Here is a 110,555-nt window from a genome sequence, read left to right as displayed (position 1 = left end):
GCTCTTCGCGGCCCGGGCGGTGGCGGTGGAGCCCGAGTTCGTGCTCGACGAGGACAACATCAACGCGGTGGCCGAGCTGTGCCGCCGGCTCGACGGCATCCCGCTGGCGATCGAGCTGGCCGCGGTGCGGCTGCGGGCGCTGTCGGTGGAGCAGATCCTGGGCCTGCTGGCCGACCGGTTCAGCCTGCTGGCCGGGGCCAGCCGCACGGCCCTGCCCCGCCACCAGACGCTGCGGGCCGCCATCGGGTGGAGCCACGAGCTGTGCGAGCCGGCCGAGCGGCTGCTGTGGGCGCGGCTGTCGGTGTTCGCGGGCGACTTCGAGCTCGACGCGGCCCGTTACGTGTGCGCCGACGACCGGCTGCCGTCGGAGGACATCACCGATCTGGTGACCGGGCTGGTGGAGAAGTCGATCCTGCTCATCCAGAGCAACCACGCGGGCGTCCGCTACAAGCTGATCGACACGCTGGCGGAGTACGGCGAGGAGTGGCTGGAGAAGCTCGGCCAGGCCCAGGTCATGCGCCACAAGCATCTGCAGTACTACCTGGCCCTGGCCGCGCGGAGTGAGGACGCGTGGTCCGGGCCGCGCCAGATCTACTGGTTCATCCGGATGCGCCAGGAGCACGACAACGTACGGCTCGCGCTGGAGCACGCGCTGCGCACGCAGGGCGAGACGCTCATGGCGCTGACGCTGCTGTCGTCGCTCTGGTTCATGTGGGTGTGCTGCGGTTTCGTCCGCGAGGGCCGGCTCTATCTGGAGCGGGCGCTGGAGGCCAACCCGGGCGTGAGCAAGGAGCGCTGCAAGGCGCTGTGGGTGCTGTCCTACGTACGCAGCGCGCAGGGCGACAGCGTGGGCGCGCTGAACGCGGCCGAGTTGTGCAGCACCGAGGCGGTCCGGGTGGGCGACTCGCGCGCGGTGATCCTGGCCTCCAAGATGCAGGGCACGGCCGCGCTGCTCCAGGGCGACCTGCAGAAGGCCAGCGCCCTGCTGGGCGTGGCGATCGAGTTCAACACCGACAACAAGGAGCTCAACCCGGGCCTGCTGCCCGCGATCGTCGAGCTGTCGCTGGTGCTGTCGGCGCAGGGTGAGGCCTACGAGGCCGAGTCGCTGCTGCAGGACTGCCTCCAGGTGTGCCGCGAGCGCGGCGAGTTGTGGGTCGGCTCGTACGCGCAGTGGGCGATGTCGCTGACCAAGCTGGCCACCGGCCGGCCCGACGAGGCGCTGCACAGCGCCCGCGAGGGGCTGCGGGTCAAGCGCCACTTCCACGACACGCTCGGCACGTTGCTGTCGCTGGAGACCACGGCGCGGATCTTCGTCGCGCGCGGCCAGGAGCGGATGGCCGCGTTGCTGCTCGGCGCGCTGCAGCAGAACTGGAAGACGGCCGGGCTGCCCATGCTGGGCGCCCCGTTCCTCACCGGTGACCACGACCAGTGCGTCAAGGAGTGCCAGAAGTCGCTGGGCGAGAAGGCCTACTGGGCGGCGTTCGAGGAGGGCGGCCGGCTGGACCTCGACGAGGCGTCCGCGCTCGCGCTCGGCGATCTGGACGCCCCCGAGGACTCCTCTGTCTGAGACGTTCTGCGGCGCGCCGTGCCCGGGACCCGGCACGGCGCGTGGGACCGGGGTCAGACGGCCTGCGGCCAGCGGGTCCCGGTCGGCCAGGCGTGCACGTACCGCGCGCTGCCCAGCGAGAACTCGATGTGGCCGCGTACCCAGTGTTCGAGGCCGCGTACGTACTTGCGGACGGGGAGCGACGCCCAGGTGTCGAGGCGGGCGCGCCGCTCGACGAAGGCGGCGATGGCGTCGTTGTGCATCCGGGAGACCTCGTGCAGCGCCTCCTGGAGGGTCAGCGCCCGATGCGTGGCCAGCACGGTGACCAGGTTGTGCCGGGCCTTGTCGTTGCCGCGTTCCTTGGCGTACGAGAGCAGGTCGTTGTCCCAGCCGATGAGGTCGCAGGCCAGGTCCGACAGGGTGCGCACGTCGGGGTGGTGCCATTCCTCGGCTTCGAGGCGATAGCCGCCGCCCACGTCGATGAGCGCGAAGCAGGTGAACGTGGCGCCGGTGATGCGCCGCATGAGGACGTAGTCCTCGGGGACGGGGATGAGGTCGACCTCGCGGTTGGCCGCCTCCCAGATCTGGGCGAACAGGTATTCCTTCACCGTGGTCCGCCATCGGTCGACCTGGGCGGGGCTGCCCGGTTCCGCGATGCGGTCGAGGAGTTCGCGCAGGGTGACGCCGAACGGGTCGCGCGGGTCGGGTTCCCTGCGCCTGTCGAGGACTTCCAGCAGGGGCGGCAGGGCTCGGGCCAGTGCGGAGGCCCGGTGTCCCATCAACTCCCCTTCACAGAACGCGTCGTCGAAGGCGAACAGCCAGTTGTACCAGTCGTTGATCAGCCTGAGACTCTCGCGGGACACGGTCGGGTTCGTCCGTGCGGCGAGCATGCCGATCTTTGAGCGCCGGAAGTGCTCGATCGTGTCGGCTCCGGCGAGCATGGTGGAGGCGGCCAGCCACGTGTGGCTCTCGGCGTCGACCTCGGCCGCGTGCTCGTTGATCTCGTTGGGGAAGGGGCACGGGAGCGGAGGGATGCGGAGTGGTCGCCTACCAAAGGAATGCGCAGAAGTAGCCACTCACCCAGCATGACTAGACAGTGTCCGAAAGGCCACACTCGGCTACTTTCATGCAAATGCTTGAAATTTCATACTATGACTATTTCGCCCCGAACGTTGAAGAAACTGATCGATCGCGAATATCCACGGTCCCGCGACCACGGACGACGGCCCAGGCGCGAGGCCGGACGGCGTCCTGACCACGGCGGACGCCTCCCCCGGACGCGGCGCCGACCGGCGCGATCGGCCCTCCGGACGCCCCCTGTCGGCATGACCGTGTACCCGGAGTGACCGTGACGAGCCACGAAAATCAGCAAAGTGTCACCTTGGCCGCCGCCGCGACCGGCCGGGACACCCGCCTCCGGCCAGGTCGGGCGGGTCCAGGGGCCTCCGGGGCCCGGTCATCGACCCTCTTGTGCCTCGATAGGGTGCCCTGCACGGAATCGTTCCGGCTCACCGTGGGTTCTGGATGTGAGTACCTAGGGAAAGGCTGTCCAACGTGTTCGACCCGACGGATCTTTACAGGCTCGCCGAGGATCTGCCCGAGCTGACCGATCCGGTGTTGCTGTATCACTTCGACGGTTTCGTCGACGCCGGGGCGGCCGGGCGGCTCGCCCTGCGTCACGTGCTGGACGAACTGGAGCACCGGGTCGTCGCCACGTTCGACGTGGACCGGCTGCTCGACTACCGGTCCCGGCGGCCGGTGATGGTGTTCGACACCGACCGGTGGGTGGAGGTCGAGACCCCGGAGCTGGTGGTCCACAGCGTCAAGGACGCGACGGGCACCCCCTTCCTGCTGATGACCGGCCCCGAGCCGGACCGCGCTTGGGAGCTGTTCATCCAGGCCGTCGGCACGCTCGCCGACCGGTTCGGGGTGAGCAGGCTGGTGACCGCGCACGGCATCCCGATGGCGGTGCCGCACACCCGCCCGCTGGGCGTCACCATGCACGCCAGCCGGCCCGAGCTGATGAACGCCCAGGCGAGCACGTTCGGCAGGGTGCAGGTGCCGGGCAGCGTGGCCGCCCTGATGGAGTTCCGGCTGGGGGCGCGGGGGCGCGACGCGATCGGCTTCGCCGTGCACGTGCCCCACTACCTGTCGCAGGCCGAGTACCCGACGGCCGCGGTCACCGTGCTGGAGGCGGTCACCAGGAACACCGGGCTGGTGTTCCCGCTCGACAGCCTGCGCGAGGCCGCGCAGCGCACCACCGTGGAGATCGAGGAGCAGATCAACTCCTCGGCTGAGCTGTCCAGCGCGATCAGCGGGCTGGAGCAGCAGTACGACGCGTTCGCGGGCGGCGCCGAGCGGGAGAACCTCATCGCCGAGTCCACCCCGATGCCGACCGGCGACGAGCTGGCGGCGCAGTTCGAGCGGTTCCTGGCGGAGCGCGACGACGAGTGATCAGCTGGGTAACCTGGGACGATGGATGAGATCCGGGTCGGGCTGATCGGTTACGGCACGGCGGGGGCGGTCTTCCACGCGCCGCTGATCGAGGCCACGCCGGGGCTGCGGCTGGCGGCGGTGGTGACGCGCGACCCCGGCAGGCAGACCCAGGTGTCCACCCGCTACGGCGCCACGCCCGTCCCCGACGCCGCCGCGCTGTGGGAGTTGTGCGACCTGGTCGTGGTGGCCTCACCCAACCGGACGCACGCGAGCCTGGCGGCCGAGGCCCTGGAGCGGGGCCGGGCCGTGGTGGTCGACAAGCCGTTCGCCCGGACGGCCGAGGAGGCGCGCGCCGTCACCCGGCTGGCCCGCGAGCGCGGCCTGATGCTCACCGTCTTCCAGAACCGGCGCTGGGACGGCGACTTCCGCACCGTGCGGGCGCTGGTCGAGCGCGACGCGCTGGGCGAGGTGCGCCGGCTGGAGTCGCGCTTCGAGCGCTGGCGGCCGGCGCCCAAGGGCGGCTGGCGTGAGACCGGCGGCCCCGGCGACGCCGCTGGTCTCCTCTACGACCTGGGCAGCCACCTCGTCGACCAGGCGCTCCAGCTGCTCGGTCCGGTCACGCACGTCTACTGCGAGAGCGACGTGCGGCGCGCGGGGGTGGCGGCCGACGACGACACGTTCCTCGCGCTGACGCACGCGGGCGGGGCCCGGTCGCACCTGTGGGTCAGCGCGGTGACCCCGAGCCTCGGGCCGCGTTTCCGCGTGCTCGGTTCGACGGCCGCGTATCTCAAGTACGGGCTGGACGTGCAGGAGGAGCGGCTGCGCGCCGGACTCTCGCCCGCCGCGGCGGGGTTCGGCGACGAGGACGAGGACCGGTGGGGGACGCTCGGGGCCGGCGACGACCTGCGGGCCGTGCCGACCGAGGCGGGCGCGTACCTCGACTTCTACCGCGGCGTGGAGTCGGCGCTGCGCGCCGGCGGGCCGCCTCCCGTGACGCCCGAGAGCGCCGTGGCGGCGCTGGAGGTGATCGAGGCGGCCCGGCGGTCGGCGGACGAGCGTCGGGTGGTCGCGGTCGGCTAGTCGCGCAGCCGGGCGCGCAGCGCCTTGCTGTCGTCGTCGGTCCAGCCGTTCCTGGCCAGCCAGCCGAGCGGGCCGTCGAAGCGCTCGTCGAGCACGCCGAGAAACTGCTCGAGGTAACGGGGGCGGGGCATGTGGTCGTCGGCCGGACGCGAGTCGAGGTCGTCGCGGTAGGTGGAGCTGGCCCGCAGGCGGCGCAGGATGAGCTCCAGCCGTTCGCCGGTGGCGGCGTAGTCGGCCACGATGGCCTCGCGGGTCGCCCCGGCCACCTCCAGCGCGAGCGCGCACAGCACGCCGGTGCGGTCCTTGCCCGCGGCGCAGTGGACGACCGCCGCACCCTCGTCGCGCGCCATCGTGCGCAGCGCCCGCACCACCGCGTCGGGCCGGTCGCGCAGGTAGCCGTAGTAGAAGCCGGTGACGCGCAGCTCGGCGTCTGTCTGGCGCTCGTGCCAGGGCAGCACGCGGTCGCCCTCGATGGTGTCGGCCTCGACGTCGGTGCGCCGCCCGCCCTCGGGGAAGAGCGTCAGGTGGTGGTGGGTCACCTCGGGCACGGTGGCCAGCGGCCCCGGGCCTTCGAGCGTCACCTCGGCGGTCGAGCGCAGGTCGACCACATGCCGCAGCTTGAGGTCCCGGACCAGCCGGGTGATGTCGCCCGGGGTCAGACCCTGCAGGTTGTCGGACCGCAGGATCCGGCCGTATCGCGTGACGTCGCCGTCACGCGTCGGAATCCCGCCCAGGTCACGGACGTTGACGGCGCCTTCGAGATCGATCCATCTGCTCATCAGGTTCACCCCGTCGACCCTATATGTCCGGCAAAGATGAGCGGATTCGCGGTTCATAACGCAGCATGAACGTATGGATCCGCGCGCTCTGCCCCCTCGGCTGGTGATCGATCCATCGCTGCCCCCGGACATCTCGGCCGAGCTCCGGTCGAACCTGCACGTGCTCCGGCTGGCCAGGTCCGGGTGGCGGATGGAAAGCTCCCGCAACTTCACCTGGTTGTTCGTCGTCCCCGGCCTTCTGTTGTTGCTGTGGATGCTGACGGGCACCGGGCTGGCCGTCACGGCCGCCGTCGGCGTCGCCGCCTTCGGCCTGATCCGCTGGCTGTCCGTCGGCGCGTACAACAGAGACACCCGGCGCAAGCTCCGGCTGGCGTACGAGTACGCCAACTACTACATCCTCCCGGAGGATCTCGACTATCCCTGCCAGGTGCTGCTGCGCCGCGCCCAGCGGGCGGCCGAGGCGATCCTCGGCTCACGGGTGCACCGGGCCGGCCTGATCGACACCATCGACAACCGGGTGACGCTGCCCGAGGAGGTCTGGCAGATCGCGCAGCGGCTGCGCAAGCTGTCGGCCATGCACGCCGAGCACGGCAAGATCGTCCCCCGTGATCTGCCCACCGGGCTGCAGGACGCGTTCAAGCCGTACAGCACGGCGCTGGACGCGGCCTGGACGTCGCTGTCGAAGCGGGTGCGCAACCTGGAGCAGTACGCCAAGCAGGTGCTGAAGGCCGACAAGGTGTTCCACGCGCACCAGCGGCTGGAGGCGCTGGCCGCGCGCGCCCCCGACTACCAGGAGCTGATCGCCGACACGGTGCGCGACGACATGGCGCGGGCGCATCTGAAGGAGCTGACCGACCAGGCCAAGCAGGCGCGCAAGCTGTTCGAGGAGAGCATCCTGGAGGCCAGGCAGGCGGCGGGCGAGCTGCTCAGGCCTCCACACGCTTGAGCAGCTCCAGCGTGCGGCGCATGCCGGCCTCGTTGCCCAGGCTGCGGTAGATCCCCCTGGCCTGGCGCAGCGGCGCCACGGCGGCGTCCCTGGCCCCGGCCTCCAGGTGCGCCTCGCCGAGATACTGCAGCCCGAGCGCCATCCACCAGCGGTCGCCCAGCTGCTCGAAGGCGCCGACGGCGCGGCGCAGCTCCCGTTCGGCCTCCTCCATCCGGCGCAGCCTGCCGAGCACCCGGCCGACCGACACGGTCGAGCGGGCCACCCCCCAGGAGTCGCCGAGCGCCTCCAGGAGCTCCCCCGCCCGCCGGGCCACCTCCAGCTCGCGCTGGCCGCCTGCGGGGTCGCCGACCTCGCCTGCGGCCCGCAGGCAGCGGGCCTCCTCCCACAGCTCGCCGCGCTGCCGGAACATCTCGGCCGCCCGGTCCAGGCTGTGGCCGGCCCTGGCGAAGGTCTCGGCGGCAGCCCGGTGCTCGCCGGCCCGGTGGCGGCCACGGGCCTGGGCCGCGAGCACCTCGCCGTACACGCGCAGCGTCTGCGCCTCGGAATAGCGGTTGCCGTCCCGCTCGAACACCTCCAGCGCGTCCTCCAGCAGCTGCCTGGCCTCCTCGGGGCGGCGCTCGGCCAGCCGCATCTCGGCGAGGTTGCGTTGCGTACGTGCCATCCACCAGAAGTCCTCGGCCCCCTTGAACGCGGTGATGGCCGCGACCAGGAACTCCTGGGCCCGGTCGAGGTGACCGTCGCTGAACAGCGTCATGCCGATGGTGCGCAGTGCCCTGGCGGCCCACCACGTCTCCCCCAGCTCCTGGAACACCTCCAGCGCCCGTTCGGCGTCGGCGCGGCCGCGTTCCTGGCCGCCCTGCAGCCCCTGGACGGCGGCGCGGTCCAGGGCGGCGATGGCCTGCGCGCGCCGGTCGCCGGCCCGTTCTGCGGCCTCGCAGCCGAGGTCGGCGACCTCCGCCCAGTCGGCCCAGTAGGCGCGCAGCGAGTGGCAGAGCGAGCAGAACGCCCGGGACAGCCCCCAGGTCAGCTCCCACAGCTCCAGCCGCCGGGCGATGCCGATCATCGCCAGGAACGTGAGCCGCTCGGCGTACAGCCAGTCGCCCGCGTGGATCTGGCCCTCCGGGGAGGAGCGGCGGCCGCCCTTGCTCCAGTCCTGCGGCCAGCGGTCCTGCGCGGCCTCCTCGGCCCGCCGCCGGTAGCCGTACAGGACCCGTTCGATGGCGTCCCCGCGCCGGACCGGGTCGTCGGCCTCGGCCTGTTCGGCGGCGAACAGCGCGACGAGGTCGTGCAGCCGGTACCGCATCGTCCCGGTCAGGTCGGTGCCCGAGCACTCCGCGAGCTGGGCGTCGATCAGCGCCTCCAGCTGGTCGGCGCCGTCCAGGGTGGAGATGTCGAGCAGCTCGCCCGCCACCCAGCCGGGCACGTCGGGGGCCGAGCTGAGCGCGCTGAGCAGGCGTAGGAGCCTGCGCTGCATGCCGGTGCAGTCGTCGTAACTGAGCTGCACCGAGGCGCGCACGCTCTTGTCCACGGTGGGCGCCAGCTCCAGCTGGTCGAGGCGGCGGCGCTCGTCGGCCAGCCGGTCGGCCATCTGCCGCAGCGTCCACTGCTCCCGGGTGGCCAGGCGGCCGCCGCAGATGCCGATGGCCAGCGGCAGATAGTCGCAGAGCCGGACGATCTCCTTGGCGGACTCCAGGTCGTCCGCCACCCGCCGGCCGCCGGCCAGCCGGGCCAGCAGCTCCACGCCGTGCGCCTGGCTGAACGGGCCGAGCCGGGTGTCGTGGGTGCCGCCGAGGAACAGCGGCTGGCGGGAGGTGACCAGCACGGCGCAGCCGCGTTCGGCCGGGATCAGCGCCTTGACCTGGTCGGCGCTGTGGGCGTTGTCCAGGCCGATGAGGATGCTGCGGCCCTTGGTCCAGGTCAGCCAGAGCTTGCGCAGGTCCTCCAGGCCGCCGGGGTCGGTGGTCAGCCGGACGCCGAGCGCGCGCAGGAACCCGATCAGCACCTCCTCGGGCCGTACCGGGGCGTCGACGCCGCCGCGCAGGTCGGCGTAGAGCCGGCCGTCGGGGAACCGGCCGGCGACCTCCTGGCCGAACCGGGTGATGAGGGCCGACTTGCCGACGCCGCCCCGCCCGTACACGGAGACCACCAGCGCGGGCGAGCCGGCCGGGGCGTGCTTGCGTGCGGCGAACACCTCGCGCAGCTCGGCCAGCGCGTCGGCGCGGCCGGTGAAGTGCTCGGGCACGGGCGGCCACTGCTCGGGCGCCCGGGAGGCCGGCTCGACCGCTCTGACGCGGCGGGGCCTGGACTCGGTGGTGGCCCAGGTGGCCACGCCGACGAGGAGGGCCGCCGCCGCCGTGACGCCCACCTTGGCGGCGGGCGGGATCTCCCATTCCAGGGCCGCCGCGAGGATGCTGGCCGCGGCGGCGGCGAGGCCGGCGGCGACCGGCGCGGCCAGCCCGATCCTCTTCGCGCCCCGGGGCCGGGGGTGGTCGGGCAGATCACCTGTCATGATCGGATTGAATCCGATGGGGCACGGCTCGCGCCAGCCGTGCCCCGTCGTTCCTCTAGAGACCCGCCACGAGACAGGTGGCGGTGGCCGACTTGGCCGGGTCGCTCTCCGAGGTGGCGGTGAGCTTGACCTTGGCCAGCCTGGCGCCGCCGGTGTCCCGGAGGGCGTTGACGGTCACGGTCGCGTGCTTGCCGGACTCGACGGCCGCGAGCGCGTTGGGCACCTGCGCGGTCCAGCCCCGGCCGGACACCTCCGCGGTGAGGCGGTAGACGTCGGACTTCAGGTAGCCGCTGACGTCCTCGGGGTGCTGCCCCTGGGCCGGCGCGGACTTCCCGGTGTTGAACAGCGGGAACGTGCAGGTGGAGCGGTTCTTGCCGGACGGGATGCCGGCGGCGGGGAGCAGCCGCACGCCGCGCCGCTGCGGGCCCGCGCCGTCGAGGGAGCGGATCGCCACGGTGTAGGACAGGATGCCCTTGCGGTCGCGGTGCACGTCGGTGACGTAGAAGTGCAGCCGGTTGGCCTCGTCGACGTACTCGTACTCACTGCCGGAGTCGGTGCCGGCGTGGAAGAGCGCGTCCGAGAGCTGGCGGTAGTCGCCGATCGTGATCGGCACCTGGGTGCCGTCGGGCAGCACGTAGTCGGTCATGCCGATGTCCTGCGGGTTGGCGTCGACGACCCACTCGAACGGGGCCCGGTCGGCGTTCTTGGTCTTGGCCAGGAGCACGCCGGAGTCCGGGGTGAACGAGTCGGTGCCCATCCGGTCGACGACCTCGACGGTGTAGTTGTCGTAGCCGCCGCCGTCGCACATGGGATCGGTGTTCGGGTCGCAGGCGGGGCTCTTGTCACCGGTGTCGAAGGAGATGTTGACGCCGGACAGCCCCTTGTCGCCGGGCTGCACGGCGCGGGCCGTCACCCTGGCGGTGACCAGGCCGGACTCGTCCAGCGCCTCGCGCGACAGGCGCAGCACGTTCCGCTCGTCCACCATCTCCAGCTTGATCTTGTTGCGGAGCATGTGCTGGGCGCCCATGGACGCACCCGAGGTGGGCGGGATCAGCCAGCGGGAGTGCGGGCCGCCGGGCCCGTTGAAGCTGCCGCGGCTGAGCATCTCCCAGATGCCGGTGTAGGCGCGGCGCGGCGGCACCCCGTACGGGTTGTTGTAGTTGTCGGCGATGCCCATGATGTGGCTCAGCTCGTGGGCGTAGACCGCCATGCCGGAGCTCTCGGCCTGCACCGAGTCGATGCCGAACCGGGCGTTGGGCCAGAACGTGGAGCCGGCCTGCCAGGATGTCCACTCGACGTAGCGGGTCCTGGACCAGTTGGGCAGGCTCGGGTCGTTCTCCGGGCCCCACTCGTCCGGCACGTCCTCCTTGGCGGGGAACTTCATCATGCCGAACTCCTGCCAGGTGGACGACTCGTCCTGGCCGGCGCTGAGGTAGAAGACGAAGTCGAACTGGTCGGCGACCTCCTGGCCGACGTCGGCCAGCCAGGCGGCGTTGCCGTCGGCGCGCAGGTTGCGGTTGCAGGTGTCGCCCGCCGGGCAGGCGGTGCCGCCCTGGAACTCCATCGCGTACTCGTGGTCCTTGCCGGGCATCGTGTACGGGCCGAACCCGGTCAGCTCGACCCCGTAGCGCCCGCCGGAGTCCTCCATCCAGTACTCGTGGATGGTGTGGCCCCGGTTGAGTGCGTTCGGGGTGTTGAGGAAGTCCTGGTAGAACCGGGCGACCTGGTCGCGCGGCACGTCGTGGGCCTCGGCGCTGGGGTTGCCGAAGATCGTCGAGCCCTTCGGCCGGGTGACCACGAACTCCTGGTTCGGGTAGTCCAGCAGCACCAGCGCGCCCTTGAAGGTGCGCACCGAGCCCTTGGCGGCCGGGTCGCTCCAGTTGGTGCCGGGCACCTTCTTGTAGTCGGCCCACGTCATGTGGTCCGGGTTCTCCCAGTTCTGCGGGTCGATCGGGGTGATGCCGGTCGACGGGCGGCCACGCTGGGCGCTCGGGTTCTCCGCGGGCTCGTCACGCTGCCAGGGCTGGGTCTGCGGCCAGTGGTCGAGCCGCCAGGGGTGCTCGGGGTCTTCTGCGGGGGGTGCTGCGGAAGCGGGAGTCGCCATCAGGCTCACCGGGATCAGCACGATGGCCGACAGCAAACCTCCCAGCAGCTTCTTCGGGGCTATCACGGCTCGACGGTATAGAGCATATTGACCGAGATCACCGTTCAGTTGTAGGGAAGACCTGTAGGAGCGCTTCCAACAAGTGATGAAAAGTCCTGATCAAGGGGCGCCGGTGGCGGATCTTCAGCGGATCGTCGACGAACTCGCGGCGCGGCTCGGCCGCCCGCTGCTGCTGGAGGACCGCCTCCAGCGGGTGGTCGCCTACAGCGAGCAGAACGGCCCCATGGACGACATCCGCCGCGACTCCATCCTGCGCCGTCACACCACCGCAGGGGTGCGGCAGTGGCTGCGCGCCGCCGGGGTGCACGACGCGCAGGGCCCGTTGCGCACGCCGGGCGCGCCGCACCTCGGGCTGCTGCCCCGGGTGTGCGTGCCGGTCCGGCACGAGGCGGCGCTGCTGGGGTTCCTGTGGTTCATCGACGCGGCGCCGGCCATGTCCGGGGCCCAGATCGCCGAGGCGGCGGCCGCCGTCCCCGGGGTGGCCCTGGCGCTGTTCCACGAGAGCCTGGCCACCGGGCTGGCCTCGCACCGGGAGCTGGAGGCGGTCACCGGGCTGCTCATGGGCGAGCGGGAGGCGGCGCTCCAGCTCATCGAGGCGGGCGCGTTCCCGCAGGCGCAGCCGGTGACGGTGCTGGTGGCCAGACCGCCCGCGGGCGAGCCGGACGACGCGCTGCGGCTGGCGCTGGAGCAGGGGCTGCTGGCGCTGCGGCGACGGCTGAGCGGGCACCATCCGCTCCACCTGGTCCGCTACGACCACGCGGCGCTGCTGGTGGCCGGCCCGCCGATCGCCGCCGACGAGGTGCACGCGGCCATGTCGGTGCCGATCGTGGTCGGCATCGGCCGCCCGCGGCCCGTGCTGGCCGAGGCGGCCGGGTCCTACGCCGAGGCGCGGCACGCCGCGGACGTGGCCGCGCGGGTGCCGGGGCTGGGCCGCTCGGCGCTGTGGGAGCGGCTGGGCGTCTACCGGATGCTCACCCGGCTGCCCGACTCCGAGCTGCATCCCGGGCTGGAGCCGCTGCTGGGCGACGCGCAGCACCAGACGCTGCTGGAGACGCTGGAGACCTATCTGGACCTGGCGGGCAGCGCCGTCGCCACCTCACGGGCGCTGCGGCTGCACCGGACCTCGCTGTACTACCGGCTGCAGCGGGTGGAGGAGCTGGCCCGTACCGATCTGAAGGACGGCGGCGAGCGGCTGGCCCTCCATCTGAGCCTCAAGCTGGCCAGACTGTCGGGCCGCTACCGGCCACGCGACCCGATCGGATGATTGCGGCGTATCCCCATACTCACGTTTAATGTCATAAAGGGGATATTTGTCACGGGAGTCTCCATGGGTGTCGCGAAGCGCGCCGGACCGGTTCTGAGCGCCCGCGCGCCCGCGCCCGTCATCCTCCACTCCGCGCCGCTGGTGCTGCCCATCGTCACCGAGCCGATCCGCGACGGCGCCGTCGCGATCCGCGGCGGCCGGGTGCTGCGCGCCGGGCCGCGGAACGAACTGCTGAGCCGCTACCGCGTCACCGAGGAGCACCGCTGGCGCGGGACGATCGTCGCCGGCCTGGTGGACGCCTACGCCGCGGGCGGCGCGCCGGGTCCTGGCGTGGTGGCCAGGGCGGTCGAGCTCGGCGACCCCGCCACGCCGGGGACGACGGCACACGGGCCCGCGACCGAGGTCTCGTACGTGCGCGTGACGTGCGAGTCGGAGCCCGACTGGGAGGAGTCCCTGCGCGACGCGCTGATCACGGCCCTGCACGAGGCGGACCGGCCGGTCGGCGTCGCCGCCCACACCCGCGACCCGCACGTGCTGGAGGACGTGGCACTGCTGGCCAGGACGTTCGCGCTGCGGCTGCTGGTCGACCTGGACCGCTACTCCCCCGCCGAGCTGGACGAGTCGGGCGTGCTCGGGCGGCACTGCCACGCGGTGTGCGCCCGGCCGCTGGACCCGGGCGAGCGCAAGCTGCTCAGGCTGCGCGGCACGACGGTCGCGCTCCGCCCGGGGCCGGGCGCCGGCGAGTGGCCGGTGCTGGTGGAGGAGGGCAACCAGCTCGCCCTCGGCACGGCATCGATCACGGACTCCCCGCAGGCGCCCGGTGACGTGCTGGCGTTCGCGGCGGCCGTCCGGGCGCGGGTGCGGGAGCTGGGGGCGCGCCCGCGCGGGCTGGACCGCACCCTGGTGGAGGCCGCCACGCTCGGCGGCGCCAGGGCCCTCGGCATGGCGGACGGTCCTGGCGGCCTCGGCGCCCTGCGCCCCGGCGGCCGGGCGTGCTTCGCGGTGTTCGACTCCCGGGGGCGCTACCCGTACTCCGCCCTGCTGCGCGGGCCCGCCTGCCTGGCCACGGTCGTCGACGGGCGCGTGCACCTCACCTGACACGCCCCGGTCAGTCGTCGAACTGGCTGGCCACCGTGCGCAGCAGGCCCTCCAGCCGGTCGCGCTGTCCGGGTGAGAGCACCGCGAACAGCTCCTGCGCCGCCTGGCGCCGCGCCTCGCGCGCCCGTTCCAGGGTCTCGCCGCCTGCGTCCGTCAGCCGTACCAGGGTCGAGCGGCGGTTGGCCGGATCGACCTCACGGCGCACCAGCCCGGCCGCCTCCAGCGCGTCGACCACCGGCGTGACCGAGCGGGGCACGATGCGCAGCCGCTCGGCCAGCCGCACCATGCGCAGCGGCTCCCCCTCGACGGCCAGCGCGCGCAGCGCCCGCGCCTGCCCGGGGTTGAGCCCGAGCGGCTCCAGCCGGCGCGCGTAGCCGTGGCGCAGCCGGCGGGTGACGAGGTGGAGCAGCTCGGCCAGCTCCGCGTCATCCATTCCTGTCTCCGATGTGAGGTAACCTCTGTTTGAGGTTATATCAGAAAGAGGTGTTGATTTGCCCGATGAACCACGCGCGCCGATGCGGCGCATCCTCGCTCTCTTCCGCCCCTACCGCGGCCGCCTGGCCGGGGTGGGCGCGCTCATCCTGCTGTCGTCGCTGGTCTCGCTCGCCTCGCCGTTCCTCCTGCGCGAGGTGCTGGACGTGGCCATCCCCGCCCGGGACTCCGGGCTGCTGGCGCTGCTCGCGCTGGGCATGATCGCCGTCGCCGTCACCACCAGCGTCTTCGACGTGCTGCAGACCCTGGTGTCCACCACCGTCGGCCAGCGGGTCATGCACGACCTGCGCACCGCCGTCTACGCCCACCTGCAGCGCATGTCGCTGGCGTTCTTCACGCGGACCAGGACCGGCGAGATCCAGTCGCGCATCGCCAACGACATCGGCGGCATGCAGGCGGTGGTCACCTCGACCGCCGCGTCCCTCGTCTCGAACCTGACCACGGTCCTGGCCACGGTGGTGGCCATGCTGGTGCTCGACTGGCGGCTCACCGTGCTGTCGCTGCTGCTGCTCCCGGTGTTCGTGTGGATCAGCCGCAAGGTCGGCAAGGAGCGCAGGCGCATCACCAACGAGCGTCAGCGCAAGCTGGCCGCCGTCTCGGCCATGGTGCAGGAGTCGCTGTCGATCAGCGGCATCCTGCTCGGCCGCACCATGGGCCGCTCGGCCGAGCTGACGCGCCGGTTCGCCGGCGACTCGGACGAGCTCGCCGAGCTGGAGGTACGGGCGAGCATGGCGGGCCGCTGGCGGCAGTCGTCCATCCAGATCATCATGGCGGCCATGCCCGCGCTGGTCTACTGGGCCGTCGGCCACACCGGCGCGATCTCGGTGGGCACGCTGGTGGCCTTTACCACGCTGCAGACCACCCTGTTCAGGCCCTCGGTCGCGCTGCTGCGGCTGGGCGTGGAGGTGCAGAGCTCGCTCGCGCTGTTCGGGCGCATCTTCGAGTATCTGGACCTGCCGGTCGACCTCCGCCCCGGCAGCCGCGTCCTGGAGGACGCGCGCGGCGAGGTCCGCTTCGAGAACGTCGGCTTCTCGTACGGCGAGACGCCGACGCTGTCGGGCGTGGACATCACGATCCCGGCGGGCGGCCACCTGGCCGTGGTCGGCGAGACCGGCTCGGGAAAGACCACGCTCAGCTACCTCCCGCCGCGGCTCTACGACGTCACCGGCGGCCGGGTCACGATCGACGGGGTCGACGTGCGCGAGCTGACCTTCGAGTCGCTGGCCGAGACGGTCGGCGTGGTCTCGCAGGAGACCTACCTGTTCCACGCCTCCATCGCCGACAACCTGCGCTTCGCCAAGCCGGACGCCACCGACGAGGAGCTGGAGGCGGCGGCACGGGCGGCCCGCATCCACGACCACATCGCCGGCCTGCCCGACGGTTACGACACGCTGGTCGGCGAGCGCGGCTACCGGTTCTCCGGCGGCGAGAAGCAGCGCCTGGCCATCGCCCGCACGCTGCTGCGCGACCCGCCGGTGCTCATCCTGGACGAGGCCACCAGCGCCCTCGACACCCAGACGGAGAGGGCCGTCCAGGAGGCCCTGGACTCGCTCGTCCGGGGCCGCACCACGATCACCATCGCGCACCGCCTGTCCACGGTCCGCGACGCGGACGAGATCGTCGTCCTGGACCACGGCCGCGTCGTCGAACGCGGCACCCACGCGTCCCTCCTGGCGGCGGAGGGCCACTATGCCGCTCTGGTAAGCCGGGATCAGCCGCACGAGCTGGTCTGATCTTGGTTGCGATGCCATGCTCGCTGGTAGGCGAGGGAGCCCGGAGGCGGACATGGCTGGTCTGCACATCTTTCCCGCTGGCACTTTTCTCCACTACCTGCCCTATCCGGAACGCAGGCGGTTGCTCCGGCTCGGCGCCGAGGAACGGTTCCCGGCCCAGCGGGTGCTGATGCGGCAGGGCGACGCACGAAAGCCGATTTTCGTGCTGCTCGACGGGATCGTGAAGGTCACCGCTCCGGGCGAGGGCCACGATGCCCTGCTGGCGGTACGGGTCGCGGGCGACGTGATCGGCGACATGGTGCCGCTGTCCCACAGCCTGCACACCGCCACGGTGACCGCCTGCGGGGAGTGCCGGGCCTCGGTGATCGGCGGGCCGGAGTTCCTGGACTTCGTCCGGGGGTGCCCTCCGGCGGGCCTGGCCATGACCCGGTTCGTGGTGGACCGGCTGCGCTGGGCGGAGGCGGCGAGGCTGGACCTGGCGGGCTACGACCCCGGGGCGAGCGTGGCGCGGCTGCTGCTGACGCTGGCCGGGCGGCACGGCTGGACCGCGCCCGGCGGGCTGGACGTCGGCATCCCGCTCAGCCCTGACGAACTGGCCGTCCTCGTCGGGGACGATCCGGACACGGTGCTGAAGGCGCTCGACGGGCTGCGGCGGCGCGGGCTGGTGCGGCCGGACGCGCCGCGGCTGCTGATCACCGATGCGGACGGGCTCACCGCCATGGCGGACGCTCCTAAACCTCCTCGCCTGGTGATATGACCCACATTTAGGGTGGTCCGGAAATCCGGTTCCGGTCCAGGTGTGTTCTCTTCTCGGCCGCACCTTCAAGTCCGGGAAAAGTCTTGTTCATCAGCTCGTCCACGTTCCGCGCCCTGCGTCACCACAACTACCGGCTCTGGGCAGCGGCGGACCTCGTCTCCGTCACCGGCACCTGGATGCAGGTCCTCGGCGTCAACTGGCTCATCCTCACCCTCACCGGCTCGGCCACCAGCGTCGGCCTCAGCCTGGTCATGCAGGCGCTGCCCACGCTCCTGCTCGGGATGTGGGGCGGCGCGCTGGCGGACCGGCTGCCGACCCGCCCGGTCGTCGTCGCCGCCCAGATCGCGCAGGCCGCGCTGGCGCTCGTGCTGGCCGCGATCGCCCTCAGCGGCACGCAGCCGCCGCTGCCGATCTACGCGGTTGCCCTGGCCGGCGGCGTCGTCTCGGCCCTGGGCGGACCGGCGCTCGGGCGGTTCGGCGCGGAGGTGGTCCCCCCTGCCGACCTGCCGAACGCGATGGCGCTCGGCTCGATCGTGAACTCGGCGGGGCGCATCCTGGGCATGTCGCTGGCCGGGATGATGTTGCCCCTCACCGGCAACACCGGGCTGTTCCTGGCCAACGCGCTCACGTTCGCCGCGGTGATCGCCGCCGTGGCGTGCATGCGGTCGTCGGAGTTCCACGAGCTCGCAGGCGAGGAGCGCCGGCCGGGCGCCGTGCTCGCGGGGCTGCGGTACGTGGCGCGTACCCCGTGGTTGCTCATCCTGCTCGCGCTGTCGGTCGTGCTGGGCAGCCTGGGGCGCAACTACCAGGTGACCATGGCCGCGATGAGCGCGGGCCCGCTGGCGGCGGGGGCGGGCGGGTACGCGCTGCTGTCCACGGTGTTCGCCGTCGGGACCGTCGTGGGCGGGTTCGTCACCGCCTCGCGGCCGCAGCTGACGATCCGGCTGCTGCTGATCTCGGCCTTCCTCATCAGCGTGCTCCAGGCGCTCAGCGGGCTGATGCCGTCGCTGGCCGCCTTCGCCGCCGCGATGCTGCCGATCGCGGCCGGGGCCATCCTGGTGGACACCACGGTCTCGGCGCGGGCGCAGCTCGACAGCCCGGACGCCATGCGCGGGCGGGTGCTGGCCGCCGTGGGCATGGCCGGCGCCGCCTCGGGGGCGCTGGGCGGACCTGCGCTGGGATGGCTGAGCGACGCCTTCGGCCCCGGGGTGGCGCTGCAGGTGGGCGGCGTCTCCTGCGTCGCGGCGACGCTGCTGGCGGCGGCCGCGCTGGCGAAGCTCAGGAAGACCGCCCCGCGCCCGGCGCCCGCGCGCGTGGCCCTGGAGAACGCCTAGTCTCGGACGGTGCGAAACACCCGATACGCCCCTTCCGGGATGGTGTGCACCATCGACCATCTCGCGTCCGCCGCCGGAGTGTCGGCCCTCGACCGCGGCGGGTCCGCGGCCGACGCCGCCATCGCCGCCAACGCCGTGCTCGCCGTCACCTCCCCGCACATGTGCGGCCTCGGCGGCGACCTCTTCGCCCTCGTCCACGACGGCTCCCCCCGGACAGACCACCCGCCCGCGGCCCGCGCCACCCAGGGAGACGCGGGGGCGGGAGACGGGAGACCGATGGGGACTGGACCGGCGGGCGGGCGGCCCCCAGGCGACGGGCCGAGAGGCGTTGGATCCGCGGCCGGGGGGTCGGGAGGCGTTGGATCCGCGGGCGAGGGGCCGGTTCATGCGCTCAACGCTTCCGGGCGGGCGGGGTCGGGGGCGGATGCCGGGCGGTTGCGCGGTGAGGGGCATCGGGGGATGCCGCACCGGCTGGACGTCAGGTCCGTGCCGGTGCCGGGGTGCGTGGACGGCTGGCTCGCGCTGCACGCCCGGTACGGCAGGCTCCCGCTGGCCGAGCTGTTCGCCCCAGCCGTCCGGCTGGCCCGCGACGGGTTCCCGGCCTCGCCGCTGCTGGCGCCGATGTCCCGCGAGATCGCCGGCCGCCCCGGCGCCGCCGACTTCGCCGGGATCCGGGCCGCCGGTGACCGGGTCCGCAGGCCCGGCGTGGCCCGCGCGCTGGAGGCCGTGGCCGACGGCGGACGCGCCGGGTTCTACCTGGGGGAGTTCGGCGAGGGCCTGCTGGAGCTGGGGGCCGGCGAGTACACGCGGGCCGATCTGGAACGGGTGAACGCCGACTGGGCGGAGCCGCCGCGGGTGCGGGCGTTCGGCCACGACGTGTGGTCGGCCCCGCCCAACTCCCAGGGCTACCTGCTGCTGCTCTCGCTGGGCATCCTGGACGGGCTGGACCTGCCGCCCGCCACCACCCACGCCGCCTGGGCGCACGCGCTGGCCGAGTCCGCCCGCGCCGCCGCCCACGACCGGGTCGCCCTGCTGCACGAGCACGCCACCGGCCTGCTGTCCCCCGCCGAGATCGAGCGCCGCCGGGCGCTGGTCGGACGAGGGGATCTCCCGGTGCCCGCCGCGGAGGGCGACACCACGTATCTCTGCGCGGTGGACGGCGACGGGCTCGGCGTCTCCCTCATCCAGTCGAACGCCTCCGGTTTCGGAAGCTTCCTGTTCGAGCCTCGTACCGGCATCAACCTGCACAACCGCGGCATCGGCTTCTCGCTGGAACCGGGTCACCCCGCCGAGTACGGCCCCGGCAGGCGGCCTCCGCACACGCTCACGCCCGCGCTCGTCACCCGTCCCGACGGCTCGCTCCGCGCGGTGGCCGGCACGATGGGCGGTGACGCGCAGCCGCAGATCCTGCTCCAGGTGATCACCAGGCTGCTGCGGTACGGGCAGACCCCGGGAGAGGCGATCGCGGCGCCGCGCTGGCGGTTCGGCAGCGGCTCCGGCTTCGACACCTGGCACGGCGCCGGAGCGCCGGTGGTCGAGCTGGAGGACGGCACCGGCTGGCAGGACGGGCTGGCCGCGCTCGGCCATCGCGTGTCGCCGGTGCCCGGTGGCGCGTTCGGGCACGCCCACCTCATCGAGGTGCTGGCGGACGGGATGCTGGCCGGGGCCGCGGACCCGCGCGCGCTCACCGGCGCCGCGATTGGGCGGTGACGAGCGGGGTAGCCACGGTGGCCATGGCAACCGACGTCATCACTCTGATCACGAATGACCACCGCAAGGTCGAGGCGCTCTTCGAGCGGCTCAAGAAGGAGGAGGGCGACGCGAAGGCCACCGTGGCCGAGCTGCACGCCCTGCTCACCGCGCACGCCCGCGCCGAGGAGGACCGGGTCTACCCGGACCTCGACGCGCACCACGGCCTGGAGGAGCACAAGGAGGCCGAGGTCCTCCTCGACGAGCTGGTCCGGGCGACGCCCGGCACCCTGGAGTTCCGGCAGACGCTGGAGAAGCTCGTCGAGTCGGTCAACCACCACGTCGAGGAGGAAGAGAGCGACCTGCTGCCGCAGCTGGCGCAGCAGGCCGGCGACAAGCGGCTCCAGGAGCTGGGCAAGGCGTTCCAGCAGCGCCGCGACGAGGAGCTCCAGGCGCTGATGTCCGTCCAGGACGGCGGCGATGTCACCAAGGCGGAACTGTACGAGCAGGCCCAGGAGGCGGACATCCCCGGCCGTTCCCAGATGGACAAGGAAGAACTCAAGGAAGCCGTACGCAAGAACGCGTGAACCCCGCCACCGCGGCCCGCGCCCCACGGCCCCCCAGCCGGCGGGACCGGGCCGCACGGGCGTGCGGCCCGCGCGGCCCGGCCGCGCCGTCGCCGGGCGGGGGCGTCAGCTCAGGCGGCGCAGGGCCGGGAGCAGCGCGTGCAGGTCGTCGGCGATCACGTCGGCGACCTCGCGCGCTTCCGGCCGGGCCGCGTGCAGGTAGCCCCACGGGCCGCGGCGCAGCAGCGCGGTCCGCATCCCGGCCGCGGCGGCCGGGATCACGTCGTTGTCGAACCGGTCCCCCACGTACAGGATCTCGCCCGGCTCGCGGCCCGCCACCGCCGCCACCTTGGCGAAGAACGCGGGATCCGGCTTGGCCACCCCCCACCCGTCGGACGTGTACACGGAGTCGACCGGCAGGTCCATCGCCAGCAGCGCGTCGCGGGCCCGCTCCGGCTGGTTGCCCGCCAGGATCACCGCGTAGCCCGCCTCCCGCAGCCCGCCGAGCGCCTCCCGCACGTCGGGGTAGAGGTCGTCGGCGTCGAAGTGGTTGCGCAGGCTGTCAGGCTCGTCCCGCTCCCAGGCCGCCATCTCCGCCTCGACGTCGAACCCGGGCCGCACCAGCTCGAACCCCTCGCTGTAGGACCGGTCCAGCGCCGCCATCCCGCCGAGCACGCCCATCAGCACGAACCTCGGCACCCCGAGCCGATCGGCCCACCGCGACCAGATCCGCGTCTCGTCGATCACGGTCTCGCCGACGTCCAGCACCACAGCCTTGATCATCAAACCCATCCGTCCACCTGAAGATTTCCTCCACTGTACGAGTTCCGGCACATGCCTCGAATCCGTGGAATACTGAGCGTGGCGAATCGAGCACGAAGGGACATGTTCATGGCGACCATGACCATCCGCGAGCGGGAGCCTGTCGCCGGCCACGACGCGCCCCAGACCGCCAGGGAGCTCTTCGATGCCCTACCCCCCCTCCCCGGTCTACGGGCAGAGGTAGTCGAAGGGAAAATGATCGTGAGTCCCATGGGCAGCCCCGAACACGGTTGGATCGCGGCCGACCTGCACGACGCCCTCCTCCCCCTCCGGAGAGAGCACGGGTGGCGGGGATCCGTCGGCAGCGTGAACGTCTGCATCGAAGGCCCACGAGACTCCTGCGCTCCTGACTACACGCTCGCGGCCCCCGACTGTCCCCGTTGGGGCCAGTCGGAGCTGCTCTCCTCCGGAGTCCTCATGGTGGTCGAGGTGGTCTCGCCGGGCAGCGCCCACCTCGACCGTCACGAGAAGCCCCGGGTCTACGCCACCGGCCGCGTCCCGGTCTACCTGCTCATCGACCCCATCGGCGACGAGCCGGGCGTGACCGTGTTCAGCAGGCCCGCCGACGGCGCCTACGCCACGACCACCAGGGTGACCATGGGCTCCCCGATCACACTGCCCGCGCCGGTCGCGTTCGAGCTGGACACGTCCATCTTCAAGGCCTGAGTTTGTCCATCGCCTTGGCGATGCGCTTCTCCGAGACCGGGGTCGGCGTGCCGAGGGTCTGGGCGAAGAAGCTGACCCGGAGTTCCTCGATCATCCAGCGGATCTCCGTCACGTCCGGGTCGGTGCGCCGGGCCGGGGGGAGGCGGTCGAGGAGGTCGTGGTAGTCGTCCTCGACCTTGTGGACGCGGTCCATCCACTCCTCGTCGCGCCACGGGTCCTCAGGCAGTTTGGTGAGCCTGCGGTCGACGGCACGGAGGTAGCGCAGCAGGTCGGGCAGGCGGGCGTGGCCCGTCGCGGTGACGAAGCCGGGGTAGACCAGCCGGCCGAGCTGCTCGCGGACGTCGTCGGTGGCGGCGCTCGGCCGCAGCGCGTCGAGCTGCACACCGGCGGCGTGCCAGACGGTCAGGATCTGCTCCACCCGGCCCAGGATGCCGGCCGCCGTGTCGTACAGCTCGGCGCGGACGTGCTGGTGGAGGCGGTCGAAGCCGGCCGGGTCCCAGGCGGGGCCGCCGAGGTCGCGCATGAGCTGGTCGGCCGCGGCGTCGACCACGTCGTCGAAGAGGGCGACGGCGCCGCCGTGCGGGCTGCGTGACAGGGCCAGCTTGGCCTGGTTGGACAGGGTCGACAGCAGCGGCTTGGCGGGGTTGGCGACGTTCAGCAGGAGCAGGCGGCGGGTGCCGGCCCAGTGGGAGCGGCGCTGCTCCGCCTCCGTCTCGAAGATCTTGACGGACACCGAGTCGCCGGCGTCGACCAGCGCCGGGTAGCCCTTCATCCGGCCCTGCTCGAACACCTTGGGCAGCGGGCCGAAGCTCCAGGTGCGCAACCCGGTGCGCTCCAGGTCGTCGCCCGCCTCGGAGAGGGTCTTGCGCAGGCGCGGGGCGAGGCGGCGCTTGAGCGCGGCGAGGTCCTTGTCCTCGGCGAGGGTGCGCTTGCGCTCGTCGATCACCCGGTACGTGATGCGCAGGTGGTCGGGGACCTGGTCGAGCTGCCAGGCGTCGCGCGGCACGCGCACCCCGGTGAGCCGCAGCAGCTCCCGTTCGACGGCCTCCAGCAGCGGCTCGGCCCCGGGCCGGGCGTTGGCCAGCACCTGCTTGGCGAAGTTGGGGGCGGGCACGAAGTTGCGGCGCAGCTGTTTGGGCAGCGACCTGATCAGCGCGGTGACGAGGTCCTCGCGCAGGCCGGGGATCTGCCAGTCGAAGCCGTCGGAGGTGACCTGGTTGAGCAGGTGGAGGGGCACGTGCACGGTGACGCCGTCGGCGTCGGCGCCGGGCTCGAACTGGTAGGTCAGCTTCATCCGCTGACCGATCTGCCGCCAGGTGTCGGGGTAGTCGCGGGCGCTGACGTCGGCGCCCTCGTTGACCAGCATGTCGGGCGAGTACGTGAGCAGGTCGGGCTGCTCGGCCCTGGCTTTCTTCCACCAGGAGTCGAAGTGGCGGGCGGACACCACGTCGGCGGGCAGCCGCTGGTCGTAGAAGTCGAACAGGGCCTCGTCGTCGACGAGGATGTCGCGGCGGCGGGCGCGGTTCTCCAGCTCCTCGACCTCGTCGAGCAGCCGCCGGTTGTCCTTGAGGAACTTGTGATGGCTGTCCCAGTCGCCCTCGACGAGGGCGTGGCGGATGAACAGCTCGCGGGACAGCTCGGGATCGATCCGGCCGTAGTTGACCTTGCGCCCGACGACCAGCGGCACCCCGTACAGCGTGACCTTCTCGTACGCGATCACCGCGCCCTGGTTCTTCTCCCAGTGGGGCTCGGAGTAGCTCCGTTTGACGAGGTGCTGCGCGAGCGGCTCCACCCAGTCGGGCTCGATCTTGGCGTTGACCCGCGCCCACAGCCGGGAGGTCTCGACGAGCTCGGCGGACATCAGCCACTGCGGCTGCTTCTTGGCCAGCGCGGAGCCGGGGAAGACGGCGAAGCGGGCGTTGCGCGCGCCGAGGTACTCCTGGATGGGCCGGCGGCCGTCGGAGGCGCGCTGGCGGTCCATCACCTCCTTGACGCCGACGTGCGACAGGAGGCCGACCAGCAGCGACTTGTGGACCAGCTCCGGATCAGCCGGGTGGCTGTTGGGGTGCACGCCGAGCGACTGGCGGATCTGGCTGTAGATGTCCTGCCACTCGCGTACCCGCAGGTAGTTGAGGAACTCGGCCTTGCACAGGCGGCGGAAGGCGCTGGAGGAGAGCTCCTGCTGGTTGTCGCGCAGGTAGTTCCACAGGTTGAGGTAGGTGAGGAAGTCGGACTCGGGGTCGGCGAAGCGGCGGTGCTTCTCGTCGGCCTGCTGCTGCTTGTCGGCGGGGCGCTCGCGCGGGTCCTGGATGGACAGCGCGGCGGCGATCACCATGACCTCGCGCACGCAGCCGTTCTTCTCCGCCTCCAGCACCATGCGGCCCAGCCGGGGGTCGACGGGCAGGGTGGCGAGCTTGCGGCCGATCGGGGTGAGCTTGCCGTGCGCGTCGAACGCGCCCAGCTCGTGCAGCAGGCTGACGCCGTCCTTGACCTGGCGGCGGTCGGGCGGCTCGACGAACGGGAACGCCTCGATGTCGCCCAGCCCGATCGAGGTCATCTGGAGGATGACGGACGCGAGGTTGGTGCGCAGGATCTCCGGGTCGGTGAACTCCGGCCTGGCCTCGAAGTCCTCCTCCTCGTACAGGCGGATGCAGACGCCGTCGGAGGTGCGCCCGCAGCGGCCCTTGCGCTGGTCGGCGCTGGCCCGGGAGATCGCCTCGATGGGCAGGCGCTGCACCTTGGTGCGGTGGCTGTAGCGGGAGACGCGGGCGTAGCCGGGGTCGACGACGTACTTGATGCCGGGCACGGTCAGGGACGTCTCGGCCACGTTGGTGGCCAGCACGACGCGGCGGCCGGTGTGGCGCTGGAAGACGCGGTGCTGCTCGGCGGCGCTCAGCCGGGCGTAGAGCGGCAGGATCTCGGTGTTGCGGAAGTCGGCCTTGGCCAGCGCGTCGGCGGCGTCGCGGATCTCTCTCTCGCCGCTGAGGAAGACGAGGATGTCGCCGGGCCCCTCGCCGGTCAGCTCACGGCAGGCCTCGACGATGCCCTGCGTCTGGTCGTCGTCCTCGCCGAGGGGGCGGTAGCGGACCTCGACGGGGTAGGTGCGGCCGGACACCTCGACGATCGGCGCGTCGCCGAAGTGGCGGGAGAACCGCTCGGGGTCGATGGTGGCGCTGGTGATGATGACCTTGAGGTCGGGGCGCTGGGGCAGCAGCTGCTTGAGGTAGCCCAGGATGAAGTCGATGTTGAGGCTGCGCTCGTGGGCCTCGTCGATGATGAGCGTGTCGTACTGCTCCAGCATGCGGTCGTGCTGCAGCTCGGCGAGGAGGATGCCGTCGGTCATCAGCTTGACGAGGGTGCGGTCGCTCGCCTGGTCGGTGAACCGGACCTTGTAGCCGACGACCTCGCCCAGCTCGGTGTGGAGCTCCTCGGCGACGCGCTCGGCGACGGTGCGGGCGGCGATGCGGCGCGGCTGGGTGTGGCCGATCAGCCCGCGTACGCCCCGGCCCAGTTCAAGGCAGATCTTGGGGATCTGGGTCGTCTTGCCGGACCCGGTCTCACCGGCGATGATGACGACCTGGTGGTCGCGGATGGCCTCGAGGATGTCGTCCTTGCGCTGGGAGACCGGCAGCGCCTCCGGATAGCTGACCTCCGGGACGGCCTCGCGGCGGCGCAGCAGGCGGCGTTCGGCGCGTTCGACGTCGGCGAGGATCTCCGCGGCGATCTTCTCTCGCGCTTCCCGGGACCGCACCCGGCGCACGCCGTCGAGCCTGCGCCGCAACCGCCGCTGGTCGCGCGGCATCAGGTCGGGCAGGCGGGAGTGGAGCTCGGTGAGTGGAGAGGACAACGCAGGAGTTCCCATACTGCTTTCAGGATATTCGGGCTCCGCGTGCCGGGAGCCAACGGCCCATCGTGCCCGACGGGCGCGTCGCGCGCATCTCAAAATCGGCGACCGTGATCGCCCGCGACCGGCCCACTCTCCCCAGAGTTGCATCGTGGGCGACCACGGTCATTCAATGAGACTCCGCGGAACGCCGAACGGTTGCCATGAGGAAGGGTCACGTTTTGGCGATCCAGGTGGTCCGGCCGTCACTCCCCGTGCACGGCGGACCGTGCGGCGCCGATGATGCCCGCCTGATTGCGCAGGGCCGCCGGGATCACGGGCGTGTCGAGGTGGATGTGCGGCAGGAACTTGTCGGCCTTCTTGCTCACGCCGCCGCCGATGACGATCAGCGACGGGGTGAACAGCATCTCGACGTGCCTGAGATACTCCTCGACCCGCGCCGCCCAGTCGGGCCAGCTCAGGTCGTGCTCCTCGCGGGCCCGGTCGGAGGCGCGGTGCTCGGCGTCGGCCCCGTGCAGCTTCAGGTGGCCCAGCTCGGTGTTGGGCACGAGCACGCCGTCGACGAACAGCGCGCTGCCGATCCCGGTGCCGAACGTCAGCATGAGCACCACGCCGCGCTGCCCCCGCCCCTTGCCGTACGTCATCTCGGCCGTGCCCGCCGCGTCGGCGTCGTTGAGCACGGTCGCGCCGCCGAACAGCGCGCCCGCGTCCACCCCCACCCACGCCTCGTGCATGTTGGCCGCGGTCCTCACCACGCCGTCCACGACCACCCCGGGGAACGTCACGCCGACCGGGCCCGTCCAGCCGAAATGCCGCACGATCCCCGCCACCGCGTCGGCGACCGGGCCAGGCTCGGCCGGGCGCGGCGTGACGACCCGCAGCCGCTCCGCGCTCAGCTCCCCGGCGCGCACGTCCACGGGTGCGCCCTTGATGCCGGAACCGCCGATGTCGATGCCCAACGCGTCCATCTCTCTCCACTCCCCTTCAGACAGCGCGGAAACACGGTAATGAACCCGGGTCCCGGCTCTCGCGTATCTCGCGTCACAAGCGCTAACAAGGAGGCACGGATGCGGTTACGCATCATCACGGCCTGCGCTGTCGCGGTCTCGACGGCAGCCACTCTCACCGTCCCCGCTCAGGCCACCCCGAAGAGGAACCGGTTCGACGTCGTCAACCTGGTGTCCGATGTCCGCGGGAAGGCGGCCGTCACCGACCCCAAGCTGGTCAACCCGTGGGGGCTGGCCATGGGCAAGACCTTGTGGGTCTCCAACGCCGGCACCGGCTCCGCCACCGTCTACTCCGGCCAGGGCAAGAAGGAGCAGACCGAGGTCGTCATCCCCGGCGGCGCCCCGACGGGCCAGGTGTTCAACGCCGGTGACGGCTTCACCGTCAAGGGCAAGCCCGCCACCTTCATCTTCTCCAGCCCGAGCGGCGCGATCACCGGCTGGAACGCCGAGGTCGACCCGAAGAACGCGATCATCGGCGCGTTCACCCGCGGCGCCGACTACAAGGGCCTGGCCCTGGCCCAGACGGACGACGGCGACTTCCTGCTGGCCGCCGACTTCGCGGGCGGTCGCCTGCACGCCTTCGACGAGGACTTCCGGCGCGTCAGGCTGTCGCGCTCGCAGTTCAGGGACCGTGCGCTGCCGGACAAGTACCACCCGTTCAACGTGTCCGTCGTGAACGGGAGCGTCTACGTGGCCTACGCCCTGCGCGACGCGCAGACCGGGAAGTCCGTCGCCGGCAACGGCAAGGGCTGGGTCAGCCGCTTCACCCTCGACGGCCGCCTGACCGGCCGCATCGCCCGGGTCGGCCTGAACGCCCCGTGGGCGGTCACGCAGGCGCCGCGCGGCATGGGCAAGTACGCGGGAGCGCTGCTGGTCGGCAACTTCGGCGACGGCACCATCCACGCCTACCGCGGCAACCGTCACCTGGGCGCCCTGCGTTCGGCGAACAACCGGCCGATCAGCCTGCCCGGCCTCTGGGACCTGGAGCCCGGTACGGCCGCCACCGGCGGCGAGAACACGCTGTGGTTCTCGGCCGGCTCGGACGGCGGCAAGCACGGCGTGCTCGGCGTGATCCGTCCCGCGGGGACGAAAGGCGCGGCGCCGTCGCCCACGCCGACGTCCACCTCGCGCCGCGGCGACAACCAGTCGAAGTCGCCGTACCAGGGCTACTGACGGGCCCGGCACCCTTTCCGGCACGGCGGTCGAGAGCCGTGCCGGGAACCGGGGGTCACGGCGCCGGCAGCACGGCGGCGAGGGTCGTCCATGGCGTTGGTGACGAGCACCGGGGGCATCCGTCCCCGGGTCGCGGCCGGCAGCGCCCGCACCTCCTCGTCCACCCGGAACGGGACGGCCTTGAACTCCGCGACCGCCTTCCTCGCGGCCTCGCTTCCGCCCAGCGCGGTGATGATCGAGTCGCCCCGCTGCGCTGTCGTGATGTGGCCGAGCGTCGCCGGTGTGATGATCGCGGGGTCGAAGGCGGTGGCTCTGAGCGGAAGGCCGTAGCGGGCCTCGATGTCGGCCTGGACCGCGTGGTCGAACTGGCGCAGCACGCCGTCGAGGTCGCACAGGATGGCGTCGAAGGTCGTCACGGGGGCCATCGTGGTCGATCACGGGACTCCGGCCCAGGGGCGCGTGTGGTGCGGTGGACTTCCTGGATACGGGATTGGCCAGGACAAAAGTCCTGAAGCGAGTGGCGGCACTACCATCTCGGAGGCAGGATTCCGTCTCGGAATGGTAGGGCATGAACGATCATCGGCTGCCGGGCGAGCTGTCCCGGCTGTTCGCCGACGGCGGCAGGGGGCGCGGCCTGTCGATCGGGCTGCCCGAGGGCGAGGTGATCTGGCCCGACCCGGGCTACACCGGCCAGGGTGAGCCTGTCCGGCCCGCGTTCTGGATGAGCGACGAGCCCGTGACGGGCGACGACTGGCGACGCTTCCTGGCCGAGCACCCGCGCAGCGGCCTGTGGCCGGTCATGCTGGACGAGTCGGCGCAGCCGTGGTCGGTGGGGCAGGTCGTGCCGGACGATCCGGTGCAGATCGACCACTTCACCGCCGAGGGGTTCATGGCGGAGGTGTGGCAGGAATGGGTGTCGCAGATGCCAGCCGACGCCCTGGCCGAATTGGAGCCGTTCGGGGCGATCTGTCCCGGCCTCGCGCCTCCCGGCCGGCCGGTCGCCGAGGCGGACGCGGTGGCCGGGTGGTACGCGGGCGAGCTGGCGGCCAGGGGCATGCCGCTGGGGCTCGTGGCCGCGGAGCGGAGCGCCGACGCGCTGGCCGTCATGGGCTGGCAGGGCGCGCTGCACCACAACGAGTGGATGGTGCCACTGGCCGCCGTGGTGCGCAGCTGGGAGGACCGCTTCGGGGCGCGGGTGGTCGGCGTCGGCTTCAACACGCTGGAGATCAGCGTGGCCGCGCCGCCGGCCGACCTGGAGCACGCGCTGCACGTGGCCGCCGAGCACTGGACGTTCTGCCCGGACAACGTGTTGCAGGGGGCGGGCGATCTGCACGGGTACGCCGGGCAACTCGTCGGCGCGCACGCGTGGTCCTTCTGGTGGGACTGACAAGCGGGCGCCTGGAGCTTCCGTGTGACCGCACGCGGACGTCGCCGCCCCGGGCCGGGGGAGGCGCCCTCGGCCCGGGCGGCGTCGTCCCGCGGGTCACGGCAGCCGCGCCACCGCCCCGTAGTTGCCCGAACTGCCGGGCTGGTCGGCACAGGCGTCGTCGTCGCCGTCCGGCCGCCATTCCGGGACCCACACCAGCCCCGGTTCCAGCAGTTCCAGCCCTTCCAGCAAGGACTCCATCTCCGCGCGTGTACGAACCGCGTGTCCCGGCAGCGTCATCGCCAGCAGATCGTTGATCGCCGGCAGCAACTCCCGCGGTATGCCGTCGAACGTGGTCTGCAGCAGGGCCAGATAGCTGCCCCGCGGCGCGTTCTCCCGCAACCGCTTGATGACGTGACGGGCCTGCTCGTCGTCGCTCACGTTGTGGCCCGAGACCACGACCCAGGCCATCGGCCGGTTCCAGTCCACGAACGTGCGCACGACACGGTCTTCCAGGATCTCGTCGATCTGCGGGATGTCGCCCTCGACCACCCGCACGAGATCGGTGATCGGCTCGATGGTGGCTTGCGCGTTGGCGAGCACCATCGGGTCGTTCTCGATGTACACGACCCGGGCGGACGCCGTGCGCGGCGTGTCGCGTGCGATGTCGTGCAGCCGGCGGCCCGGTGGCAGGCCGCTCGGCACCCCGCTGCCCACGATGAGGAACTGGTCGACGCCCTCCAGCGCCAGGTGGCGTACGACCCTGGTTAAATACCCCAGAATGGCTTGTGCGGCAGCAGTGGTGATCTCGGCGGCCACGTCATAGCGGTTGACCGCCTCCCTGTCGGCTCTGAAGTTGTTCTTTCCTCCTGTCGCGGCGTCGAGTATGCGGGTGACCCGTGCATGGGTGGTGTCGAGATTGGCCAGATTTCGGATAGCCCGCTGGCGCATAGGGTGTCGCCCCTTTCCCCTCGCCACTTTCTGTTGGGAAAGTTCCGGTTGCTGACCCCACTCGGTTGCCCAAATTCATAATGATTCAAAAATCCCTTTATCCAAGCACCCAGGCCGAGATTTTTTGGGATTTATGCCCTCTTGTTCTATCGGGTGTATGAGAACGATCAATTCCCGACCGAACGCGAAAGCCTTTCACGATGTGTGCACAGCAGGTCAAGGGTCTCTTCGCGGGTGGTCGTGGTCACCGACAGCTTGGTGAAGGCCTGGTGGTAGGCCTCGACCTGGACGGCGTCGGTGATCAGCTCGTCCGCCTCCAGCGCGTGCGCGCACGCGATGTCGGGCTCGAACGCCTCGTCGAAGCGCCAGAGAGTGAACGGACCGGTACGCGGGACGTACGCCGGATCTTCCATCGGCACGATGTGCAGGGAGATATTGGGGCGCTTGGCGAAATCGATCAACCGGTCGAGCTGATCGAGCAGCACGGGCGGCTCGGTGATCGAACGGAAGAGCACGCCCTCGTCCATGACCGCCCATACGACAGGACCCTTCGGCCCCAGGATGAGTCGCTGACGGGCCGCCAGGATGTCGACCGCCGAGTCGGCCGTGGTGTGCCGGAACGAGCCCATGTCGGCCGCCGCGATCGCCGCGAGCGCGTAGTCCTCGGTCTGCAGCAGCGGGGGGACGAAATGGGTGTGATAGGTGCGGATCACTGAGGCCCGGCTGTCGATGGAACAGGTCGTGGCCAGCCATACCGGGAACGTGCTCGAGTCGTACCATTCGAGCTCGCGCTCGCCGCGCGCGATGGAGAGGACGTACTCGCGGGCGGGCATGGCGGTCACGCCGTACAGCGTCAGCAGGCGCTCGACCGTGGCGGGGGCGGGGGCTATCCGGCCCGCCTCGACCGCCTCGACCGCGACGGCGCCCTTGCCGAGGACCGCCTCCACCTTCTCCGGCGAGAGCTGCGCGGCCAGGCGGAGCGAGTGGAGCCGCTCGCCCAGCGCGCGGCGCATGGGCTCGTCCAGCGGCGCGGCCGCCTCGGGGATCTCCATGGCGGGCTCCGGGTCCGCGGGCAGGTCCTCCGCCTTGCGGGCCAGCTCGATCACCCCGCGCAGCACCGCCAGCGAGCTCTCGGAGAGCCCGGACGCGGACAGGCCGATGCCGGCCGCCCGGAGCTGAAGGTCCTCGACCGTGCCGGCCTCGACATGGTCCTCACCCACCAGCCAGCCCACGCTCACCTGGAGGCAGGCGGCCAGCGCCCGCAGCACCTGGAGAGTGGGGTTGGCCTGTTTGCCCGTGCGCAACTGGCTGACGTACGCGCGGGTGATGGGGATGCCGGCCTCGGTGAGCGCGGCGGCGACCTGAGCCCCGGTGAAACCACGCTTTGCCAGCGCCAGGTCGAGTCGCTCGGCGAACTTCGCCACGCATGCCTCCTGCTGCCTGTCGTACGCGATCAAGCGTAGGCCCAGCCCTCCGCGGGACTTCCTGACCGGGCCGGCCACTCTTCCCGCACTCGGGGCATCTTCTTTGCACGAAAACTGAGAGTTGACACACTATCCCGCATCTAGCCAGTATCGTACGACACGTGGAAACTGTTACCTGACAGCCGGACTGCTCTCGGGAGTCGCTCGGCAGGGAGGTGGCCGGACGTGACCATCGATCACCAGGTCAGTCCCTGGTTCACCAGAACCCCGGTTTCACCAGTGCAGGAGCGGGTGATCCAGCGCATCTGCGCGAGATCAGCGCCCACTGGGACACCGGTGCACGTGTCAGACCTGCCCTTCGGCGGTGTCCAGATCTGGATGGACGGCGACGAGGACAGTTGGAGCCTGTACCACCGGATGGCCCGTGAGCTGCGCCTCGCGGGCTGGCACGTCGAGCCGGCCGCGGACCGGCTGCTCGTGCTCGGCTGGAGCGCCGACGGCCTGACGCACCGCGTCCAGGTGCTCGCCGCCGCGCTCGCCGGCCGGCTCGCCGACTACGACCTGACCGTCTTCATGGCGGTCACCATCGCCACCCGGCTGCGCCAGGAAGGCCAGGAGGCCGGGGACATCGTCGCCGAGGTCGAGGCGCGGCTGCGCGACGACCTGCGCTGGCCGGACCGCCTCCAGGACCTCGACGGCCTGCAGCGCACCGCCACCCTGGAGCCGCTGCGGCTCCGGCTGGCCCAGGTGGTCGGCCTGGAGACCAAGGTGCGGCGGCGCTGCGCCGAACACCTGTCGCTGGCCGTCCGGGTGGCGACCGCGGTCGCCGGTGGCCGGGTGCCGCCGCGCGCCCGTCCGCCCCGAGTCACGACGTGCCTGTCGGAGCGCGTGGTCGCGGCCAGCGTGCCCAACCGGCCGCCCGGCCTCTCGCCGGACGTCAACCCTCCCCTTCCTGACTGCGCGCCGTCGCCACGATGACCCGCCCTCCGGCGCACCACCCACCCGGCCCGGCCCCCGGCCCGGCCGGTACCCCCGCGCGCCGTCCCCGGCCGCCGGGCGGCTCCCCGTGGGCCCCTGACGCGGACGCCCCGCCGTCGCCCCTTCCGGCCACGCGCCCGTACGGAGCCGACCCCATCCCTGACCGGAGGAGCCACCCCGCCCCCACGACCCCCCAAGCCTGGAACCCCACCCCCTCCCGAGGCACGGCCACCACGGACACGACCTCGGGCGGCACAGACGCGTGGCGCCGCGGAACCGACGGCAACCCGGGTGGCACGGGCGCGACCTCGGGCGGCACAGACGCGTGGCGCCGCGGAACCGACGGCAGCCCGGGTGGCACGGGCGCGGACCGACGCCGGACGGACGCGGACCCGGGTGGCGCTGACGTGCGTCCGGACGGGGTCGTGAGGCGGCGTCGGGCGGGTGCGGGTCTGGGCGACGTGGACGCTGTGCGGGGGCGTGGGGGTCGGGGGGCCGGCGGGCGTGTGGGGTTGCGGGTGGTGGCCGCCGGGGTGGCTGTCGTCGTCATGGGCGACTGGATGGCGGGGACGCTGGCGGCGCCGGTGCTGGACCTCGATCCGCTGGCGGTGGCGCTTCCGCCGGCGGAGGTGGCGTGGGCGGGCACCGTGAACCTGGTCGCCGCGGCGGCGCTGCTGGCCGTCGCCGGGCGGCTGGCCGATCTGGCCGGGCGGCGAGGGGTGCTGGCCGTGGGGCTGGCCCTGTACGTGCTGGGCGCCTCGGCGGTGATCGTCGCACCGTCGTGGCCGGTGCTCGTCGGGGCTCGGCTGGGCCAGGGCGCGGGCGTGGGGCTGATGGTCCCGGCCGCGCTGGCGATGCTGCTCGCGGCGCTGCCGGAGCGGCGCCGGGCCGGCGGGGTGGCGCTGTGGACCGTGGCCTGCGGGGCCGGGGTGCTGGGGATGCAGGCGGGCAGCGGGTGGCTGCTGGCGATGTTCGGGTGGCGGGGGCTGTTCCTGCCGGGCGCGGCGGTGGCGGCGGTGCTGCTGCTGTTCGCGCCGGCGTTGCCGCGCTCGCTCGGGAATCCGGTGCGCGGCTCCGCGGTGCGGCCGATCCTCCTCGCGGCGGGGATCGCGGCGGCGGTGCTGACCCTGGCCAGGGGTGGCGTGTGGGGCTGGACGTCCGGGGCGACGCTGGGCTGCGCGGCAGCGGCGGCACTGCTCCTCGCGGCGACGCTGATCCTGCGGCCTTCCCTCAGAAGCACGCCGACCGACGACAGCCCCCGCGGTGATGGCCGCCATCGGGCCGGTGGTGCTCCGGTGACGGCGGCGGGCTCGCGGGCCGGGCTCGGGTGGGCGGTCGTGGCGTCCGGGGTGTGCGGGGCCGCCTTCTTCGCCCTCCTGTCGGCCGCCCCCGCCTACGTCGCCGCCACCATGCCTCCCTCGGCCGACGCGGGCTCCGCCGGCGTCGTCCTGCACGGCCACGCGACCGGCGGCGAAGGGTGGCATCGAGCAGGCACCCCGGGATGGCTCTGGCTGGTGCCGGTCGTGGCGGCGCTGGCGGTGGCGGCACCGCTGGCGGCCCGGGCGGCGCGGCGGTTCGGGGCGAACGGGGTGGTGCTCGGCGGGGCCGTGGCGCTCGGCTCCGGGTGCGCGCTGCTGCTCGCCCGTCCGTACCCGCTCCCCTGGATCCTCGCCGGCGCCCTGCTGGCCGGGGCCGGGCTGGGCGCGCTGACCACCGGCGCGCTCACGATCGGCGCCGCGGCGACCGGGCGCGCGAACCTCGCGGCCGGGGTGGCCGCGGTCGACACGGCCCGCCTGGTGGGGGCCGCGGCCGGGATCGCGGGCGCGACGGTCCTGACCACGAGCGGCGTCCCGGGTCCGGCCGCCGAGGGATCGGACGCCGTCCTGCTCGCCTGTCTCGCGGTGGCCGTCCTGCTGACGGCCGCGACCGCGTGGCGGTGGGCCGCGGCGCGGCGGCACCGCACCGTACGGGCCTCTCTGCGCGCGGCGCAGCAGGAGGCCGAGTCGCTCCGCGGGCTCCTGCTGGAGCTCCGGGCCAGTTTCACCGAGGTACGCGGCCAGGCTGATCGCGAGCTGGTCCGCCTCGGGATCAAGGACGTGCCAGCCCCTTGGGGCAACCCCCATGGACAGGAGTGATCATGCTCACCGACGAGGTCCGCGGCCCGCGGCACCATGGTGTTCCCGTGCGCGGGACCCGGCCGGCCGATCAGAGCTCCGCGAGGACGGCGCACCGGCCGCACCGCGTCCGGCACGTGTCCCGGCGGGCGCTCGCCTCGATCGACGGCGTCCCGGACCGGAAGCCGGACGTGCCGCCCGAGGAACCCGGTGGGAGGACGGCATGAACCGCGGCAGGGTGGGCGTGCTGGTGCCGCCCGCCAACCCGTCGGCGGAGCCCGAGCTGACCCGGCTGCTCGGCTCACGCGCGGACATGCACGTCAGCCGGTTCCCGGTACGGCCCGGCCTGGCGATGGCGGAGCGGCTGGAGAGCTACAACGCGACGCTGCCCGCGATGGCCTGCTCGTTCGGCGACCTGCCGCTCGACGCGCTCGTCATGGCCTGCGACGGCTCGCGCTACCTGCTCGACCCGGACGAGGACCTGGACGAGTGCGAGCGGATGGGTGAGCGGTTCGGGGTGCCGTTCGCGACCGCGACGGTGGCCATCATGGAGGCGATCGGGCATCTCGGGGTGGAGGAGGTGCACATCGTCTCCCCCTACCAGCCGTGGCTGACGGAGCTGGCCGAGCGGTTCTGGAAGGCGGCGGGCATGCGCATCGCCGGGGTGGTGCCGGTGCGGGCGCAGGGCGGTTTCTCCCCGTACGACATCACGCCGTCCGAGCTGGTCGACCAGGTGAAGCAGGCGGACCTGCCGACCGACGCGGTGCTGCTGTTCGCCTGCAGCGGGATGGCGACGCTGCCGGTGCTGGGCACGCTCGGCGCGGGCAACGACCGGACCCTGCTGACCTCGAACCTGTGCAGCGCGTGGTGGGCGCTGTCGCGGGCGACGGGCCGCCCGGTCACGCTGAACCGGTCGCCGCGGGCGGCCGCGCACGGGAGGGCGTCATGAGCGCCGCCTTCCCGGCTCACTGGACGGGGGTCGCCGGCACCACGCCTGCGGCCGGCGTGGACGGTACCCGATCCGGCGCCGGCGACCCCGAATCCACCCCGCCGGAGGCCGTTTGACGGGCCCTGACGTACCCAGGGGCCGGGCGAGGGACGCCGTGCTAGCTGGAGGAGTAGTCGATCATGTGGCGGACGCTGTCCAACGAGGCGCGCGAGGCCATCGGCAGGCTGTGCGAGCAGCATGGGAGGCACCTCTACGACTACTGCCGCACGGGGCTGTCGGCGTCCGACGCCGAGCTCGCCGTCGCGGGGGCGCTGCTGTCGGCGCACGTGCACGGGGAGCGGCTGACCGATTCGAAGCTGACGCGTCCCTGGCTGTACGCGCTCGCGCGGTGTCATCGCGCGGCCGTCGCCGCCACCAGGCCGGCCAGCACCGGCTCATGGACCCGGCCGGAGGCGCCGGACCTGGTGCCCGAGGCGCTGCGCGCGCTCGACGCCCCGCACCGTGAGCTGCTCGACCTGTCGGTGCGGCACGAGCTGGCGAGCGCGGAGATCGCCGCGATCTTCGACGTCGAGGCGATCGAGGTCAACACCATGATCGCGGAGGCGGCCGACCGGATCGAGGAGTGGATCGCGGCGGTGCGCGCCGCGCGGACCCGCGACGGGTGCCCGCGGCTGGCGGTGCGGGTGACGGACTGGGCGAAGGCGCCGGGCCGGCGCAACCGCACCCGGATCGCCCGGCACATCCGCTCCTGCCAGGCCTGCCGGTCGGTGCCGCGCGAGGACGTGCGGGCCGGCGTGCTGCTGCTCGGCCTGCCGCTGGCCGAGATCCCTGAAACGTTACGCGACCAACCCGCCTGGGGTGATCCGCTGCCGGGAGATCCGGCGGCGTGGCGCTCCGACGGATTCCCGGCGCAGGCGAGCGACCTGATGGAGCCGCCGCCCGCGCTGATCTCCCTGGTCCCCGGCCCCACGACGGAGACCAGGGGAAAGGCCTGGCCGGCGGCGGGCGCGGCCGCCGCCGGCCAGGAACCCTCCGGTGCGGGCCCGCCCGAGCCGGACTCCCCCGGCCGGGCGCGGCGGGGGCCGACCGCCCCGCCGGGCACCGCCGAGGCGCTGCTGCGCGGGGTGCACCAGACGGGCGAGCGCCTGGTGCCCACCGGCACCACCGCGGGCGACTCCTCCTCGGGCGACACGATCCCGTACCGCAAACGCGGCGACTTCCCCCCGATGCGCGTCCCGCCCCGGCCGCAGGACCACCCCGGCAAGGACCGCTCCGGCCAGGACCGTCCCGGGCAGGACCGTCCCGGGCAGGACCGCTCCGGCCAGGACCGTCTCGGGCAGGACCACCCCGGCCAGGACCGTCCCGGCCAGGACCGTCCCGGCCAGGACCACCCCGGCCAGGAGCCGGACCTGCCTGAGCAGGAGCGTCCCGTTCCCAAGAGCGCCCCGCCCCACTGGGGCGCGCGGACGGACGCGAACGGCGCGAAGGAGAAGCGAGAAGCCCCCGGAGGCGGCCAGGACATCGATGACCGCTGGACCACCGGCACGAACGGCGACGAGACGCCCGTCCGGTGGCGCGCGGGCGCACCCGGCGGTCGGATCAGCGTGCCGATGCCGCGGCGCGGCGACGACCTGCCGCAGCCGCACGGGCCGCTGCGATCGCTCGATCCCGGATGGCGGAGCGGCCGGACGCCGGTGACCCAGTACGGCGACAAGCTGGTCTTCTCGCCCCCGCCCGCCGCCCCCCGCCCCGCCGAGGCCCCCGCCGGGGCGGGCGGGGAGACGTGGGACGAGTTCTGGCGGGAGCGGCCGGACGAGGACGACCCGGAGGCGCGGATCTCCCTGCAGTGGCTCGTCAGGGCCGCGCTGATCGTCGGGGTCGTGATGCTGGTGGCGGGCCTGGTGTGGGCCGGGGTCCAGAACCGCCAGCGCCAGGTCCCGGCCGTGCCCGCGAGCACGCCCGCGGCTCCCTCCCAGGCGCCTTCCCAGGGGGCCGGCGACCCCTGGACGAGCCCGGCCCCCGCCGGTACGGCGGCGGACGCCCGCGAGCCCGCGATCGCCCAGGGCCCGGCGCCGCCCGTGGCCTCGATCTCCCCCGCGTCAGTGCGGCTGGGCGAGCGGCGGACCGGGACGTTCAAGCTGGCCTGCACCGGCGACTGCCGCGTCACCTCGTTCTCCGGCTCGAACGGCATCGCCGTATCCGGCAACACCTTCACCGTCCGCGCCCCGGCCGCCCGGCCGGGCTGCGCGGGACCTCCCGTCACCGAGTCCGGTGTCATCACCGTCCACTGGACGGGCACCGCCACGGCCGGCGGCGAGACCACGACCGCCGACGGCACGCTCACCCTCATGGTGTCGTGGACCGTCATCAGCGACAGAGGCGCCCTGATCCCCGACAGCGACGGAGGCGGCTATTGGAGCAACTGCCCACGAACACGTGATTGACCACGACGAAGATGCACACACGAAAGGGCCTTGGGCGGCAGCACGCCCAAGGCCCGATCACCGGAGCAGGTCAGGTCAGAAGAACGAGAACTCCCGATCCGGCTCCGGCAGGGTCAGCTCACGCGGCCCGACGAACCGCGCCGTGTCCTGCGGCACGCTCTCCAGCGGCGTCCCGAGGACGACCGGGAACGCGATGGAGCTCCTGGACAGGTCGACGGTGACGGCCGCGCCGGTGCCCGTCTCGCCGGTGTAGGTCGCGTCGGTGCCCGCGATCACCAGCCCGATCCGGTGCCCCTTCTTGAAGATGTAGTCCTGCGGCAGGGTCTCCCACTTGACGCTCCCGTACGCGCCGACGGGCAGCGGCGTGGAGCGGCTGAGCGAGAGGCGGTTCTGCACGTCGATCCAGCCGCGCGCGACGATCTCCACGGGCCGGTTGACGGTGTTGGTGACGACCTTCCGGTAGCAGCCGTCGTCGGCGGCGGTGCTGTCGCCCCAGCAGTCCTCCTCGGTGAGGGTGGTGATGCCCTGGCCGCGGCGCCAGTCGACGCGGGTGTCGTCGCCGAAGTCGACGAGCAGCGCGGTCAGGTTGGCGGTGGGCCGGTCGAGCTTGACCCGCAGGTCGGCCACCGGGACCCCGGACAGGCGCAGGTCGAGCGGCAGCTCGCCGGTGGTGTACGCGATCCGGCCCGGCTTGGCGGTGCCGACGTCGGACACCATGTCGGACTCGGTCATGGCCACGTCGGTGAAGCTCGCGGTCGCCTTCCGGCCGGGCAGCAGGCGGAGCGAGCCGTCGGCGGCGGGGCGCAGGGTCAGCTTGTGCCCGCGGGGCGCCGGCCAGTCGCGCTCGGTGATCCACCGGGCGGGGCCGACCTCCACGTCGGCGCGGGGCTCGTGCATGATCCCGTTGCGCACGCCGAGGAGCCAGTGGTCGAACCACCGGTGCAGCGTGTCGACCCAGAGCCCGCGGCGGCCCTCGAAGTCGAACGGGTCGACGTGCTGGGTCTGGCCGACCCAGATCTTGCGCGGCACGCCGCGCTTGGCCAGGGCCTCCCACCAGGCGGAGAAGTTGTCGGGCTTGACGTTGAGGTCGTTGACGGTGTGCGCGACGAACACGCTCGCCCGTACCTTGGAGACGTCGCCGAGCAGGCCGCGGATGTAGTCGCGCTCGGCCCAGAAGGCGTTGTAGTTGCCGGTGTCGTCGCCGTCCTCGGCGTCCATCCGGTCGCGCACCGCCTGGCACTTGGGCTCGGGGTCGGTGTCGACGTAGTTGGCCAGCCAGGAGGCGTAGTCGTAGTTGTAGACGACGCCGTTGGAGCGCTGGTACTTGTACCAGGAGCTGATCGCGGAGATGGGCACGATCGTCTCCAGGCCGCGCACGCCGGTGGCGGCGACGGCGTTGGCGAGCGTGCCGTCGTACGATTTGCCGATCATGGCCGACTTGCCGGTGGTCCAGTCGGCGGCGACGGGGCTGCCGTCGGAGCGGTAGGCCTTGGCACGGCCGTTGAGCCAGTCGATGACGGCCTTGCCGCCCAGCACGTCGGCCTTGCCGCCGATGTCGGGGCAGCCGTCGGAGCGGGTGGTGCCGAGCATGTCGACGTTGAGCACGGCGTAGCCGCGGGGCACGAAGTAGTTGTCGTAGAAGAGGGGGAACTTCACGACGTTGCCGGCGTCGTCGTAGACCTTCCGCTCGCCCTCGTTGCCGCGCCCGGAGTTGTCGTAGTAGGGGCTCTCGTCGATGATGACGGGCACCTTGAGACCGGGGCCGGACTCCTTGGGCCTGATGATGTCGACACGCACCCGGTCGAGCCTGCCGTCGGCGTCGCTGTCGACGGTGGACTCGACGTACACGTGCTCACGGATGGCGTCGGCGTAGGAGAAGACCGGCTGGGTGCGGCCGTTCTCGACGGTGATCTCGGGGCCGGGGGCCGCCTGGACGGGGGTGGCCGTTCCCACGATGAGGGCGGCGGCGATGAGGGCCGGGCGTAATGGTGGCACGCGTGACCTCCGGAGCTGAGAAAAGTAGGTGCAATCTCTCAGACCGCCGCCGCCCTGACAAGATCTGTCCACCGCCGTCCGGGCTTGTGTCCGAGGTGGCGGCGGGCGCGTGTCCGCAGCCGGACACGCGCCCGCCGCCCGCGATCACCGGGGCGGCGCGGCCTGCCCGCCGATGACGATGGTGTCCGCCGTGCCGTCCGCGGGCGGCTCCGGGTCCGGCTCCCGGCCGCGCCGCGGCAGCCGCAGCGCGGCCAGCGCGAGCAGCGCCCCGCCCGCCGCGGCGAGCAGCAGCGTGTACGGGGGCAGCCCGCCGGTCGTCGCGGCCGGGGCGGCGGCGGGGGCGGCGGCCGGAGCGGCGGTGACGGTGGCGGTGGCGACGGGGGCGGAGCTCGGCACGGCGGGGAGCTCGACGTCCGGGACGCCCTTCAGGTCGGGGATGCCCGGCGGCCGGATGACGCCCCAGTAGTCCTGCGACGGCTGCCGCAGCGCCGCGGCCAGTTCCGGGTCCAGCGGGTTGATCTTGACGCCGCCCGGCACGTTCAGGGTCCCGATCTCGTACGGCTGGAAGAGTCCCTGCACGCCGGTCAGCTTGTAGGCGCCCTTGGGCAGGTTGACGGCGGCCGCGTAGTGGCCGGGCTCGGGCAGCGGGGTCCCGGGGAAGTCGGTCACCTCTCCGTCGGCGGCGGTCAGCCGCAGCCCGGTCGGGCCCAGCTCGCCCTCGAACGGGTGGGTGCCGTGCTGCAGGACCCAGAACCCGATCGTGTACGAGGTGCCGGGGGTCAGCTCGGACGGCACCGGATCGAGGTACGTCAGCGCCCATCCGCCGGACGCGACAGCCGGGGGCGCGCCCGCGATCAGCGCGGCCGCGGCGGCCAGGATGACGATCAACCTTCTCATGTCACACCTCCGGCGGTGATACACCGGCCGGCGGCCGCAGGTTCCCGCTTCCTGGGCGCTGCGCTCTGGCCCGATACGACGCAGAATTGAGGGGCAGGCGGGGGATCCGGCGAGATGCGAGGAGGCTCGCGCCGTGTTCGCCACCGGACGCGAATATCTGACGGGGATGCTCGACGTGCTCGTGCACGAGGGGATGCTGGCCGCGTGGCGGAGGGCGCCGCTCGACGGCTACGTGATCCGCACGCACGAGGGCGAGGAGATCACCATGACCTCGGCCCAGGCCGAGATGTGGACCCACGGCGCCTTCGCCGTCTATCTGGCCCTGGTCGACCAGGGCCGGATCAGCCCGCGGCTGCCCGACGCGCCCTGATCAAGCTCTGCGCGCCCGGCCGAGGATGTGGGTGAGCCGGGGCGAGCCGGGCAGCGGCTGGTGCGCGAACCGGTCGTGCTCCTCGATGGTGAGACCCGCGGCGGCGATGGCCGCCGCCGTGTCGCGGGCTGGGTGGCAGCCGCCGGCCACCAGCGACCACACCGGGGTGATCAGCTGCTGCAGCAGCCCCCGGACGGGCCTGCCGGAGCGCACGTGCTCGAAGAAGCGCAGCTCGCCGCCGGGTTTGAGCACCCTGCGCAGTTCGGCGAGCGCGGCGGCCTGGTCGGGGACGGTGCAGAGCACCAGCGAGGCCACCGCCGCGTCGAACGTCCCGTCCTCGGCCGGCAGCGCGCCGGCGTGGCCCGGCACCACCCGCACCGGCACCGGGGCGGTCGCGGCGGCCCGTTCCGCGGCGGCCCGCAGCAGGTCGTCGGGCTCGACCGCGACGACCTCGCGCACCCCGGACGGGTAGTGCGGGAAGCTGAGCCCGTTGCCCGCGCCGACCTCCAGGACGCGGCCGCTCAGCCCGGCCAGCAGCCGGGCGCGCAGCTCTCCGGTGGTCGCCTCGGCCTGCCGGCTCATCCTGTCGTACGCGCGGGCGAACCGGGGGTGCTGGAACCGCGACAGATCTTGCATGCATCCCACCGTACGTCGCCCCAAGCGGACGGAAGCGGGCAGAGGCGGGCGGTCCGGCGCCCGGACGTGCCGGGCGCCGGAGCCGGTTCAGGACGAGCTGTTGCTCATGAAGCGGTCGATCTTCCAGGAGTTGCCGTCCTTGGACAGCAGGAAGAAGCCGCGGTTCGAGTCGACGGTCGCCGAAACGAAGGCGCCCTTGCCCATGGCCTCGGACTCCTCGATGTTCGGCGTGCCGCTGACCTGCATGCCCTCGAAGGCGTCGCTCAGGGCCTGGGTGCCCTCCGCCGTCTCCTTGCCCTGCACCGCCGCCACACCGTCGGAGGTGAACATCTTGGCGGCCTTGTCGGCCTCGCCCGACTCGAGCGCCTCGTAGAACTGCTCCACGACCGCCCGGGGCGAGCTCGCGCCCTCGGTGCCGGTCGGGGAGGCCGTGCCGGAGTCACCGGGCATCGGGCTGTCGGGCATGCCGGTGTCGGTGCCCGTGGGCGAGGCCGGGCTCGCGGCGCCCTTCATCGCTTGCCCACTGCCGCCGGCGGCGCAGCCGGCGGTCAGGAGAGCCGGGACGATCATGGCCAGCAGGAGGCCCCTGCACAGGTATTTCTTGCTCATGGCCGCAGTGATTCCCGCGCTGATCAATCGCGAATGCGCGCTTGATCCAGTCCGGACGAGTCCTTTACCGCTCCGTGCACGGCCGGTCCCCCACCCTCACAGTCCATGTCACCCGAATTGTCGAGATCGTTCAGAGGTGGGATCGTTGCCACCTCGATACCTATTTGGCGGCGTGTCGCCTATAGCGTCCCTTCAGTGCCGGAGATTAAGGCGAACCTAACTACAGCCCCGACCACGGGTTCCGACCCGCTGCCCCAGCGCGAGGAGGCCGAGCGCTGTGTCACGGTCGACGCCGAGCGGCGCTGCGTGCTCCCCGCGGGCCACCCCGGCGCCCACGTGTACCCGCCTGACATGAACCCACCGGTCCTGCCTGGTTAGACCGTCGCGGCCGGGGCAGACGAGACGGATGCGGCACAAGAAGAACGAGTCTGTCACCGTGACCCTGTGTGAGGATGGTCCCCTCCTGGTGCGTGGGCCGTTCGAACTGACGACCCAGGACGGCGAGCGCATCCCGCCAGGACGGGAGACCGTGGCCCTGTGCCGGTGCGGCCGCTCGGCGCAGAAGCCCTTCTGCGACGGCTCACACAAGACGGCCGGGTTCCGCGCCCCGAGCCGCCCCGGCGGCCCCGGGAACGGCAACGGCGCCGCCGGCGCCGGATGACCGCGCCGGCCCGTGGCGGCGGAGCCAGCGGGTGGAATGCGCGGCACGGCGCAGGCGGCGGCCCGCGTACGGGACCCCGCCGGTGACCGCGGCGCCCAGCGCGAGCCAGCCGCACACGCCCCGCTCCAGGATCCACACCGGCGCGAACAGCGAGGCCCCGGCCGGGAACACCGCGCGCCCGCCGGCCCGGCGCCGTCCCGCCTCGGCGACCAGGACGGCCAGCCCGGCGCCGGCCAGCAGCGGCCGGTAGGCCCGGCGCGCCACCGCCGCCGCCACGGCGGGCAGCACCGACAGGGACAGCGCCAGCCGGGCGGGCTGGGCCAGGTCGTCGTACGCCTGCCGGACCCGCTGCGACCAGAACCGCTCCGCCGTGCACGGCAGCCGCCGCACGTACAGGCCGGGCGCGCTCACCACCCGCCCTCCCCTGGCCCGCACGGTGCGGATCAGCTCCAGGTTCTCGAACAGCACGTCCCCGTCGTAGCCGTCGTAGCCGTCCGCGACGCACGCGCGCCGGACCCCGAGGGTGCCGGGGTAGTCGGCGCCGAACGCCCGGTTGAGCAGGGTGCGTGCGGTGTCCCAGCGGGCGTGCCAGGGCAGCGGGCGGAAGTGGTTCTGCGGCCGCACCAGGTCGTGCCCGTCCAGCAGCCGGCGCATCCCGGCCAGCCCCGCGTCGTCGTAGCGGACGTCGTCGTCGGCGATCACCACCCGGTCCGCCGTGGCCAGCCGGAGCCCGGTGACGACCCCGTTGACCTTCCCGTTGGCGTACCGCAGCCCCGGATCGGGCGGCACGTGCACGGCGAGCCCCCGCCAGCGGCGCGCGTGCCGCGCGAACACCACGGCCGGGCTGCCGTCCACCACGATCACCCGGGCCCGCCGCGACAGCCATGACAGGTAGGCGGTCAGCTCGTCCAGCCCGGCGTCGTCCTCCCAGCGCAGCGGCAGCACGTAGTCGAGGTCAGCGTCCATCAGGTGACCAGTTGGCCGGCCGCCTCCAGGGAGGGCTCGCCGCGTTCCCAGTGCTCCATCACGTGCCCGGCCCAGATCCGGTCCACGGCGAGCGCGCACGCGGCCCCGTACAGGATGTCGCCGGCCAGCGCGGGCTCGGCGGCGGCGAGACCGGCGCACAGGTCATGGGCGGCGATCTGCTCGTGCACGGCGTCGGCCTGGACGTGCTCGTCGTAGAAGCGGGCGGCGGTCGCGTCGCCGCCGAGCCGCCGCAGCCCGGCGGCGTAGCGGCGGTTGGGCAGCGAGGAGGTCATCTCCAGCGCGGCCAGGTGGCCGGCGAGCGCGCCGCGATGACGCCGGTGCAGCCCGAACAGCGACATCACGTTGGAGACGGCGAGCGTGATGCCCGGCACCCGGTCCAGGTAGCCGCCGTAGGAGTCGTCGAGCCCGAGACCGCGCATGGTGGCGCGGAACAGCTCGGAGTGCATCCGCTCGGCCCGCCCGCCGCCGTACTCGTCGGCCTGGATCTCGACCAGCGCCGCCTTGGCGCGGCCGTGCAGGCGCGGGATGCCCCAGGAGTGCGGGTCGGCCTCCTTGAGGTGGTAGATCGAGCGGTGCACGACGAACTCGCGGAACTGCTCCAGCGTGGCCGAGCGGCGCAGGTGCCGTGAGAACGGCCCGTCGCCGTCGCCGCAGAGCGCGACGAGCGCGCCGCGCACCCGCGCCGGCGGCACCGGCAGGGGCCTCGGCACGGCCTCGGCCAGCGCGGCCTCGAAGTGGCCTTCCAGCTCGGCGCGCGCCCGCAGCAGCCCCGGATCCCACTCCCAGCGCTCGTCCACCTCCTCGAACCCCCGGTAGTGGAGCTCGTAGCAGGTGAAGAGGGCGAGTTGCAGGTCGTCGTCGTGCAGCGAGGCGCTGCCGGGCGCGGGCAGGGACACCCGCTCGCCGGGCGCTCCGGCGAGCAGGGAGAACAGGTGGGCCGTGATCGGGCCGCGGGCAACTGGTAGACGCATCAGGCCTGTGAGCTGCCCGGAAGCCCGGTGATCAAACGTTCACGGACACCCGCACGGTCCCGCCGTCGACCCGCGCCCGGTAGACGGGCACGGCCACCGCCGGCTCGTCCAGGCAGTGCCCGGTGACGAGCGAGAACACCTGCTTGTGCAGCGGCGAGGCGACGGTCGGCTCGCCCTTCCTGGTGCCGACGATCCCGCGCGAGAGCACGTACGCCCCGCTGAACGGGTCGCGGTTGCCCAGCGCGTGCACCGTGCCGTCGTAGGTCCGGAACAGCGCGACCTGCTCGCCGTCCACCAGCGCGCACACGCCGCGCTCGGGCAGCAGCACGTCGTAGCCGCAGACGTTCACCCAGCTCATGACATCACCACCGGCTTGATCTGGTCTCTTTCGGTTTCGAACACGATGGACGGGTCCGGGATCCCGGGCGCGTTGACGAAGCTGACGAACCGGCCGAGCTTGTCCGGGTCCTCCAGCGTGGCCCGCCACTCGTCGGCGTAGGTGGCGACGTGCCGCTCCATGTGCGCGTCCAGGTCGGCGCAGATGCCGAGCGCGTCGTCGATGATCACCGAGCGGAGGTAGTCGAGGCCGCCGTCGAGCGACTCCACCCACGCGGCCGTGCGCTGCAGCCGGTCGGCGGTGCGGATGTAGAACATCAGGAACCGGTCGATGGTCCTGATCAGCTCCTCCGTGGACAGGTCGGAGGCGAGCAGGTCGGCGTGGCGGGGCTTGAACCCGCCGTTGCCGCCCACGTACAGGTTCCAGCCCTGCTCGGTGGCGATGACGCCGAAGTCCTTGGACCGGGCCTCGGCGCACTCGCGGGCGCAGCCGGAGACGGCCGACTTCAGCTTGTGCGGCGAGCGCAGCCCCCGGTAGCGCAGCTCCAGCGCGATGGCCATGCCGACCGAGTCCTGCACCCCGTACCGGCACCAGGTCGAGCCGACGCACGACTTCACCGTGCGCAGCGCCTTGCCGTAGGCGTGCCCGGACTCGAACCCGGCGTCGACGAGCCGCCGCCAGATCTGCGGAAGCTGGTCGACCCGGGCGCCGAACAGGTCGATCCGCTGCCCACCGGTGATCTTCGTGTAGAGGCCGAAGTCGCGGGCCACCTCGCCGATCACGATGAGCTTGTCGGGCGTGATCTCACCGCCGGGGATGCGCGGCACGACCGAGTACGTGCCGTTCTTCTGGATGTTGGCGAGGAAGTGGTCGTTGGTGTCCTGCAGGGCGGCGTTCTCGCCCTCCAGCACGTGCCCGTTGTGCAGCGAGGCGAGGATGGAGGCCACGGCCGGCTTGCACACGTCGCAGCCGCGTCCTTCCCCGTGCTCGGCGATGAGCTGGGAGAACGTGCTGATGCCGCGCACCCGGACGATGTCGAACAGCTCCGCCCTGGAGTACGTGAAGTGCTCGCACAGGCCCTTGCCGGTGTCCACGCCGGCCTTCTCCAGCAGCTGCTTGAGCATCGGCACGCAGCTGCCGCAGGTGGCGCCGGCGCGGGTGCACGCCTTGAGGCCGGCCACGTCGGTGCAGCCCTGGCCGGTGATCGCGGCGCGCACGGCGCCGGCGCTGACGTTGTTGCAGGAGCACACCTGCGCGTCGTCGGGCAGGTCGAGCTGGATCCCGCCGCCGGTGAACAGCAGGTCGGCCGGGGCCGCGGGCAGCGGCTTGCCGACGTAGGAGCGGAGCGTGCCGTACGGGGAGGCGTCGCCGACGCAGATGCCGCCGAGCAGCGTGCGGGCGTCGTCGCTGATGAACAGCCGCTTGTAGACGCCGCCGACCGGGTCCATGTAGGTGACGTCGAGCGCCCCGTCCATGGCGCCGAACTGGGCCACCTCGACGCCGAGCAGCTTGAGCTTGGTGGACATGTCGGCGCCGTCGAACGCCGCGCCGCCGCCCGTGATCCGCTCGGCGGCGACCTCGGCCATGGTGAAGCACGGCCCGACGAGCCCGTACACCATGCCCTCGTACGCGGCGCACTCGCCGATGGCGTAGACGTGCGGGTCGGAGGTGCGCATGGCCGAGTCGACGACGACGCCGCCGCGCTCCCCGACCGCCAGCCCGGCCTCCCTGGCCAGCTCGTCGCGCGGCCTGATCCCCGCGGAGAACACCACGACCTGGGCCTCGATGAGCGTGCCGTCCGGCTTGCGCAGCCCGGCGACGCGCCCCCTGCCGTCGGTGACGATCTCCTGTACGCCCGAGCCGGCGTGCACGCTCAGCCCGAGCCCCTCGATGTGGTTCCTGAGCACCGCGCCGCCGCCCTCGTCGACCTGGCGGGGCATCAGCCACGGGCTCATCTCCACGATGTGGGTGCGCAGCCCGAGCCCGCGCAGCGCGTCGGCGGCCTCCAGGCCGAGCAGCCCGCCGCCGATCACCACCCCGTCGGTGGCCTCCTTGGCCGCCATCCTGATCTCGTCCAGGTCGTCGATGGTGCGGTAGACGTGCGCGTGCTCCGCCCCCGGCACCGGCGGCACGAACGGCCTGGACCCGGTGGCGAGCACCAGCACGTCGTACGGCTCCGGCTCGCCGCCCTCGACCTCCACCCGGCGGGCCTGCCGGTCGATGCCGGTGACGCGGCTGTTCAGCCTGGTCACCACCCCGGGCGGCACCGGGTAGGACAGCTCCTCGGCCGAGACGCCGTCCAGGTAGGAGGTGAGCGCCACCCGGTCGTAGGCGGGCCTGGGCTCCTCCCCGATGACCGTGATCGTGCCGTCGAACCCCCGCTCCAGCAGGGCCTCCACGAGCCGGTGGGCGGCCGGGCCGTACCCGGCCACGACGATCTTCCTCATGCCGAGACCCCTTCCTGTTCGCACAACCAGCCGACGATGCCGGCCACGGCGTCGCGGCAGGTGCCGCAGCCCGTCGTGGCCCTGGTGGCGGCCGCCACGCCCGCCACGTCCCTGGCGCCCGCCTCCCAGCACGCCCTGATCTGTCCCTTGGTCACGTTGTTGCAGTGGCACACCTTGGCCGCGTCGGGCATCAGCGTCGGGCTCTCCGCCTTCGCCGTGGACGCCAGGCCGGGGAACAGCAGCCCGGCCCGGTCGCCCGGCACCGGCCCACCCCGGTCGTAGAGCTGGGTGAGTGTGCCGACGACGTCGGTGTCGCCCAGCAGGATCGCGCCGACCAGCCGGTCGCCGCGGATGACGAGCTTGCGGTAGGTGCCCTGGGCCCGGTGGCTGAAGCGCACCACCTCGGCGTGCTCGTCGGTGAGGTGCGTCTCGCCCATCGCGGCCAGCTCGACGCTGCTCGCCTTGAGCCGGGTGACCAGCCGGGAGCCGCGGTAGCGGGCCTTGCCGCCGGTGATCACGTCGGCGGCCACGGCCGCCTGCTCCCAGGCGGGCGCCACCAGCCCGTACACCGTGCCGTCGTGCTCGGCGCACTCGCCGATGGCGAAGACGGACGGGTCGTCGGTGCGCATCTCGTCGTCCACGACGATGCCCCGCCGCACCTCCAGCCCCGCCTCGGCGGCCAGCCCGGTGAGCGGGCGGACACCGCAGGCGAGCACCACCAGGTCGCCCTCGACCAGCTCGCCGTCCGCCAGCCGGACGCCCGGCTCCTCGACGGCGGCGGCGCTGACGCCGGTCCGCGTCTCGACGCCCAGCCCGGCGAGCGTCTCGCCCAGCAGCAGGCCCGCCTCGGGGTCGAGCTGGCGTTCCATCAGGTGGCCGGCCAGGTGCAGCAGCGTCACGGGCAGGCCCCGCCCGGCCAGGCCGCGGGCGGCCTCGATGCCGAGCAGCCCGCCGCCGACGACCACCGCGCGGCGGCTGTCCGCGGCGGCCTTGACGATGCGGTCGCAGTCGTCGAGGGTCCGGAACGGGATGGCGCGCTCGACCCCGGGCAGGGGCGGCACGATCGCCTCGCTGCCGGTGGCCAGCACGAGCAGGTCGTACGGTTCGCGGCGGCCGTCGGCGGTGTGCACCGCGCGCGACTCGCGGTCGATCCAGGCGACCGCGCCGCCGAGCACCGCCTCCACCCGGTGCGTGTCGTACCAGGAAAGGTCGTGCAGGCCCAGCTGGTCGGGCCTGGCCTTGCCGGCCAGGACGTTCGACAGCAGCACCCGGTTGTAGGGCCGGCCCTCCTCCGCGCCGAACACGGTGATCGTCATCCGCGGGTCACGCGCCCGTACCTCGCTGACCAGGCGCGCGCCGGCCATCCCGTTGCCGACCACGACGAGTCTCATGCGACCCGCTCCACCCGCACGGCGCAGACCTTGAACTCCGGCATCCGGGACGTGGGGTCGAGAGCCGGGTTGGTGAGCCGGTTCGCCCCCTCCCAGTGAAACGGCATGAACACGGTGTCGCTCCTGATCGCGTCGCTGATCCTGGCCACGCCCTGTCCCTCGCCGCGCCTGCTGGTGACCCGCACCCGGTCCCCCGCCTCGATGTCCAGCCGCCCGGCCAGATCGGGGTGGAGCTCCACGTACGGTTCGGGCACGGCATCGGCGAGCGGGGCGATCCTGCGGGTCTGCGCGCCGCTCTGGTAGTGCGCGAGCACGCGACCCGTCGTGAGGTAGAGGGGATAGTCGTCGTCGATCTCCTCGGCCGGGCCCCGGTGCTCGACGGGCACGAACCTGGCGCGGCCGTCGGGGGTCGGGAAGGCGTCGAGGAACGGCCGCGGCGTGCCGGGGTGCTCCGGCTCCGGGCACGGCCAGAACACACCGGGTCCGGCGGAGTCCGTGATGCGGTCGTAGGTGATGCCCGCGTAGTCCGCCGGGCCGCCCGCGCTGGCCCGGCGCAGCTCCTCGAACACCTTGCCCGGCTCGTCGGCGAAGTCGTGGCCGAGCCGGCGGGCCAGCCCGGCGATCACCTCCAGGTCGCTCCGCACGTCCGGCGGCGGCTCCACCGCCTGCCGCCGCAGCAGCACCCGGCCCTCCAGGTTGGTCATCGTGCCGGTCTCCTCGGCCCACTGCGTGACCGGGAACACCACGTCGGCCAGCGCCGCCGTCTCCGACATGACCACGTCGCAGACGACGAGCAGGTCGAGCGAGCGGATCCGCTCGGCGACCCGGCCGGAGTCGGGCGCCGACACGACCGGGTTGGAGCCGAACAGCAGCATCGCCTTCGGCCCGGCGGGCGTGCCGAGCGCGTCCAGCAGCTCGAACGCCGACCGTCCCGGCCCCGGCAGGCCGGCCGGGTCGACGCCCCACACGCCCGCCACGTGCTCGCGGGCCGCCGGGTCGTCGATCTTGCGGTAGCCGGGGAGCTGGTCGGCCTTCTGCCCGTGCTCCCTGCCGCCCTGGCCGTTGCCCTGCCCGGTGAGGCACCCGTACCCGGAACCGGCCCTGCCGGGCAGGCCGAGCGCGAGCGCCAGGTTGACGAACGCGGTGACCGTGTCGGTGCCCTGGGCGTGCTGCTCGGCGCCGCGCCCGGTGAGCACGTACGCGCTCTTCGCGTACGCCAGCGCCCGCACGGCCTCGCGCATGCGCTGCACCGGCACGCCGGTGATCCGCTCGACCCGCTCCGGCCACCAGGCGGCGAGCGAGGTGCGCACCGCGTCGAACCCGCTGGTGCGCTCCTCGACGTACGCGACGTCCACCAGGTCCTCGGCCACGGCCAGGTGCAGCAGGCCGAGGGCGAGCGCCAGGTCGGTGCCGGGCGCGGGCCGCAGGTGCAGCCAGGCGAGCTTGGCGGTGGCGGTGCGGCGCGGGTCGACGACGATGAGCCGGGGCCCGTCCAGGTGGCGGACGAACGGCGGCATGGTCTCGGCCGGGTTGCCGCCGGCCAGCAGCACCACGTCCGCCCCCGCCAGGTCGGTGACCGGGAACGGCATGCCGCGGTCCATGCCGAACGCCCTGATCGAGGCGGCGGCGGCCGACGACATGCAGAACCGGCCGTTGTAGTCGATCTGGCTCGTGCCGAGCGCGACCCTGGCGAACTTGCCGAGCAGGTAGGCCTTCTCGTTGGTGAGCCCGCCCCCGCCGAACACGGCCACGCCGTCGGGGCCGTGTTCGCGCCTGATGGCGGACAGCCGGTCGGCGACGTGGTCGAGCGCCACGTCCCAGGCCACCGGCCGTCCGTGCAGGAGCGGGCTGGTCAGGCGGGTGCCGTTGGTGAGCAGCTCGGCGGCGGTCCAGCCCTTCTGGCACAGCGCTCCGGCCGCGTTGGCCGGGACGTCGGTCCGCGGGGTGATGGTGATCTCCCGCCCGGAGACGCTGATCGCCATCCCGCACTGCAGCGCGCAGTACGGGCAGTGGGTCTTCACCGGCGCGTCCACGGATCAGACCCGCGCGTAGGCGAGGCTGGCCACCCGCGACACGCCGACGGTGCGCAGGTAGCACCACCAGGTGAGGGCGGCGCAGCTCGCGTAGAAGACGCCGAAGGCGAGGAACGCGACCGCCGGGCTGCCGGTGGCGGCGAACGACATGCCGAACGCCCGGTTGATGAGGAAGCCGCCGAGCGCGCCGACGGCGGAGATGATGCCGATGGCCGCGGACGCCTGCCGCTTGCCGTGCAGCAGCGCCGCCTCGTCGTCGCCCTTCTCCGCCACCGCCTTGGCCTGGAAGATCGCCGGGATCATCCGGTAGGTGGAGCCGTTGCCGATGCCGGAGGTCAGGAACAGCGTCTGGAAGGCGAGGAAGAACAGCCAGAAGCTGCCCGATCCGGCAGCCGCCCAGACGAGCAGCACGCCGCCGCCCATGGCCGCGAAGTTCCACAACGTGACCGGGGCCCCGCCGAGCCGGTCGGCCAGCCACCCGCCCACCGGCCGGATCAGCGACCCGATCAGCGGCCCCACGAACGCCACCGCGGCCCACGACGCGTCCGGGAACAGGCTCGTGCTCAGCAGCGGGAAGGCGGTCGAGTAGCCGATGAACGAGCCGAACGTGCCCACGTACAGGAACGACATCACCCACGTCTGGGCCTTGCCGGCCACCGCGAGCTGCTCGCGCGGGCTGGCCTTGGCGCTGGTGAGGTTGTCCATGAAGAACCAGGCGCAGGCGGCGGCCACCACGATGAGCGGCAGCCAGAACCACCCGGCGGCGGCCAGCCCGAACGCGCCGATCACCAGCGGCATGACCAGCTGCACCGAGCTGACGCCGATGTTGCCGCCGGCTGCGTTCAGGCCGAGCGCGACGCCCTGCTTGTTCCGGGGGTAGAAGTAGGTGATGTTGGCCATGCTGGAGGCGAAGTTGCCGCCGCCCACCCCGGCCGTGGCGGCGATCACCAGGAACATCCAGTACGGCGTGCCGGGGTCGCTCACCGCGAACCCGAGCAGGACGGCGGGCACGATCAGCAGCAGCGCGCTGACGACGGTGAAGTTGCGCCCGCCGAACCGTGCCGGCCCGAACGTGTACGGCACCCGCAGCACCGACCCGATCAGGTTGGGCAGGGCGACGAGCCAGAAGAGCTGGTCCGTGGTGAACGCGTAGGCGCCCATCCGGGCGGCCACGATGCTCCACAACGTCCAGACGGTGAACCCGAGGTGCTCGGCCACAATCGAGAAGACCAGGTTGCGCCGGGCGACCTTCCGGCCGGTGGTCTGCCAGAAGGCCGCGTCGTCGGGATGCCACTCGGCGATCCAGCGCGCCATCATTCCTCCTACGTTCTGAGCTGACTCGAACGTAGGAATCCGCGGTTACGCACAAGGGCGAATCGGCGCTGTGCGTTCGTTACGGGTAACTCACCCGGGCAACAGGCAATACATATGCGTCACAGCGGAAACACGCTGTTAACGAATCTCCTTGAAGAAGGCCCGGATGTCGCCGACCAGAAGCTCGGGCTCCTCCAGGGCGGCGAAGTGGCCGCCGGTCTCGAACTCGGTCCAGTGAACCACCTTGTCCATCTGCTCGGCCAGCCTTCTGATCGGCAGCACGATGTCGTGCGGGAACACCGCGACGCCGAGCGGGGTGGGCGACGGCTGCGGCATGGACCAGGCGTGCGCGAACTCCCAGTAGATCTGCGACGCCGAATCGGCCGTGTTCGTCAGCCAGTAGAGGGTGACGTTGGTGAGCAGCAGGTCGCGGTCCACCGGACGGTCGGTCCAGTCGCGGAACTTCTCCGCGATCCAGGCGAGCTGCCCCGCCGGCGAGTCGGCCAGCCCGAACCCGAGCGTGTGCGGCCGGCTCGACTGGATCGCCATGTAGCCGCCCAGGTCGCCGGTGAACTCCTCCAGCTTGGCGAGCCGCGCCTTGTCGGACTCGCTCACCTCGCCCAGGTCGCCCGAGGGGAAGGTCATCAGGTAGTTCACGTGCACGCCGATCACGTGCTCGGCGTCGATCAGCCCCAGCTCGCGGGAGATCCCGGACCCCCAGTCGCCGCCCTGCGCCCCGTACCGCTCGTACCCGAGGCCGGCCATCAGCGCGGCCCAGGCGCGGGCGATCCGGTTCAGCGTCCACCCGGTGTCGGCCAGCGGCGCGGAGAACCCGTACCCGGGGAGGGACGGGATGACCAGGTGGAAGGCGTCGGCCGGGTCGCCGCCGTGCGCCCGCGGGTCGGTCAGCGGGCCGATCACGTCGAGGAACTCGACGACCGAGCCGGGCCAGCCGTGGGTGAGGATCAGCGGGGTGGCGTCCGGCTCGGGCGAGCGGACGTGCAGGAAGTGGATGTCCTGGCCGTCGATCTCGGCGACGTACTGCGGGTAGGCGTTGAGCCGGGCCTCCTGCGCCCGCCAGTCGTAGCCGGTGGCCCAGTACTCGGCCAGCTCGCGGAGCTCCGCCACGGTGAGGCCGCGCTCCGGGCCGGCGCCGGGGGTCTGAGCGGGGTAACGCGTCCGGCTCAGCCGCTCGCGCAGGTCGTCGAGGTCGGCCTGGGGGATGTCGAGGTGGAATTCCCTGATGTCCATGGAGCAACCATTTCAAGGCATGTGGCAAGCTTTTTGCCGCGATAGTCGGAAGAATCAAACTCATGCTGGAAACTTCCGCACGGCTGCTCCGTCTGCTGGCCCTCCTGCAGACCCGGCCCGACTGGACCGGCGCCGAGCTGGCCGGGCGCCTCCAGGTCAGCCCCCGGACCATCCGCTACGACATCGACAAGCTGCGCAACCTCGGCTATCCGGTGCACGCCGCGCCCGGGGTCGCCGGGGGTTACCGGCTCGGTGCCGGGGCCAAGCTGCCGCCGCTGCTGCTGGACGACGAGGAGGCGGTGGCGGTCGCGATCGGGCTGCGCACGGCCGGGACGGTGGAGGGCATCGAGGAGACGTCCCTGCGTGCCCTGGCCAAGCTGGAGCAGGTGCTGCCCGACCGGCTGCGCCGCCGGGTCCAGGCGCTGCACGGCGCCACCGTCTCACTCGCGCGGGGCGGGCCGTCCGTCTCCGCCGAGACGCTGACCACCGTGGCCGCCGCCTGCCGCGACCGGCACCGGCTGCGGTTCGGCTACCGGACGCATGACGGGTCCGTACGGGAGCGCGACGTGGAACCGTACCGGATGGTGCACACCGGGCGGCGGTGGTACCTGATCGGCTGGGACGTGGACCGGGACGACTGGCGGACGTTCCGGGTCGACCGGATCGAGGTGCGGACGCCCGGCGGGCCGCGGTTCACCCCCCGGCGGGAGCCGCCCGCGTCCGTCGTGCCCAAGGGCGTCGACACGGCGCTGATGCGGTATCGAGCACGCGTCACCGTGCACGCGCCCGCCTCGGCCATCGCCTCGCACCTGCCGGAGTCGGTGCTCGTCGAGAGCGTCGACGAGCACACGTGCGTGGTGCACGCGGGCGGCGACACCCCCATGCGGCTGGCCCTGCACATCCTGGCGCTGGAGGCCGACTTCACCGTCGACGACCCCCCTGAGCTGCTGGAAGCTCTGCGAACCCTCTCCGCGAGGGCCGAGGTTACCCGGCGCGGGTCAGGGGAACAGCATTCACATCAAGGGGGGACATCATGATCAAAATGCTCCACAAGATGGGCATCAAGTCCAATCACATGTACCTGGCGGGGCTCGGCTCCATCGGGCTGGCCTTCGCCAGCTGGATGGCGTCCAAGAACCATGAGACCGCGGGCCTCGACCGCGCCGACCGATGGGGGATCTTCGTCGGCGAGTGGGCGCCCACGTTTTTCGCCATCGGGGTCGCGCTCCGCATCGAGGAGACGCACCGTGAGATCGGCGAGGAGGCGGGCGAGCTCTACGGCCAGACCGGCCGCCACACCACCGAACGGGTGCACGCCGGCACCGGCATGTGACTACCGGGCAGGCCCGCGGTCCTTCGAGGGCTGCGGGCCTCTCCATGACACGGCCGGCGGTCGTGCGGCGTGGAACTGTCGGTGACGCGTGACACAGTGGGCGCATGATCCAAGGCGTGCACCTGCTGCTCTACAGCAACGACCCGGCGGCCGACCGGGCCTTCCTGCGCGACGTGCTGGGCTGGCCGTCGGTGGAGGACCCCTCGTCGGGCGAAGGCTGGCTGATCTTCGAGACGCCGCCGTCCGAGCTGGGCGTCCATCCGGCCGACGGGGTGAGCTCGGTGCGGATCCACCTCATGTGCGACGACGTCGAGGCCACGGTGGCGGAGCTGGCGGCCAAGGGCGTGACGACCGAGCCGGTCGTCGACGCGGGCTACGGCCTGGCCACCGCCTTCACCCTGCCCGGCGGCGCCGAGGTGGGCCTGTACGAGCCCCGCCACGAGAGCCCGCTGGCCCACGTCAAACGCTGAGCCCGGGGGCTGGCCGGCTAGCCGCGCGCGCGGCCGAACGCGGCCAGGGCGCCGCCGCTGAGGCGGTAGCGCACCCACTCGTCGCAGGGCACCGCGCCGATCGATTTGTAGAAGTTGATCGATGGCTCGTTCCAATCGAGCACCGACCATTCGAAGCGCTCGTACCCCCGCTCCAGGCAGATGCGGGCCAGCTCCGCCATCAGCGCCTTGCCGTGGCCGCCGCCGCGGCGCCGCGGGCGCACGTACAGGTCCTCCAGGTAGAGGCCGTGCGTGCCGGTCCAGGTGGAGAAGCTGAGGAACCACAGCGCGAAGCCGACCACCTCGCCGCCGTCGTCCTCGGCCACGTGGGCGAACACCTTGGGCTCGGGGCCGAACAGCGCCCGGTGGAGCTGCTCCTCGGTGGCCCGGGCCTGGTCGAGCGACTTCTCGTACTCGGCGAGTTCGCGGATCATCTGGCGGATGGCGGGCACGTCGGCAGGGGTGGCAGAGCGAATCACGCACACAGGGTAGGACATGCGCGACAGCCCCGGTCTCCGGCCCGGCCGCCCTCGCCGGAGCGCTCGGTCAGGCGAGGGCCGTCGAGGGCCGTCGAGGGCCGTCGAGGGGCTGCCGTGGCGGCCTCTCGGCGGCCCCGACCGGTCCGGCGCCTAGACCAGGCGCACCACGTGCAGCAGATACTCCTTCCGGTTGCGCGGGTCGTGGCCGATGTGGCGGCGGGCCGGCGGCGGCCCCGACACCTGCCGGTAGCGGTCGAAGGCGGTCTCCAGGATGCCCTCGCCGCGGGTCAGCGCCGGGAGCGCCTGCTCCAGCTCGTGCACCCGCGCCGCCGGCACCGTCCCCTCGATCCGGTACGCGTCGCCGTGCGGCTCCGAACCGGACGGGACGGCGCGCAGCCGCGACAGCACCGGCAGCACGCCGCCGAGCAGATCGGCCGGGATCTCCAGGTGGAAGCGGTGCAGCGGCTCGTGCACGCGGGTGCCGGCCCGTTTGAGCGCGTCCATCAGCACCAGCGGCGTCAGGTTGCGGAAATCGCCCGCGGTGCTGGACATGCTCTTGTCGAACCCGCCGTGGGAGTGGCTCTGCCGGGCCCAGTAGCCGGTGTGGGTGAGGGTGACCACGCAGTCGATCACCTCCCAGCCGTGCAGGCCCTGCCGCAGCGTCTGCCGCGCCGTCTCCTCGACGGCGCGCATGAACGTGTACGGCATCGACCCCAGCTCGACCTCCAGCCGGAACGCCACCCCCGACCCGGCCTTGCCGGGCTCGACGCGCAGCCCGACGGTGCCGAGGAACGGGTTGCCGCCCTGGGCGATGAACTCGGCCGCCGCGCCGGCGCCCACCGGGCGTTCGACGCAGATCGTGGTGGTCTCCTCGAACGCCGCCTCCAGCCCGTACTCCTCGGCCAGCGTCTGCTGGATGACCTCCTTCTGCACCTCCCCGTACAGCGAGACGTACGTCTCCTGCCGGACGTCGTCCTGCCGCAGGCCGATCAGCGGGTCCTGCTCGGCGAGCTGGGTGAGCGCGGCGTGCAGCGCGCCCCGGTCGGCGGGCCGCGCGGGCACGACGACGGTCTCCAGCGACGGCGGCGCAAAGTGCCGCCGCCCCCGGCCGCGCCCCCGCCCACCGCGTGCGTCACCCCGGACGCGGTCACCAACCGGGTCGTGGGCGTCGTCGCGGGCGCCGTGTTCCTCTTCGGCGCCGAGGTGGTCGCCGACGCGGACGGCGGCGAGTCCTGACAGCAGGCCGATCCGGCCCGCGCGCACCGCGTCCGCCCGCACGGCCGTCCCCCGGTCGAACACCCCGATCGCGGTCACCTTGCCGTGGCCGGGGACGGTGTCGCGGACCCGGAGCGTGCCGGAGAACATGCGGACGTAGGCGAGCCGCTCCCCCGCGGGCCCGCGTTCCACCTTGAACACGGTCCCGGACGGCGGCCCGCTCGCGTCGCGTTCGGCGGCGGGCAGCAGGTCGCGGATGCCCGACATGAGCGCCGGCACCCCCGCCCCGGTGATGGCCGAGCCGAAGTACACCGGGTGCACCATGCCGCCGCGCGCCTGGCCGGTGAGCGCGCGGCGCAGCCGGCCGGCCGTGATGGGCCGGTTCTCCACGTACGCGGCGAGCAGGGTCTCGTCGTGGTCGGCGAGGAGTTCGGTCAGGCGCGGGTCGGGGGACGGGGTGACGGCGGCGGCGCGGGTGCCGAGACCGGTGACGGCCGACATGGCGACGCTCGACGGGGCCAGCCGGGCCCTGATGGCGTCGAGCACGCCGTCGTAGGCGGCGCCGCGCCGGTCGACCTTGTTGACGAAGATCAGGGTGGGGATGCCGAGCCTGCGCAGCGTGCGCATGAGCACGCGGGTCTGGGCCTGCACGCCCTCGACGGCGGAGACCACGAGCACGGCGCCGTCCAGCACGTCCAGCACGCGTTCGACCTCGGCGATGAAGTCGGGGTGGCCGGGCGTGTCGATCAGGTTGACGGTCACGTCGCCGATGGGGAAGGAGACGACGGCGGACCTGATGGTGATGCCGCGGCGGCGTTCGAGCGCGAGGGTGTCGGTGCGGGTGCTGCCCTCGTCGACGCTGCCGAGCTCGTCGATGACTCCGGCGGCGTGCAGCAGCCGCTCGGTCAGGCTCGTCTTACCGGCGTCGACATGCGCGAGGATGCCCAGGTTGAGAGTTTTCACGGAGCGTCATGTCCTGTGCGTAGAAGGGTTTCTTCAGCTGGGTGGACATGAAAGTCGCTCGCATTTCAACTCCTCGCGTTACCGGGCACGGCCGTGAACCAGCTCAGCAGAGCGAGGTACGGGCCCTCAACTGATTTAATTCCGGACATTTCACCAAGCTTCCCCGCATCTGACTCATGGGTCGAAATTTCGTGATATGAAATGTCATGGAGATCCTGGGAGGTAAAGCGCGCGACGAAGGCCCCGGTCTTGAGCAAGGACCGGGGCCTTTCGCGTGCCGGGATCAGTCGCCGTTGAGCACCGGCATGATCCACTCCAGAGTGCCGGTGCGCAGCAGCTCGTCCGCCAGGCGCTTGCCGGTGGCCGTCGTCAGCGCGGCCAGCGAGCTGTCGATCCACGGTTGCACGTTCTGATTGCCCTGCTCGCGGTACTCCACCGCCTGGATCAGGCACTCCAGCTTGTCGGCGTCGCGTGCGCACACCGCCTCCAGGCTGGCCTTCTCCTCGTACTCGCGGACCGCGTCGCCCACCATCCCGGCCACCTCCCCGGGCAGGCCGCGCGTCTGGTCGGCGGTGACCTCCTCGTTGGAGGCGGCCTTGAGGTAGCGCTTGCCGATGTACGGGATGTCGGTGATGCGGGTTTCCTGCGTGTCGTGGAAGAGGCTCATGAACGCGGCCCGCTCCGGGTTGCCGCCTTCCAGCTTGGCGATCATGCCGGCGATGACGGCGGTGCGGAAGGAGTGGTCGGCGATGCTCTCAGGATCGCGTACCCCGGCCACCAGCCAGCCGGTGCGCTTGTAGCGCTTGAGCAGCCCGAACTCGTACAACAGCCCGGCCACAGCCGCCAGTTCGCCCATCGCGGAGACCCCCTCAACCTCGTCCGGCCCTAGAGCGTAGACAACGCGTGCCCGCCCGGGACCGGCAGGAAACCCCGTGGCGGCCGATCCGGCTAGGCTCGCCGCGTGGAGACCTCCGACGCTCCGCCCGAGTCCGAGCTGCTGGGCAGGGCCAGGGCCGGTGACGCCGAGGCGTTCGAGCGGCTCGCGGCTGCCTATCGGCGAGAGCTGACCGCGCACTGCTACCGGATGCTGGGCTCGCCGCACGACGCCGAGGACGCGCTGCAGGAGTCGCTGCTGGCCGCGTGGCGGTCGCTGGGCGGGTTCGAAGGGCGCAGCTCACTGCGCACCTGGCTGTACCGGATCGCGACACACGTCTGCCTGCGCATGAGCGCCAGGCGCCCCCGCCGGGTGCTCTCCCCCGATCACGGACCGCCCCGCCGGGACACGGCCGACCTGGGAGAGCCGGTGACCGGGCCCGTCTGGCTGGAGGCGCTGCCCGGCGAGCTGCCCGAGAGCGGCGCGGACCCGGCGGAGCGCTACCTGCGGCGGGAGGGCGTCGAGCTGGCGTTCGTGGCGGCGCTGCAGCACCTGCCGGCGTTCCAGCGGGCGGTGCTGATCCTGCGCGAGGTGCTGGAGTATCCGGCCGCGGAGGTGGCCGGGATCCTCGGCAGCACGCCCGCCGCCGTCAACAGTGCCCTGCAGCGGGCCAGGAAGGCGGTGGCCGAGAGGGTGCCGCCGGTGAGCCAGGCCGACGAGCTGGCCGCGCTGGGCGCGGCCGGGCGGGGCGAGTTGGTGGCCGCGTTCGTCACCGCGTGGGAACGGGCCGACGTGGACGCCATCCTGGCGCTGCTCGCCGACGACGTCCGGTTCACCATGCCGCCGCTGCCCGCGTGGTTCGACGGCCGGGACGACGTGGCGCGCTTCCTGTCGGAACGGGTGTTCGCCACCGCGTGGCGGCTGCTGCCGGTGACGGCCAACGGGCAGCTCGCCTTCGCCTGCTACCAGGAGCGGGACGGGCGGTTCCGGCTGAGCGCGCTCGACGTTCTCATGCTGCGCGACGGGAAGATCGCCGAGATGACCGGGTTCCTCGACCCGGCGGTCCTGGCTCTGTTCGGCGTTCCGGAAGATTGGTCACCGCCGGAGCGATGAATGCGCGGCCCGCCGCGTCTCTGTCCTCCTGTCCGGCATGAACCGCCGATACAGGAGAAACTGATGCGCAAGCTCATCGTCGCCAATCTCGTCTCGCTCGACGGCTACGTCGAGGGCCCCGGCCGTGACGTGCTGGCGTTGCCGTTCGACGACGCCTTCGACGACTACAACGCCGAGCGCCTGCGCGCCGCCGGCACGCTGCTGCTCGGCCGCGTCACGTACGAGATGCTCAAGGACTACTGGCCCCAGGTCGCGGACGACCCCGCCGTCCGGCCGGTGCTGCGGGAGATCTCCCGGCTCAACGGGGCGGTCGAGAAGGTCGTCGTGTCCGACAGCCTCACGCCGGAACAGACGGCGCCGTGGCACCACAACACGCGGGTCGTCAAGCGGCCGGCGGCCCTGGAGGAGGTCGCCGCGCTCAAGGCGGGCCCGGGCGGGGACATCCTGGTCTTCGGCAGCCGCACCCTGTGGACCGCCCTGCTCGCCGCCGGCCTGGTCGACGAACTGCACCTGATGGTCGGCTCGGCGTTCCTGGGCGCGGGCACGCCGGTGTCCGCCACGACCGGGCGGGTGCCGCTGCGCCTGCTGGAGGTCCGCCGGCTCGGTCAGGGAGAGCTGGCGTTGCTCCGGTACGCCGCGCCTCTGGCGTGATCCCGTTTTCCGTCAGGAACCCGCCGGGGGCAGGTTCACCGGCTCCCGCCGGGGTAGCGCCCTGGCATGTCCACTGGCATGTCCACGCGGCTGCTCGCCGGTGCCGCGGCCCTGACCCTGGCGATGACCGGCTGCTCCGCCTCGCCCGCCGCCAATGATCCCAACCGGCTGCACCGCCCCCAGAACGACGGGGCGAACGGCGACGTGCAGGGAGTGCACGTACTCAACGCCTTCCTGCTCGGCCCCGCACCCACCGGATCGCCCACCAGCTCACCCACCGGTTCGCCCACCGGCTCGTCCGGTGGGCAGCCTCTGTACGCGGTGCTGATCAACGAGCGCACCGATGCCGACCAGCTGGAGCGGGTCACCGTGGAGGGCGGCGGGACCGTCCAGCTGGCCGGGCCGGTCGAGCTGCGCCCGAACGAGGCCGGCAGCCGGCCCGACCAGCCCATCGGCATGGTCAGCGGAGTCCGCGGCAGCCAGGTGCCGATGACGTTCACCTTCCGCGAGGCGGGCGAGCTGCGGCTGACGGTGCCGGTGCTGCCGAAGCAGGGAGCGTACGCCACCCTGCCCGCCTCCCCCTCCGGCACGCCGTCGCCCACGTCGAGCCCGTCGCCCACCCAGTCCGGCCCCACCCCGAAGCCCACCCCGCCCCCGGAACACGCCACTCGCAGCCCCGGCTGACCGGCCACCGCGGACCCGGTCCGCGCGGGGCTCCGCCGTACGATCGGCACGACCCGCACCACGACGAGAGAGTGCAAATGATCTTCATCACCGCGAAGTTCCAGGTCCGGCCGGAGTCGGCCGACCGGTGGCCCGAGATCACCGACGCGTTCACCCGGGCCACCCGCGCCGAGCCCGGCTGCCTGTGGTTCGACTGGTCGCGGAGCCTGGCCGACCCGGACGAGTACGTGCTGGTCGAGGCGTTCAGGGACGACGAGGCGGGGGCCGCGCACGTCCAGTCGGACCACTTCCGGCAGGCCCAGCGCGATCTGCCGCCGCATCTGGCGCGGACGCCGCGGATCGTCAACACCACGGTCCCGCAGGACGACTGGTCGCTCCTGGGCGAGATGGCCGTCGACTGACCGGCCGGGCCGGCGGCACGTCCGCCGGCCCGCGGCTGATCACGACTTGGCCGCGTCACGCAGCCCCTGCACATCGATCTTCTTCATGCCTTGCATGGCCCGCGCGACCTTCCCGGCGACCTCGGGGTCGGGGTGGCTCAGGAGCTGGGGCAGCTCCCTGGGGATGATCTGCCAGGACAGCCCGTAGCGGTCCTTCAGCCACCCGCACGGCCCCTCCTCGCCGCCGTCGGTGAGCCTGGCCCAGAGCTCGTCGACCTCCTCCTGCGACTCGCACTCCACGAACTGCGAGACCGCCTCGGTGAACGAGAAGTCCGCCGGCCCGCCGTTCAGCGCCATGTAGCGCTGCCCGGCCAGCTCGAACACGACCATCATCGGCTTCCCGCCCGGCCCTGGCTGGGCCTCCAGCACCCGCGAGTCCGGGAAGATCGAGGTGTAGAAGTCGGCGGCCTCCTCGGCCTGGTGGTCGAACCAGAGGAAGGTGGTGATCTTCTGCATGGCGGCGTCCTTTCGGCTTCCGTTTTCCTTCGTCACCCACGCGTCGAACACCGCCGCACCGGATCGACACAGCCGGCAGACATTTTCGTCAGGATTCGCCGGGCCTGACCAGACCGTGCTCGTACGCGTACCGGACGGCCTGGACGCGGTCGCGCAGGCCGAGCTCGGCGAGCAGGCGGTTGATGTGCGTGCTCACCGTGGCCTCGCTGATGACCGGGTGGCGGCGATCTCGCCGTTCGACAGGCCGCGGGCGATGAGCAGCGCGACGGCCGGCCTCGCGGGGCCGGTGATCCTGCTGTTCGTGTACGGCACGGTCGGCGTCTCGCTGATCAGGATGGGCGACCGGGAACGGGCCGGCGAGCAGGTCCCGGCGACGGTGTGACCGGCGGCGGGAACGCCGTCGGCGGGCGCCGCGTCGAACGCGGCGCCCGCCCGGTCCCCGGCGGCGTGATCGGATCAGCCGTTGCCCGGCGAGGTGTGGATGAAGGACGGGCAGCTGCCCGGCAGGGCGTGGCCACCCGCGACGGCGCACGCGGACTGCTGCACGTTGCCGGCCTTGGTGGGCAGGAAGAAGTGCTGGTTCGGCGTGTGACCGCGGTGGCCCTGAGCGGTGGCCTGGTCGTCGCCGGTCATGGCGTCCGTGCCCGTGGGCCCGTCCTGCGCCTGGCCGAGGAACGCGCCGTAGCTCGGGACGAAGATGGACACGTAGTTGTTCGTGGCCTGCGCGTTGTTCAGGTTGCGGTCGTCGCGGCGCTCGTCCTTGCGCGCGTCGACCTCGCCGGCCGGACGCACGGCCTGGTCGGCCGGACGCGCGATCTGCTCGGCGGGCTGCTGCGCCTGCTCGACCGGGCGCTGGGCCTGCTCGACGGGGCGCTGGGCCTGCTCGACAGGACGCTGGGCCTGCTCGACAGGACGCTGGGCCTGCTCGACGGGGCGCTGAGCCTGGCCGACCGGGCGCTGGGCCTGCTCGCCCTGCGGGTCCGGGGCCACGCTCTCGCGGTTCACCCCGGCCATCGGCCTGCGGTCGGCGGAGCCCATGCGGTTCCAGGAGTCCTGCTCGTTCCAGGAGCCCTCACGGTCCCACGAACCCTCGCGGTCCCAGGAACCCTCACGGTCCCAAGAGCCGTCGCGGTCCCAAGAGCCGTCGCGGTCCCACGAACCTTCACGATCCCAGGAATTGCCGCTGCTCCAGGAATCGAGGTCCTCCCGGTCGCCCTCGCGGTTCCAGGAATCCTCGTTGTTCCAGGAATCCCGGCTGTTCCCGGAATCCTGGTCGTTGCGGGAATTCCGGGTGTCGCGAAGGTTCTCGCGGTTCCGGGCATTCTCCCGGTTACGGGAATTGGCCTGGTTGCGGGAGTCGTAGTTCCGGGCGCCCTCGCGGCCCCAGGAACCTTCGTAGTCGCGGGAGTCCCACGACTCCGCCGGGTCCTCCGCGTTCCACCTGCTGGAACGCTCGTCCGATGCGGCGCTGTCAGGGCTCGGCCAGTCGGCCGGGCCGGCGTACGCGGGTCCCCATGAAGCCAAGGGAGCCGCGAGAGCGATCGTCGCTGTGGCGACCCACAGCAGGCCGCTCCGGCGATGTGCCTTTTGCGTGTTTCCTCGTGTCATTTTTCTTTCCGTATACGTCTTAGGCGCGGCTATTACGTTGCTGTCGCTTCGCCTCTGTACGACTTGTACGGAAATACCCGTGACCCATCCGCCGAACCCGCAGTTATTACCAGCTACCAGCAAAGTACTACCATGTAAGAAAATTCAGCCAGCCCACGCAAGACAAGAAAAATCCCGATTACGACCGATTTGCCCCCTGGACTATTTGTCCGTATTTATGCTGATTCAGGCGAGCAGTCGGACCGGCCGCCGCCGCGATCCCCGGCTCTCTCGTCCCGCGCCCCCTGGCCAGGGCCGCCGCGACAGCGAGCCCCGCGCCGAGCAGGGCGGCCAGCTCTGCAGGGTCAGCGGCTCCTCGTGCGGCCACCCCAGCACCACGCCGGTGAAGAACAGCGCACCCGCCGCCGGCCGCCACGGGACCAGCTTGCCGCTCATCCGGGTCAAGGCGCCCAGCCGCCGGATCACCACAGCTGCGCGACGCCGCTGACGGCCGCGCCCGCCACGGCCGCCAGCCCGGCCGCCAGCCAGACGCCGGGCCGCGAGCTGTCCTTGAGCATCGCCAGCGCCCCGGCCCCGACGCCGAGCGACAGCAGGTAGAGCGCGTGCGGCCCGCTGTGGCCGGGGATGAACCCGACCGCGTCGAGGGACGGCGGCGGACCCCAGAGGGCGAACTCCAGGTAGATGGAGAACATGTACCAGTCACGGGAGTCCAGCAGCATCATGTCGACCGCCATCAGGCCCACCATGACGAGCACCGGCGCGCCCGGCCACCGCAGCCACCGGGCCACGGCGACCCCGAGCAGGCAGCCCGCCAGCATGTTCACCGGCCCGCTGGCCAGTTCCGACAGGTAGGGCCAGCGCTCCAGCTCGTTCCCCGTCACCTCGTACAGCCCGGCGAGAGCCGCCAGGGCGGCGCAGGACACCGCGAACGGGCCGAGCGCCGCGAGGCAGAGCGCGGCGGTGCGCCTGGAGAGGTCGCTGGGCGCCACCGCGAGCATCTCCTCGGCCCGTCCGGCCGAGGACGCCACCAGGTGGGCGGCGAAGAACAGCGGGATGCCCCAGTAGATGGTCATCTCCGAGGTCAGCGCGCTGAACGCGGGCCGAGGGCCCGCCCAGCCGTCGTCGGCGACCCGCAGGATCCACAGCGCGAGGCCCGCGAGCGCCAGCGGGTGCCGGACGATCCGCCAGGCCTCCTTGGTCGCCAGCACCGGCAGGACCCGCGGCGGTTCCGGCGAGGACCACATCACCTCGACCGTCATGCCGCCGCCTCCGCGCGTTCACCGCTGAGCAGCAGCAGGTAGCCGTCCTCGGTGGTCGGCGGCACGAGCTCCGCGTCCGCGGGCGGCGAGCCGATGTTGCGGAACATCCCCTCGCCGGTGCGCCACGACAGCACCCCGGCCCGCCGCTCGGACAGCCACACCTGGTCGCGGGCCACCGCGCGCAGCTCGACGGGCGTGCCGGTGAACACGCAGGAGCCGTCCTTCAGCACCACGGCCCGCTCGCACAGCGCCGCCACGTCCTCCGTCTGGTGGGTGGACAGCAGCACCGTGCGGTCCTCGCCGATCCGGGAGATCAGGTCGCGGAACCGCAGCCGCTGCTCCGGGTCCAGCCCCGCCGTGGGCTCGTCGAGCAGCACCAGCTCGGGGTCGCCGAGCAGGGCCTGCGCGAGGCCGACCCGGCGCCGCATGCCGCCGGAGAGCGTCCGGATCTTCTTGCCGCTCACGTCGGACAGCCCGGTCTCCGCGATCACCCGGCGCACCTCGTCGTGCCGGTCCCGGCGGTCGACCATCTCCTTGAGTATCGCCACGTAGTCGACGAACTCGAACACGGTGAACCCGCGCTGGAACCCGGGCTCCTGCGGCAGGTAGCCGAGCCTGCGCCGGATCTGCAGCCGGTCGTAGGCCGGGTCCCAGCCGAGCAGCCGTACCCGGCCGGAGTCGGCGGCGAGCACGGTGGCCAGCAGCCGCATGAGGGTGGTCTTGCCCGCCCCGTTCGGTCCGAGCAGGCCGGTCACGCCCTTCCTGGCGGTGAAGGACAGCCCGGCCAGGGCCCGGCTGCGCCCGAAGGACTTGGTCACGTCGTCGACGACGACGGTGTCTTTCACGAGAACTCCTTGCGACGTACGAAGATCAGAAAGGCGGACACGGCGGCCACGGCCAGCGACGCGATCTGGCCGGCCGAGCTGAACAGCGCCGGCTCCACCTCGTACACGGCCACCCCGGCGATCCCGGCGAACCACGCCACGGCGACCGCGCCCCCGCTCACCAGCGGCTCGAACCAGCTGGACAGCGCCAGCGTGAGCGAGGTCAGCGCGAGCGCGGGGAGCAGCCAGGCGGCCATCAGCCCCCGGTCGCCCAGCACGGCGAATCCGATGACCAGCGCCAGCGCCGCGCTCACCCCGAGCACGGCGGCGGCGCGCAGCAGCGTCAGCCTGACGACGGAGTACGGTGCGGCGAGCGCGATCTCGTGACCGAGGTCGGCGCCGCGCCCGTAGGCCAGGACCACGCCGGCCACCGGCAGGACCGGGGCCACCGCGAGGAAGGCGAGCATCCCGAACCGGCTCGTCTCCCCGCTGGCCATGGCGGCGAACAGCAGCGCCACCGCGCCGGCCGCGAGCCACGGCAGCCGCAGCGAGGTGGTCACGGCGAGCAGCCGCGCGGTGTGCTCCGGCACGCCGAGCGCCCGCACCAGCCGTTCGAAGAGCGTCGGCCGCGGCGCGTCCATGGCCGCGGTGATCTCGTGCCAGACCTGGTCCAGCCGTTCACGCGGCACCTCGGGCGCCAGCTTCCCCCGGCAGGCGGCGCAGGCCAGGAGGTGCGCCTCGACGGACGCGGCGAGCGTCGCCCCCGTCCGCCCCTGCGCGTAGTCCCTGGCCAGGTCCTCGTCCATGTGCCATGCCGTGCTCACGCCAGCACCTCCCTCAGCTGTGCCTTGGCCCGCATCATCCGGGTCTTCACCGTTCCGGCCGGGATGCCGAGCAGCCGGCCCGCCTCCCGGGTCGTCAGCCCGTCCAGCACGGTCGCCTGGACCACCGCGCGCAGCTCGGGAGAGAGCCGGTTCAGCGCCGTCCCCAGCTCGCCGTACTCGATGCCGAGCAGCACCTGCTCCTCGGCGGACACCACGATCTCCTCACCGGCCCTGACCAGGGCGCGCGGCCGGCCGCGGAGCTGGTCGAGCAGGCGCCGGATGCCGATCCCCCAGATCCACGCGGCCACCTCCCCCTTGCCCCGCCAGGTGCGCGCCGTCCGCCAGACGGCCACGAACGTGTCCTGCACGGCCTCGTCCACCACGCCCGGATCCGCGCACCTGCGCGACAGGCGCAACACCAGCCAGGGCGCATGCCGCCCGTAGAGCGTCTCGAACGCCCGCCGGTCGCCGTCGGCGACGGCTTCCAGCAGGTGTGGATCGCTCCAGTGTGCGTAGTCGTTCATCGGCTTCCCATCCGTTCCACGCCCTACCTGTCGCACCACAGGAACGGAACGGTTCATCATTGCTCAACTACGTCTCAAAGTCTCAAGTAGTCACATACATGGATAAGATCGCCCGTTGTGCATCGATTGACTGGCGTTTTGGTCGGAGCCGTGTTCGGCATGGTGTTCGTGGCGGTCAACGCCGGGGCGCCTCTTCCCCCGGCGGCCGGGACGGCGCTCCGCGTCCTCGCCGGGCTGGCTCTCGCGGGCGTGATCGCGCTCTGGTTCCTGACCGGCCGCCGCACCCGGGGCGGCGCCACGGAGGCCGGCGGCACCGAGGGCGGCACCGAGGGCGGCACCGGCGGCGGCACCGGGGGCGGCATGTTCAACCGCAGATACGTGGTGATCGTGGCGCTGGAGGCGGTGGCCCTGTTCGGCGGGGTCCGGCTGCTGAGCGCGCTCGGCTGGCCGGAGCAGGCGGGCGTCGCCTGGGTCGCCCTCGTGGTCGGCGTCCACTTCGTCGCCCTCTGGCCGGTGTGGCGGGAGGTCAGCATCCTGATCCCCGGCGCCGGCCTCACCGTCCTGGGTCTCGTGGGCCTGGCCCTGGTGTGGACCCAGGCGGTGGCCTGGGTCCCGATCGTCAGCGGGGTCCTGTCGGGCCTGCTCCTGCTCGGCGGCTCGGTCTTCTACGCCCAGCGGACGTTCCGGGCCCTGCCCCGCGGCTGACCCCTCCCTCGCGCCGTACCAGGAAGGGCGCCAGCAAGCCGGGCACCGCCTCGTCGGCGAACCGGAGACCCTCGCCCATCGACACGTCCTTGACGTGGTAGGCGCCGCGCCCGCCCGGCGTGGTGGCGGTGACCCGGCAGAGCGTGGAACGCCGGTGCCAGGCCCACTGGGTGATCGTCCAGCCGATCACGCCGCCGCGCCGCAGCGCGATCGTCCGCCGCTTGAGGCTGCCGTGGCGGGTCACCAGGTAGCCGCCCGTGATGCCGTGGCCGAGGTTGCGGTAGCCGTCGCGGGCGAACAGCAGGCCGGCCGCGCACGCCGCGAGCGCCGTCACCCACCAGAGGTGCGTCAGCACCGGCGTCAGCCACGCCCCCACCGCGGCCTGGACCGCGCCCAGCACGCCGGCGCAGCCGAACGCCCAGCGCACCCGCCGGGCCAGCGCCGCCCGCGGGTGCGGGAGGAGGCGGACCGCGCGCGCCGGGCTCTCCTCCTCACGCAGCACCGTGGCGGCCACCCGGTGCGCCTGCTCGATCGGCGCGGGCGGCAGCAGCGCGCTGGTGTTGAACGTGCTCGCCTCCTCTTCCGCGCCGCCCGCGCCGGTCACCACCGCGAAGGTGTACGCGCCACCGCCGGATCGCAGCGTCAGCGGCTCGGCGATCTCCACGCCGTGCAGCCGCTCCTCCTCCAGCGTCGCCGACCGGGTGACGAGCAGCCCGCGGGTGGCCCGCAACCCGCCGTGCGGCTCCCGTACCAGCCGGAAGTCCCACCAGGTCTCGGCGTACCGGACGAGCGCCCCGATCATCCCCGCCACCAGCAGCGCCAGCGCCGTCAGCGCGAGCACCGGGAGCAGGTCCACCCCGCCCAGCCACGTGATCAGCCGCGGGATCGCCACGTTGTCCGGGTCGTACCCGAGAGCGTCCAGGATCTCGTACGTGATACCCACCGCGCCGAGCCCCAGGAGCGGCGTCGCGAACGTCAGCGGCCCGAACCGCAGCCATCGCCAGTCGATCCGCGCGATGGCCTGCTGCTCCTCGGGCTCCGCGCGCAGCACCAGCGCGGCCCGCAGCGCCTCCGCGTCCGCCCGCGACAGGGCGTTCAGCGAGAGCACCGCCGCCTTGGCGGACCTGACCCGATGTCCCGTGCCCACCCGGAACGTCGCCAGCCGCAGGATCCGCTGCACCGGATCGGCCAGCACGTCGACGGTGCGCACCCGTTCCCTCGGGATGGACCGGTGCCTGCGCAGGAAGACCCCGGTCCGCAGCTCCAGATGCGCAGGGGTCAGCCGGTAGCGCGTCTTCGACCAGCGCAGCGCCTCGTACCCGATCGCCGGCAGGGCCGGCACCGGCGTCACCGCGAACAGCCACCAGGACGCGTCCCGCCACCACAGGATCGCGAACGTGACCAGCACGAACCCGGCGCACCACAGGGTCGCCGCCCAGAGGGTCCTGGCGTCGAGCCGGCGCCAGCCGTCCGAGGTCACCCGCTGCTCGCTCAGCACGCCGCGTCCCCCGCCTCCGCCTGCGCTCCCGCGGCCAGTTCGGCCACCAGGTCCCGCGCCAGCTCCCGGTCGAGGCCGTCGATCCGCAGCGGCCCGGCCGCCGACGCGGTCGTGACCACCACCGTGGACAGCCCGAACAGCTGCTGCAGCGGCCCCCGGATGGTGTCGACCGTCTGGATCCGCGACATCGGCGCCACCCGCCACTGCTGGCGCACCCACCCGGCCCTGGTGAACACCGCGTCCCGGGTGGTCTCCCAGCGGTGCACCCGGAACCGCCACGGCGGCATCACCGCCGCGTACACCGCCCCCGGTAAGCCCACGATCCCCGCAGACAGCAGCAGCCACGGACGCGCCGCCGGGATCAGCCGGGCCAGCACCACGAGGAACAGCACCGCCGGCACCACGGTCACCAGGGCCCGCGCCAGCCACCAGCCGACCGCGCGGCGGTCGACGGCGCGGCTGGGCGGACGGAGCTCGGGCGGCGCCGTGGCCGTGGCCGGTGATCCTCCGGGCGCGGTCATGAGGTCAGCACCTTCTCGACCTCGTCGGCCGCCGCCTGGACGCCGCCCGCCGCGTCGATCTCGCCGCGCATCCAGGCGAGCCTGTCGCGTACGCGGTCGTCCGAGGCCACGTCGTCGATCGCCTGCCACAGCGTCTCGGCCGTGACCTCGTCGGGCGGCAGGGCCCGGCCGAGACCGAGTTCGGCGATGCGGTCGGCGTTGGCGCGCTGCTCGGCCATCTGCGGCACCGCCACCAGGGGGACGCCGAAGTGCAGGCCCTCCATGGTGCCGCCCATCCCCGCGTGGGTGACGAACACCCGGGCGTGCCGCAGCACCGCGAGCTGCGGCACCTGCCGGTGCACCTCGACGTTGGGCGGGACCGGGCCCAGCGCGGCCGGGTCCGCCTGCCCCGACGCGAGCACGACGCGCCACGGCCGGTCGACCGCCGATTTCAGGATCGTACGGTAGAAATCCGGCCGATCGTTGTACCCCGTGCCGAGCGAGACGAGGACGACGGGCAGGTCGTCCGGCGGCTGCCAGTCACCCTGGAAGGAGCGGGCGGTCAGGCCGGGGCCGACGAAGCGGTAGCCGGGGCCGAAGGTCTCTCCCGCGTACTGGAAGGCGCGCGGCAGCATGACGAGCCGTTGCGCCGCCCGCGAGCCTTGCATGAACCCCTGGACGTCGCCGCCGAGGCCCTCCTTGCGCAGGAAGGCGGCCAGACGCGCGAGCAGGAGCAGGAAGCCGGGGCTGAACGGGTTGAAGGTCGTGTACTTGAGGTGCAGGGACCAGTGCTCGTTCCCCACCAGGTTGGGCCAGGTCTCCACGGACGGGACGTCCCACCGGTGCGCCAGGACGCGGCCCCACCAGGCCATCGGGCCGTCGTGCACGACCAGGTCGGGGCGCTCGCCGTCGCGGAGCTGGTCGAGCACGGCCTTGGTCTCGTCGAGCAGCATGCGGGTGGCGCGGACGAACTCCTTGCCGTGCATCTGCGGCGGCGGCCTGCCCTCGAGCGCTTCCCAGGACGAGGTGAACGGGACGACCTCGGCGCCCGTCTCGGCGACCCGGGACGCGTACTCCCGGGTGGTGGCGTAGGTGACGCGGTGGCCCCGTGACACCAGCTCGGCGGCCAGGCCGAGGGTGGGGTTGACGTGACCGGCGGCGGCGGGGGCGAAGAAGGCGATCGTTCCCATACTCGTGTATTTTAATACATAGGTATGAGAAAAGGGAGCGCACATGCCGAAGAAGGTCGACCATGACGAGCGGCGGCGCCACATCGCCGAGGCCGTGGTGCGCATCGCGGGCCGCGACGGGCTCGACGCCGCGACGCTGCGGGACGTGGCGGCGGAGGCCGGCATGTCGCTCGGCGCGGTGCAGTACTACATGCGCACCAAGGACGAGATGCTCCAGTACGTGGTCGCCTACCTGGGCGAGCAGGTCACCGCGCGGATCATGGACGGGGTCGACTTCGAGGCCCTCGACGTGCGGGACTTCCTGATGACGATGGCGACGGAGATGCTGCCGCTGGACGAGCGGCGCAAGGCCGAGCGGCGGACGGGGCAGGCATTCGGCGCCCGGGCCGGGGCAGTCCCCGAGCTGGCCGGGGCGCTGCGGGAGGGTCAGGCCTGGCTGCACGAGCGGGTGGCGGAGCTGATCGACCAGGCGCGGCACGCCGGCGAGGCCCGCGAGGACGTCGACCCCGGCCACGAGGCGGTGGTGCTGCTGGCGCTGATCGAGGGCCTCACCGCGGAGATCATGCTGGGCCTGCGCGACCCGGACGGGGCCCTGGCCGCCGTCCGCTACCACGTGCACCGCATCCTGCCGAAGTAGTTGTACGACGCAACAAGATGGTTGTACGGTCGAACCATGGCGGACGAGCGTGACCTCCAGGAGGCCGTGAGCCGGTTCGTCCGCGCCTTCGGCCTCCATCAGCCTGACCGGACCCCCTGCGGGCGGCCGATCCCGGTGTCGGAGGCGCACGCGCTGGGCGAGCTGGCGAGAGACGGCGCGCTCCGGCAGAGCGAGCTGACCCAGCGGCTGCGCCTGGAGAAGAGCACCACCAGCCGCCTGGTCACGCAGCTCATCAACCGCGGCTGGGCCGAGCGCGTCCCGGCCCCGGACGACGGGCGCGGCGTGCTGGTCCGGCTCACGCCCGCCGGGGTCAAGGCGGCCGGGCAACTGGCCGAGGCCAGAGCCGCACGCTTCTCCTCGATCCTGGACCGGGTCCCGGAGAACGAACGCGCCGGAGTCCTGCACGCCCTCACGATCCTCACGGAGGCCCTGGATGAACCCTGAGAAGCGACGGTCGAGCCGGCGCGTCCCGCTGCTGCTGGCCGGCCTGGCGGTGATCGCCGCCGCCTCGGCGGGGTGCGCGCCGGCCGACCGCCAGGCGGAGGTCGCGGCCAAGGGCCGCCAGGTGATGCCGTTCGACCTGGATCGCACGATGCACCGCTTCACCAAGACCGGCACCGGCGGCCTGCAGACCGTCACCGCGAAGGACCCCGCCGACGCCCGGCAGGTGCAGCTCATCCGCGAGCACCTCACCGAGGAGGTCACGCGCTTCGGCGAGGGCGACTTCGGCGACCCGGCGTCCATCCACGGCGGAGAGATGCCCGGCCTGCGCGCGCTCGAGGCGGGCCACGACCGGATCGACATCCGCTACGCGGAGGCGCCCGCCGGGGCCCGGATCACCTACACCGCCTCCGACCCGGCCCTCGTCGAGGCGCTGCACGCGTGGTTCGACGCCCAGGTCACCGACCACGGACAGCACGCCGAACACGGCTGACCCTCACCCATACCCAACCCCCGTAAGGTTCCTCTAGAGTGGGCGCGCAGGCGTGGACGACGAGGGGGCTCCCATGACCGACACCCACCGGACGATGCCGCGATCACGCGGGCTGCGAGGGCTCGGCCTCCGGTTGCGCGAGTGGACGGACGAGGATCTCCCGGTGATGGCCCAGCTCTTCGACGATCCCGAGATGGATCGCTGGACGCCGCTCCGCTCCCCCTTCGACCTGGCCGCCGCCTCGGCCTACCTGGCCGCGGCCCGCCAGGCCGAGGCGGAGAACCGCGGCGTCAACCTGGCCATCACCGTCGAGGACGACCGGCCGCGAGGAGAGGTCCTTCTCCGCTACACCGGCAACCCCGGCGAAGGAGAGATCGCCTACGGCATCGGCCCCCGTCACCGGCGACAGGGCCTGGCCAAGCGGGCCGTCGAGCTGATGGTCCGGCACGCCTTCCAGGACCTGGGCATGACCCGGATGCTGCTCCGCATCGAGCCCGCCAACGCGGGCAGCCAGGCGGTCGCCGCCGCCGCGGGATTCCGTCTGACGGACGACGCCCCGGTCTACCGGGACCGGCGAGAAGGCCCTTTCAAGCTGCTCACCTGGGAGCGCACCGAGCTTTCATGACCGGCGCCGCTCCCAGCGGTCCCACAGGGCGGGCAGTTCGCTCTCCAGGAAGCGGTAGAGCTCGGCGACGTTCGCCAGCCGCTCGCGGCGCTCGGGCGCGGCCCCGGACAGGACGGTGAGACCGCGCTCGGTCACCTGGCGGAAGGCCGTGGTCTTGGCGTAGCGGTTGGCGAGCATCCGGCTCCAGCCGTCGGCGGCGATGCGGAAGTATTCCTGCCGCTCGCCGCGCCTGCGCACGCCCTCGACCAGGCCGCTCGGGGTGAGCAGGCGGGTGGTGGAGCTGATGGAGCTCCGGCTGACCCCCAGCGCCCGCGCGAGGTCGGCGGCACTCTGCTCGGCGGGGTCGCAGATCAGCAGCCAGCCGATGACCCGCCCGGCGATGTGCGGCAGGCCCTCGGCGGCGAAGAAGGCCGCCACCTCGTCGACGAAGTCGAGTTCGGGGTCCGTTGGCTCGGTCATGATCTCATTGTGGTGCCCGCGCCGGGGTCGCCGTCGCCGGGTGCCGCCGGCTCGCGCAGGAAGTCCGCGACGAGGGCGTTGACCCGTTCGGGCTCCTGCCGGTTGGACCAGTGACCCGCGCCCTCGATGAGCTCGAACCGCGCCCCGGGGACGAGCCCGGCCGCGGCCCGCGTGTGCGCGGGCCGCACGCCCGCGTCGCGGCTGCCCTGGACGAACAGCGTGGGGCAGCTGATCCTGGACAGGCTCGGCCGGAGGTCGACCCGCATCCGGCGGAACCCGATCGAGTCGTTCTGCCAGTCGGAGGAGCCGGCCCCGTTGGCCAGGACGTCGGCGTGATACTCGTCGACGATCTGCTCGAAGTCGGCGACCGGCCCGGCGAACAGGGCACGCCGGGCGAACCACGCGCAGGCGGCGCGGCTGCGGAAGACGAGCGACGGGAGGGTCCGGTTGAGCAGGCGCGACTTGGCAGTGAGCCAGAGCATCTGGTGGACGACCGGCGGGAAGGAGATCACCCCGGCGGGCGCGAGGGCGACGAGCCGCGACACGCGCTCCGGGTGCTCGATCGCGTAGGCCAGCGCGATGGCGCCGCCCTGGGACAGGCCGACGAGCGCCGCCTGCCGCAGGCCGAAGTGATCGAGCACGGCGGTGACGCAGCCGAGCATCCGTTCGTGCCCGGCGAAGCCCTGCCACGGCTTGCTGCCGCCCTGCTTGGGCCAGTCGAGGGCGAGGACCCGGTGCCCGGCGGCGAGCACCGGGATCAGGCGCCGCCAGCTCAGCAGCGCGTTGTCGTTGCCCGCGCCGCTGAGCAGGAGCACGGGAGGGCCGGTGTCGCCGCTCACGATGACGCGCAGGCTGCCTTCGGGCTGCGGGACGTGGACGCTCTCGCCGATCATAGAATTAACATTACAGTCGTTGCAGTAATGACTGCAATAACTGCAATGTCCATACGCGCGAACGCCCGCGCCCCGAGATCTCCGGGGCGCGGGCGTCACCCGCTTCTCCATCAGCGCTGCGCGACGAGGCGGGCGCCCAGGGCGCGGGCGGCGATCACCAGCCCGGCGGCGGCCAGCACGATGTCCTTGAACACGTACTGCGCCGTCAGCGTCGGCGTCCCGGGGAACAGGTCGGTGAAGAACAGCACCAGCGGCGCCATGATCCCCACGAGCGCGCCGCCCAGAACGGCCAGACCGGTCTTCAGCAGCCGCCCGGTGATCAGGGTCACGCCGATGAAGCACTCGACGGCCGCCACGGCCAGCAGCGCGGCGCCGCCGGACAGCATCCCGAACGACAGCGCCTCCACGGTCGCCACCGACAGCGCCTCGGCCGGGCTGGCGCCGGGGAAGAACTTGAGCGCGCCGAAGGCCAGGAACACCAGGCCGAGACTGACGCGCAGGACGTCGATGCTGTGCTCGGCCAGCCACCGGGTCACCGCGGGGATCGAACGGTTCGTGAAATGCGTGAGAGTCGTCATGGTCGGCTCCTTCAGTCGAGGTCGTCGTTTCGTGCTCGACTTCAGAGTCGCGGGGATCGCCGTTCCCGGCGTCCGGCCCCGGGCTGCTCTCTCGCTACCCCATCGCGCGTACCGTCCGGCGGCGCGTGTCCCCTCCGGAGAGTAGGCGGGACGGGCCGCCTACTCCCCCGCCGTCAGCCCGGCGGGCGGCGCAGGTCCTTGTGGTAGACGCGGTAGTCGCATGAGCTGGCCAGATGCGGGGCGAGCTCGGGGTAGCTCTCCTCCAGCAGACCGACGCGGACGAGCCGGTAGCCGATCCGGGTGTACCACTGGCTCAGGTACTCCTTGAAGGGGTGCGTCCACTCCCTGGGTGTCAGCACCTCCAGCTGCATGACCTCCGCGCCGCGCTCGCGGCCCAGTTCCTCGGCGAAGGACACCAGCCGCGAGCCGATGCCGGCCCCGCGGTGCGCGGGATCGGTCGCCAGCATCCCGAACTCGGCCTCCCCGCTCTCCAGCTGCCGCACGCGGACGCCGCCCACGACCCGGCCGTCCAGCCACGCCACCGCGATCTCCCCCGCCTTCACCAGGGCGGTCATCTCCTCCGTGCTCGTACGGGAGACCTCCCCGGCCCACAGCCCCTCTTCCGAGGCCTCGTAGACGCGGTTGACCAGCTCGGTCAGCTCGCCGACGAGCACGCTGTCGTCCGCGGCCTCGGCGGGCAGCAACCGGACCTCGACCTGCGCCATTGGACCTCCACACCGGCACGGAAGGGGAAATTTCGTATCAATCTACTGTCTCGCCCACGCCTGTCCCGGCGCGTGAAGACGACAAGAAACGGCGGTTACCCCTCTTGTGTCGACATTCCGGCCAAAGCCAACATTTCCCCGTTTTGTGTCTTTGATCTTCTCTTTTGGGGCGCTACTGTCTCCCTGGCAACAGCGGGAGTCAAGAAAGCGGTGAGTGCGCGGTGGCGGAGACGCGGGGGGTGCTGCTGCCCGCCTATGTGGTGGCCGACGAATCGGCGTCCATGGGCCCGTACTACCAGGACCTGTCCAGAGGGCTGGCGTCGCTGTGCGACGGGTTACGCGCCGAGCCGATGATCGCCGCGAAGGTGCGGCTCGCGATCATCGGGTTCTCCGACGACGTGCAGCCGCGGCAGGGGCTGAGCGACATGCGCAGGGTGGACCGGCTGCCGCAGCTCGCCGTCCGCGGCGCGACGAACTACGGCGCCGCCTTCGCCGACCTGCTCGGACGCATCCCCCACGACGTGGCGATGCTCAAGAACGACGGCTACAAGGTGCACCGCCCGGTCACGTTCTTCCTGAGCGACGGCCAGCCCACCGACGGCAACCGCTGGCACGACCCCCACCGCCGGCTCGTCGACCGCGAGACGTCGCCGTTCGCGCCCAACATCATCGCCTGCGGGATCGGGGCGGCCCGCGCCGACACGATGCTGCAGGTCGCGACCCGCCGGGAGTTCGCCTTCATCGCGCTGCCCAGCGCCGACATCGGCCGGGCCATCGCGGAGTTCTTCCACGCGCTGACGGCGAGCCTGGTCGCGTCCGGCAGGGCCATGGCGGACGGCAGCCCGCAGCTCGTCGTGAACCGGCCGGACCAGTTCCGGCTGGCCATCGACGAGGTCTGACGCCCCCGTACGAGTCAGGAGACGTGTCCGTGGAACGCACGCAGCGGACCCCGGCGTGGCAGCGGGTCGTCATCGACATCCCCGGCCTGGAGTTCGAGCCGACACCGCCGCGCCTTCGAGGAGGCACGCCGCCCGACGCCGAATGCGACGGGTGGTCCACCCCGGCCGTCACGCTGCGTTCGGCTTCCGTGCGGGGCGAACGCCACCGCTACTACCGCCAGCCCCGGCAGGACGCCACCTGCGCCGTCGTCCACGAGGCGACGGGAACGGTGGTGTTCGCCGTGGCCGACGGGCTGTCCAGCGCCACGGCCGCGGCGGTCGGCTCGGCCGAGGCCTGCCGGGCGGCGGTCTGGGCCGTCCACGCGCGACTCGACGAGGGCCGGCCCGGCCACGACTTCCCCGGGGTCGTCCGGGACGCGGCGGAAGCGCTGCACCGGCGGGCGGCGGCGCTGCTGCGCCAGGAGCCAGGACCGGCGCAGGTGGCGGAGCTCGTCGCCACGACGCTCGTCGCGGGCACCGCCCGCCCCGGCGCGGACGGCCTGGAGATCTCCCTGTTCCGGGTCGGCGACTCGGGCGCGTGGGTGCTCGATCCGGGCCGGTCCCGCTACCACCCGCTGTTCGCCGGCAAGAGCGACGGAGACCTGGTCGCCACCGCGGTCGCCGGCCTGCCCAGCGTGCCGGCGACGCTGGACCAGTGGTCGGGCACGCTGCTGCCCGGACACGTGCTGCTCGTCGCGACCGACGGGTTCGGCGACCCGCTCGGCGACGGCGACGGCCAGGTGGGCGCGCTGTTCGCCGAGCACCTGGCCACGCCGCCGGCCCCGCTCTGGCTGGCCCACCTGCTCGACTTCTCCCGGGAGACGTTCGACGACGACAGGACACTGCTGGCCCTCTGGCCCCGGAGCGAGGCCCGATGAGCACCATCGAACGCACCGCACTCGCGCTCGGCCACCGCCTCGGCGTGGGTGGCCAGGGCACCGTCCACGAGGTGCTCGACCGCAAGATCAACAGCCAGTGGGACGTCGCCTACAAGGAATACGACCCCGCCGTCCTGGACGACCTGGACGTCGGCGCGCTCACCGCCATGACCGAGCTGATCGGCCGGCTACCCGGCTGGGACGCGGCGTGGCTGTGCGACAAGACGGCCTGGCCCGCCGCGCTGGTGGAGTCCGACGGCGCCGTCACCGGCTTCCTGATGCGGTCCGTGCCGCACCGGTTCTCCTTCGACCTGCGGTCGCTGTCGGGCACCGTGCGGAAACTGGCGACGATGGAGTTCCTGCTCAACGACGACGCCTACATCGGCGGCATCGGGCTGCGGGTCAGCGACCGCGACCGCCTGCTCCTCCTGGCCGACCTGGCCGACACGCTCGCCCGGCTGCACGCGATGGACATCGTGGTGGGCGACCTGTCACCGAAGAACCTGCTGTTCACCGTCGAGGCGTCCCCCGAGTGCTTCCTCATCGACTGCGACGCGATGCGGCTGGACGGGGCGGAGGCCCTGCCCCAGGTGGAGACGCCTGACTGGCAGATCCCCGCCGACGAGCAGAAGGGCACCCGGGAGAGCGACGCCTACAAGTTCGCGCTCCTGGCCGTCCGCGTCTTCGCACGCGACCAGACCTCGGCGGACCCCGCCAGGCTGGCCGCCGTCAGCCCCGCCCTGGCCGACCTGGCGGCCGCCGGACTCCACCAGCCCCCGCCCGATCGCCCCACTCCCGCGCGATGGGCCGAGCAGCTCAGGCAGGAGGCGCGGGTGGCCTCCACCCGGACCACGCCCCTGCCGCCGCCTCCCATGCCCCCGCCCGTACCGCCGCCCGTGTACCACCCCGTACCGCCGAAGAAGAGCAGTCTCGGCCTCATCGTCGGCATCGGCGCGGGCGTGGTCGTCGTCGGGGTGATCGGCCTGGTGCTCATCCTGGTGGCCGTGAACTCGCTCGCGAACCTGGGCACCCCGTCCGGGCTGGGCGAACCCTCCTCCAGCAGCAGCTCCCCCTTCGGGCCGTCCCTGGCGCCGTCCTCGGAACCGTCCTCCGACTCTCCCTCTGACCTGCCCACGGAGGAGCCGGCCGAGGAGCTGACCGAAGAACCGACGGAGGACCCCTTCAGCCCCGCCGACCTCGACGAGCAGAGCACCGACCCGACCCCGCTCACTCCCTCGGCCCTGCTCCCGGACTCCTTCACCAGCGCCAAAGGGGTCCGCTACACCCTCCGGGCGAGCGGCGTGAACAAGTGCCCCGCCGCCTACCACGACAACAACATCCGCACCGCACTCCGCAAGGCGCGCTGCGCCAAGATGGTCACCGGCGCCTACGTCAACCCGGGCGCGCCCGCCAACCAGCGGATCATGGTGGCCGTCTGGGTCGTCCCGCTGAAGGACGCGACCAGGGCCGCCACCGCGTACGGCAGGGTCGCCGACGCCTACGCGCAGGATTGGGGCATCGTCTGCCCCCGCAAGGGGCCCGGGGCGGGCCTGTGCGACACGGGCACCTGGAGCACCGCCCAGGCGTACGGGTGGAGCGGATCGACACACCGCTACCTGATCAAGACCATGGCCATCTACACCAACCGCACCACCGCCTCCAGCGCCGTCCCCTGGCTCAAGGACGCGTCCAAGGCGGGCTACAACGCGGTCGGCCCGATGGTCTACCACGACAACTGACGACGGCGGCGCACCGGCCCGCCGTCAGAGGGCGACGGACTCGCTGTACGGGACGCGGAACACCGACGAGAACTCGGCGAGCAGCGCCGCGTCCCCGCTGACCGTCACCGCCCCGGTGGCCACGGCCTCGTCCGGCTCGATCACCCCCGCCAGCAGGTCCCGGAAGCCCGCCCCCGCGACGATGACCAGGTCGGGATCGTCGCGTTCACCGGCCTCCACCGTGACCGCCCCGTCGTCGATCGTCGCGCACGCGGCAGCCTCGCCGGATCTGACGACGAACACCCGGCGGAGCCCCTTGGGCGGCGTCTGCCCTCCGGCGACAGCCCCCCGCAGCCCGGCCACCAGGGCGGCCGTGGTGACCACCTCGCCGGCGCGCGGTTCGCGCATCGCCCCGGCGCCCCAGCGTCCGAGCGCGTCCAGGGCCGGCGTGAGCTCCTCGGCCCGCGGCGTCGCCCGGTAGACGACCGACCGCCGCTGCCCGCCCAGCAGCTCACGGGTCACCAGCCCGTCGTCCTCCAGCTCCCGCAGCCGCGTCGCGAGGACGTTGCTCGGGATGCCGGGCAACTCCGCCGCGAGATCGGAGTAGCGGCGCGGGCCCACCAGCAGATCTCTGATGATCAGCAGCGTCCAGCGCTGCCCGACGACCTCGGCGGCGCGAGCCAGCCCGCAGAACTGACCGTACTCACGTCTGGGCATGGGCTGATTCTAGGTTGTTGACTTCATTTTCACAAGCATGCTTCACTTTAGCAAGTAACTTGTCTGTCGAACAAAGGAGCACCCCATGGCCAGCCCCCTGATCGTCGACATCTTCCTCTCCGTCGACGGCTGGGCCGGAAGCGACGGCCTGCCCGGCTACTTCGGCTATTTCGGCCCCGACCTCGACCGGTGGATCAAAACAGAGAGCGACGCGCCCCAACTGGTCGTGATGGGCCGCCGCACGTACGAGGCGCTCGACGGACTCCCCGAAGCGGCCAAGGACGAGTCCTGGCACCAGCTGACCCAGCTCGACAAGGTCGTGTTCTCCACGACCCTGACCCGGACCGCCTGGCCGAACACCAGGATCCTCAGCGGCGACCTGACCCAGGAGATCCAGCGGCTGAAGGCCGAGAGCACGACCCCCCTCCGGACCATGGGCAGCCTCTCCCTCGCCCGCCAACTCGTCAGCGCGGGCCTGGTCGACCGCCTCCGGCTGATGACCTTCCCGCTCTTCGCCGGCGAAGCAGGCCGCGACGCGGCTTTCACCGGCATCACCTCGGCCGACCTCGAACTCGTCTCCCATCACGTCCTCGACGGCCGCATCCTGCTGAGCGAATACCACCCCACAGGCAAGGACATCCCCCGCGCCTGACCCCGCCGACGGGCACCCGCACCTTTCCCCCAGTCGCAGCGCAGAGCGGCCCACCTCACCGTTGACCTGGGCGAAGAAGTGGATGGTGGAGGCGTCCATCTCGGCGTACTCTTCGGAGCCCCACCGCAAATGTCCGGGAAATGTCCTGTCGGCGCCCTGGCCACAGGAATGTCCTTCGGTGAAAATCGGCCGCATGACCCATATCCCTCAGGGGCCGACGGACGCGTCCACCTTCTTGAAGGCTGTCGTCGCGCAGACGAGCACGCTCGCCGCTTGGGTGGACGGCAAGGATGCGACGATCCCGGTGCCGACCACTCCGAAGTGGACGCTGGCCGATCTTGTCGACCATATCGGCGCGACACAGCGCATGGTGGCCATGCTCGTGGGTGAGCGGATGACCGAGCCGAGCTCGGCGTTCGCCCGCTATGTTCCGGCTCCTACCGACTCGACCCAGTGGGGCGCCTGGCTGACCGACGCCGCGGCCGAGGCCGAGCAGGCGTTCGCGTCGGTCGCCGCCGACACGCCGGTGTGGGATCCGTCGGGCGCCGCCGCGGGCGTGGCGTTCTGGTCACGCCGGCTGCTCGGCGAGGCCTGCGTGCATCGCGCGGACGCGGCCGCGGCGCTGGGCATGCGGTACGAGCTGACACCGGAGATCGCCGTCGCGGCCGTCGAGGACTGGCTGGACACGATGACTTCCCGCGGCTACTGGGAGAACCGTCCGGACTTCGCCGACGCGATGCGCGGCGACGGCCAGACCCTGCACTTCCACGCGACCGACGCGCCCGGGGAGTGGCTGGCACGCCGGGAGCCGGACAGGGTCGCCCTGGAACGCACACACGCCGAGGCGGACATCACCGTAAGCGGTTCAGCCACCGAACTCCTCCTGGTCATCAGCAGGCGCCGCCCGCTGAGCGCTGCTTCCACGCTGGAGCTACAGGGCGATCGGGCACTGTTCACCCACTGGATCGAACACATGGACTGGGTTACCGACTGAGGCCCGTAGGTATCGCGGGAACGATCGCCCAGACAGGATCTCAACTTCCCCGAACAGGTGAGACGTGCGCAAGCTACACAACCGGAGATAGAAGCGCCCAGGAGAGGAAGCCCACACCGACCACAACGTATTGGAACGACAGAAAGATCAGCGCCAGGGACAATCCGTACGACCAGCCAGTTACCACCATGTTCATCGACGTCGAAACGCAGGAAAGACCCACGAATAACTGCCCCAAGCCCTGACGAACCGGGTCGTACTTCGTACGCCTACCTCTGAACGGTCGAGGGAGCCGTTTGGTAACCAGCGTGTAGATCCCGGATGCAACGCCGAGACACGCGAACCCGAAGGCGATCGCCCATTCCACGGTGAAGCCCGTTCGAGTCACCTCCTGGGGCCGCAGGCGCAAGCCTGCCCTGCTGGAAGTCATCCTGCCGGATCGCCGAAACGAAGATCAAGTGCGAGGCACTCACACACCGAGCCCGCACAGCCACCAGTCAACAGCTTCCCCTCAATACGAACACATATTCGATTCGACCAAAGGATAGAACCGGCCTTCACCGTAAAGATCACAATGAGGCCTGTCTCTGTCGATCATCACAAATTGACCGGAAGTGTCAGGCCGACTCGACATAGGCGCAACCCACCACGACAGCCAGTCTGAGCATGAAGATCCCATCCTCCAGGAGGAAACATGCGCAAACTGTTCATCGCCCTGGTAGCCGCCGTCGCCGTCACCGCCCTGGCCGCAAGCCCCGCCGCCGCTGCGACGGTGAGCACGCTCATCTTCATGGTCTGACCTCCGCACCTGGCGAGGCCGGCGGGCCGCACCCGCACCGCCGCCCACCGGCCCGTCAAGCGCCACGACCAGAGCAGCGATCATCCTGAGACCAGAGCCCCACGCCGGACGCATCGGGTTCAGCGGCCCGCGATGCACGGACACGTGCCGTCGTCATGCTTGTAGTCGTAGAACCTCGGGTGCCCGCAATAGCAGATGCTGGTCCACATGCGCTCCGGGTCACTGGAGTTCTCGGGCCCCGCCCCGCACGCGGGACAGACGGAAGGCTCGTCGTCCATGACGGCACTGTACGACGCGGCGGCGTACCGATGATCGGCGCGTTCATCGGGGCCCGCGCGACGGCCGTACGGCATGCACGCCACGTGGATCTGCCCGCACAACGGAACCCAACACAAGGCCGCCGAGGATGCCGAGAAGTTGTCGACGTTCTACGATGCCCTGGCCGAACACAGGGCGGACTGGTTCCAGCGCACAGCCGTGCAACATCCGGCGCGCGGTCAAGTGGGACAAGAACACATCGAGAAGATCGGCTTCCCGGCCTGCACTTCCCCGACCTGCGACACACCGGAAGCACGATCGCCGCCAGTTCCGGCGCGAGTCTCAACGATCTCATGCAGCGTAGGGGACACGGCTCCGTACGAGCAGCCTCGATCTACCAGCACCGCACGGCGGAAGCCGACGCCAAGATCGCCAAAGCCTGATGGCACGTCAATGGCACGAAGCCCCGTTTCCTTGATCGAGACGGGGCTGATGTCGCAGGTGGGCGGTACTGGGTTCGAACCAGTGACCCCTCGCTTGTAAGTCAACCCCAGGAAGGGGCGGGACCAGCACCAACACCCGCCCTGACCTGGCCCTGCAGTCCCATGGCCGTCCCACGTCGTCCAGGCTCGTCCACGGCGATTGTCACCCAGATAGTCACTCAGACGGCAGCGTCCGTGATCAGCCGGGCAGCAGTGTGAAAGCCTCGACGTGGCGTGGGCGCACAATTCGGAAGTGCCGGTGGTCGACTGTCGCGACCTCCCTCAGCCCCAGGCGCTCGGCGATCGCGATGACGGCGGCGTCCACCAGTCCGAGAGGGAGGTCGACGTACCTCTCGACGAGTTCGGCCATACGAGGAAGGTCCTCGTCCTCCAGCTCGGCTAGATGGAAGCCGCTACCGCCGAACGACTTCAGGAACGTGACCTCGGCATGCGGGCCGACACGCGACTCCAGAAGGTAGCCGACCTCTCCCATGACCGGCGACGGCACGAGCAGCGGTCCCTCAGCCTGGCGAAGCAGCTTGAGACATGCCTGGTGGTGCTTGTCCTTGGCATTGCCGACAGCGAGAAGGACTCCAGTGTCACACAGGAGCACCTCAGCGGCCCATCTCGGAGCGCAGAATTTCCTCATGGCGTTCGGCAAGGTCCGGCTCAGCCTCGAACGACGCAAAGAACGGAAGGTCACGCTCCGCGGGTGCAGGCTCGTCCAGCCGCCCACGGATCAACTCCAGAGCGGGCCGCAGCTCCGACTCCGGCAACTGGTCCACGAGATGGTGCAGCTCTTCGCGCATGACGCTCATGTTGCCAGTCTAGGCCTGAGGCCTAAGAAGGGCACGAGTATCAGACGTAGCCCGGCGCTAAAGCCGGGCCAGCTCCTCCTGCTCGGACTCCTCCAGCGCCTTACCCCCGTTGCCGTTGTACTGCTCGTCCAACCGGCCCATCTGCACCCAATTGTGCAGCGTGTACGGGCTGATCCCCAGATCCTGCGCCACCTGGGCCACGGGTTTACCGGTCTCCTTCACGATACGCACCGCACCCGCCCGGAACCCCGGATCAAAGCGCCGCCGCGTGACTGCTGCCACGACCAAACCTCTTCCGGTTCGGTCTCCACGCTACGGGGGGAAGGCCAATCCGTCGGCCGAGAGGTCGTGGCCGGCATGCCATACGGGAGGCCTTTCCACCCCCTCAGCCCGCGCGGCCGCCGCGCGAGACCGACCCTCAGGCGGCACGCTCGTCGTCCATGACGGCACTGTACGACCCGGCGGCGTACCGATGATCGGCGCGTTCATCGGGGTCCGCGCGACGGCCGTACGGCATGCGCTCCACGTGGATCTACCGCACAACGGAACGCGCCAGGAAGACCGCTGATGCCTTGAACGTCAGAATCGCCGCAGCTACCAGCGTATCTTCAGAAGACATCCCAGCTCCAGCTACGACTCGGTAGGCACCTCTGGTGTCACTCGGTTGTTCACCGACCTCTTGTTATGTCTACGTGCACTCGATCATGGGCAGACGGTCCACAAATGTTGCTCATCGAGCTTTTCGATCACGCAGCATGGAGGTATGGAGAACTTCTGGACAGGGGCTATTGCAGGATTATTAGGTGCGTTCGTAGGCGGCTTTTTCACTGCCTGGGGTGCACGTCTTCAAGTGCGCGGAATGCTGGACGCCGCACGACTGGAGATTGATGCAACAGTCAGGCAAGAGCGAAAGACTCGGCAAGTAGCGGCACAGCACACTGCATTAGTCGAAATGTTCAGGATAGTCGGAAGATGCATGCACCTCTTGGACGATGAACTAGATAGACATAGGCCGCACGATACCGGCGCAGACTGCGAAGGCCTCGCATCGTCCGAATTGAGACAGGCACGCACCGAGCTTGAATGTGCTTATTGGGCATACATTCACGAGATTGATGAGGATGACGACAATAAGACAGACCCTACCCCGATCGAGAAGCTTATGTTTTTCTTGTATGACATATGCTACAGGGACGCGGACCGTGCAGCGAAACACATCCCAGATTTTGCCAAAGACGGCAGCGTGAAAGACTGCAACTATCATCTCGCAATCAATCTGACAGGAACCATCTTGGCGTTTGATGCCGTCGAGTATTTACGCATCATTCGAAAGACAGTGGATTTACAAAATTAGCCCCGGTCATACGTACAACTGCCCCACCGCCCTCCCGTCTGTCGTCGACCCGCTGTGGAGCCGCAGCAGACCAGAGACGGAGAGTCCTCCGCATACGCTGCGTCATCTGGCTAGGGCAGGATGAGGCCGACCCAGCCCACTGCGAAGAAGGCGGGTGACGCAGATCTGGAGCGCTGAGGGGAAAGGACCATGCCGACCTTGCCCTGGCGGGGTTAAGGATTCCAGGCAAGCATATGGCGCCATGTACGGTAAGGCTGTGGTCGAGCATGCCGAGGAGTTATCGGCGTTCTACGATGCCCTGGCCGAACACGGGTGGACCTGCGCACCACCGATCCGATCAAGTCCACGTTCGCCACGGTCCACTGGTTGAGCGTCCCGAAGGGTGTGGCGACGTGAGCGACCGCACGCAGCAGCCCTCCGACGACGTGCATCAACGGTTCGCCCACTACCTGCGGGAGCTGGCGGATGTCCGCCAGGAAGACGAAGCCGAGTTGGCGCGGTCGATCCTGCGCGATCCCGATGCCGTGATGGCGCAGTCGGCGGTGGTACAGCATCTGGACCGGCGGGCAGCGCAGTTGCTCATCGCCGACGAGTTCGCCGACTGGGTGCACGCCATGTCCGCGGTGACCGCAGAGCACCAGTTCCTCGTCCAGCGCCTCCGGGAATGGACCCTGCTCAGGGCGGTCGCCGTCGACGCCCCCTGGAGGCCGGAAGATCTTCTCGCCGCCTCCGACTGGTTCCAGCGCACAGCCGTGCACATCCTCACCTCCCCAGCCGCGCTGCGCTTGCTCGCCGGCGAGGGCAGGACACGACGCGTACGCACGACCGCCGACCATCGACTGGCCCAGCAGCGCCGATAGCCAGTTACGATCCAAGACCGTCGCGATTTCTCGCTATGAGAACTCCTACGATGGAATGCGTGAACGGTGGACCGCTACCCCTTCCTGGGCCCGTGCACCGATCAGCTTCCATGCAAATGCCGCTGGAAATCAGCGGCTATCTGCGCCAGATGCTCACCGTACTCCGGCTCGGTCGGCTGAAACTCGACACGACGGCCTTCACGGTGGGCGACCAGCCAGCGATGGCCAGTGTGCTGGTCAAGCTGAGCGGTATAGATGGCGCGAAGAATAACCGGCCGGTAGACCAATTGCGCTCTCCAGCCACCCACGTACTTGGCCTTGATGTGCGCCATCGCCGGCCTGCGGCGGCGGTGCGCATAGCCGACCACGGTGACCGTTTCGTGGCCCATGCCCGCGAACCCGCCGACCACATATAGCTTCGCCCCCGCCGGAAAGATCCTCTGGCTCCGAAATTCGGCCTGAGGGCCGTTCTGGCTGTATGGATACGGCAGCAGGGTGCCCACGATGCACCACTCCGGACTCCACGTCTCCTCACTCACCGGACTATTTGACCATGATCGCCGAGTGTGACGATGCCCTCACGCTGCAAGGAGCGGAGGCGGTCCCGTGGCTGGTCTGCCAGAGCTTGCACAGGGACGGCGGCAGAAGGACAGGCTTCCACGACAATCCGCTCAGACGCTCGTCTTGGACATAGACGAGCTCTGGCTTCTGATTGAGCAGTCTGCCTTACCCGCTGCACCCGCCTTACACTTGTCTGACGTTATCCGTACACCCGAAGAACGGCCGCAGCGCTCTCGGGCCGGAAGCCGACAATGGCGTCACGGGCCTCGGGGAATGGCGGCTGCACCACGATGAGCAGCGTCGATGCCGATGGCCCCGGAGGTGCGTGTGAAGGTTCGGTACAAACGCGCTGTTTCGATCCCGACTCTGGTTGCCGGCGTGCTCGTGATCCTGGCGGGGATATGGCTGTGCGCAACCGGCACGTACGATGCCGGCATCCCCGCCCTCGTCGCCGGGGTGGTGCTGACCGGCATAGGCGCGACCTATCTCGGCCTCATGCCCTACTTCGTCGTCACCGACTCGGAGGTCGTCGTCCCGATGATGCGGGGAGACAGGGCGCGCACGACGCTCAAGCCGGGCGAGCGACTGGCCGTCCACGAGAATCGTCTCGTCGTCGTCCGCCCCGGGCAACGCACTCCCGTTCCGGTCTATCGAGGGATGGCCCATCCGGACGACTGGAACGCCCTGACCACCGCCCTCGCCCAGAACCACCCGGACCAGCAGCGCCCGTGAACCGTCCGGCAACGCGACGGCCGCCCGGCGCGTCGAGTGACTAATACCGGCACCCAGAACGCCTCCGTCCGACGTCGGCAAGCCTCTCGAACCACGCCTGCTGGGCCGTACGTCCTCGGCCGAATCACACGCGATCTTTCCCACACCCGCCCCCGCCCGGTCTTCGGGGAGCCACCTCCCCCACCGGAGACATGGCTTTCAACAGGTGAACCGTATCCGTCGTGTCGTCGCACTGGTGATGGTCGCAGTCGGAGTAGCGCTGCCGTGGCGCAGGAGCCGCTGGTCTCCGTCCTGGAGTGGATCCGTCGGCCGAGAGGCCCGTGGCCGTCATGCCATACGGGCGGCCCTTCTACCCCCTCAGCCCGCGCGCCGCCGCACGACACCGACCTTCAGGCGGCACGCTAGTAATCCCGGAGTCAATCATTCCCGCGCCGCGAGCGCACCCGACGGCGGCTTCGCGCAGACCGGGCCCCTCATAGCACGAAGCCCCGTTTCCTTGATCGGAGACGGGGCTGATGTCGCAGGTGGGCGGTACTGGGTTCGAACCAGTGACCCCTCGCTTGTAAGGCGAGTGCTCTACCGCTGAGCTAACCGCCCCTGATCGGCACTACACCTTACGACACCAACGGCGCCGCTCGCACATCCACATCCCAGCCCGGGCCGAGTTCGGGGCGGCCGGCGGCGCGCCAGCCGAGGAGGGCGGCGCCGAGCATGCCCGCGTCGACTCCGAGGGCGGCCGGCAGCAGCGGGGGCGCCTCTCTGAAGGACAGGCGTTTGACGAGGCGGGTGCGTACGGGGTCGAAGAGGGCGGGGCCGGCCTGGGAGAGGCCGCCGCCGAGCACGATCATGGCCGGGTCGAGCAGCAGCGTGTAGGTGGCCAGGGCGAGCGACAGGGCCTCCACGGCCTCGTCCCACACCTCGATGGCGATCGGGTCGTCGGAGATGACGACCTGTTCGGCCTTGGCGCCTTCCAGGCCGGCGCGCTGACTGTAGCGGCGGCCGACGGAGGCGGCGGAGGCGTACGTCTCCAGGCAGCCGTACTGGCCGCAGGCGCACTGTTCGCCGTCGGGGAAGACGGGGATGTGGCCGATCTCGCCGCTCCAGCCGGCCGTTCCCTCGTACGGGGCGCCGTTGATGATCATGGCGCCGGCGATGCCGGTGCCGATCGGCAGGAACAGGAAGTCGGCGGCGCCGCGCCCGGCGCCGAGCACGCTCTCGGCGAGGCCACCGGTGCGGACGTCGTGGCCGAGGATGACGGGCACGCCGAGGTCGGTGAAGTCCTTGGCGGGGACGTCGCGCCAGCCGAGGTTGGCGGCGTAGATGGCGGTGTGCTCCGACACCAGGCCGGGCACGGCGAGGCCGACTCCCGACGGCGGGCCGTCACCGGTCTCGGCCAGGTGGCCGATGAAGTCGCGGATGGCGGTCACGACCGCCTCGGGGCCTTCGGCGCGCGGGGTGGGGCGCCGCTCGGCGAGCAGGACGGCGCCGTCCTCGCTGACCAGGCCGCCCTTCATGGACGTGCCGCCGACGTCGAGCGCGACGACGTACGCAGGTGTGTGGGACACGGAAGGAGACGATAGCGCAGCTCAGCGTTTGTCTGGAAAAGTCCCCAGCGGTCAGGCCTCTACGGTCAGGTACGGCCGAGCACGCGGTTGAGTGCGGCCTCCACCTCGGCCGAGAGGCCGGGCGGCGGGCCCGAGGCGAGCAGGGCGCCGGAGTCGACGGGCGCGGGGGTCTCGGCCATCCGCACGGCCCCGCAGGAGCGGCATTCGACCTCTCCGAGCCGGCAGATCAGGGCGACCGACCCGCATCCCGCGCACGTGTCGAGATCGAGGTCGTGCAGCCGTTGACAGTCCGGGCAGACCAGCACCTGGGTTTCACGACGGACTCCGCGTCTCCACGGGCTGGCGCCGCGGACCGGGTCGGTCTGCCGGGCCCCGCAGCGGTAGCAGGGCATCGTTTCCTCCAGTTTCGGGCCTTCTAGGAGATGTCGGCGAGTGCCTTGAGATAGTCGGCGACGTCGCGCGCCTCGCCGATCGGATTGACCACCGACCAGCGGATCACACCCTCGCCGTCGATGATGAAGGTCCCCCGGTGCGCGAAGCCCTTCGCCTCATCGAACACACCGTACGCCCGCGCAACCTGTCCATGTGGCCAGAAATCGGAGAGAAGCGGGAAAGCGTAGCCCTCCTGGTCCGCCCAGGCGCGGTGGGCGAAGAGGGAGTCCACGGAGACGGTGAGGAGTTGCGCGTCGGCCTGGAAATCGCGCAGCGCGGCCAGCTCACCGTGACATACCCCGCTGAACGCCAGCGGGTAGAAGACCAGCACGACACGCCTGCCCCTGAACTGGGACAACCGCACCGGGCTGCCGTGCTGGTCCTGGAGCTCGAAATCCGGAGCGGCGGCGCCGACCTCGGCAGGATGTCCGTTCACACGCCTCATCCTGCCGTACGGGGCTGACGCTCTCTCTCCTTACCGCCCGCCTTTGGGCGTGACGAGCCGGGTTCCCGACCAGTCGGGGGCGGCGGAGATGCTGCTGGTCTGCGAGAGGCCCGCGGTGACGGAGTCCTCACCGATGTCGCTCGGCTCCACATGGCCATCGCGCCCGGCCTTGGGAGTCAGCAGCCAGATCTGTCCGCCCTTGGCGAGACCTCGCATGGCGTTGGTCAGTGCGTCGAACAGATCACCGTCGCCGTCGCGCCACCACAGCAGCACCACGTCGACGACGTCGTCGACGTCCTCGTCGAGCAGTTCGTTGCCGGTCAGGTCTTCGATGGACTCGCGAAGCTTCTCGTCGACGTCCTCGTCCCAGCCGATCTCCTGCACCACCTGACCCGGCTTGAGGCCGAGCCTTTCGGCCAGGCCGCGCTCGCCCTGCGCCTGACCCGCGGTCGCGCTCACGTTTATCCCTCCTGCTTGAGTGGCCCCGCATATGCGGTTTATCGCTTCGGGACAGTCCACACGCTGTGACCCTCAGTCGTCAACGGTCGCCACGGGTGCGGCCGTACTCGGTCAGTCTCAACCCGGCAAAAACGACAGCCGAACCTGGCGTTGCGGGTTGTCGACATTGAGGTCGACGAGGGCGACGGACTGCCAGGTGCCGAGCGTCATCCTGCCGCCGAGCACCGGGATCGTGGCGTACGGCGGGATGATCGCGGGCATGACGTGGGACCTGCCGTGACCTGGTGATCCGTGCCGGTGACGCCAGCGGTCGTCGGCCGGCAGCAGGTCGCGCAGCGCGGCGATCAGGTCGTCGTCGCTGCCCGAGCCGAGCTCCAGCAGTGCCACGCCGGCCGTGGCGTGCGGGACGAAGACGTGCAGCAGCCCGTCCTCACCCTGCGCGCGGACGAATCCGGCGCATTCGGCGGTGATGTCGTGCACCGTCTCACGCGTACCCGTGGTCACGGTGATGAGTTCGGATCTCACCTGTTGGATCCTACTGAGGCACGATGACCGCGTCAGGGCCGGGAAACACCAGCGCCGTGTGGCCGTCGTCGAACCTCACCGTGTAGGGCGGCCCGCCGTCGGGGTCCTGGACCTCGATGATGACGCCGCCCCGGTCCCTTTCGCCAACGGTATTCCCATGCACCAGGAGCCGGTCGCCTACCGTCGCATTCATACGTCCAGATTCGTACGGGGAACGCCCGACGGAAAGAGGGGATTCGTCCGCGTCCACCCAAGAGCGGGTAAGGGAGGACCGAAACCGGGCGGAACGTCCCGGCCATGACCGTGTCGAAGCTGAGACTTTGCTGGCAATCTGCCGGGATCGCCCGAGGCGACCGCCGTAAGGGACCCCGGGTGGTGACGGCGCCCCTGGGCGGGGGGATACTCGAAGCGTGAGGCAAAAATCCGTAGCTTTTCCGGTCTTGGTAAATTGACCGGCCGTTGTAACCTTGGCCCGTGATTCGTCCTACCATCGGTGGTCTAGGCCATCGATGGCGGCCCTGCCAGCAGGGATGTCCTGGTTACTCACCGGTAGAGATGCACTTTCCACCGGGAGCGACCAGGATGGAAAGCGACCCAGACCAGACATCAGTCATCCTCGGAAGGCGAGACCCAGTGGCTTCCGGACGCCAGCGTTTCTCGATCATCAGCGACGGCCTACCCAGTCAGTTGCCTGATGTCGACCCCAGTGAGACCAACGAGTGGCTCGAGTCCCTCGACAACGTCGTGAAGACGGAGGGCCGCACCCGAGCTCGCTATCTGATGCTCCGCATTCTGGAGCGGGCCCGCGAGCACCAGGTCGGCGTGCCGGGCCTGCGCAGCACCGACTACATCAACAGCATCCCGCCGGAGCGCGAGCCCTGGTTCCCCGGCGACGAGCACGTCGAGCGGCGCATCCGCGCCTACATCCGGTGGAACGCGGCGATCATGGTGTCGCGGGCCAACGCCCGCACCAACGTCGGCGGTCACATCGCCACCTACGCCTCCGCCGCGTCGCTCTACGAGGTGGGCTTCAACCACTTCTTCCGCGGCAAGGACCACGGCGAGTCGGGCGACCAGGTGTTCTTCCAGGGCCACGCGGCCCCCGGCATCTACGCCCGCGCCTTCCTCGAGGGCCGGCTCAACGAGAGCCAGCTCGACGCGTTCCGGCAGGAGCTGTCGCACGGCTTCCACGGCCTGCCCTCCTACCCGCACCCGCGGCTCATGCCCGACTTCTGGGAGTTCCCCACCGTCTCCATGGGCCTGGGCCCGATCAACGCGATCTACCAGGCGCGGTTCAACCGCTACCTGCTCAACCGCCAGATCAAGGACACCAGCCGCAGCCACGTATGGGCGTTCCTGGGCGACGGCGAGATGGACGAGCCCGAGTCGCTCGGCGCGATCGGCGTGGCCGCCCGCGAGGAGCTCGACAACCTCACGTTCGTCATCAACTGCAACCTGCAGCGGCTCGACGGCCCGGTACGCGGCAACGGCAAGATCATCCAGGAGCTGGAGGCCTACTTCCGCGGCGCCGGCTGGAACGTCATCAAGGTCGTGTGGGGCCGCGACTGGGACCCGCTGCTGGCCGCCGACGTCGACGGCGTGCTGGTCAACCAGATGAACACCACCCCCGACGGCCAGTTCCAGACCTACTCGGTGGAGTCGGGCGCCTACATCCGCGAGCACTTCTTCGGCACCGACCCGCGGCTGCGCAAGATGGCCGAGCACCTCAGCGACGACGACATCCGCAAGCTGTCGCGCGGCGGCCACGACTACCGCAAGGTCTACGCGGCCTTCAAGGCGGCCCGCGAGCACGTCGGCCAGCCGACGGTCATCCTGGCCCAGACCATCAAGGGCTGGACCCTCGGCAAGGACTTCGAGGCGCGCAACGCCACCCACCAGATGAAGAAGCTCACCAAGGCCGAGCTCAAGGAGTTCCGCGACCGGCTCTACCTGCCGATCCCGGACTCGGCGCTGGAGGGCGAGCTGCCGCCGTACTTCCACCCGGGCGAGAACGACGCGGAGATCCAGTACATGAGGGAGCGCCGCGCGGCGCTCGGCGGCGTGCTGCCCAAGCGCACCAACCGCGCCAAGCCGGTCAAGCTGCCCGGCGACGAGGTCTACAAGAGCTTCACCAAGGGCTCCGGCAAGCAGCAGGTCGCCACCACGATGGCGTTCGTCCGGCTGCTCAAGGACCTCATGCGCGACAAGGAGATCGGCCACCGGTTCGTGCCGGTCATCCCGGACGAGGCGCGCACGTTCGGTCTGGACGCGATGTTCCCGACGGCGAAGATCTACTCGCCGCACGGCCAGATGTACGAGGCCGTCGACCGCGAGCTGCTCCTGTCGTACAAGGAGGCCGTGCAGGGCCAGATCCTGCACGAGGGCATCAGCGAGTCGGGTTCGATGGCGTCGGCGATCGCGGCCGGCACCTCGTACGCCACGCACGGCGAGCACATGATCCCGATCTACATCTTCTATTCGATGTTCGGGTTTCAGCGCACCGGCGACCAGATGTGGGCGATGGGCGACCAGATGGGCCGCGGCTTCCTGCTCGGCGCCACGGCCGGCCGCACCACGCTCAACGGCGAGGGCCTGCAGCACGAGGACGGCCACACGCCCCTGATCGCCTCCACCAACCCGGCGGCGGTCATCTACGACCCGTCGTGGGCGTTCGAGGTGGCCCACATCGTCAAGGACGGCCTGCGCCGCATGTACGGCGACAAGCCCGAGGACGTGTTCTACTACCTGACCGTCTACAACGAGCCCTACCTGCAGCCGGCCCAGCCCGCGGGCATCGACGTCGACGGCCTGCTCAAGGGCCTCTACAAGTACGCCGACGGGCCGCAGGCGCAGGGGCCGAAGGCCAACATCCTGGCCTCGGGCGTGGCCGGGCCGTGGGCGATGGAGGCCCAGCGGATGCTGGCCGACGACTGGGGCGTGTCGGCCACGGTCTGGTCGGCCACCTCCTGGACCGAGCTGCGCCGAGACGCCCTCGCCTGCGACGAGCACAACCTGCTCAACCCCGACGCCGAGCAGCGCGTGCCCTACGTGACGCGGGTGCTGTCGGAGGCCCAGGGCCCGTTCGTGGGCGTCAGCGACTACATGAAGGCCGTGCAGGACCAGATCGCGCAGTGGGTGCCGGGTGACTGGTCCTCGCTGGGCACCGACGGGTTCGGCCTGTCCGACACCCGCTCGGCGCTGCGCCGCCACTTCCACGTGGACGCCGCGTCCATCACGCTGGCCGTGCTGACCAGCCTGGTCAAGCGGGGCGAGCTCGACGGCGAGGTGCTGCGCGAGGCGATCGCCCGCTACCACCTGAAGAACGGCGTCACCGAGGCCGGCGGCCCGGAGACGAACGACACCCAGTCGATGGGCGTCTGACTCAGATGGGCGTCTGACTCAGATGGACGTCTGACTCAGATGGACGTCTGACTCAGATAGGCGTCTGACTCATCCGCCAGGCGCGCCCCCGCGAAGAACCTTTCGCGGGGGCGCCCTCGGTTCCGGGGCGCCCGGCCCGGGAGAGGCGGCGCGTGTGCGGAGGGGTGGCGCGCCGCCTGATCCCGTGCCCGGTCCCGTATTGTGGGCAGCACTTCCCCCGGAGACGACTAGGGGGAGACTGTCCGTGATGCGCCGCGTCCTCGCCGCCGCACTCGCCGCCACCACCATGACCGCCGGCTGCGTCAGCACCGCAGAGCCCGCCAGCGACGGCTCGCCGGAGACGACCGCCCCGCGGATCGCCTGGGGCCCGTGCACCGACATCGAGCGCCCTGACGGTGAGCCGCCGGCCCGCCAGGACCCGAACGTGCGCTGCGGGAAGCTGTCGGTGCCGCTGGACTATTCCGATCCCGGCGGCGAGCAGCTCCAGCTCGCCATGATCAAGATCCCCGCGGCCGACCGCAGCGCCCGGATCGGGTCGCTGCTGTTCAACTTCGGCGGCCCGGGCGCCTCCGGCGTCGACACGCTGGACCAGGCGGCCAAGGCGCTGTCGTCGCTGCGCGCCCGCTACGACCTGATCAGCTTCGACCCGCGCGGGGTCGAGCGCAGCTCGGGGGTGCGCTGCGGCACGGGCGCCGACCTGGACGCGTTCACCGCGCTGAACACGCTGCCGCCCGGCGAGGAGACGCGCCGGGCGATCGACGCGGCCAACCGCGAGTTCGCCGAGCTGTGCCGACGCGACTCGGGCAAGATCCTGCCGTACGTCGGCACGGTCAACGCCGCGCGCGACATGGACCGGATGCGGGCCGCGCTGGGCGACGAGAAGCTGCACTACGTCGGCATGTCCTACGGCACCCAGCTCGGCGCCGTCTACGCCACCCAGTTCCCCGGGAACGTCGGCCGCATGGTGCTCGACGCGCCGCTCGATCCGTCGGTGAGCTTCGAGGAGCGCACGCTGGCCCAGACCCGCGGCTTCCAGGACGTGTACGAGAGCTTCCTGAAGGCCTGCGTCAAGGAGCGGTGCGAGGTCGGCAACACCGTGAAGCGCGCCGACGAGAACGTGGAGAAGCTGCTCAACGACCTGGCCGCCAAGCCGCTCAAGGTCGGCAAGCGGGAGCTGACCCAGGGGCTGGCGTCCACGGGGGTGGCGTCGGCGCTCTACTCGGAGGTGACCTGGCCGTTCCTGGAGACGGCGCTCGGGCAGGCGCTCAAGGGCCAGGGGGGCGCGCTGCTCTACCTGGCCGACACCTACACCGGGCGGGCCGAGGACGGCACCTTCTCCACCCAGATGACCAGCTTCCCGGCCATCACCTGCGTCGACTCGGCCGAGCGGCCCGACGAGGCGACGCTGCGCCGCACCGAGGAGGCCGCGCTGGAGATCTCGCCGCTGTTCGGCAGCGAGGGCTCGGGCGGGCTGTGCGGCGTCTGGCCGGCCGCCGGCGACGACGAGGCCAAGCGGGTGGACGCCACCGGCTCGGCCCCCATCGTGGTGGTCGGGGGCAAGAACGACCCGGCGACCCCGTTCGAGTGGGCGCCCAGACTGACCGAGCAGCTCGGCACCGCCACGCTGATCACCTACGAGGGCGAGGGGCACGGCGCCTACCTGTCGGGCAGCCAGTGCGTGACCCGGCTGGTCGACGCCTACCTGCTCGACGGGAAGCTGCCCCGGCAGGGGGCGACCTGCCCGGCGGCCTAGGCTCTGGTGCGTGACGGATTACTGCTCCTTGGTGGAGAACGAGACGGCACGGGTGGCGGAGCTGGCCGGCGCGCCGGCGGACACCCCGGTGCCGGCGTGCCCCGGCTGGACCCTGGGCGACCTCATCACGCACCTGGGCACCATGCACCGGTGGGTCACCCACATGGTGTCGACCCGCAACCAGGACCGGCTCTGGTCGCGGGAGGTGCCCAACGGGCTGGCCGAGGGCGCGCACGGCGACGCGGCCTGGCTGGTGGAGGGGTCGGCCGAGATGGTGCGGACGCTGCGCGCCACCGACCCGGCGACGCCGCTGTGGACGTGGGGGCCGGGCGGCGACGCGGGCTGGTGGGCCAGGCGGATGACGTTCGAGCTGGTCGTGCACCGGGTGGACGCCGAACAGGCGCTCGGCCTGGAGCCCCAGGTGGACGCCGCGGTGGCGACCGACGGGGTCGATGAGCTGCTCGGCAACCTTTCCGGCGCCCCGTGGGTGCGGAAGCGGCTGGCGGAGCTGGGCCTGGAGGGCGCGACGTTCCACCTGCACGCGACCGACGTGCCGGGCGAGTGGACGTTCGTCCAGGGGACCGGCGGCGCGGTGACGTGGGAGCGCGGGCACGCCAAGGGCGACGCGGCGGTGCGGGCGCCGGTGCGCGACCTGCTGCTGCTGATGTACGGCAGGTGCTCGCTCGAGGGGCTGACGGTGTTCGGCGACCGGGCGCTGCTGGAGAGGTGGCTCTCGGCCTCGGGGCTGTGAGCCCCGGACGCGCCGCCACTCGGCGGTCGGCGGCGTGTCCGGGGCTATGGGCCGCCTCTGAGGGCGGCCGGACGCGGGCCCGGGCTCGCGGGGAAGGCGTTCGCCGGGCTCACGACGATCAGCCTCTCCGGCGGAAGAGCCCGGAGAGGTCGCCCGAGTGGTCGCTCATGGCAACTCCTCGGTGTTTCCGTACGAGACAAGAATGTGGCCCCGGCGCGACAACCCTATGTCGGTGTTTTCGAACTACTGATCGAGAACCGTGCCGCGTACGATCATCTCGGGCACCTCGGTGGCGAAGCCCTCCAGCGGCCGGTCGGGGCAGCGCTCGGCCGAGACGGCGGCGTTGACGATGCGGTCGAGGCGGAAGACGCGGACGTCGTCGCGGAGCCGGCACCAGGCGACGAGATACCAGAACCCGCCGCGCCCGCCCAGGAAGACGCCGGGCTCCACGTCGCGGGAGGTCAGCGCGCCCTTGGCGTCGGCGTAGTCGAGGCGCAGCACGCGGCGGCGCAGGAGGGCCTCCTCGATGGCGCGGGAGACGCCTTCGGCGCCGAGAGGGCGGGTCGGGCCGCCGGGCTCGGGCGGCTCGGTGACGAGCATGACGCGGCGGGCGAGCTCGCGGGCCAGCTCGCCCTCGCGGCCCGGCATGGCGGCCACGACCTTGCGTAACGCGCTGCGGGCCTGGCGGCCGAACGGCTGGTCGCCGGCCCGGCTGAGCGCCACCGCGATGGCCACCGCCTCGGCCGGGGAGAAGTTGAGCGGGGGCAGGGACATCTGCTTGTCGATCGCGTAGCCGCCCTTGCGGCCCGGCTCGGCGTAGATGGGGACCCCGGACTCCTGCAGCGCGGTGATGTCGCGCTCGATCGTGCGCACGCTCACCTCGAACCGCGCGGCGAGCTCGCGCGCGGAGCGGCAGCGCGGCGCGATGGCGCGCAGGTCCTCGACGAGCGCGTAGAGCCGATCGGTGCGGTTCACACTTGTGACGGTACGCTCCGCCACCGACAATCGCGGCCCCGCCGGGGTTTCCGCGTCAGCGGGCCCACTCCAGGAGCTCGTCCGCGGCCCAGGTGTTGACGATCCGCTCCGGCTCGACACCGCACTGCGCGGCCCGCTCGCAGCCGAACCGCTGCCAGTCGAGCTGACCGGGGGCGTGCGCGTCGGAGTCGATCGCGAACACGCAGCCCTGCTCGTACGCCTGGCGCAGCAGCCGCTTGGGCGGGTCGAGCCGGTCCGGCCTGGAGTTGATCTCGACGGCCACCCCGAACCGGCGGCACGCCTCGAAGACCAGCTCGGCGTCGAACTCCGACTCCGGCCTGCGCGCGCCGCGCTCGCCGCCCGCCCGCACGATCCGCCCTGTGCAGTGGCCGAGCACGTCCACGCGCGGGTCGGCGATCGCGGTGACCATCCGCCGGGTCATCTCCGTACGGTTCATCCGGAGCTTGGAGTGGACGCTGGCGACCACCACGTCGAGCCGGTCGAGCAGCTCGGGCTCCTGGTCGAGGCTGCCGTCGAGGTTGATGTCGACCTCGATGCCGGTGAGGACGCGGAACGGGGCCAGCTCGCGGTTGAGCCGGGCGACCACGTCGAGCTGCTCGCGCAGGCGGGCCGCCGGCAGGCCGCGGGCGATGGTGAGGCGCGGCGAATGGTCGGTCAGCGCCAGATAGCCGTGGCCGAGAGCGCGGGCCGCCTCGGCCATCTCCTCGATCGGCGAGCCGCCGTCGGACCAGTCGGAGTGACTGTGCAGGTCGCCCTTGAGCGCGGCGCGCAGCGCGGCGGCCTCCTCCCCCAGGTCGGCGCCCTCGGTGGCGCGCAGCCTGCGCAGGTAGGTCGGGACCTGCCCGTCCAGCGCCTCACTGATCACCAGCGCGGTCACCTTGCCGATGCCGGGCAGCTCGGCCAGGCCGCCCGAGCGCGCCCGCCGTACCAGCTCCTCGCGCGGCAGCTCGGTGACGACGGCGGCGGCGCGGCGGAAGGCACGTACGCGGTAGGCGGGCTCACCTGCGCGTTCCAGGAGAAAAGCGATCTCTCGGAACGCCTCGACCGGTTCCATACGTTCATCCCTACCAGAAGTGGCCAGACGGGGAATTGAACGGCCGGTAGCGGCCCCGCTAGGCTTTGCGACCGCGAGAGAGCAGGAGCTAGATGGCCGAGACGCCGCAGCACGCCCCCCGACCGGGCAAGGCGCAGCCCAAGAAGAAGTCGTCCAACGTCGTGACCCTCACGGTCATCGGCGTCGTTTCGGTCATGGTGGTCGGTTACTGCGCGGCCACCTCCAACTCCGAGGAGGTCACCGCCGACTGCGTCGACACCAGTGAGCGCGCCGACGACGGCTCCTACGTCGTCGTCGAGGACTACTACTGCGATGACGACGACGACGGCGGCAGTCATTACTACGGCTCCCGCGCGGCCTATCACTGGTACTACGGCGGCACCAGGGTCGGCAACCGGGTGCGCAGCGGCACCACGCTCCGCCCGTCCGACGCCAGCATCACCAGCCGCAACGGGCGCACGATCCAGCGCGGCGGCTTCGGCAGCTTCCGCAGCGGCGGCGGTGGCTGAGCGATGCGGCGTGAGCGCGGCGTCCCCCGCGAGGGCTGGGAGAAGACCATCGAGGGTCAGGGCCTGGCCTACCACCGGGCGGCGCACCCCGAGGGCCTGAGCCGCCCGTACTGGGACGAGTCGGTCCACTACGTCTTCTCGATGGCGGAGGTGGAGTCGCTGGAGGAGCAGGTCGAGGAGCTCCACGGGATGTGCCTGCAGGCCGCCGCCCACGTGGTCGAGACCGGGCGCTTCGCCGACTTCGCCATCCCCGAGTGGGCCGCCGACGACGTGGCCCGGTCGTGGGAGCGGCGCGACCCCCACCTGTACGCCCGGTTCGACCTGCGCTACGACGGCACCGGTCCGGCCAAGCTGCTGGAGTACAACGCCGACACGCCGACCTCGCTGCTGGAGTCCTCGGTGATCCAGTGGTTCTGGCTGCAAGACACCCATCCCGGCGACGACCAGTGGAACTCCATCCACGAGCGGCTCATCGACCGGTGGCGCGCGCTGCCCCTGCCGTCCGGCCCCACCCACTTCGCCTGGACCAACATGGACGAGACCGGCGAGGAGGCCATGACCCTGGCCTACCTCCAGGAGACCGCCGAGCAGGCGGGTCTGCTGACCGTCGCCGTCGCCATGGAGGACATCGGCTGGGACGAGCTCAACCGGCGCTTCGTCGACATGGACGAGCAGATGATCCGCTCGGTGTTCAAGCTCTACCCGTGGGAGTGGATGCTGTCCGAGCCGTTCGGCCGCCACGCGGTGCGCCACGCGACCTGGATCGAGCCGCTGTGGAAGGCTCTGCTGTCCAACAAGGCGCTGCTGGCCGTGCTTTGGGAGCTGTTCCCCGGCCACCCCAACCTGCTGCCCGCCTACCTCGACGGCCCGCGTGAGCTGGAGTCCTACATCGCCAAGCCGCTGCTCGGCCGCGAGGGCGCCTCGATGCGGGTGGTCACCCCCGCGCTCAGCCACGAGACACCCGGCTCCTACGGCCAGGAAGGCTACGTCTTCCAGGGCTTCGAGGCGCTGCCCGAGTTCGACGGCCAGCGGCCCGTGCTCGGCGCCTGGATGATCGCCGACGAGGCGGCAGGGCTGGGCATCAGGGAGACCACCGGCCTGATCACCGACGACACCTCGTCCTTCGTACCTCACCGAATCGAGCTCACATGACTCTGCTGGAGACCCTCGCCCGTGGCGCGGGCGCCATCGCCTCCTACGCCGCCGTCGGCGTCATCCTGATGATCGTCGGCTTCTACGTGATCGACCTGGCCACGCCGGGCCGGCTCAGCGAGGTCATCCGCAGCCAGCGCAACCCGAACGCCACGCTGCTGGCCTCCTCCGCGATGGCGGCCGTGGGCCTCATCGTCGCGGCCTCGATCTGGTCGTCCGGCGGGCGGCTGGCCGAGGGCCTGGCGGGCACCGCCGTGTTCGGCCTGGTCGGCATCGTCGTGCAGACGCTGGCGATGCTGCTGTTCGACCGGGTGGCCGGCATCTCGGTGCGCGAGCTGGTCAAGGAGCCCGAGCTGCAGCCGGGCGCGCGGCTGCTGGCCGTCACGCACGTCGCGATCGGCCTGATCACCGCCGTCGCGGTCATCTGATGCGACCTGGCACTCTAGGAGCGTGACAGACCGGACGCGGGAGGACACCACTCGCAGGCTCGAGCGCGCCATGGGCGCGCTCGGCACCGCCGCCATGGCCCGCATGGACGATCAGCTGCCGTGGTTCCGCGCGCTCAGCGCCGAGGACCGCTCGTGGGTCGGGCTGGTGGCGCAGGCCGGCATCGCCGCGTTCGTGGAGTGGTTCCAGCACGCCGGCGAGGACCGCCCCACGCCCAGCATCGAGTTCTTCGGCACCGCACCGCGCGAGCTGAAGCGCTCGATCTCGCTGCAGCAGACCGTCGACATCGTCCGGGTCGTGGTGGAGGTGGTGGAGGCCCAGGCCGACCAGCTGGCCGCGCCCGGCGGCGAGGAGCAGCTGCAGCAGGCCATGCTCCGCTACACCCGCGACGTGGCGTTCGCCGCCGCGCACGTCTACGCGCGCGAGGCCGAGGCCAGGGGCGCCTGGGACGCCCGGCTGGAGGCGCTGATCGTGGACGCGCTGGTGCGCGGCGAGGTCGACGACGGCCTCCACTCGTGGGCCGCCGCGCTCGGCTGGACGTCCTCGCCGGTGGTGGTGATCGCCGGTCACGCGCCCGACGGCGACCCGCGCGAGGTGATCGACGGGTTGCGCGAGCGGGGCCGCCGCATCGGCATGGAGCTGCTGGCCGGGGTGCAGGCCGACCGGCTGATCGTCATCGTGGGCGGGGCCGGCAGCCCGAACGACGCGGCCCGCCAGGTCGTGGCCCGGTTCGGCCAGGGCCCCATCGTCATCGGGCCGGAGGTGCCCGACCTGCACGCCGCCGCCAACTCGGCCAGGGCCGCGCTGGCCGGGCTGAAGGCGAGCCCCGGCTGGCCCGACGCGCCCCGGCCGGTGCACGCCGAGGACCTGCTGGCCGAGCGGGCGCTCGACGGCGACGAGGACGCCAGGGAGCAGCTGGTGGAGAACGTCTACCTGCCGCTGGCGGGCACCCCCCTGCTCGACACGCTCGCGACGTACCTGGAGCAGGGCACCTCGCTGGAGGCGACGGCGCGGCTGCTGTTCGTCCATCCGAACACCGTGCGCTACCGGCTGAGGAAGATCACCGAGCTGACCGGATACCAGCCGACGGAGGGCCGTTCCGCCTTCACGCTGCAGGTCGGACTCATCCTCGGGAGGCTCGCGGAGAGTGCCGTAACATGGCGGGCCCTAACGTAACTGAGGCGAAACCCAAACTGTAGGGTTCCTACAAAGCACCACGGACAAAGTGTGTGCAGATCTTCATCAGCGTGTCGGACTTCTACAGGGCATGGTGGACTTCGTGCTTGTACTCGTCGCGCCCGGTCAAGGCGCCCAAACTCCCGGTTTCCTCACTCCGTGGCTCGAACTTCCCGGCGTGGCGGACCGCCTGGCGGCCTGGTCCGAGGTGGCCGGGATCGACCTGATCGCCTGCGGCACCACCGCGGGAGCCGACGAGATCCGCGACACCGCCATCGCCCAGCCCCTGCTCGTGGCCGCCGCCCTCGCCTCCGCCGAGGTGCTCGGCGCGGCCCCCGACGTGCTCGCCGGCCACAGCGTCGGCGAGTTCGCCACCGCGGCCCTGGCCGGGGTGCTGACCCCGGAGCAGGCGCTGACCCTGGTCCGCGAGCGCGGGCAGGCCATGGCCAAGGCGGCGGCGATCACCGAGACCGGCATGACCGCGGTGCTCGGCGGCGTCGAGGACGACGTGCTGGCCGCGCTCGACCGGCACGGCCTGACCCCCGCCAACATCAACGGCGCCGGCCAGATCGTCGCGGGCGGCACCACCGAGCAGCTCGCCGCGCTCAAGTCCGATCCCCCGGCGCGCGCCCGGCTGATCCCGCTCTCGGTCGCGGGCGCCTTCCACACCGTCCACATGGCCTCCGCGGTCGAGCAGTTGCGGGAGGCGGCCGGCCAGGTCGAGCCCGCCGACCCGAAGGTCACCCTGCTGTCCAACGCCGACGGCACGGCCGTCACCGGCGGCGCGGAGGTCATGCGCCGCCTCGTCGACCAGGTGAGCAACCCCGTCCGCTGGGACGCCTGCATGGCCACCATGGCCGGTCTGGGCGTCACCCGGATGATCGAGCTGCTGCCCGGCGGCACCCTGACCGGTCTGGCCAGGCGCGGCCTGCGCGGCGTCGAGACCGTCGCACTCAAGACACCCGACGACCTCGACGCGGCCAGGGAGCTGATCAAGTGAGGATCCTCGACACCGCACCGGGGGCGAAGGTGCTGGCGCTCGGCCACTACCAGCCCTCCAACATCGTCACCAACGACGACCTGTCCAAGACCATGGACACCAGCGATGAGTGGATCCGGTCCCGCGTCGGCATCCAGGAGCGCCGGGTCGCCGGCCCCGCCGAGAGCCTGGAGGACATGGCTGTCCAGGCGGGCGGCAAGGCGCTGGCCGCCAGCGGCCTGGCCGCCGCCGACGTCGACCTGGTGATCGTGGCCACCTGCACGCTGGAGAGCCAGATCCCCAACGCCGCCGCGGTCGTGGCGCACCGCCTCGGCATCGCCGCGCCCGGCGCGTTCGACGTCAACGCCGCCTGCGCCGGCTTCTGCTACGCGCTCGCCACCGCCGACTCCGCCATCCGCTCGGGCTCGGCGACGAACGTGCTGGTCATCGGCGCCGAGAAGCTGACGCAGTGGCTCGACTGGACCGACCGCTCCACCGCGGTGATCTTCGCCGACGGCGCGGGCGCGGCCGTGGTCGGGCCGTCCGACACCCCGGGCATCGGCCCGGTAGTCTGGGGCAGCGCGGGCGACAAGTCCGACGCCATCGCGATCCCCGACCGTCACGGATCCCTCCATCAGGAGGGCCAGACCGTGTTCCGGTGGGCGACCACCGCGCTTCACCCGGTCGCCAAGCAGGCGTGCGAGCGGGCGGGCGTCGACCCGTCCGAGCTGTCCGCCTTCATCCCCCATCAGGCCAACCTGCGCATCATCGAGGCCATCGCCCGCAGGCTGGGCGCCGAGAAGGCCGTGGTCGCCCGCGACATCGTGCTCGCCGGCAACACCTCGGCCGCCTCCATCCCCCTCGCGCTCTCGCGCATGCTGGAGCGTGGTGAGGTCCGCTCGGGCGAGCTCGCGCTCGTCCTCGGCTTCGGAGCCGGCCTCACGTACGCGGGGCAGGTCATCGAGATTCCCTAGCCCCCCGTACGATCTCTCAGAGCTTGCACGGCCCGTCCGTGCAGAACCCAGGAAACCAAAGGAGAACCAACGACATGGCTGCCACCGAGCAGGAGATCCTCGAGGGCCTCGGCAAGATCATCAACGAGATCACCGGCATCCCGGCCTCCGACGTGACGCCCGAGAAGAGCTTCGTGGACGACCTCGACATCGACTCCCTGTCCATGGTCGAGATCGCCGTGGCCGCCCAGGACGAGTTCGGCGTCGAGATCCCCGACGACCAGCTCAAGAACCTGAAGACGGTCAAGGACGTCCTCACCTTCATCCAGAACTGACATCCGGCCATATCAACTGATCGACAAGGAGTGCGGAACGTGAGTGCAAACCGGGTACGTGTCGTCGTCACCGGGCTCGGCGCGACAACGCCCGTCGGTGGAGACGTCACTTCCTCCTGGTCGGCGCTCCTCGCCGGTCAGTCGGGCGTCGCGACGCTCACCCAGGACTGGGTCGACACCGTCCCCGTGACGTTCGCGGGGACGGCCGCCGTCGACCCGGCCGAGGTGCTGCCTCGGCCGGAGGCCCGCAGGCTCGACCGCAGCGAGCAGTTCGCCATGGTCGCCGCCCGCGAGGCCTGGCAGGACGCCGGGGCCCCCGCGGTGGCCCCCGAACGCCTCGGCGTGGTGGTGTCCAGCGGCATCGGCGGCATCAACACCACCCTGTCGGCCTACGACACCTACAAGGAGCGCGGCTGGAACCGGCTGTCGCCCTTCACCGTGCCGATGCTCATGCCCAACGGCCCGGCCGCCTGGATCGGCCTCGACCGGGGCGCCCAGGCCGGCGTGCACGCCACCGTGTCCGCCTGCGCCTCCGGCGCCGAGGCCATCGGCTACGCGATGGACATGATCAGGTCCGGCCGGGCCGACGTGGTGATCGCCGGCGGCACCGAGGCCGCCATCCACGGCCTCAACATCGCGGCGTTCGCCGCCGCCCGGGCCATGTCCACCCGCAACGACGACCCGCAGAGCGCGTCGCGGCCGTGGGACCGCGAGCGCGACGGGTTCGTGCTCGGCGAGGGCGCCGGCATCCTGGTCCTGGAGAGCGAGGAGTTCGCCAGGGCGCGGGGCGCGCGGGTCTACGCCTACGCCTCCGGTGTCGGCTACTCGGCCGACTCCCACCACATCACCCAGCCGGAGCCCGAAGGCCGCGGCATCATCATGGCGATGACGCAGGCGCTCACCGACGGCGACCTCACGGGGCAGGACGTCAAGCACGTCAACGCGCACGCCACCTCCACCCCCGCGGGTGACGTCATCGAGGTGCAGGCCGTCGCCAAGGCCATCGGCACCCACCCGCTGGTGACCTCGACCAAGTCCATGACGGGCCACCTCCTGGGCGGCGCCGGCGGCATCGAGTCCGTGTTCACCGTCAAGGCGCTCCACGAGCGGATCGTCCCCGCCACCATCAACCTCAACGACATCGACGACGGCATCGAGGTGGAGCTCGTCCACGGCGAGAACCGCACCCTGCCGGAAGGCGACATCGCCGCGGTCAACAACTCGTTCGGTTTCGGCGGCCACAACGTGACCGTCGTGTTCAAGGGGGCTTAAATGACCGTGCTCGACAACCGTCTCGCCGCCGAAGGCTCCGACCAGGAGCCTGCCGATCCACGCGATCCCGCCGTACGGCTCGCCGCGCTCCTCGACGAGGGCTCGCTGCGGCTGATCACCCCCGAAGACAAGAGCGGCGTGCTCGCCGCCATGGGCCGCGTCGAGGGAGTCCCCGTCGTCGCCTTCTCCAGTGACGCCCGCTTCCAGGGCGGCGCGATGGGCAGCGAGGGCTGCGAGCACATCGTGCACGCCTACGACGTGGCCGTCCGTGAACGGGTGCCGGTCCTCGGGATCTGGCACTCCGGCGGTGCGCGACTCGCCGAAGGCGCCGAGTCGCTGCACGCCGTCGGCCGCGTCTTCGCGGCCATGACGAAGGCGTCCGGCATCGTGCCGCAGATCTCGGTCGTGGTCGGGCCGGCCGCGGGCGGCGCCGCCTACGGGCCGGCGCTGACCGACCTGGTGATCCTTGCCGACTCGGGCCGCATCTTCGTCACCGGCCCCGACGTGGTGCGCAGCGTCACCGGGGAGAGCGTCGACAGCGCCGCGCTGGGCGGCACCGAGCCCCACAGCAAGCGCAGCGGCGTCGTCCACGTCGTCACCAAGACCGAGACCGACGCGCTGCTCAAGGCCCGTCAGCTGGCGGTGCTCCTCGGCCACCAGGGCCGGATCCGCCCGGCCGCCGTCGAAGAGGTCGACTTCTCCACCCTGCTGCCGGAGTCGGCGCGCCGCGCCTACGACGTCAAGCCGCTGGTCAACGGCCTGCTCGACGAGCCCGGCATCGAGCTCCACCCGAAGTGGGCGCCGAACGTCGTCACCTCGCTGGGCCGGCTCGGCGGCCGCACCGTCGGCGTGATCGCCAACAACCCGATGCGCCTGGGCGGCTGCCTCGACGCCACGTCCGCCGAGAAGGCGGCGCGGTTCGTCCGCATGTGCGACGCCTTCGGGGTGCCGCTGGTCGTGCTGGTGGACGTGCCCGGCTACCTCCCCGGCGTCGGCCAGGAGCACGACGGCGTGGTGCGCCGGGGCGCCAAGCTGCTGCACGCGTTCGCCGAGGCGTCGGTGCCGCGCATCACCCTGGTCACCCGCAAGGCCTACGGCGGCGCCTACATCGCGATGAACTCCCGGGCGCTGGGCGCCACCAAGGTGTTCGCCTGGCCGACGGCCGAGATCGCGGTCATGGGCCCGGTGGCGGCGGTGCGCATCCTCAAGCGGCGCGAGCTGGCGGCCGCGCCGGAGGAGGAGCGGGTGGAGCTGGAGCACCGGCTCGCCGAGGAGCACGAGAAGCTCTCCGGCGGCCTCGGCCGCGCACAGGAGATCGGCGTCATCGACGAGGTGATCAAGCCTGAGGAGACCCGGGGCGCGATCGCCAAGGTGCTCGCCCAGGCCACCCCGGCCAGGGGCGCGCACGGCAACATCCCGCTTTGACGCGCTCCCCGGCCTGAAGGCCGGAGCGCTGCGGACGAATGCGTAAACACGTGACGAGGAGGGCCCCGCACCAGGCACGGTGCGGGGCCCTCCTCGCGTGTCAGGCGCCGTACGGGATCACACGGCGGCGTGCAGCCAGCGGACCGGCGCGCCGTCGCCGGCGTAGCGGAACGGCTCCAGCTCCTCGTCCCACGGCTTGCCGAGCAGCTTGTCGAGCTCCTCCTCCAGCACGCACCGCCCCTGCGAGGCCATGAGCATCGCGGCGCGCAGCCGGTCTTCGGGGATCATGATGTCGCCCGAGGCGCCGATGACCGCGCTGAACGGGCCGAGCGTCGGGGTGTAGGCGTGACGGGACCCGTCGACGCCCGGCGAGGAGTCCTCGGTGATCTCGAACCGCAGGCGCTGCCACCCCATGAGGGAGGAGGCGATGGCGGCCGCGATGCCGGGACGGCCCTCCCATTCCGCCTGCGCCCGCACGACATTGGGCGCGGCGGGTTGCGGTGTCCACGTCAGGTCCACGGGCACGCCAAGGACACCCGCGACCGCCCATTCGATGTGCGGGCACAGCGCGGGCTGGGCCGAGTGGACGTACAGCACGCCACGAGCAGACACCGGACCTCCCGATTCGGTACGAGGTGCGCCTTCCCCAACGGCCTCGTCCAGTGGGAGTGATCACAAGTGACTAGGGAGAGACTACCGTCGGTCGCAACCCGACACCAGAGGGGGGCCATACCAAGTTGGTGCGCGTGTGACACGTGACAGCCGCTTCATCGGGGATAGATACCCGCTCATGGACATCCAATCGGCAGGGCACGCGCTCATCCGACCGGCCCAGGTCCTGACCGACCGCGGCGCGCTCTCGGCGGCGGAACGCTGGACCCAGGCCGTGTCCGAGGCCGACGGCGTCTGCGTGGTTCACCTGTCGCGCGGCGCCGACCCGTGCGAGCTGACCGCCGATCTGCGCGCGCACGGGTTCCGGGCCTCGCCCAACCACGTGTTCACCGGGCAGCCGCTGTTCTTCGGCGGGCCCGCCTCACGCCCGTTCCCCGCCGACCCGATCTCCTACCGGCCGGGACGGTCGCGTACCGAAGTGACGGTGGGCCTGCTCGACACCGGGGTGGCCGGCCACCCGTGGTGGGCCGACAGCGAGTGGTTCGGCCAGGTCGGTGAGGAGGCGCGCGACGCCGCGGAGGGGGCGCAGGCCGGACACGGCACGTTCATCGCCGGGCTGCTGGCCAGGCAGGCCCCGGGCGTGTCGCTCCAGGTGAGCCGGGTGCTCGACGGCGACGGGATGGGCGACGAGGCGACCGTGATCCGGGCGCTGCACCGCATGCGCGACCGCCCGCCGCAGGTGCTCAACCTGTCCTTCGGTGGCCACACCTTCGACGACCGGCCGCCGCCCCTGCTGGCCGACGCGCTGGCCGGGCTGCCCGACACGGTCCCGGTGGCCTGCGCCGGCAACACGGCGTCCGACCGGCCGTTCTACCCCGCCGCGCTGACCGGCACGCTCGCCGTCGGCGCCGTGGACGCGAGCGAACGCCGGCGCGCCCCCTACTCCGCGCACGGCGCCTGGGTCGACGCGTGCGCCCGTGGCGACTGGCTGGCCAGCAGTTTCCTGGAGCAGGGCGAGTTCGCGGGGTACGCGACCTGGAGCGGCACGTCGTTCGCCACCGCCGTGGTGGCCGGCACGATCGCCGCCGCCGCCCGCGACAGGCCGGCCCGGCAGGCCGCCGAGGAGATCCTCGGGCTCAGGGAGACCCGGCAAATTCCGGATCTGGGAGTTCTCGTTCCGTCGAGTCTGTAGAGTTTACGCTCAGTCCCCAGGCGATCACGAGGAGATAGATCAGCCTCCTCCGCCGGTCCGGAAGGAGGCCGTATGCCCGATCCGCGCCAGCCAGCGGAGCTGCTGCTCGCGGCCGCCTCCGGCGACCAGAGCGCCTGGAACGGGCTCGAGGCCAGGTTCGGCCCCCGCATGTGGGCGGTCGCCCGTGCCTGCGGGCTCAACGAGCCGGACGCCGCCGACGCGGTCCAGGGAGCCTGGCTGCGCCTGCTGGAGCACCTGCACGACATCAGGGACCCGGCGGGAGTGGGCGCGTGGCTGGCGACGACCACGCGCCGCGAGGCGCTCCTGCTGATCAAGAAGGCGAAGCCCGGACCCGCCCCCTTCGACGTCACGCACGACCCCGATCCAGAGTCAGCCGTCCTGGAGGCCGACGGCAACCGCATGCTCTGGAAGACGGTCTCCACACTCGAAGAGCCCTGCCGCAGCCTGCTCACGCTGGTCGCGTCCGATCTCGGGAGCCGGCAGGTGGCCGTGCGACTGGGCCTCCCCGTCGGCAGCGTCGGCCCGACCCGGGCCCGCTGCCTGGCGAAACTGCGCACCCTGATCTCACTACAGGAGACGGTGCAATGATCGACGACGAATACTTCCTGGCGGCCCTCCGGCTGGCCTCCGGGCACGACCCCATGCCGGGTCACGTGTCCGCCGCCGCGCGTGAGGCCTTCGCCTTACGGGTCCCGCACGCGGTGACCGCCCTGCCCGCCGGCTACACCGCCGCCCGGGGGGTGCGGGGCGCCGAGAGCCCGCAACTGGTCCGGTTCGTCACGGCCGGTCTCACCTTCGACCTGGAGGTGACCGTCGGCGACGGCCTGATC

At 71.8% G+C, this 110,555-nt stretch carries 112 protein-coding genes and 1 tRNA gene (2 of these 113 cut by a window edge); 57 read left to right on the top strand and 56 right to left on the bottom strand.

Features of this window, described 5'->3' with window-relative positions; all coding sequences use genetic code 11:
* Nucleotides 1-1,567, top strand: the 3' portion of a protein-coding gene (locus ACGFI7_RS07290) for an ATP-binding protein (protein WP_393401874.1). The gene continues 551 nt to the left of window position 1, outside the view; 1,567 of the gene's 2,118 nt are visible here — the last part of the coding sequence; its start codon lies off the left edge, out of view; the stop codon is at nt 1,565-1,567.
* Nucleotides 1,568-1,620: 53 nt separating this feature from the next.
* Here the strand turns inward: ACGFI7_RS07290 and ACGFI7_RS07285 are convergent, their stop codons facing one another.
* A complete protein-coding gene (locus ACGFI7_RS07285; protein WP_393400330.1) occupies nt 1,621-2,622 on the bottom strand; it encodes a hypothetical protein in 1,002 nt (333 codons plus the stop codon).
* A gap of 478 nt (nt 2,623-3,100) precedes the next feature.
* Here ACGFI7_RS07285 and ACGFI7_RS07280 point away from each other — a divergent pair, with 478 nt between their 5' ends.
* A complete protein-coding gene (locus ACGFI7_RS07280; RefSeq protein WP_393400328.1) occupies nt 3,101-4,000 on the top strand; it encodes a proteasome assembly chaperone family protein in 900 nt (299 codons plus the stop codon).
* Between the two features lie 21 nt (nt 4,001-4,021).
* On the top strand, nt 4,022-5,062 hold the full coding sequence (locus tag ACGFI7_RS07275; protein ID WP_393400325.1) for a Gfo/Idh/MocA family oxidoreductase: 1,041 nt from the start codon (nt 4,022-4,024) through the stop codon (nt 5,060-5,062).
* Here the strand turns inward: ACGFI7_RS07275 and ACGFI7_RS07270 are convergent.
* Nucleotides 5,059-5,841: a tyrosine-protein phosphatase gene (locus ACGFI7_RS07270; protein ID WP_393400322.1), complete on the bottom strand. Its 783-nt coding sequence runs from the start codon at nt 5,839-5,841 to the stop codon at nt 5,059-5,061. The two genes, ACGFI7_RS07275 and ACGFI7_RS07270, sit on opposite strands and share 4 nt — an antisense overlap.
* A 73-nt stretch (nt 5,842-5,914) precedes the next feature.
* On the opposite strand from ACGFI7_RS07270, the gene ACGFI7_RS07265 reads away from it, so the two are divergent.
* Complete coding sequence (locus tag ACGFI7_RS07265; protein ID WP_393400320.1) at nt 5,915-6,787, top strand: hypothetical protein; 873 nt, start codon at nt 5,915-5,917, stop codon at nt 6,785-6,787.
* Here ACGFI7_RS07265 and ACGFI7_RS07260 read toward each other — a convergent pair.
* Both ACGFI7_RS07260 and ACGFI7_RS07255 read right to left on the bottom strand, forming a co-directional pair.
* A complete protein-coding gene (locus ACGFI7_RS07260) occupies nt 6,768-9,296 on the bottom strand; it encodes an ATP-binding protein (RefSeq protein WP_393400318.1) in 2,529 nt (842 codons plus the stop codon). The two genes, ACGFI7_RS07265 and ACGFI7_RS07260, sit on opposite strands and share 20 nt — an antisense overlap.
* A gap of 55 nt (nt 9,297-9,351) precedes the next feature.
* Nucleotides 9,352-11,466, bottom strand: a complete 2,115-nt coding sequence (locus ACGFI7_RS07255; RefSeq protein ID WP_393400316.1) for a M6 family metalloprotease domain-containing protein — start codon at nt 11,464-11,466, stop codon at nt 9,352-9,354.
* Nucleotides 11,467-11,572: 106 nt separating this feature from the next.
* On the opposite strand from ACGFI7_RS07255, the gene ACGFI7_RS07250 reads away from it, so the two are divergent.
* Together ACGFI7_RS07250 and ACGFI7_RS07245 are read left to right on the top strand one after the other, a co-directional pair.
* Nucleotides 11,573-12,724: a PucR family transcriptional regulator gene (locus ACGFI7_RS07250; protein WP_393400314.1), complete on the top strand. Its 1,152-nt coding sequence runs from the start codon at nt 11,573-11,575 to the stop codon at nt 12,722-12,724.
* Nucleotides 12,725-12,787: 63 nt separating this feature from the next.
* On the top strand, nt 12,788-13,822 hold the full coding sequence (locus tag ACGFI7_RS07245; RefSeq protein WP_393400311.1) for a hypothetical protein: 1,035 nt from the start codon (nt 12,788-12,790) through the stop codon (nt 13,820-13,822).
* 10 nt (nt 13,823-13,832) lie between these two features.
* On the opposite strand, the gene ACGFI7_RS07240 is transcribed toward ACGFI7_RS07245, so the two are convergent.
* Nucleotides 13,833-14,255, bottom strand: coding sequence for a MarR family winged helix-turn-helix transcriptional regulator (locus ACGFI7_RS07240; RefSeq protein ID WP_393400309.1), 423 nt, complete (start codon nt 14,253-14,255; stop codon nt 13,833-13,835).
* Between the two features lie 58 nt (nt 14,256-14,313).
* Between ACGFI7_RS07240 and ACGFI7_RS07235 the strand changes: the two genes are divergently transcribed.
* From ACGFI7_RS07235 to ACGFI7_RS07215, 5 genes are all read left to right on the top strand, one after another.
* Entirely contained in the window at nt 14,314-16,047 is a 1,734-nt protein-coding gene (locus tag ACGFI7_RS07235) for an ABC transporter ATP-binding protein (protein WP_393400307.1), read from the top strand.
* A 52-nt stretch (nt 16,048-16,099) separates the two neighbouring features.
* Complete coding sequence (locus ACGFI7_RS07230; RefSeq protein WP_393400305.1) at nt 16,100-16,804, top strand: Crp/Fnr family transcriptional regulator; 705 nt, start codon at nt 16,100-16,102, stop codon at nt 16,802-16,804.
* An 83-nt stretch (nt 16,805-16,887) separates the two neighbouring features.
* A complete protein-coding gene (locus tag ACGFI7_RS07225) occupies nt 16,888-18,138 on the top strand; it encodes an MFS transporter (protein WP_393400303.1) in 1,251 nt (416 codons plus the stop codon).
* A gap of 9 nt (nt 18,139-18,147) precedes the next feature.
* Nucleotides 18,148-19,848, top strand: a complete 1,701-nt coding sequence (locus ACGFI7_RS07220) for a gamma-glutamyltransferase family protein (protein ID WP_393400301.1) — start codon at nt 18,148-18,150, stop codon at nt 19,846-19,848.
* Nucleotides 19,849-19,871: 23 nt separating this feature from the next.
* Nucleotides 19,872-20,414 carry a hemerythrin domain-containing protein gene (locus tag ACGFI7_RS07215; RefSeq protein WP_393400298.1) on the top strand — a complete coding sequence of 181 codons (543 nt, stop codon included), beginning with the start codon at nt 19,872-19,874 and terminating at the stop codon, nt 20,412-20,414.
* A gap of 105 nt (nt 20,415-20,519) precedes the next feature.
* Here the strand turns inward: ACGFI7_RS07215 and ACGFI7_RS07210 are convergent, their stop codons facing one another.
* Entirely contained in the window at nt 20,520-21,176 is a 657-nt protein-coding gene (locus ACGFI7_RS07210; protein WP_393400296.1) for an HAD family hydrolase, read from the bottom strand.
* Between the two features lie 51 nt (nt 21,177-21,227).
* Between ACGFI7_RS07210 and ACGFI7_RS07205 the strand changes: the two genes are divergently transcribed.
* A complete protein-coding gene (locus ACGFI7_RS07205) occupies nt 21,228-21,881 on the top strand; it encodes a Uma2 family endonuclease (protein WP_393400293.1) in 654 nt (217 codons plus the stop codon).
* Here the strand turns inward: ACGFI7_RS07205 and hrpA are convergent.
* Both hrpA and ppgK read right to left on the bottom strand, forming a co-directional pair.
* Nucleotides 21,871-25,743 (bottom strand): ATP-dependent RNA helicase HrpA, encoded by a 3,873-nt coding sequence (gene hrpA, locus ACGFI7_RS07200; RefSeq protein ID WP_393400291.1) that lies wholly within the window; start codon nt 25,741-25,743, stop codon nt 21,871-21,873. The genes ACGFI7_RS07205 and hrpA overlap by 11 nt on opposite strands.
* A 227-nt stretch (nt 25,744-25,970) precedes the next feature.
* Nucleotides 25,971-26,693, bottom strand: a complete 723-nt coding sequence (gene ppgK / locus ACGFI7_RS07195; protein WP_393400288.1) for a polyphosphate--glucose phosphotransferase — start codon at nt 26,691-26,693, stop codon at nt 25,971-25,973.
* Nucleotides 26,694-26,792: 99 nt separating this feature from the next.
* Between ppgK and ACGFI7_RS07190 the strand changes: the two genes are divergently transcribed.
* A complete protein-coding gene (locus ACGFI7_RS07190; RefSeq protein ID WP_393400285.1) occupies nt 26,793-27,905 on the top strand; it encodes a TIGR03118 family protein in 1,113 nt (370 codons plus the stop codon).
* On the opposite strand, the gene ACGFI7_RS07185 is transcribed toward ACGFI7_RS07190, so the two are convergent.
* Entirely contained in the window at nt 27,899-28,321 is a 423-nt protein-coding gene (locus ACGFI7_RS07185) for a hypothetical protein (RefSeq protein WP_393400283.1), read from the bottom strand. The two genes, ACGFI7_RS07190 and ACGFI7_RS07185, sit on opposite strands and share 7 nt — an antisense overlap.
* 152 nt (nt 28,322-28,473) lie before the next feature.
* Between ACGFI7_RS07185 and ACGFI7_RS07180 the strand changes: the two genes are divergently transcribed.
* Nucleotides 28,474-29,292, top strand: coding sequence for a DUF4253 domain-containing protein (locus ACGFI7_RS07180; protein ID WP_393400281.1), 819 nt, complete (start codon nt 28,474-28,476; stop codon nt 29,290-29,292).
* A 96-nt stretch (nt 29,293-29,388) separates the two neighbouring features.
* Here ACGFI7_RS07180 and ACGFI7_RS07175 read toward each other — a convergent pair whose 3' ends face one another.
* Entirely contained in the window at nt 29,389-30,222 is an 834-nt protein-coding gene (locus tag ACGFI7_RS07175; RefSeq protein WP_393400278.1) for an SAM-dependent methyltransferase, read from the bottom strand.
* A 167-nt stretch (nt 30,223-30,389) separates the two neighbouring features.
* Nucleotides 30,390-31,646, bottom strand: coding sequence for a Scr1 family TA system antitoxin-like transcriptional regulator (locus ACGFI7_RS07170; protein WP_393400275.1), 1,257 nt, complete (start codon nt 31,644-31,646; stop codon nt 30,390-30,392).
* Between the two features lie 342 nt (nt 31,647-31,988).
* On the opposite strand from ACGFI7_RS07170, the gene ACGFI7_RS07165 reads away from it, so the two are divergent.
* The 5 genes from ACGFI7_RS07165 (at nt 31,989) to ACGFI7_RS07145 (ending at nt 38,131) form a co-directional block, all read left to right on the top strand.
* Nucleotides 31,989-32,624, top strand: a complete 636-nt coding sequence (locus tag ACGFI7_RS07165) for a hypothetical protein (protein WP_393400272.1) — start codon at nt 31,989-31,991, stop codon at nt 32,622-32,624.
* A gap of 533 nt (nt 32,625-33,157) precedes the next feature.
* Nucleotides 33,158-34,759, top strand: coding sequence for an MFS transporter (locus ACGFI7_RS07160; protein WP_393400270.1), 1,602 nt, complete (start codon nt 33,158-33,160; stop codon nt 34,757-34,759).
* Between the two features lie 2 nt (nt 34,760-34,761).
* The gene (locus tag ACGFI7_RS07155) at nt 34,762-34,965 is read left to right on the top strand and encodes a hypothetical protein (protein WP_393400267.1); all 204 of its coding nucleotides are present in this window, start codon (nt 34,762-34,764) and stop codon (nt 34,963-34,965) included.
* Nucleotides 34,962-35,687 (top strand): hypothetical protein, encoded by a 726-nt coding sequence (locus tag ACGFI7_RS07150; protein ID WP_393400265.1) that lies wholly within the window; start codon nt 34,962-34,964, stop codon nt 35,685-35,687. Before ACGFI7_RS07155 ends, ACGFI7_RS07150 begins: the two co-directional genes overlap by 4 nt.
* 179 nt (nt 35,688-35,866) lie before the next feature.
* Nucleotides 35,867-38,131, top strand: a complete 2,265-nt coding sequence (locus tag ACGFI7_RS07145; RefSeq protein ID WP_393400263.1) for a hypothetical protein — start codon at nt 35,867-35,869, stop codon at nt 38,129-38,131.
* Nucleotides 38,132-38,206: 75 nt separating this feature from the next.
* Here the strand turns inward: ACGFI7_RS07145 and ACGFI7_RS07140 are convergent, their stop codons facing one another.
* Both ACGFI7_RS07140 and ACGFI7_RS07135 read right to left on the bottom strand, forming a co-directional pair.
* The gene (locus ACGFI7_RS07140) at nt 38,207-40,126 is read right to left on the bottom strand and encodes a Xaa-Pro dipeptidyl-peptidase (protein ID WP_393400260.1); all 1,920 of its coding nucleotides are present in this window, start codon (nt 40,124-40,126) and stop codon (nt 38,207-38,209) included.
* Between the two features lie 144 nt (nt 40,127-40,270).
* Nucleotides 40,271-41,023 (bottom strand): hypothetical protein, encoded by a 753-nt coding sequence (locus ACGFI7_RS07135; protein ID WP_393400258.1) that lies wholly within the window; start codon nt 41,021-41,023, stop codon nt 40,271-40,273.
* A gap of 133 nt (nt 41,024-41,156) precedes the next feature.
* Here ACGFI7_RS07135 and ACGFI7_RS07130 point away from each other — a divergent pair, with 133 nt between their 5' ends.
* Nucleotides 41,157-41,393: a hypothetical protein gene (locus tag ACGFI7_RS07130; protein WP_393400255.1), complete on the top strand. Its 237-nt coding sequence runs from the start codon at nt 41,157-41,159 to the stop codon at nt 41,391-41,393.
* On the opposite strand, the gene ACGFI7_RS07125 is transcribed toward ACGFI7_RS07130, so the two are convergent.
* Complete coding sequence (locus ACGFI7_RS07125; RefSeq protein WP_393400253.1) at nt 41,394-42,029, bottom strand: class I SAM-dependent methyltransferase; 636 nt, start codon at nt 42,027-42,029, stop codon at nt 41,394-41,396.
* A gap of 87 nt (nt 42,030-42,116) precedes the next feature.
* Nucleotides 42,117-42,638 (bottom strand): hypothetical protein, encoded by a 522-nt coding sequence (locus ACGFI7_RS07120; protein ID WP_393400250.1) that lies wholly within the window; start codon nt 42,636-42,638, stop codon nt 42,117-42,119.
* 406 nt (nt 42,639-43,044) lie between these two features.
* On the opposite strand from ACGFI7_RS07120, the gene ACGFI7_RS07115 reads away from it, so the two are divergent.
* Complete coding sequence (locus ACGFI7_RS07115; RefSeq protein ID WP_393400247.1) at nt 43,045-43,299, top strand: CDGSH iron-sulfur domain-containing protein; 255 nt, start codon at nt 43,045-43,047, stop codon at nt 43,297-43,299.
* Here ACGFI7_RS07115 and ACGFI7_RS07110 read toward each other — a convergent pair.
* The 8 genes from ACGFI7_RS07110 to ACGFI7_RS07075 form a co-directional block, all read right to left on the bottom strand.
* Nucleotides 43,219-44,265: a glycosyltransferase gene (locus tag ACGFI7_RS07110; RefSeq protein WP_393400245.1), complete on the bottom strand. Its 1,047-nt coding sequence runs from the start codon at nt 44,263-44,265 to the stop codon at nt 43,219-43,221. The genes ACGFI7_RS07115 and ACGFI7_RS07110 overlap by 81 nt on opposite strands.
* The gene (locus ACGFI7_RS07105; protein ID WP_393400242.1) at nt 44,265-45,257 is read right to left on the bottom strand and encodes an iron-containing redox enzyme family protein; all 993 of its coding nucleotides are present in this window, start codon (nt 45,255-45,257) and stop codon (nt 44,265-44,267) included. The genes ACGFI7_RS07110 and ACGFI7_RS07105 overlap by 1 nt, the downstream gene beginning before the upstream one ends.
* Nucleotides 45,258-45,288: 31 nt before the next feature.
* Complete coding sequence (gene nirD, locus ACGFI7_RS07100) at nt 45,289-45,615, bottom strand: nitrite reductase small subunit NirD (protein ID WP_393400239.1); 327 nt, start codon at nt 45,613-45,615, stop codon at nt 45,289-45,291.
* Nucleotides 45,612-48,041: a nitrite reductase large subunit NirB gene (nirB, locus tag ACGFI7_RS07095; protein WP_393400236.1), complete on the bottom strand. Its 2,430-nt coding sequence runs from the start codon at nt 48,039-48,041 to the stop codon at nt 45,612-45,614. The genes nirD and nirB overlap by 4 nt, the downstream gene beginning before the upstream one ends.
* Entirely contained in the window at nt 48,038-49,432 is a 1,395-nt protein-coding gene (locus tag ACGFI7_RS07090) for an FAD-dependent oxidoreductase (RefSeq protein WP_393400233.1), read from the bottom strand. The genes nirB and ACGFI7_RS07090 overlap by 4 nt, the downstream gene beginning before the upstream one ends.
* Nucleotides 49,429-51,414: a molybdopterin oxidoreductase family protein gene (locus tag ACGFI7_RS07085; protein ID WP_393401872.1), complete on the bottom strand. Its 1,986-nt coding sequence runs from the start codon at nt 51,412-51,414 to the stop codon at nt 49,429-49,431. Before ACGFI7_RS07085 ends, ACGFI7_RS07090 begins: the two co-directional genes overlap by 4 nt.
* A gap of 54 nt (nt 51,415-51,468) precedes the next feature.
* On the bottom strand, nt 51,469-52,782 hold the full coding sequence (locus ACGFI7_RS07080; RefSeq protein ID WP_393400230.1) for an MFS transporter: 1,314 nt from the start codon (nt 52,780-52,782) through the stop codon (nt 51,469-51,471).
* A 135-nt stretch (nt 52,783-52,917) separates the two neighbouring features.
* On the bottom strand, nt 52,918-54,030 hold the full coding sequence (locus ACGFI7_RS07075) for an epoxide hydrolase family protein (RefSeq protein WP_393400228.1): 1,113 nt from the start codon (nt 54,028-54,030) through the stop codon (nt 52,918-52,920).
* Nucleotides 54,031-54,092: 62 nt separating this feature from the next.
* Between ACGFI7_RS07075 and ACGFI7_RS07070 the strand changes: the two genes are divergently transcribed.
* From ACGFI7_RS07070 to ACGFI7_RS07060, 3 genes are all read left to right on the top strand, one after another.
* Entirely contained in the window at nt 54,093-55,067 is a 975-nt protein-coding gene (locus ACGFI7_RS07070) for a helix-turn-helix transcriptional regulator (protein WP_393400225.1), read from the top strand.
* On the top strand, nt 55,064-55,363 hold the full coding sequence (locus ACGFI7_RS07065) for a hypothetical protein (protein ID WP_393400223.1): 300 nt from the start codon (nt 55,064-55,066) through the stop codon (nt 55,361-55,363). The genes ACGFI7_RS07070 and ACGFI7_RS07065 overlap by 4 nt, the downstream gene beginning before the upstream one ends.
* A 104-nt stretch (nt 55,364-55,467) precedes the next feature.
* Nucleotides 55,468-55,833: a VOC family protein gene (locus tag ACGFI7_RS07060; RefSeq protein ID WP_393400221.1), complete on the top strand. Its 366-nt coding sequence runs from the start codon at nt 55,468-55,470 to the stop codon at nt 55,831-55,833.
* A gap of 17 nt (nt 55,834-55,850) precedes the next feature.
* Here ACGFI7_RS07060 and ACGFI7_RS07055 read toward each other — a convergent pair whose 3' ends face one another.
* The 3 genes from ACGFI7_RS07055 to ACGFI7_RS07045 form a co-directional block, all read right to left on the bottom strand.
* The gene (locus ACGFI7_RS07055) at nt 55,851-56,330 is read right to left on the bottom strand and encodes a GNAT family N-acetyltransferase (protein WP_393400219.1); all 480 of its coding nucleotides are present in this window, start codon (nt 56,328-56,330) and stop codon (nt 55,851-55,853) included.
* Nucleotides 56,331-56,480: 150 nt separating this feature from the next.
* Nucleotides 56,481-58,508: a GTP-binding protein gene (locus tag ACGFI7_RS07050; protein ID WP_393400216.1), complete on the bottom strand. Its 2,028-nt coding sequence runs from the start codon at nt 58,506-58,508 to the stop codon at nt 56,481-56,483.
* 283 nt (nt 58,509-58,791) lie between these two features.
* Entirely contained in the window at nt 58,792-59,364 is a 573-nt protein-coding gene (locus ACGFI7_RS07045) for an HD family hydrolase (protein ID WP_393400214.1), read from the bottom strand.
* Between the two features lie 105 nt (nt 59,365-59,469).
* Here ACGFI7_RS07045 and ACGFI7_RS07040 point away from each other — a divergent pair, with 105 nt between their 5' ends.
* The 4 genes from ACGFI7_RS07040 (at nt 59,470) to ACGFI7_RS07025 (ending at nt 62,231) form a co-directional block, all read left to right on the top strand.
* The gene (locus ACGFI7_RS07040; RefSeq protein WP_393400213.1) at nt 59,470-60,495 is read left to right on the top strand and encodes a sigma-70 family RNA polymerase sigma factor; all 1,026 of its coding nucleotides are present in this window, start codon (nt 59,470-59,472) and stop codon (nt 60,493-60,495) included.
* A 63-nt stretch (nt 60,496-60,558) separates the two neighbouring features.
* Nucleotides 60,559-61,146 carry a dihydrofolate reductase family protein gene (locus ACGFI7_RS07035; RefSeq protein WP_393400210.1) on the top strand — a complete coding sequence of 196 codons (588 nt, stop codon included), beginning with the start codon at nt 60,559-60,561 and terminating at the stop codon, nt 61,144-61,146.
* 66 nt (nt 61,147-61,212) lie between these two features.
* Nucleotides 61,213-61,830, top strand: a complete 618-nt coding sequence (locus ACGFI7_RS07030) for a hypothetical protein (RefSeq protein WP_393400208.1) — start codon at nt 61,213-61,215, stop codon at nt 61,828-61,830.
* Nucleotides 61,831-61,907: 77 nt separating this feature from the next.
* Complete coding sequence (locus tag ACGFI7_RS07025; protein WP_393400205.1) at nt 61,908-62,231, top strand: putative quinol monooxygenase; 324 nt, start codon at nt 61,908-61,910, stop codon at nt 62,229-62,231.
* Nucleotides 62,232-62,270: 39 nt separating this feature from the next.
* Here the strand turns inward: ACGFI7_RS07025 and ACGFI7_RS07020 are convergent, their stop codons facing one another.
* The gene (locus tag ACGFI7_RS07020) at nt 62,271-62,726 is read right to left on the bottom strand and encodes a VOC family protein (RefSeq protein WP_393400203.1); all 456 of its coding nucleotides are present in this window, start codon (nt 62,724-62,726) and stop codon (nt 62,271-62,273) included.
* 217 nt (nt 62,727-62,943) lie between these two features.
* Here ACGFI7_RS07020 and ACGFI7_RS07015 point away from each other — a divergent pair, with 217 nt between their 5' ends.
* Entirely contained in the window at nt 62,944-63,108 is a 165-nt protein-coding gene (locus tag ACGFI7_RS07015) for a hypothetical protein (RefSeq protein WP_393400201.1), read from the top strand.
* A 74-nt stretch (nt 63,109-63,182) separates the two neighbouring features.
* Here ACGFI7_RS07015 and ACGFI7_RS07010 read toward each other — a convergent pair whose 3' ends face one another.
* The 6 genes from ACGFI7_RS07010 to ACGFI7_RS06985 all read right to left on the bottom strand — a co-directional run bounded on the left by ACGFI7_RS07010 (nt 63,183) and on the right by ACGFI7_RS06985 (nt 67,765).
* A complete protein-coding gene (locus ACGFI7_RS07010) occupies nt 63,183-64,250 on the bottom strand; it encodes a hypothetical protein (protein WP_393400199.1) in 1,068 nt (355 codons plus the stop codon).
* Nucleotides 64,251-64,559: 309 nt separating this feature from the next.
* Nucleotides 64,560-64,769, bottom strand: coding sequence for a hypothetical protein (locus ACGFI7_RS07005; RefSeq protein WP_393400196.1), 210 nt, complete (start codon nt 64,767-64,769; stop codon nt 64,560-64,562).
* Between the two features lie 26 nt (nt 64,770-64,795).
* Nucleotides 64,796-65,593 carry a hypothetical protein gene (locus ACGFI7_RS07000; protein WP_393400194.1) on the bottom strand — a complete coding sequence of 266 codons (798 nt, stop codon included), beginning with the start codon at nt 65,591-65,593 and terminating at the stop codon, nt 64,796-64,798.
* Nucleotides 65,590-66,438, bottom strand: a complete 849-nt coding sequence (locus tag ACGFI7_RS06995) for an ABC transporter ATP-binding protein (RefSeq protein ID WP_393400192.1) — start codon at nt 66,436-66,438, stop codon at nt 65,590-65,592. Before ACGFI7_RS06995 ends, ACGFI7_RS07000 begins: the two co-directional genes overlap by 4 nt.
* Nucleotides 66,435-67,241: a zf-HC2 domain-containing protein gene (locus ACGFI7_RS06990; RefSeq protein ID WP_393400190.1), complete on the bottom strand. Its 807-nt coding sequence runs from the start codon at nt 67,239-67,241 to the stop codon at nt 66,435-66,437. The genes ACGFI7_RS06995 and ACGFI7_RS06990 overlap by 4 nt, the downstream gene beginning before the upstream one ends.
* Nucleotides 67,238-67,765, bottom strand: a complete 528-nt coding sequence (locus ACGFI7_RS06985; protein WP_393400188.1) for an RNA polymerase sigma factor — start codon at nt 67,763-67,765, stop codon at nt 67,238-67,240. The genes ACGFI7_RS06990 and ACGFI7_RS06985 overlap by 4 nt, the downstream gene beginning before the upstream one ends.
* 138 nt (nt 67,766-67,903) lie before the next feature.
* Between ACGFI7_RS06985 and ACGFI7_RS06980 the strand changes: the two genes are divergently transcribed.
* The gene (locus tag ACGFI7_RS06980; protein ID WP_393400186.1) at nt 67,904-68,470 is read left to right on the top strand and encodes a hypothetical protein; all 567 of its coding nucleotides are present in this window, start codon (nt 67,904-67,906) and stop codon (nt 68,468-68,470) included.
* Here ACGFI7_RS06980 and ACGFI7_RS06975 read toward each other — a convergent pair.
* From ACGFI7_RS06975 to ACGFI7_RS06965, 3 genes are read right to left on the bottom strand one after another with little or no spacing between them, the layout of a single operon-like run.
* Entirely contained in the window at nt 68,385-69,968 is a 1,584-nt protein-coding gene (locus tag ACGFI7_RS06975) for a PH domain-containing protein (protein WP_393400184.1), read from the bottom strand. The two genes, ACGFI7_RS06980 and ACGFI7_RS06975, sit on opposite strands and share 86 nt — an antisense overlap.
* Nucleotides 69,962-70,489 carry a PH domain-containing protein gene (locus ACGFI7_RS06970; protein ID WP_393400182.1) on the bottom strand — a complete coding sequence of 176 codons (528 nt, stop codon included), beginning with the start codon at nt 70,487-70,489 and terminating at the stop codon, nt 69,962-69,964. Before ACGFI7_RS06970 ends, ACGFI7_RS06975 begins: the two co-directional genes overlap by 7 nt.
* Nucleotides 70,486-71,658 (bottom strand): macrolide family glycosyltransferase, encoded by a 1,173-nt coding sequence (locus tag ACGFI7_RS06965; RefSeq protein WP_393400179.1) that lies wholly within the window; start codon nt 71,656-71,658, stop codon nt 70,486-70,488. Before ACGFI7_RS06965 ends, ACGFI7_RS06970 begins: the two co-directional genes overlap by 4 nt.
* Before the next feature lie 43 nt (nt 71,659-71,701).
* On the opposite strand from ACGFI7_RS06965, the gene ACGFI7_RS06960 reads away from it, so the two are divergent.
* The 4 genes from ACGFI7_RS06960 (at nt 71,702) to ACGFI7_RS06945 (ending at nt 73,875) form a co-directional block, all read left to right on the top strand.
* Nucleotides 71,702-72,295, top strand: coding sequence for a TetR/AcrR family transcriptional regulator (locus tag ACGFI7_RS06960; RefSeq protein ID WP_393400177.1), 594 nt, complete (start codon nt 71,702-71,704; stop codon nt 72,293-72,295).
* Between the two features lie 36 nt (nt 72,296-72,331).
* The gene (locus tag ACGFI7_RS06955) at nt 72,332-72,760 is read left to right on the top strand and encodes a MarR family winged helix-turn-helix transcriptional regulator (RefSeq protein WP_393400175.1); all 429 of its coding nucleotides are present in this window, start codon (nt 72,332-72,334) and stop codon (nt 72,758-72,760) included.
* Entirely contained in the window at nt 72,750-73,250 is a 501-nt protein-coding gene (locus ACGFI7_RS06950) for a hypothetical protein (RefSeq protein ID WP_393400172.1), read from the top strand. The genes ACGFI7_RS06955 and ACGFI7_RS06950 overlap by 11 nt, the downstream gene beginning before the upstream one ends.
* Nucleotides 73,251-73,323: 73 nt before the next feature.
* A complete protein-coding gene (locus tag ACGFI7_RS06945; RefSeq protein ID WP_393400169.1) occupies nt 73,324-73,875 on the top strand; it encodes a GNAT family N-acetyltransferase in 552 nt (183 codons plus the stop codon).
* On the opposite strand, the gene ACGFI7_RS06940 is transcribed toward ACGFI7_RS06945, so the two are convergent.
* The 4 genes from ACGFI7_RS06940 to ACGFI7_RS06925 all read right to left on the bottom strand — a co-directional run bounded on the left by ACGFI7_RS06940 (nt 73,870) and on the right by ACGFI7_RS06925 (nt 76,530).
* Nucleotides 73,870-74,334, bottom strand: a complete 465-nt coding sequence (locus ACGFI7_RS06940; RefSeq protein ID WP_393400167.1) for a GbsR/MarR family transcriptional regulator — start codon at nt 74,332-74,334, stop codon at nt 73,870-73,872. The two genes, ACGFI7_RS06945 and ACGFI7_RS06940, sit on opposite strands and share 6 nt — an antisense overlap.
* A complete protein-coding gene (locus ACGFI7_RS06935) occupies nt 74,331-75,227 on the bottom strand; it encodes an alpha/beta fold hydrolase (RefSeq protein ID WP_393400165.1) in 897 nt (298 codons plus the stop codon). The genes ACGFI7_RS06940 and ACGFI7_RS06935 overlap by 4 nt, the downstream gene beginning before the upstream one ends.
* 110 nt (nt 75,228-75,337) lie before the next feature.
* Complete coding sequence (locus tag ACGFI7_RS06930; RefSeq protein WP_393400163.1) at nt 75,338-75,805, bottom strand: DoxX family membrane protein; 468 nt, start codon at nt 75,803-75,805, stop codon at nt 75,338-75,340.
* A 173-nt stretch (nt 75,806-75,978) separates the two neighbouring features.
* Complete coding sequence (locus ACGFI7_RS06925) at nt 75,979-76,530, bottom strand: GNAT family N-acetyltransferase (protein WP_393400161.1); 552 nt, start codon at nt 76,528-76,530, stop codon at nt 75,979-75,981.
* Nucleotides 76,531-76,751: 221 nt separating this feature from the next.
* Here ACGFI7_RS06925 and ACGFI7_RS06920 point away from each other — a divergent pair, with 221 nt between their 5' ends.
* Genes ACGFI7_RS06920 through ACGFI7_RS06910 form a run of 3 tightly spaced genes read left to right on the top strand, consistent with a single transcriptional unit; the run spans nt 76,752 to nt 80,085 of the window.
* Nucleotides 76,752-77,429 (top strand): hypothetical protein, encoded by a 678-nt coding sequence (locus ACGFI7_RS06920; protein ID WP_393400159.1) that lies wholly within the window; start codon nt 76,752-76,754, stop codon nt 77,427-77,429.
* A gap of 29 nt (nt 77,430-77,458) precedes the next feature.
* Entirely contained in the window at nt 77,459-78,346 is an 888-nt protein-coding gene (locus tag ACGFI7_RS06915) for a protein phosphatase 2C domain-containing protein (RefSeq protein WP_393400157.1), read from the top strand.
* Complete coding sequence (locus ACGFI7_RS06910; RefSeq protein WP_393400155.1) at nt 78,343-80,085, top strand: hypothetical protein; 1,743 nt, start codon at nt 78,343-78,345, stop codon at nt 80,083-80,085. Before ACGFI7_RS06915 ends, ACGFI7_RS06910 begins: the two co-directional genes overlap by 4 nt.
* 24 nt (nt 80,086-80,109) lie before the next feature.
* Here the strand turns inward: ACGFI7_RS06910 and ACGFI7_RS06905 are convergent, their stop codons facing one another.
* Nucleotides 80,110-80,781, bottom strand: a complete 672-nt coding sequence (locus ACGFI7_RS06905; RefSeq protein ID WP_393400152.1) for a winged helix-turn-helix transcriptional regulator — start codon at nt 80,779-80,781, stop codon at nt 80,110-80,112.
* Nucleotides 80,782-80,866: 85 nt separating this feature from the next.
* Between ACGFI7_RS06905 and ACGFI7_RS06900 the strand changes: the two genes are divergently transcribed.
* Both ACGFI7_RS06900 and ACGFI7_RS06895 read left to right on the top strand, forming a co-directional pair.
* Entirely contained in the window at nt 80,867-81,433 is a 567-nt protein-coding gene (locus ACGFI7_RS06900; RefSeq protein WP_393400150.1) for a dihydrofolate reductase family protein, read from the top strand.
* Between the two features lie 193 nt (nt 81,434-81,626).
* Nucleotides 81,627-82,427: a maleylpyruvate isomerase family mycothiol-dependent enzyme gene (locus ACGFI7_RS06895; protein WP_393400148.1), complete on the top strand. Its 801-nt coding sequence runs from the start codon at nt 81,627-81,629 to the stop codon at nt 82,425-82,427.
* Between the two features lie 918 nt (nt 82,428-83,345).
* Here ACGFI7_RS06895 and ACGFI7_RS06890 read toward each other — a convergent pair.
* From ACGFI7_RS06890 to ACGFI7_RS06875, 4 genes are all read right to left on the bottom strand, one after another.
* Nucleotides 83,346-83,504 (bottom strand): hypothetical protein, encoded by a 159-nt coding sequence (locus tag ACGFI7_RS06890; protein WP_393400146.1) that lies wholly within the window; start codon nt 83,502-83,504, stop codon nt 83,346-83,348.
* A 661-nt stretch (nt 83,505-84,165) separates the two neighbouring features.
* Nucleotides 84,166-84,615 (bottom strand): type II toxin-antitoxin system VapC family toxin, encoded by a 450-nt coding sequence (locus tag ACGFI7_RS06885; protein ID WP_393400143.1) that lies wholly within the window; start codon nt 84,613-84,615, stop codon nt 84,166-84,168.
* The gene (locus ACGFI7_RS06880) at nt 84,581-84,784 is read right to left on the bottom strand and encodes a hypothetical protein (protein WP_063843019.1); all 204 of its coding nucleotides are present in this window, start codon (nt 84,782-84,784) and stop codon (nt 84,581-84,583) included. Before ACGFI7_RS06880 ends, ACGFI7_RS06885 begins: the two co-directional genes overlap by 35 nt.
* Before the next feature lie 57 nt (nt 84,785-84,841).
* The gene (locus ACGFI7_RS06875) at nt 84,842-85,066 is read right to left on the bottom strand and encodes a transposase (protein WP_393400140.1); all 225 of its coding nucleotides are present in this window, start codon (nt 85,064-85,066) and stop codon (nt 84,842-84,844) included.
* Between the two features lie 481 nt (nt 85,067-85,547).
* On the opposite strand from ACGFI7_RS06875, the gene ACGFI7_RS06870 reads away from it, so the two are divergent.
* Nucleotides 85,548-86,138, top strand: coding sequence for a hypothetical protein (locus tag ACGFI7_RS06870; RefSeq protein WP_393400138.1), 591 nt, complete (start codon nt 85,548-85,550; stop codon nt 86,136-86,138).
* Nucleotides 86,139-86,530: 392 nt separating this feature from the next.
* The gene (locus ACGFI7_RS06865; protein WP_393400135.1) at nt 86,531-86,998 is read left to right on the top strand and encodes a hypothetical protein; all 468 of its coding nucleotides are present in this window, start codon (nt 86,531-86,533) and stop codon (nt 86,996-86,998) included.
* Nucleotides 86,999-87,099: 101 nt separating this feature from the next.
* Here ACGFI7_RS06865 and ACGFI7_RS06860 read toward each other — a convergent pair whose 3' ends face one another.
* Nucleotides 87,100-87,501: a hypothetical protein gene (locus tag ACGFI7_RS06860; protein WP_393400133.1), complete on the bottom strand. Its 402-nt coding sequence runs from the start codon at nt 87,499-87,501 to the stop codon at nt 87,100-87,102.
* 361 nt (nt 87,502-87,862) lie between these two features.
* Between ACGFI7_RS06860 and ACGFI7_RS06855 the strand changes: the two genes are divergently transcribed.
* The gene (locus tag ACGFI7_RS06855; RefSeq protein ID WP_393400130.1) at nt 87,863-88,291 is read left to right on the top strand and encodes a hypothetical protein; all 429 of its coding nucleotides are present in this window, start codon (nt 87,863-87,865) and stop codon (nt 88,289-88,291) included.
* Between the two features lie 525 nt (nt 88,292-88,816).
* Here the strand turns inward: ACGFI7_RS06855 and ACGFI7_RS06850 are convergent.
* The 7 genes from ACGFI7_RS06850 to ACGFI7_RS06820 form a co-directional block, all read right to left on the bottom strand.
* A tRNA-Val gene (locus ACGFI7_RS06850) sits at nt 88,817-88,888 on the bottom strand.
* A 17-nt stretch (nt 88,889-88,905) separates the two neighbouring features.
* Nucleotides 88,906-89,856, bottom strand: a complete 951-nt coding sequence (locus tag ACGFI7_RS06845; RefSeq protein WP_393400128.1) for an ROK family protein — start codon at nt 89,854-89,856, stop codon at nt 88,906-88,908.
* A 65-nt stretch (nt 89,857-89,921) separates the two neighbouring features.
* Nucleotides 89,922-90,248 (bottom strand): hypothetical protein, encoded by a 327-nt coding sequence (locus ACGFI7_RS06840; protein ID WP_393400125.1) that lies wholly within the window; start codon nt 90,246-90,248, stop codon nt 89,922-89,924.
* A gap of 23 nt (nt 90,249-90,271) precedes the next feature.
* The gene (locus tag ACGFI7_RS06835; protein WP_393400122.1) at nt 90,272-90,724 is read right to left on the bottom strand and encodes a peroxiredoxin; all 453 of its coding nucleotides are present in this window, start codon (nt 90,722-90,724) and stop codon (nt 90,272-90,274) included.
* A 39-nt stretch (nt 90,725-90,763) separates the two neighbouring features.
* Nucleotides 90,764-91,192 (bottom strand): DUF3052 domain-containing protein, encoded by a 429-nt coding sequence (locus tag ACGFI7_RS06830; protein ID WP_393400119.1) that lies wholly within the window; start codon nt 91,190-91,192, stop codon nt 90,764-90,766.
* A 117-nt stretch (nt 91,193-91,309) separates the two neighbouring features.
* A complete protein-coding gene (locus ACGFI7_RS06825) occupies nt 91,310-91,717 on the bottom strand; it encodes a secondary thiamine-phosphate synthase enzyme YjbQ (RefSeq protein ID WP_393400116.1) in 408 nt (135 codons plus the stop codon).
* Nucleotides 91,718-91,727: 10 nt separating this feature from the next.
* A complete protein-coding gene (locus ACGFI7_RS06820; RefSeq protein WP_393400113.1) occupies nt 91,728-91,910 on the bottom strand; it encodes a DUF1918 domain-containing protein in 183 nt (60 codons plus the stop codon).
* A gap of 389 nt (nt 91,911-92,299) precedes the next feature.
* Here ACGFI7_RS06820 and aceE point away from each other — a divergent pair, with 389 nt between their 5' ends.
* The 3 genes from aceE (at nt 92,300) to ACGFI7_RS06805 (ending at nt 97,602) form a co-directional block, all read left to right on the top strand.
* Entirely contained in the window at nt 92,300-95,098 is a 2,799-nt protein-coding gene (gene aceE, locus ACGFI7_RS06815) for a pyruvate dehydrogenase (acetyl-transferring), homodimeric type (RefSeq protein ID WP_393400110.1), read from the top strand.
* Nucleotides 95,099-95,345: 247 nt separating this feature from the next.
* Nucleotides 95,346-96,851 (top strand): alpha/beta hydrolase, encoded by a 1,506-nt coding sequence (locus tag ACGFI7_RS06810; RefSeq protein WP_393400108.1) that lies wholly within the window; start codon nt 95,346-95,348, stop codon nt 96,849-96,851.
* A 10-nt stretch (nt 96,852-96,861) separates the two neighbouring features.
* A complete protein-coding gene (locus ACGFI7_RS06805; protein ID WP_393400105.1) occupies nt 96,862-97,602 on the top strand; it encodes a maleylpyruvate isomerase family mycothiol-dependent enzyme in 741 nt (246 codons plus the stop codon).
* A gap of 243 nt (nt 97,603-97,845) precedes the next feature.
* On the opposite strand, the gene ACGFI7_RS06800 is transcribed toward ACGFI7_RS06805, so the two are convergent.
* Complete coding sequence (locus ACGFI7_RS06800; RefSeq protein WP_393400103.1) at nt 97,846-98,577, bottom strand: helix-turn-helix transcriptional regulator; 732 nt, start codon at nt 98,575-98,577, stop codon at nt 97,846-97,848.
* Between the two features lie 55 nt (nt 98,578-98,632).
* On the bottom strand, nt 98,633-99,652 hold the full coding sequence (locus ACGFI7_RS06795) for a PHP domain-containing protein (protein ID WP_393400101.1): 1,020 nt from the start codon (nt 99,650-99,652) through the stop codon (nt 98,633-98,635).
* A 92-nt stretch (nt 99,653-99,744) separates the two neighbouring features.
* Between ACGFI7_RS06795 and ACGFI7_RS06790 the strand changes: the two genes are divergently transcribed.
* The 9 genes from ACGFI7_RS06790 to ACGFI7_RS06750 all read left to right on the top strand — a co-directional run bounded on the left by ACGFI7_RS06790 (nt 99,745) and on the right by ACGFI7_RS06750 (nt 107,900).
* Nucleotides 99,745-100,161, top strand: coding sequence for a hypothetical protein (locus ACGFI7_RS06790; RefSeq protein ID WP_393400099.1), 417 nt, complete (start codon nt 99,745-99,747; stop codon nt 100,159-100,161).
* A 3-nt stretch (nt 100,162-100,164) separates the two neighbouring features.
* Complete coding sequence (locus ACGFI7_RS06785) at nt 100,165-101,313, top strand: glutathionylspermidine synthase family protein (protein WP_393400096.1); 1,149 nt, start codon at nt 100,165-100,167, stop codon at nt 101,311-101,313.
* On the top strand, nt 101,310-101,741 hold the full coding sequence (locus ACGFI7_RS06780; protein ID WP_393400093.1) for a DUF350 domain-containing protein: 432 nt from the start codon (nt 101,310-101,312) through the stop codon (nt 101,739-101,741). The genes ACGFI7_RS06785 and ACGFI7_RS06780 overlap by 4 nt, the downstream gene beginning before the upstream one ends.
* A gap of 70 nt (nt 101,742-101,811) precedes the next feature.
* Nucleotides 101,812-102,936, top strand: a complete 1,125-nt coding sequence (locus ACGFI7_RS06775; protein ID WP_393401870.1) for a PucR family transcriptional regulator — start codon at nt 101,812-101,814, stop codon at nt 102,934-102,936.
* 103 nt (nt 102,937-103,039) lie between these two features.
* Nucleotides 103,040-103,936: an ACP S-malonyltransferase gene (locus ACGFI7_RS06770; RefSeq protein WP_393400090.1), complete on the top strand. Its 897-nt coding sequence runs from the start codon at nt 103,040-103,042 to the stop codon at nt 103,934-103,936.
* Nucleotides 103,933-104,889 (top strand): beta-ketoacyl-ACP synthase III, encoded by a 957-nt coding sequence (locus tag ACGFI7_RS06765; protein WP_393400088.1) that lies wholly within the window; start codon nt 103,933-103,935, stop codon nt 104,887-104,889. The genes ACGFI7_RS06770 and ACGFI7_RS06765 overlap by 4 nt, the downstream gene beginning before the upstream one ends.
* Nucleotides 104,890-104,963: 74 nt before the next feature.
* The gene (locus tag ACGFI7_RS06760) at nt 104,964-105,203 is read left to right on the top strand and encodes an acyl carrier protein (RefSeq protein ID WP_393400085.1); all 240 of its coding nucleotides are present in this window, start codon (nt 104,964-104,966) and stop codon (nt 105,201-105,203) included.
* A gap of 39 nt (nt 105,204-105,242) precedes the next feature.
* The gene (locus ACGFI7_RS06755; RefSeq protein WP_393400082.1) at nt 105,243-106,475 is read left to right on the top strand and encodes a beta-ketoacyl-[acyl-carrier-protein] synthase family protein; all 1,233 of its coding nucleotides are present in this window, start codon (nt 105,243-105,245) and stop codon (nt 106,473-106,475) included.
* Complete coding sequence (locus ACGFI7_RS06750) at nt 106,476-107,900, top strand: acyl-CoA carboxylase subunit beta (RefSeq protein WP_393400080.1); 1,425 nt, start codon at nt 106,476-106,478, stop codon at nt 107,898-107,900.
* 117 nt (nt 107,901-108,017) lie between these two features.
* Here ACGFI7_RS06750 and ACGFI7_RS06745 read toward each other — a convergent pair whose 3' ends face one another.
* Nucleotides 108,018-108,512 (bottom strand): DUF3145 domain-containing protein, encoded by a 495-nt coding sequence (locus ACGFI7_RS06745; RefSeq protein ID WP_393400077.1) that lies wholly within the window; start codon nt 108,510-108,512, stop codon nt 108,018-108,020.
* A gap of 178 nt (nt 108,513-108,690) precedes the next feature.
* Between ACGFI7_RS06745 and ACGFI7_RS06740 the strand changes: the two genes are divergently transcribed.
* From ACGFI7_RS06740 to ACGFI7_RS06730, 3 genes are all read left to right on the top strand, one after another.
* A complete protein-coding gene (locus ACGFI7_RS06740) occupies nt 108,691-109,704 on the top strand; it encodes a S8 family serine peptidase (RefSeq protein WP_393400075.1) in 1,014 nt (337 codons plus the stop codon).
* 72 nt (nt 109,705-109,776) lie between these two features.
* The gene (locus tag ACGFI7_RS06735; RefSeq protein ID WP_393400073.1) at nt 109,777-110,313 is read left to right on the top strand and encodes an RNA polymerase sigma factor; all 537 of its coding nucleotides are present in this window, start codon (nt 109,777-109,779) and stop codon (nt 110,311-110,313) included.
* Nucleotides 110,310-110,555 carry the 5' portion of a hypothetical protein gene (locus ACGFI7_RS06730; protein WP_393400071.1) on the top strand. The gene runs 201 nt beyond the window's last position, so the window shows 246 of its 447 coding nt (coding positions 1-246); it begins with the start codon at nt 110,310-110,312; its stop codon lies beyond the right edge, outside the window. The genes ACGFI7_RS06735 and ACGFI7_RS06730 overlap by 4 nt, the downstream gene beginning before the upstream one ends.

Source organism: Nonomuraea sp. NPDC048826 (assembly GCF_043198225.1).
Classification (GTDB): Bacteria; Actinomycetota; Actinomycetes; order Streptosporangiales; family Streptosporangiaceae; genus Nonomuraea.
The sequence above is the reverse complement of the archived record's forward strand: the minus strand, read 5'-3'. Positions and strand labels throughout refer to the sequence as shown.

What these genes read in the sequence shown, in the direction of transcription:
- ACGFI7_RS07275 (WP_393400325.1), top strand. Translation starts at nt 4,022, where the DNA reads ATGGATGAGATCCGGGTCGGGCTGATCGGTTACGGCACGGCGGGGGCG.
- ACGFI7_RS07270 (WP_393400322.1), bottom strand. Translation starts at nt 5,841, where the DNA reads ATGAGCAGATGGATCGATCTCGAAGGCGCCGTCAACGTCCGTGACCTG.
- ACGFI7_RS07265 (WP_393400320.1), top strand. Translation starts at nt 5,915, where the DNA reads ATGGATCCGCGCGCTCTGCCCCCTCGGCTGGTGATCGATCCATCGCTG.
- ACGFI7_RS07260 (WP_393400318.1), bottom strand. Translation starts at nt 9,296, where the DNA reads ATGACAGGTGATCTGCCCGACCACCCCCGGCCCCGGGGCGCGAAGAGG.
- ACGFI7_RS07245 (WP_393400311.1), top strand. Translation starts at nt 12,788, where the DNA reads ATGGGTGTCGCGAAGCGCGCCGGACCGGTTCTGAGCGCCCGCGCGCCC.
- ACGFI7_RS07240 (WP_393400309.1), bottom strand. Translation starts at nt 14,255, where the DNA reads ATGGATGACGCGGAGCTGGCCGAGCTGCTCCACCTCGTCACCCGCCGG.
- ACGFI7_RS07230 (WP_393400305.1), top strand. Translation starts at nt 16,100, where the DNA reads ATGGCTGGTCTGCACATCTTTCCCGCTGGCACTTTTCTCCACTACCTG.
- ACGFI7_RS07215 (WP_393400298.1), top strand. Translation starts at nt 19,872, where the DNA reads ATGGCAACCGACGTCATCACTCTGATCACGAATGACCACCGCAAGGTC.
- ACGFI7_RS07210 (WP_393400296.1), bottom strand. Translation starts at nt 21,176, where the DNA reads ATGATCAAGGCTGTGGTGCTGGACGTCGGCGAGACCGTGATCGACGAG.
- ACGFI7_RS07205 (WP_393400293.1), top strand. Translation starts at nt 21,228, where the DNA reads ATGCCTCGAATCCGTGGAATACTGAGCGTGGCGAATCGAGCACGAAGG.
- hrpA (WP_393400291.1), bottom strand. Translation starts at nt 25,743, where the DNA reads ATGGGAACTCCTGCGTTGTCCTCTCCACTCACCGAGCTCCACTCCCGC.
- ppgK (WP_393400288.1), bottom strand. Translation starts at nt 26,693, where the DNA reads ATGGACGCGTTGGGCATCGACATCGGCGGTTCCGGCATCAAGGGCGCA.
- ACGFI7_RS07190 (WP_393400285.1), top strand. Translation starts at nt 26,793, where the DNA reads ATGCGGTTACGCATCATCACGGCCTGCGCTGTCGCGGTCTCGACGGCA.
- ACGFI7_RS07180 (WP_393400281.1), top strand. Translation starts at nt 28,474, where the DNA reads ATGAACGATCATCGGCTGCCGGGCGAGCTGTCCCGGCTGTTCGCCGAC.
- ACGFI7_RS07175 (WP_393400278.1), bottom strand. Translation starts at nt 30,222, where the DNA reads ATGCGCCAGCGGGCTATCCGAAATCTGGCCAATCTCGACACCACCCAT.
- ACGFI7_RS07155 (WP_393400267.1), top strand. Translation starts at nt 34,762, where the DNA reads ATGCTCACCGACGAGGTCCGCGGCCCGCGGCACCATGGTGTTCCCGTG.
- ACGFI7_RS07150 (WP_393400265.1), top strand. Translation starts at nt 34,962, where the DNA reads ATGAACCGCGGCAGGGTGGGCGTGCTGGTGCCGCCCGCCAACCCGTCG.
- ACGFI7_RS07145 (WP_393400263.1), top strand. Translation starts at nt 35,867, where the DNA reads ATGTGGCGGACGCTGTCCAACGAGGCGCGCGAGGCCATCGGCAGGCTG.
- ACGFI7_RS07135 (WP_393400258.1), bottom strand. Translation starts at nt 41,023, where the DNA reads ATGAGAAGGTTGATCGTCATCCTGGCCGCCGCGGCCGCGCTGATCGCG.
- ACGFI7_RS07125 (WP_393400253.1), bottom strand. Translation starts at nt 42,029, where the DNA reads ATGCAAGATCTGTCGCGGTTCCAGCACCCCCGGTTCGCCCGCGCGTAC.
- ACGFI7_RS07120 (WP_393400250.1), bottom strand. Translation starts at nt 42,638, where the DNA reads ATGAGCAAGAAATACCTGTGCAGGGGCCTCCTGCTGGCCATGATCGTC.
- ACGFI7_RS07115 (WP_393400247.1), top strand. Translation starts at nt 43,045, where the DNA reads ATGCGGCACAAGAAGAACGAGTCTGTCACCGTGACCCTGTGTGAGGAT.
- ACGFI7_RS07110 (WP_393400245.1), bottom strand. Translation starts at nt 44,265, where the DNA reads ATGGACGCTGACCTCGACTACGTGCTGCCGCTGCGCTGGGAGGACGAC.
- ACGFI7_RS07105 (WP_393400242.1), bottom strand. Translation starts at nt 45,257, where the DNA reads ATGCGTCTACCAGTTGCCCGCGGCCCGATCACGGCCCACCTGTTCTCC.
- nirD (WP_393400239.1), bottom strand. Translation starts at nt 45,615, where the DNA reads ATGAGCTGGGTGAACGTCTGCGGCTACGACGTGCTGCTGCCCGAGCGC.
- nirB (WP_393400236.1), bottom strand. Translation starts at nt 48,041, where the DNA reads ATGAGGAAGATCGTCGTGGCCGGGTACGGCCCGGCCGCCCACCGGCTC.
- ACGFI7_RS07090 (WP_393400233.1), bottom strand. Translation starts at nt 49,432, where the DNA reads ATGAGACTCGTCGTGGTCGGCAACGGGATGGCCGGCGCGCGCCTGGTC.
- ACGFI7_RS07085 (WP_393401872.1), bottom strand. Translation starts at nt 51,414, where the DNA reads ATGGCGATCAGCGTCTCCGGGCGGGAGATCACCATCACCCCGCGGACC.
- ACGFI7_RS07080 (WP_393400230.1), bottom strand. Translation starts at nt 52,782, where the DNA reads ATGATGGCGCGCTGGATCGCCGAGTGGCATCCCGACGACGCGGCCTTC.
- ACGFI7_RS07075 (WP_393400228.1), bottom strand. Translation starts at nt 54,030, where the DNA reads ATGGACATCAGGGAATTCCACCTCGACATCCCCCAGGCCGACCTCGAC.
- ACGFI7_RS07070 (WP_393400225.1), top strand. Translation starts at nt 54,093, where the DNA reads ATGCTGGAAACTTCCGCACGGCTGCTCCGTCTGCTGGCCCTCCTGCAG.
- ACGFI7_RS07065 (WP_393400223.1), top strand. Translation starts at nt 55,064, where the DNA reads ATGATCAAAATGCTCCACAAGATGGGCATCAAGTCCAATCACATGTAC.
- ACGFI7_RS07060 (WP_393400221.1), top strand. Translation starts at nt 55,468, where the DNA reads ATGATCCAAGGCGTGCACCTGCTGCTCTACAGCAACGACCCGGCGGCC.
- ACGFI7_RS07045 (WP_393400214.1), bottom strand. Translation starts at nt 59,364, where the DNA reads ATGGGCGAACTGGCGGCTGTGGCCGGGCTGTTGTACGAGTTCGGGCTG.
- ACGFI7_RS07035 (WP_393400210.1), top strand. Translation starts at nt 60,559, where the DNA reads ATGCGCAAGCTCATCGTCGCCAATCTCGTCTCGCTCGACGGCTACGTC.
- ACGFI7_RS07030 (WP_393400208.1), top strand. Translation starts at nt 61,213, where the DNA reads ATGTCCACTGGCATGTCCACGCGGCTGCTCGCCGGTGCCGCGGCCCTG.
- ACGFI7_RS07025 (WP_393400205.1), top strand. Translation starts at nt 61,908, where the DNA reads ATGATCTTCATCACCGCGAAGTTCCAGGTCCGGCCGGAGTCGGCCGAC.
- ACGFI7_RS07020 (WP_393400203.1), bottom strand. Translation starts at nt 62,726, where the DNA reads ATGCAGAAGATCACCACCTTCCTCTGGTTCGACCACCAGGCCGAGGAG.
- ACGFI7_RS07005 (WP_393400196.1), bottom strand. Translation starts at nt 64,769, where the DNA reads ATGAGCGGCAAGCTGGTCCCGTGGCGGCCGGCGGCGGGTGCGCTGTTC.
- ACGFI7_RS07000 (WP_393400194.1), bottom strand. Translation starts at nt 65,593, where the DNA reads ATGACGGTCGAGGTGATGTGGTCCTCGCCGGAACCGCCGCGGGTCCTG.
- ACGFI7_RS06985 (WP_393400188.1), bottom strand. Translation starts at nt 67,765, where the DNA reads ATGAACGACTACGCACACTGGAGCGATCCACACCTGCTGGAAGCCGTC.
- ACGFI7_RS06970 (WP_393400182.1), bottom strand. Translation starts at nt 70,489, where the DNA reads ATGACCGCGCCCGGAGGATCACCGGCCACGGCCACGGCGCCGCCCGAG.
- ACGFI7_RS06965 (WP_393400179.1), bottom strand. Translation starts at nt 71,658, where the DNA reads ATGGGAACGATCGCCTTCTTCGCCCCCGCCGCCGCCGGTCACGTCAAC.
- ACGFI7_RS06960 (WP_393400177.1), top strand. Translation starts at nt 71,702, where the DNA reads ATGCCGAAGAAGGTCGACCATGACGAGCGGCGGCGCCACATCGCCGAG.
- ACGFI7_RS06955 (WP_393400175.1), top strand. Translation starts at nt 72,332, where the DNA reads ATGGCGGACGAGCGTGACCTCCAGGAGGCCGTGAGCCGGTTCGTCCGC.
- ACGFI7_RS06950 (WP_393400172.1), top strand. Translation starts at nt 72,750, where the DNA reads ATGAACCCTGAGAAGCGACGGTCGAGCCGGCGCGTCCCGCTGCTGCTG.
- ACGFI7_RS06945 (WP_393400169.1), top strand. Translation starts at nt 73,324, where the DNA reads ATGACCGACACCCACCGGACGATGCCGCGATCACGCGGGCTGCGAGGG.
- ACGFI7_RS06940 (WP_393400167.1), bottom strand. Translation starts at nt 74,334, where the DNA reads ATGACCGAGCCAACGGACCCCGAACTCGACTTCGTCGACGAGGTGGCG.
- ACGFI7_RS06935 (WP_393400165.1), bottom strand. Translation starts at nt 75,227, where the DNA reads ATGATCGGCGAGAGCGTCCACGTCCCGCAGCCCGAAGGCAGCCTGCGC.
- ACGFI7_RS06930 (WP_393400163.1), bottom strand. Translation starts at nt 75,805, where the DNA reads ATGACGACTCTCACGCATTTCACGAACCGTTCGATCCCCGCGGTGACC.
- ACGFI7_RS06925 (WP_393400161.1), bottom strand. Translation starts at nt 76,530, where the DNA reads ATGGCGCAGGTCGAGGTCCGGTTGCTGCCCGCCGAGGCCGCGGACGAC.
- ACGFI7_RS06910 (WP_393400155.1), top strand. Translation starts at nt 78,343, where the DNA reads ATGAGCACCATCGAACGCACCGCACTCGCGCTCGGCCACCGCCTCGGC.
- ACGFI7_RS06905 (WP_393400152.1), bottom strand. Translation starts at nt 80,781, where the DNA reads ATGCCCAGACGTGAGTACGGTCAGTTCTGCGGGCTGGCTCGCGCCGCC.
- ACGFI7_RS06900 (WP_393400150.1), top strand. Translation starts at nt 80,867, where the DNA reads ATGGCCAGCCCCCTGATCGTCGACATCTTCCTCTCCGTCGACGGCTGG.
- ACGFI7_RS06895 (WP_393400148.1), top strand. Translation starts at nt 81,627, where the DNA reads ATGACCCATATCCCTCAGGGGCCGACGGACGCGTCCACCTTCTTGAAG.
- ACGFI7_RS06890 (WP_393400146.1), bottom strand. Translation starts at nt 83,504, where the DNA reads ATGGACGACGAGCCTTCCGTCTGTCCCGCGTGCGGGGCGGGGCCCGAG.
- ACGFI7_RS06885 (WP_393400143.1), bottom strand. Translation starts at nt 84,615, where the DNA reads ATGAGGAAATTCTGCGCTCCGAGATGGGCCGCTGAGGTGCTCCTGTGT.
- ACGFI7_RS06880 (WP_063843019.1), bottom strand. Translation starts at nt 84,784, where the DNA reads ATGAGCGTCATGCGCGAAGAGCTGCACCATCTCGTGGACCAGTTGCCG.
- ACGFI7_RS06870 (WP_393400138.1), top strand. Translation starts at nt 85,548, where the DNA reads ATGGAGAACTTCTGGACAGGGGCTATTGCAGGATTATTAGGTGCGTTC.
- ACGFI7_RS06855 (WP_393400130.1), top strand. Translation starts at nt 87,863, where the DNA reads ATGCCGATGGCCCCGGAGGTGCGTGTGAAGGTTCGGTACAAACGCGCT.
- ACGFI7_RS06840 (WP_393400125.1), bottom strand. Translation starts at nt 90,248, where the DNA reads ATGCCCTGCTACCGCTGCGGGGCCCGGCAGACCGACCCGGTCCGCGGC.
- ACGFI7_RS06820 (WP_393400113.1), bottom strand. Translation starts at nt 91,910, where the DNA reads ATGAATGCGACGGTAGGCGACCGGCTCCTGGTGCATGGGAATACCGTT.
- aceE (WP_393400110.1), top strand. Translation starts at nt 92,300, where the DNA reads ATGGAAAGCGACCCAGACCAGACATCAGTCATCCTCGGAAGGCGAGAC.
- ACGFI7_RS06810 (WP_393400108.1), top strand. Translation starts at nt 95,346, where the DNA reads ATGCGCCGCGTCCTCGCCGCCGCACTCGCCGCCACCACCATGACCGCC.
- ACGFI7_RS06795 (WP_393400101.1), bottom strand. Translation starts at nt 99,652, where the DNA reads ATGGAACCGGTCGAGGCGTTCCGAGAGATCGCTTTTCTCCTGGAACGC.
- ACGFI7_RS06790 (WP_393400099.1), top strand. Translation starts at nt 99,745, where the DNA reads ATGGCCGAGACGCCGCAGCACGCCCCCCGACCGGGCAAGGCGCAGCCC.
- ACGFI7_RS06785 (WP_393400096.1), top strand. Translation starts at nt 100,165, where the DNA reads ATGCGGCGTGAGCGCGGCGTCCCCCGCGAGGGCTGGGAGAAGACCATC.
- ACGFI7_RS06780 (WP_393400093.1), top strand. Translation starts at nt 101,310, where the DNA reads ATGACTCTGCTGGAGACCCTCGCCCGTGGCGCGGGCGCCATCGCCTCC.
- ACGFI7_RS06775 (WP_393401870.1), top strand. Translation starts at nt 101,812, where the DNA reads ATGGGCGCGCTCGGCACCGCCGCCATGGCCCGCATGGACGATCAGCTG.
- ACGFI7_RS06760 (WP_393400085.1), top strand. Translation starts at nt 104,964, where the DNA reads ATGGCTGCCACCGAGCAGGAGATCCTCGAGGGCCTCGGCAAGATCATC.
- ACGFI7_RS06750 (WP_393400080.1), top strand. Translation starts at nt 106,476, where the DNA reads ATGACCGTGCTCGACAACCGTCTCGCCGCCGAAGGCTCCGACCAGGAG.
- ACGFI7_RS06740 (WP_393400075.1), top strand. Translation starts at nt 108,691, where the DNA reads ATGGACATCCAATCGGCAGGGCACGCGCTCATCCGACCGGCCCAGGTC.
- ACGFI7_RS06735 (WP_393400073.1), top strand. Translation starts at nt 109,777, where the DNA reads ATGCCCGATCCGCGCCAGCCAGCGGAGCTGCTGCTCGCGGCCGCCTCC.